Genomic DNA, 113,864 nt, shown 5'->3' with positions numbered 1-113,864 from the left:
GGACGGGCTGAAGCGGGCGATGCTGACCCATATCGCCCAGATGTTCGCCTGCCGCGGGGCCGTCGCGCCGGAGAACCAGCCGGCGGTCATCCCCGACGGTTACGAGCGGCTGGTGGCGCCCTGGCTGCCGAGGAGGCTTTGACGATGCGCCTTGCCTTTCTCGATCCCGGCCAGTTTTCCGCAAGGCTGGAGCTGGAAGCGCCGGTCGCCACGCCCGACGGGCAGGGCGGCGCGGATATCGCCTGGCATCCCGTCGCCGCGCTCTGGGCGCTGGTCGAGCCGGTGAGCCAGGCATTCAGCGAGATTGCCGGTGCGGAGGCCGCGACGATCAGCCATCGCATCTGGCTGCGGTTTCGCGCCGATCTCGCCGCCGGCCAGCGGCTGCGCAAGGGTGCGCGGATCTTTTCCATCCGCACCGCCCGCGATCCCGACGAGAGTCGCCGCTATCTCGTCTGTTACTGTGAGGAGGAGGGCCGATGAGCGCCTCGAATGCCCTGCTGCGGGCCATCCACGCCCGGCTTTCCGGCGATGCCGTGCTGACGGCGATGATCGGCGTGGATGCCATTCACGACCGGTTGCTCGACCGGCCGCGTCTCCCCTGTATCGTCGTCGCGGACCTGCGTAGCGAGGATTTTTCCACCGCGACCGAGTCCAGCGAGGAGCATTTTTTGACGCTCGAAGCCTGGTCGGACGACCAGGGCCAGCGCGCGGCGCAGGAGATCGCGGCCCGGCTGCGCGTCCTGTTGCATGATGCCGATCTGACGCTTGCCGGCGCGACGCTCGTCAATCTGCAGCATCGCGCGACACGGGCGCGGCGCGAGCCGAAAATGCGCCGTCACGTCGCCGAAATGCGGTTTCGCGCCGTCACCGAGTGACTTTCCGATCGCAATTGCGCTTCACGCTCCGGCTGGAATCGCTTTGGCGCGCCGGATCACGATCCACAACGCCAGCGTCAGCAAAAGCGACAGGATCGACAACGCCGTGATGGTGACGATGACGGCATCGAGCCCGAGGCGGTCGAGAATGCCGGTGAAGACGACGGGTGCCACGGCGCTCGCCAGGTTTTGCGGCAGCGACAGCCGCGCCGACTGCATGCCGAATTCCCGCCGTGAAAAGACGAGCAGCGGCAGCAGCGCCCGCGCCACGGTGATGACGCCGGTGCCGAAACCATAGAGCACGACGAAGCCGACGAGCAGCGGCGGCGCATCGCCGGCGAAGGCAAGCATGGCGAAGCTCACCACCAGCATCAGAATGCCGGCGGTCGTGCCGATCAGCGGGCTGCTGCGCCGGCCGAGCAGCATGTCGAGGAAGCGCGCGGCAATGCCCATGACCCCGCGCAGCGAGCCGAGTTCCAGTGCGAGGGAGGGCGAGGCGCCCGACAGGCTGAGGATATGCAGGAGCGACGGCGTCAGGCCATAGGTGACGAAGGTCGCCAGCATGGTCGAGACGGCGATCAGCAGGAAGGCGGCGAGCCGCTGCCGGTCGCTGAGGGCGATCGGGGCGATGTCGTGGCCTTCGTCGGCCGTTGCCGTCCCGCCGGGGCGCGGCAGGGCGAAGAGATGCAGCGGCAGGCAGACGCAGAGATGGATGAAAGCGGTGGCGACGAAGGTCATCCGCCAGCCGATATGCGCCTGCACCACATCCAGCAGCGGCCAGAAGATGGCGCTGGACAGGCCGGTGAACAGCATCAGGATGGCGATGACCCGCCCCGCGCGCAAACCCTCGCGCTCGACGATGGCCGTATAGGCAGGTGACGACAGGCCGAACGCCCCGCCGAGGCCAATGATCGCCCAGGCAAGCATATAACCGATCAGGCCTTGCGCGGCAGACAGCGCCAGAAGGCCGAGGAAGAACACGACGGAACCGGCAGCCAGCACATTGCGCGCGCCAAAACGGTTCAGCAGCCGGCCGGTCGCCGGGCCGGCGACGGCGCTGACCAGCATCATCACCGATATGCCGAGAAAGATTACCTCGTTGGCGAGCTTGAGGTCGGGCGCGATGATGCGGCCCATGACGCCGAGCATGTCGAAAGTCGTGCCCCAGCCGATGAGTTGGGTCACGGCCAGCACGGCGATGGTGACCGCCGGGCGGCGGTCGGCGGGAACAGGCGGCATTGTCTTTCGGAATCCGGCGCTATCGGGCGGCCGGGTCTAGCACGCTTCGCCGGCCGCCGCATCCGGCCAGGGCGGAAATTTCAATCCCCAAGCTATGAGGACAAACCACATGGTCGCTCAAAAGGGCAAGGATCTGCTTCTGAAGGTCCATAACGGCTCCGCCTACGAGACGGTGGCGGGCCTGCGCTCCAAGCGGCTCGGCTTCAATGCCGAGACCGTCGACATCACCGATGCGGAAAGCGCCGGGCGGTGGCGCGAGCTTCTCGCCGGCGCCGGTGTGCAGCGCGCAACGCTGTCGGGCGCCGGCATCTTCAAGGATGCGGCCTCCGACGCGACGCTGCGCGCCGCGCTGTTTGCCGGCACGATCCTCGACTGGCAGATCGTCATTCCCGATTTCGGGACGGTGACCGGCCCGTTCCAGATCACCGCGCTCGAATATTCGGGGCAGCACAATGGCGAACTGCAGTTCGAGCTGGCGCTGGAATCCGCCGGCGCCATCAGCTTCGGAGCGTTGTGATGACAGGGCACCATGGTGTGGGCATGGGACGCGCCAACCGGCGGCGCGGCGAAGTCGAGGCGGTCATCGATGGCGAGCGCCGCATTCTCTGCCTGACGCTGGGCGCGCTGGCGGAGCTGGAGACAGCTTTTGCCGCCGACAATCTCGCCGATCTCGCCGCCCGTTTCGAAAGCGGACGGCTGCGGGCGGTCGATATCATCCGCCTCGTCGGCGCCGGGCTTCGCGGCGGCGGCAATGTGGTGTCCGACGACGACGTGGCGATGGCCGATATCGAGGGTGGCATCGCCGGCTGCGCGGCCATCGTCCGCGATCTCCTGACCGCGACGTTTCTCGATCCACAGACGGAGGCTGCCCCGCCACGCCCTTGAGCGCCGCGGCAGGTGAGGCGCGGCCGATGCCCTTTCCCTGGGAGAGGGCCATGCATGCCGGCCTCTGCCTGTTGCGGCTCGATCCCGCCTGCTTCTGGGCGATGACGCCCCGCGAACTCCACGCCGCCACCGGCGGCTTGACCCCCGCTTCGGGCGCGCCGGATCGCGGGGCGCTCACCGCGCTGATGCGACAGTTTCCGGACCGGCCTGAAAGGATATAAGCATGGACGACCAGTCCCTCGACGACATGACCCGCAATGCTTCCGCGCTTGGCGAGGTTCTGACCGACCTCGAAACCCGCTCGCGCGCCTTCGGCTCGGTGCTATCCGGGGCGTTGCGGCAGGCGGCCAGCGGCAGCAAGAGCCTTGAAGATATCTTGCGCGGCGTCGGCACACGGCTTGCCGATATCGCGCTTTCGGTCGGGCTGAAGCCGCTGGAAGGGCTGGTCGGCAATGCCGTCTCCGGCCTTGCCGGCAATCTTGGCTCGCTCTTCGCCTTTTCGCGCGGCGGCGTGCCGGGCCGGGTGACGCCGTTTGCCGAAGGCGGCATCGTTTCCGCGCCGACCTATTTTTCGATGGAAGGCGGGCATGGCCTGATGGGCGAGGCCGGCGCCGAGGCCATCCTGCCGCTGAAACGCGGTTCCGATGGTGCGCTCGGCGTCGCCGCCGCTGCCGCTGCCGGTGGCGGCACCAGCATCGTCTTCAACATCACCACTCCCGACGCCGAAAGCTTCCGCCGCAGCGAAGGCCAACTCTCCGCCATGCTTGCCCGCAGCGTCGGGAAAGGGCAGCGGAATATTTGAGGAAAGAAACATGCCGGGATTTCATGAAGTGCGGTTTCCGCTGCGGCTGTCGCTATCGACCAGCGGCGGACCGGAGCGGCGGACGGATATCGTCAATCTGACCAATGGGCGTGAAAGCCGCAACCGGCGCTGGCGTGCGGCGCGGCGCTCCTACGACGCGGGATCGGGGGTGCGCTCCATCGACGATCTCTATGAGGTCGCGGCGTTTTTCGAGGCGAGGAGCGGGGCGCTCTACGGGTTTCGGTTTCGCGATCCGTTCGATGACAAGTCGTGTCCGCCGGGGGAGAGCGTTTCGGCGATGGACCAGCTTCTGGGAACCGGGGATGGGACGCGGACGGACTTTCAGCTCCTCAAGACCTATGCGGATGCCGGCGGCGGGGTCGAGCGGGTGATCGCCAAGCCGGTGGCGGGGACGGTGGTGGTTTCCGTCGCGGGCAGTCTGACGCCGCCCTGGGATTTTGCCTGCGATCCGGCGACTGGGGTTGTCGTCTTCTCCACGCCTCCGGCGGCGGGGGCGGCGGTGCGGGCGGGGTTCGTCTTCGACGTGCCGGTGCGCTTTGCGACCGACCGCATCGATATCAGCCTGCAATCCTTCAAGGCCGGCCGCATCCCTTCCATTCTCCTGATCGAGATCACGCCATGAGAGAGATCCCGGCCCCGCTTGCCGCCCATATCGCCGAGGGCGCGACCACGCTCTGCCATGCCTGGCGGGTGATCCGCCGCGACGGCACCGTCTTCGGCTTCACCGGGCATGACGGAGACCTGATGTTTGCCGCCACGCATTTCGCCGCCGCCAGCGGCTTTTCCGCCAGCGATGCGGAGACCGAAGCCGGCCTGGCCGCGACGACCGCGGACGTCGCCGGCGGTTTTTCCAGCGAGGCCATCACCGAAGCCGACCTGACGGACGGGCGTTACGACGGGGCGCGGGTGGAGGTCTATCTCGTCAACTGGGCAAAGCCTGAGCAGCACATGCTGCTGCGGGTGCAGGAGATTGGCGAGGTGACCCGAAGCGACGGCGATTTTCGCGCCGAATTGCGCAGTTTTACGCATAAGCTCGGACGCGATCAGGGCCGCATCTATGGGCGACGTTGCGACGCGACGCTGGGCGACCGGCGCTGCGGCGTCGATCTCCCGGCCTATCGCGGCAGCGGCGTGGTGACGGCTGTCATTGACGGCCAGACGGTGAAGGTTTCGGGGATTTCCGGTTTTGCGGCCGGCTTCTTCCGCTACGGCGTTTTGAAATTCACGGGCGGTCCACTCTCGGGCTTGTCCTTCGATATCGACGACCACAGGCTGGAGGAAGGGGCGGTGGCGCTGACCTTCTGGCTGCCGCTGCCGCGCCCGGTGACGTCAGGGGCGGCGTTCGAGGTCACGGCGGGCTGCGACAAGGCGTTTTCCACCTGCTGGGCGAAATTTGCCAACCAGCTCAATTTCCAAGGATTTCCGCATATTCCAGGCTCGGATTTCGCCTACTCCTATGCGGATGGCGAGACCGTGCATGACGGGCGGGCGCTGTTCGAATGAGCAGCGTCGGCGAAAAAGTTTTGGCGGCGGCCGAAATGTGGATCGGCACGCCCTATCGCCATCAGGGATCGCGGCGCGGCATCGGCTGCGATTGCCTGGGCCTCGTGCGCGGCATCTGGCGGGATTTGTATGGCAGCGAGCCGGAACCGCCCACGCCTTACGCGCCCGATTGGGCGGAACGCTGCGGCGAGGAGCGGCTGCTGGAAGCGGCCGGGCGGCATTTCCTGCCTGTCGATGCGATGCGGCCCGGCGATCTGCTGATCTTCCGCTGGCAGGCGGCTTATGCGGCAAAGCATGCCGGCATCTTCTGCGGCGAGGCGCATTTCATCCATGCCTATGAGCAGGCGGCGGTGATCCGCTCGCCGCTGACGCCTTCCTGGCGCCGGCGCATCGCCGGCATCTTCCGCTTTCCCGAACTTTGAGGTGATCCAATGGCGACCATTCTGTTTCAGGCGGCGGGTGCGGCGCTGGGCGGCGTCTTCGGGCCGGTCGGCGCGATCATCGGCCGTGCCGCCGGGGCGCTCGCCGGCAATGTCGTCGACCGGGCGCTGATCAACGGCACCCGCACCATCTCCGGCCAGCGCCTGGCGACGGCGCGCATTCCCGGCGCCGATGACGGCACCTCCATCAACCGTCTCTACGGCACCGCCCGCATCGGCGGCACGCTGATCTGGGCGACGCGGTTCGAGGAAGAGGTGTCCGTCGAGCGCGCCGGCGGCAAGGCGACGGGGCCGCGCGTCGAAAATTTCCGCTATTACGCCAATCTCGCCGTCGGCCTGTGCGAAGGCGAGATCGCCAGCGTTCGCCGCGTCTGGGCAGACGGGCGCGAGATCGACCTGACGAATATCGAGATGCGGGTGCATAACGGCAGCCGCGACCAGCTGCCCGATCCGCTGATCGAGGCGAAGCAGGGGACAGGCAAGGCGCCGGCCTATCGCGGGCTGGCCTACGTCGTCTTCGAGCGGCTGCCGCTCGACACCTTCGGAAACCGCATTCCGCTGTTCCAGTTCGAGGTGCTGCGCACCGTCGGTCGGCTCGAAAGCCAGATCCGGGCGATCACCGTTATTCCGGGATCGACCGAGCATGGCTATTCCACCGTGCCTGTGACCGAAAGCCTCGGGCCGGGCAGCGTTCGCACCATGAACCGCCATAACCTTACGCATGCGACGGACTGGGCCGCCTCCATCGAAGAATTGACGGCCGTCTGCCCAAATCTGGAAAGCGTGGCGTTGGTCGTCTCCTGGTTCGGCACGGATTTGCGGGCGGGACATTGCCGCATCCTGCCGGGCGTCGAGACACTGGGGCGCGAGGACGAAAGCATTCCGTGGATCGTCTCCGGCATTCCGCGCAGCGATGCGCATCTGATCAGCACCAGCAATGGCGGGCCAGCCTATGGCGGCACGCCGAACGACGCCAGCGTCGTGACGGCCATCGCCGATCTCAAGGCGCGCGGCCTGAAGGTGTTTCTCTATCCCTTCCTGATGATGGACGTGCCGCTCGGCAATGGCCTGCCCGATCCGCATGGCGGGGCGGAGCAGGCGGTCTATCCCTGGCGCGGGCGCATCACCTGTCATCCCGCGCCAGGCCGGCCGGGCTCGCCGGATCGAAGTGCGGCCATCCGCACGGCGGTTTCCGCCTTTTGCGGCGATACGGCGGTCGGGGATTTCACGGTCATGGGGACGGAAGTCACCCATACCGGGACGGCGCAAGGCTATCGCCGGCTGGTGCTGCATTATGCCCACCTGGCAAAAGCGGTCGGCGGGGTCGATGGTTTCATCATCGGCTCGGAATTGCGCGGGCTGACGCAATTGCGCGACGAGACCAATGCCTTTCCTTTCGTGCAGGCGCTGGTGACGCTGGCCGGCGAAGTGCGCGGCCTGCTGGGGCCGGCGGCGAAGCTGACCTACGGCGCCGACTGGACCGAATATTTCGGTTATCACCCGCAGGATGGCAGCGGCGACGTTTATTTCCATCTCGATCCGCTCTGGGCCTCGCCGGCCATCGATGCGGTCGGGATCGACAATTACATGCCGCTCTCCGATTGGCGCGATGCCGATCTCTTGGCGGAAAACCCGGATGGCGCGCGCACGGCCGACGATCCGGTGTCGCTGAAGGCGGCGGTGGCCTCGGGCGAGGGGTTCGACTGGTACTACGCCAGCGACGCCGACCGCAAGGCCAGGCTGCGCAGCCCGATCACCGATGGTCTCGCGGCAAAGCCCTGGGTCTTCCGTTACAAGGACATCCACGGCTGGTGGTCGAACCGGCATTATGACCGTATCGGCGGCGCGGAGGCGGGAACGCCCACCGCATGGCTTGCGGGCATGAAGCCGGTATGGCTGACCGAACTCGGCTGCCCGGCCATCGACAAGGGCGCGAACCAGCCGAATGTTTTCGTCGATCCGAAATCCTCGGAGAGTTTTGCGCCCTATTTCTCCAACTGGATGCGGCTCGACAGCATGCAGCGCCGGTTTCTGGAGGCCCATCACGATCACTGGACGGGGGCGGAGGCGCCGGCCGGGATGCTGGATGCGTCGAAGTCCTTCGTCTGGACCTGGGATGCGCGGCCGTTCCCGGCTTTCCCGCAGGAAAAGAAGGTGTGGAGCGATGGTAGCAACTGGACGACCGGCCATTGGATGAACGGCCGTCTCGGGGCCGGAACGCTGGCGGAGGTCATCGCCGCCGTCCTGCGCGATCACGGCTTTTTCGCTTTTGACGTCGAGGAGGTCAGCGGCGATATTCCGGGCTATGTGCAGGGCGAGATCGCTTCGGCGCGGGCGCTGATCGAGCCGCTGATGCTCGCCTTCCAGGTCGATGCTTACGAGGATGGGCCGATCCTGCGGTTTCGTTCGCGGCTGAAGGCGAGCCGACCGGCCAAAGTGATCGACGTGCTGGCCGACATCGATGGCCAGCCCCTCTGGACGGAAAACCGCAATCACGACGCCGATCATGCCGGCGAGGCGATCATCGGATTTTACGACCAGTTCCTCGATTATGAGCAGGCAAGCAGCCGCTCGCGCCGGGTGGCTGTTACCAACGACCGGGTGCTGCGCTGCGATCTCGCCGCCAGCCTTGCCAAGGAGATGGCGCTGGCGGGGGCGGAAGCCTTGCTGCGCGACCAGTTCGTCGCCCGCCGCTCGGTCAGGTTCGATCTCGCGCCCTTTGATCTCGATCTCCAGACCGGCGATGCGGTGGAACTGCCGACCGGGCCGGGCGGGCGTTTCCTCGTCACCCGCATCGAGGACGGCAAAACGCGGCATGTGGAAGCCCGCGCCTTCGCCGCCTCCACCGCCACGCGCCCACCCTCGCCACAGGACGAGCCGGCGCCGGGTGGCGGCGGGGTCTTTCCCTTCGCGCCGTTGCTGGTCTTTCTCGATCTGCCGCGTTTCGAGGGAGGCCCCTCCGGCGATTTCGCCCGCGCCGCGCTCTATGCGAAGCCGTTCCGGCGCAGCGTGTTGTCGTCTTCGGCGGGAACGGAAGGGTTTCGGCCACGCGCGGCGCTGGAGCGTCCGGCGCGGATCGGGAGCCTGCAAGCGGCGTTGTCGCCGGGCGTGCTCGGGCGTTTCGACCGGGCGAACAGCCTGACCGTCGACCTGCCCTTTGGCGCGGCGGCGAGTGCTGCCCGTGCCGCCGTGCTGGCGGGCGAAAACCGTCTCGCGGTGCGGTGCCGCGATGGCGGCTGGGAAGTGCTCTGCTACAGCGCGGGCGAGGAAATCGCCCCCGGCCGCTGGCGTCTCACAGGCCTGCTGCGCGGGCTGGGCGGCAGCGATGTGGCGATGCGGGCAGGCGCGGAAGCGGGAGCCCGCGTCGTTTTCCTCGATTCGGCCGTCCGGCCGCTCGGGCTGATGGCGGAAGAGATCGGCCTGTCGTTGAACTGGATTGCGGAAGCCGCGGGCGGGCAGGGCGCGACCGCGCCGCAGGCCTTTGCCGGCGGCATTCGCGCCGAAACGCCGCTGGCGCCGGTGCATCTGAGCGGCCGGCGTCTGGCCGGCGGCGACATCCGCTTCACCTGGGTGCGGCGCGGGCGATACGACGCCGACGACTGGGATGCGGCCGATATCGCGCTCGACGAGCCGGAGGAGCGTTACCGGGTCGAGATCCTCGATGGATCGCTCGTGCGCCGCAGCGTCGAAGTGACCGCTCCGGTCTACAATTATCCGTCGGCATTCGAGGCGGCGGATTTCGGCGGGCCGCAGGCGGCGCTGTCGCTGCGCATTCGCCAGATGGGGCGCCGGGTGCCGCTCGGGGATGCGGCGGAAAAAATGGTTTCACTCTAATTTGAAGGGAGACGCGACATGAACGAATCGAAGCCATGGTATCTTTCCAAGACCGTCTGGGGCGCGGCACTTGCCATTCTCGCCTCGCTGCTGCATCTCGCCGGCGTCGAGATCGGGGTGGAGGAGCAGGGGGCGCTGGCTGATCAGCTCGTTGCCTTCTGCGGGGCGGCGGGCGCGCTGCTGGCGGTTTACGGGCGGATTTCCGCCCGTCACGCCATCGGCCAAAGCCGGCGGGAATGACAGGAAAACGGCCCATTCATTTGCCATTCAGGCGGGGTTGGTTAAGTATGCACTATGGAACATGGCGCGCAAAAGCGTGATACGGGCTTGCGATACCGCCGTGATTTCGTGAAAAACTTGAAGTGTCGTCGCATGCGGTTGTGCCGGATGCGACGGGTTTTTCGACTGGTATCGACGCGTTTTCGGTGGAAGTAGAGGCGATGGCATCTCCGGCGATCTTAGCAACCCTGGCCGCCGGGCTTTCGGCGGCGGCTCCGCAGGATAACGGCATGAGCATACTGGTGGACGTTACCGGTGACTGCGCGGCGGCGGCCGAGCAGGTCGTGGCCGAAACCGGCGGCCAGCTTCTGTCCGCCCAGCCCTCCGGAGATTCCTGCGTCATCACTGTGCTGATCCAGGGCAATGGCAGCGAACGGCCGCGCAAGGTCCGCGTCAAGGTTCCGATGTAAGCAGGCCATGCCTGTTTGAAACTTTCGATGGAGTGACCTGCGGACATGCGAATTCTTGTGGTCGAAGACGATGCGACGCTGAACCGTCAGCTGGCGGATGCGCTGAAGGAGGCCGGCTATGTCGTCGACCAGGCCTTCGACGGCGAGGAGGGCCATTATCTCGGCGATTCCGAGCCCTATGACGCCGTCATCCTCGATATCGGCCTGCCGGAAATGGACGGCATCACCGTTCTCGAGAAATGGCGCGCGCAGGGCCGGACCATGCCGGTGCTGATCCTGACCGCCCGCGACCGCTGGAGCGACAAGGTGGCCGGCATCGACGCCGGCGCCGACGATTACGTCGCCAAGCCCTTCCATGTCGAGGAAGTGCTGGCCCGCATCCGCGCGCTCATCCGCCGCGCCGCCGGCCACGCCTCCTCCGAGATCGTCTGCGGGCCGGTGCGGCTCGATACCAAGACCTCCAAGGCCTCGGTCAACGGCGCCCAGCTCAAGCTCACCTCGCACGAGTTCCGGCTGCTCTCCTATCTCATGCATCACATGGGCGAGGTGGTGTCGCGCACGGCGCTGGTCGAGCATATGTACGATCAAGATTTCGACCGCGATTCCAATACGATCGAAGTTTTCGTCGGCCGCCTGCGCAAGAAGATGGGCGTCGATCTCATCGAGACGGTGCGCGGCCTCGGCTATCGCATGCAGGCGCCGGGCGCGGCAAAGTAACGAGCATTCCGGGAAAAATGCGGAACGCGGGTTCCGCTCGGTAATGCAATAGAACAAAAATGAATTCTTCAGGACGCGCGGGGGCGTTGCGACGGAAATGACCTTCGGTGCTCGTTCTCTCACCGCCCGCGTGCTGCTGCTCGCCACCCTGTGGTCGGCGGTGGCGCTGGTGGCGATTGCGGTGGTCATCTCGACATTGTACCGCGAAAGCGCCGACCGGGGCTTTCAGGATCTGCTGCGCGCCCAGCTCTACAACGTCGTCAACTCGATCTCGATCGGCGAGAACAGCACGCTGGCGGGCAATCCCCAGCTCGGCGACCTGCGCTTCTCGCAACCGAAAAGCGGCTGGTACTGGATCATCGAGCCGCTCGGTACCTTTTCCACCGGGCCGCTGGTGTCGTCGTCGCTGGGCCTGTCCAACCTCAAGGTGCCCTCGGTCGCCGAGGTGCCGTTCGACAGCAATTACGAGCGTTTCTACACGCTCGACGACGGCAACGGCAATCGTATCCAGGTCGCCGAGACCGAGGTGGTGCTCGATCAGGAGGGCCGCGCGGCGCGCTTTCGCGTCAGCGGCAATCTCGCCGTCGTGGAGAATGATATCGCCGCCTTCGACAACAGCCTGTATCTGGCGCTGGCCGTGTTCGGCTTCGGTAGCCTGATCGTCAATGCGCTGGCCATTCTCTACGGTCTGAAACCGCTCGATCACGCGCGCGCGGCCCTCGAACATATTCGCGGCGGCGAGGCGGAGCGGCTGCAGGGCGAATTTCCCCGCGAAATCCAGCCGCTGGCCAACGAGATCAATGCGCTGATCGACAGCAATCGGCGCATCGTCGAACGCGCCCGCATGCAGGTCGGCAATCTCGCCCATTCGCTGAAAACGCCGATCGCCGTGCTGCTCAACGAGGCGCGCGTGCTCGACCGCCAGCATGGCGAACTGGTGCGCCATCAGGCCGAAGCCATGCAGGGGCAGGTGCAATCCTATCTCAATCGCGCCCGCATCGCCGCCCAGCGCGATTCGGTGCTGGCGCGCACCGAGGCGGAGCCCGCCCTGGAACGGCTGGTGCGTGTCATGCGTCGATTGAACGCGGACAAGGAATTCGAGCTGGTCATCGACCCGCCGCACCTTTCGCTGGCGATGGAACAGCAGGATGTCGAGGAAACCGTCGGCAATCTCCTGGAAAACGCCGCCCGTTTTGCCGAGCGGCGTGTGGTCGTCACCGCCAATGCCGCCCCGGCCGACGTCAAGGGCGCCGACCCTGCGCGAAAGTCCTGGGTGGAGCTGACCGTCGAGGATGACGGCCCCGGCCTCGATGCCGATCAGATCCGCGAGGCGATGAAACGTGGCCGGCGGCTGGACGAAAGCAAGCCCGGCACCGGCCTCGGCCTGTCGATCGTGCGCGAGATCACCTCGGAATATCACGGGCTGATCGACCTGTCGCGCGGTGCCTCGGGCGGGCTGAAGGCGCGGCTAATTTTACCCGCCGTGACAAAGGACATTGCGTGAGGTCGATTGCGATGTCAAAAAAGGCGGACGGTCACAATGACGCCACGCGAAGCCCTCACCAGTGCAAGGAACTTGATTTGACGATTGCCGAGCGCAAATACTGGTTTGATTCCATGCATGTTTCCACGCGTTGCCTCACCCTTGCCGCGCTCGTCGCGACGATAGCCCTTGCCGGCTGCAAGACAACCGGAACGGGCAGCATCGCCCCGACGCCGGCGGTGGCTTCGGCGCCCGGCTCGACCGCCTTCATCACCGCCCTGCAGGGCGGCATCGTCGGCCGCAGCGGCGTGACGCTCAGCACGTCGGACCGTCAGCGGGCGCTCGAGGCCGAATACCGGGCGCTGGAAGCCGCCCCCGGCGGCCAGCCGGTCGCCTGGAGCGGCCGCGGCGTCAGCGGCGAGGTGGTTGCGGCCGCGCCCTATCAGGTCGGGTCACAGAATTGCCGGCAATATACTCATACGCTGAAGCTGGAAGACCGGCAGGCGGTGGCGCGCGGTGCGGCCTGCCGCAACGCCAACGGAAGCTGGTCGCCTTTGACTTAAAGCAATGTACGCTGCGTCCTTTGCGGCTACGGCCTATGCGGGAAACATGCGCGTTTTCGCGATTTGAAGAAAGCGGAAACGCTTCAGAACACAAATCCGCGTGAGCGGCGCGTTTGCCTGTTGGAATGACCGGGCGGGTACAGTAATTGGGCGCTATGCTATTCTGGATATTTGTCGCGATCCTCACGGCGGCCGTCGCGGCCGCGCTGCTCTACCCTCTGCTGCGCGGCGCGCATGCGGGCGCCGACGACCGCGCCGGCGAGGCCGCCGTCTATCGCGACCAGCTCCGCGAACTGGACCGCGACCGCCAGCAGGGATTGATCACCGACGGCGAAGCCGAATACGCCAGGGCCGAGATCGCTCGCCGTTTGCTGGCGGTTTCCGGCGGTGTCGCGGCCGGCGATCCGACAAAACCCTCCGCCCGCCGTCGTCGCGTGGCGGAAATTCTCGTCATTCTCTGTCTTCCCGCAATCGGGCTCGGTATCTATCTCGATACCGGCAGTCCGGAGCTTCCCGCACAGCCGCTGCAGGCGCGCCTCGACAATCCCGGCAACGATGTCGGCATCCTGATCGTCAAGGCCGAACAGCATCTGGCCAAGAATCCGGATGACGGCGCCGGCTGGGATTTGCTGGCGCCGATCTATGTCCGCAACATGCGTCTTGGCGACGCCGAAATGGCCTATCGCAATGCCATCCGCCTGATCGGACCGAGCGCCGAGCGCCTGAACGGCCTTGGCGAGACGCTGGTCGCCGCTGCCGATGGCGTCGTGACCGCCGATGCGCGCGCCACGTTCGAAGCGGCCCTGAAGCTGGAGCCGCAGAATTTTCGCACCCGCTTCTACATAGCTCTGGGTAAGGAACAGGCCGGGCAATATCCCGATGCCAAGGGCGATTTCGAGGCGATCCTCAAGGACTCGCCGGCCAATGCGCCCTGGCTGTCGCTGGTGAAGCAGCACATCACCTTGAACAGCGGCCCGCCCGTGGCGATCGCGCCCGGCAATCCTACCGAGCAGCAGGTGGCGGATGCTCAGGCCATGTCGAGCGACGACCGCACGCAGATGATCGAAGGCATGGTCGCCGGCCTCGATGCAAAACTTGCCGAAGACCCGAACAACATCGAAGGCTGGCTGCGGCTGGTGCGCTCCTACACCGTTCTCAAGCAGCCGGACAAGGCGGGCGAGGCGCTGAAGCGCGGCCTTGCCGTCTTCCCCGCCGACAGCGCCGGGGGCAAGCAGTTGCTGGCGCTCGCCGCCGAACTCGGCCTTTCCACCGCAGGAGCCAGCCAATGACCCGCAAGCAGAAGCGCCTTGCCGTGATCGCCGCCGGGATGGGCTTCATCGCCGTCGCCGCCATGCTGGTCCTCTATGCCTTCAGCCAGTCGATCGCCTATTTCTACATGCCGGCCGACCTGGCGAAAACGCCGGTGCCTCCGGAAACCCGCATCCGCCTCGGCGGTCTCGTCGGCGAGGGCTCGGTCGTGCGCGGCAATGGCTCGACCGTCGCCTTTTCGGTCACAGATGGCGAGGGTACGGTGAAGGTCACCTATACCGGCCTGCTGCCGGACCTGTTCCGCGAAGGGCAGGGCGTGGTCACCGAAGGCAAGTTCGAGCCGGGCAGCGACGTTTTCCAGGCCGATTCAGTGCTTGCCAAGCATGACGAGAACTACATGCCGAAAGAAGTTGCCGACCGCCTGAAGGAAAAGGGCGTCTGGGCCGGGCAGGAGCAGACCCAATGAGCGTCGAACTCGGTCACTACGCCCTCGTCCTGGCGCTTGCCGTCGCCATCCTGCTTTCCATCCTGCCGATGTGGGGCGCGCGCCGCAACGATCAGGCGCTGATGGATATCGGCTCCGTCGCCGCCGTCGTGCTGTTCGCGCTGGTGGCGTTTTCCTTCGGCGTGCTGGCGCATGCGCATCTGGTGTCGGATTTTTCCGTGCGCAATGTCTGGGAAAACTCGCATTCGCTGGTGCCGACCCTGTACAAGATCTCCGGTGTCTGGGGCAATCACGAGGGATCGATGCTGCTCTGGCTGCTGATCCTGACGCTGTTCAGCGCGCTGGTGGCACTGTTCGGGCGCAACCTGCCGGACCGGCTGCGCGCCGACGCGCTCTCGGTGCAGGGCTGGATTTCGGCGGCTTTCGCACTGTTCATCCTGCTGACCTCCAACCCGTTCCAGCGCCTCAGCCCGGCGCCGGCGGAAGGGCAGGATCTCAATCCTGTGCTGCAGGACGTCGGCCTCGCCATCCATCCGCCGCTGCTTTATCTCGGCTATGTCGGCTTTTCCGTCTGCTTCTCCTTCGCCATCGCGGCATTGATCGAGGGCCGCATCGATGCCGCCTGGGCGCGCTGGGTGCGGCCATGGACGCTGGCTGCCTGGACCTTCCTCACCGCCGGCATCGCCATGGGCTCCTACTGGGCTTATTACGAGCTCGGCTGGGGCGGCTGGTGGTTCTGGGATCCGGTCGAAAACGCCTCTTTCATGCCCTGGCTCGCCGGCACGGCGCTGTTGCATTCGGCGCTGGTGATGGAGAAGCGCGAGGCGCTGAAGATCTGGACCATTCTACTGGCGATCCTGACCTTCTCGCTGTCGCTGCTTGGCACCTTCCTCGTCCGTTCCGGCGTGCTGACCTCTGTTCATGCCTTCGCCACCGATCCGACGCGCGGCGTCTTCATCCTCGCCATCCTGGTGATCTTCATCGGCGGGGCGCTGTCGCTGTTTGCCTTCCGCGCGCCGATGCTGAATGCCGGCGGGCTGTTTGCGCCGATTTCGCGCGAGGGCGCGTTGGTGCTCAACAATCTCATCCTGACCGTCTCGACCGCGACGGTGCTGATCGGCACGCTCTATCCGCTGCTTCTGGAGGCGCTGACCGGCGAGAAGATCTCCGTCGGCCCGCCATTCTTCAACCTGACCTTCGGGCTGCTGATGGTGCCGCTGCTGCTCGCCGTCCCCTTCGGGCCGCTGCTGGCGTGGAAGCGCGCCGACCTGCTCGGCGCGCTGCAACGCCTGTTCGTGGCCGCCGGCCTGTCCTTCGCCGTGGCGCTGGTCTTTTATTACGATCAATATGGCGGACCGGTCATGGCCGTCTTCGGGCTTGCCGCCGGCCTGTTCCTCGTCTTCGGGGCCTTGACCGATCTGTGGCTGCGTGCCGGCTTCGGCAGGCTGTCGACCTCGATCGGCTTGCGGCGACTGGCCGGCCTGCCACGTTCGGCCTTCGGCACGGCGCTGGCGCATATGGGCCTCGGCATCACCGTCCTCGGCATCGTCGCCGTCACTGCCTTCGAGACTGAGCATGTGGTGGAGATGAAGCCGGGCATGAGCGTTCCCGCCGGAGGCTATAGCCTCACCTTCGACGGCATGAAATCGGCTGTCGGCCCGAACTACACAGAGGATCGCGGCCATTTCACCATCCGCCGTGGCGGCACGGTCAAGGCCGACGTCTGGTCTTCGAAGCGCCTCTACACGGCGCGCCGCATGCCGACTACGGAAGCCGGCATCGTCACCTTCGGCCTGAGCCAGGTCTATGTGTCGCTCGGCGACTTGATGGCCGATGGCGGTATCGTCGTGCGGATCTGGTGGAAGCCCTACATCCTGTGCATCTGGGGAGGCGCGCTGGTGATGATGCTTGGCGGTTTCGTCTCGCTCAGCGATCGCCGCCTGCGGGTCGGGGCGCCCAGCCGCCGTGCGCGCCCCGCAGGTCCGGCGCTGGAGCCTGCCGAATGATCCGCCGGCTCGTCCTTGCGCTGCTTCTCTGCCTCTCGGCCCTGCCGGCGCTGGCCGTCAATCCGGATGAAATCCTCGCCGATCCGGCCCTGGAGGCCCGCGCAAGGGCGCTGTCGTCGCAACTGCGCTGCATGGTCTGCCAGAACCAGTCGATCGACGATTCCAATGCCGAGCTTGCGCGCGACCTGCGCCTGCTGGTGCGCGAGCGCATCACCGGCGGCGACAGCGACCAGCAGGTAATCGATTACGTTGTGTCGCGTTACGGCGAATTCGTGCTGCTGAAGCCGCGGCTGAGCGCCCATACCTATCTTCTGTGGGGCGCGCCGATTGCGCTGTTCGTCATCGGCGCCATCGCCATGGCGGTGTATGCCCGCTCCCGCGTCGCCCGTCCGACCGGCCGGAAACTCAGCGACGAGGAACAGGCGGCGCTGGATCGCCTTCTGAAGGAATAAGCCGGCCGACATTACCAAAAATTCATCGGCCGGACAGTTCTTTGTAAGGTACGTCTTCCTATATCTTCTGCATCGAATGAATTCGCCCGCAACGGGGGCGAAGAGATGAAGGAAAGCGACCAGGCATGTTCAACAAAGGCAAACCCTCCACCAAGACCCTGCTGAAGGCGACGACCGTTGCCGGTCTTGCCGCCGTGATGCTCTCCACGGGCGTTCCCTCGACGATTCACAACAGTTTCGCAGCGCCGGTCGAAGTCACCGCGCCGCAGGTTCCGAGCTTCGCCAATGTGGTCGAGGCGGTTTCCCCGGCCGTCGTTTCGGTGCGCGTCCAGTCCAACGTTCAGAACACCGCCAACGACGAAAGCGGCTTCAGCTTCAACTTCGGCGGTCGCGGTTTCGACGAACTGCCGGACGACCATCCGCTGAAGCGCTTCTTCCGTGATTTCGGCGGCCCGAACGGCCCCGGCAATCGCGCCGAGCGGCCGCGCAAGGGCCCCGGCAAGGGCCATCTGCGCCCAACCGCGCAAGGCTCCGGCTTCTTCATTTCCGAGGACGGCTATCTCGTCACCAACAATCACGTCGTTTCCGATGGCGCAGCCTATACGGTCGTGATGAACGACGGCACCGAGCTGGATGCCAAGCTGATCGGCAAGGATAGCCGCACCGATCTTGCCGTGCTGAAAGTCGACGACAAGCGCAAGTTCACCTATGTGAAATGGGCTGACGACAACAAGGTGCGGGTTGGCGACTGGGTGGTTGCCGTCGGCAATCCTTTCGGCCTCGGTGGCACCGTCACGGCCGGCATCATCTCGGCCCGTGGCCGCGATATCGGCTCCGGCCCCTATGACGATTACATCCAGGTGGACGCGGCGGTGAACCGCGGCAATTCGGGCGGCCCGACCTTCAACCTGAGCGGTGAAGTCGTCGGCATCAATACCGCGATCTTCTCGCCCTCAGGCGGTAATGTCGGCATCGCCTTCGCAATCCCCGCCACCGTCGCCAAGGACGTGGTCGCCGACCTGATGAAGGACGGCAAGGTCGATCGCGGCTGGCTCGGCGTGCAGATCCAGCCGGTCAGCAAGGATATCGCCGAATCGCTCGGCCTCTCCGAAGCCAGCGGCGCGCTCGTTACAGCTCCGCAGGAGGATTCTCCGGGCCTGAAGGCCGGCATCAAGAAGGGTGACGTGGTCACCGCCGTCAACGGCGAACCGGTCAAGGATCCGCGCGATCTCGCCCGCCGCATCGCCGCCTTCCCGCCGGGTTCCAAGGTCGAAGTCTCGCTGTGGCGTGACGGCAAGGCGACCTCGACCACCGTCACGCTCGGCACGCTGCCGGCCGACAACAAACAGGCCCCGACCGAAACCCCTGATCAGGGCGACGACACCGGCGGCAAGGAGCTTTCCGCGCTCGGCCTGACGCTGTCGCCTTCCGAGGACGGCAAGGGCGTGACCGTGACCGCCGTCGATCCGGACTCCGACGCCGCCGACAAGGGCCTGAAGGAAGGCGAGAAGATAACCTCCGTCAACAATCAGGAAGTGTCTTCGGCCGCCGATGTCCAGAAGGTTCTTGAGCAGGCCGCCAAAGACGGGCGCAAGAAGGCCCTGTTCCAGATCGAATCCAGCAGCGGCAACCGCTTCATGGCGCTTTCGATCGATCAGGGCTGACCCCTCGCAACAGGCAAAGCCGGGGTCGCGCAGTCTGGAATCGGCTGCGCGGCCCTTTTTCTTTCGGCATCGAGGAGAAGAGCATGGACACGATTCAACCATCCGAATTGCCCCGCGAGGCGGGTTGTGCGGCCGTGGGACGTGAGGGTAATGTCCCGGCCATGAAGATTCTCGTGATCGAAGACGACCTCGAAGCCGCTGCCTACCTCACAAAAGCCTTTCGTGAGGCGGGGATCGTCGTCGACCATGCCAGCGACGGCGAAAGCGGCCTGTTCATGGGCAGCGAAAACACCTATGACGTGATGATCATCGACCGCATGCTGCCGCGCCGCGACGGCCTGTCGGTGATCAGCGAATTGCGCCGCAAGGGCATCCATACGCCGGTGCTAATCCTCTCGGCTTTGGGACAGGTGGACGACCGCGTGACGGGCCTGCGCGCCGGCGGCGACGATTACCTGCCGAAACCCTATGCCTTCAGCGAGCTTCTCGCCCGCGTCGAGGTGCTCGGCCGCCGCAAGGGGGCTCCGGAGCAGGACATGGTCTACCGCGTCGGCGATCTCGAACTCGACCGGCTGTCGCATGAGGTGCGCCGCGCCGGCAAGGAGATCCTGCTGCAGCCGCGCGAATTCCGCCTGCTGGAATATCTGATGCGCAATGCCGGCCAGGTGGTCACCCGTACCATGCTGCTCGAAAACGTCTGGGATTACCACTTCGACCCGCAGACCAACGTCATCGACGTGCATGTCTCGCGCCTGCGCTCCAAGATCGAGAAGGATTTCGACCAGCCGCTGCTGAAGACCATTCGCGGCGCCGGTTACATGATCAAGGACGAGGGCTGAAACATTCCGGCGCCCGTGGCATGACCCCTTTCCGCGTTGTCTTCAAATCGACGGCCGTGCGCCTGTCGGCGCTCTATATCGTGCTGTTCGCGCTCTGCGCCGCCTTTCTGGTGTTCTATGTCACGGCGCTGTCCGAGCGCATCCTCAGCCAGCAGACGCGCGAGACGCTTGAGCAGGAGGTGGCCGACGTCCAGCGCGCCTACAATCGCGCCGGGCTGAACGGCATGTTGCGGCTGATGGAGCGCCGCTCGCGCCAGCCGGGCGCCAATCTCTACGTCATCGCCAGCCCCTCCGGCGAGATTCTGGCCGGCAACGTCGCCTCGGTGCAGCCGGGCGTCTTCGACGAGGAGGGCTGGACGACGCTGCCCTTCCAGTACGAGCGTTATTCCGAAAGCGGCTCGCCGGTGCCGCATCAGGCCAATGCGCATGTCTTCGTGCTCGACAACGGCTTGCGCGTGTTGATCGGCCGCGACCTTGGCGAGCCACAGAAATTGCGGCTGCTGGTGCGCCGCGCGCTGATGGTGGCGCTCGGCGTCATGGGATTGGGGGCGCTGGTCATCTGGTTCGGGATCGGCCGCAATGCGCTGAAACGCATCGATCGCATGTCGGCGGCCAGCACCAAGATCATGGCCGGCGACCTCTCGCAGCGCCTGCCCGTCGGCGGCTCCGGCGACGAATTCGACCGCATGTCGGAATCGCTGAACGCCATGCTCGGCCGCATCGAGAAGCTGAACGAGGGCCTGCGGCAGGTCTCCGACAACATCGCCCACGATCTCAAGACGCCGCTGACCCGCTTGCGCAACAAGGCCGCCGACGCGCTCGACCAGCCCTCCGACGAGGCGCGCCGCGCCGGGCTGGAAGGCATCATCGCCGAATCGGACCAGTTGATCCGCACCTTCAACGCGCTGCTGATGATCTCGCGTGTCGAGGCGGGCTCCGTGGCGGCGGAAATGTCGGATATCGACCTTTCGGCCATCGTCACCGACAGCGCCGAGCTTTACGAGCCGGTGGCCGAGGAAGCGGGCATGGCGTTGACCACGGACATCGCCGGCGGCATCGTCGTGCATGGAAACCGTGAGCTGATCGGCCAGGCGATCTTCAATCTCGTCGACAATGCCGTGAAATATTCCGCCGACTGCACTGGCGAGCCGCGCATCGAGGTGTCGCTCAAGCGCCGCGACGACGATATCTGCATCTCCGTCGCCGACCATGGCCCGGGCATTCCCGAGGATCGCCGCGAGGAGGTGGTCAAGCGTTTCGTCCGTCTCGACGAAAGCCGTTCCAAGCCCGGAACCGGCCTCGGCCTGTCGCTGGTCGAGGCGGTCATGGAGCTGCATTCCGGGCGGCTGGAGCTTAGCGACACCGCGCCGGGGCGCGAGGAGGGGCGCGGCCTGACCGTGACGATGATTTTCCCGCCGCCATCGGCCTGATCGTCTGCATTTTGGCCTGCAAAACCGCGCGGGGTCGTTTCCGCTTTTCATCGTCCTGCGTTAAATGGGGTATGGCGGAGGATTTTGCATGACGGCAGAAGAGAAGGTTTCACGCCTCGTCGACGTGGCGCCGGGGGTGCTGAAACCCCTGAACCAGTCCGAACTGAAGGCTGTGAATGCCGAGCTGAAGGACATGGCCAAGGCCGAGCCGGCGATTGCCGAGGCCTTTGCCGCCCATCCCGATTTCCGGGATTTCCTGGCAGCCGCGCTGACGCTCTCGCCCTTTTTCCGCGATATCGCCGTCACCCATCCGACCCTGCTTGTCGAGGCCCTGTCGCGGCCGGTGGAGGAGGTGCTGGCCGGCACGGTCGAGGCCGCGCGTGCCGCCTGGCGACCGGAAGACGACGTTTTGCCGAACGAGGCCGAGGTGATGAGCCGGCTGCGCATCGCCAAGCGCAAAATCTCCTTCGTTACCGGTCTTGCCGATCTCGCCCGCCTGTTCGATGCGCGCCAGACGACGGCATGGCTCAGCCGGCTGGCCGAAGCCTGCGTTTCGGCCGCCGTCGATCACCTGCTGCTCGCCGGCCACCACACGGGCAAGCTGAGACTTGCCGATCTCGCCACGCCGAGCAAGGGCAGCGGCCTGATCGTGCTCGGCATGGGCAAGCTCGGCGCCCGCGAGCTCAACTATTCCTCCGATATCGACCTCGTCGTCTTCTTCGAGTTGTCGGCCGGCATCGTCGCCGATCCCGAGGAATCGAGCGAGGTTTTCGCCCGTATGATGCGGCGGCTGCTGCGCATCATGCAGGAGCGCACCGCAGACGGTTATGTCTTCCGCGCCGATTTGCGCCTGCGGCCCGATCCCGGCTCGACGCCGCTGGCGATCCCGGTCGAGGCGGCGATGATCTATTACGAGGGGCGCGGCCAGAACTGGGAGCGCGCCGCCTATATCAAGGCGCGGCCCGTGGCCGGCGATCTCACGGCGGGCGAAGCATTTTTGCGCGACCTGACGCCCTTCGTCTTCCGCAAATATCTCGACTATGCTGCGATTGCCGATATCCATTCGATCAAGCGGCAGATCCATGCTCATAAGGGCCACGGCGCCATCGCCGTGAAGGGCCACAACGTCAAGCTGGGGCGCGGCGGCATTCGCGAGATCGAATTCTTCGCCCAGACGCAGCAGCTCATCGCCGGCGGCCGCATGCCCTCTCTGCGCTGCAAGGCGACGCAGGAGGCGCTGTGCGAACTGACCCGCGCCAAATGGATCGACGAGACCACTTGTGAGGAACTGATCCGCTGCTACTGGTTCCTGCGTGATGTCGAGCACCGCATTCAGATGGTGCGCGACGAGCAGAGCCATCTGCTGCCCGAAACCGATGCCGAGTTGAAGCGCATCGCGCTGATGCTCGGCTTTGCCGATACTGGAGCCTTTTCGCAGGCGCTCTCCGAGATTCTGAAGACGGTCGAGCGGCGCTATGCCGACCTCTTCGAGCAGGAAGCGAAACTCTCGGGCGAAGCCGGCAATCTGGTTTTCACCGGCCAGAACGACGACCCCGACACGCTGAAGACGCTGCAAAAGCTCGGTTTCGAGCGGCCGGCGGATATTTCGCGCGTGGTGCGCACCTGGCATTACGGCCGCTACCGCGCCACGCAATCGGTCGAGGCGCGCGAGCGGCTGACGGAGCTGATGCCGGACCTGCTGAAGGCTTTTGGCGAGAACAAGCGCGCCGACGAGGCCTTTTTGCGCTTCGATGCGTTTCTGGCTGGATTGCCGGCCGGCATCCAGCTTTTCTCGCTGCTGGGCAACAATCCCGCACTGCTGTCGCTGATCGTCACCATCATGGCCTCCGCGCCACGTCTGGCCGATATCATCGCGGCGCGACCGCATGTCTTTGACGGGATGCTCGATCCCGGCCTGCTGTCGCAATTGCCGACCCGCGAGCTTTTAACCGAGCGGATGCGGCAATTCCTCTCCGGCAGCCGTCACTATGAGGAAACGCTGGATCGCCTGCGCATCTTCGCAGCCGAGCAGCGTTTTCTCATCGGCATCCGCCTGCTGACCGGCGCGATCAACGGCGACATGGCTGCGCGGGCCTTCACCCATCTGGCGGATCTGACCATCGCCGCCGCGCTGGAGGCGGTGGAGACCGAGGTGAAGGCGACGCATGGCGCGTTTCCCGGCGGGCGTGTGGCGCTGCTCGGGCTCGGCAAGCTCGGCAGTTTCGAGCTGACCGCCGGTTCCGACGTCGATCTCATCCTGCTCTACGACTATGACGACGCGGCGGTGGAATCGGACGGGGCAAAACCGCTCGATCCGATGCGTTACTTCACCCGCCTGACGCAACGGCTGATCGCCGCCATCTCGGCGCCGACGGCCGAAGGCGTGCTCTACGAGGTCGACATGCGCCTGCGCCCTTCGGGCAATAAGGGGCCGGTCGCGACCCGCATTTCCGCCTTCGAAAAATATCAGGAAACCGAGGCCTGGACCTGGGAGCATATGGCGTTGTCCCGCTCACGCTTCATCGCCGGCGATGCCAGCCTGATCGCGCAGGGCGAGGGCATCGTCTCCGCCGTGCTGCACCGCCGCCGCGATGTCGCCAAGGTCGCGAAGGATGTCACCGAGATGCGCGGCCTGATCGAATCGGAAAAGCCGCCGCACAATGCCTGGGATCTGAAGCTCGTTCCCGGCGGCCTGATCGATATCGAGTTCATTTCGCAATATCTGGCGCTGATCGCGCCCGCGAAGGGCAGGCCGGTCGCGCCGCAAGGGGTCAGCACCCATGAAGCGCTGAAGCTGCTCGGCGAGGGGCTGATGGAAGCCGAAAACCTCGACACATGCCTCGATGCGCTCAGACTTTATACGGATATTTCGCAGATCGTGCGCCTATGCATCGACAGCGATTTCGATCCCAGAGATGCGCCGGCCGGGCTGGTCGATCTTGTGACACGCGCCGCCGATTTTCCCGACACAAAAACGCTTGAGGCTGAGTTGAAGCGGCTTTCCAAGGCGGTGCGCAAGATTTTCCAGGCGACCGTCACGGCCTGAGATTCACGCCTCGTCGGGAATGCTGAGCGAGATGACGGTGCCGAGGTTTTCGCGCGAGCGGATGCGCATCGCACCGCCATGCAGGCGGATCAGCGAGCGGGAGATGGCAAGCCCCAGTCCCGAGCCGCCCTTGCTCTTGGCATACTGGCTCTGCACCTGCTCGAAGGGCTGGCCGATCTTGCCGAGCGCCGATTTGGGAATACCGATGCCGGTATCGGCGATGGTGATGACGGCGGCGCCGTCGATCTTGCGCGCCCGCACCGCGACATTGCCGCCTTCGTTGGTGAATTTCACCGCGTTCGACAAGATGTTGAGCAGGATCTGCTTGATGGCGCGGCGATCGGCGGAAACGGTCAGCCCGTTCGAGATGCGCTGCGCCACCTCGATATTCTTGTGCGCGGCGGGGATGGCGGTGAAGCGCAGGCTCTCCTCGATCAGTGGCGCCAGATCGACGCTTTCGCGCTGCAGCTTCATATGGCCGGCCTCGATCTTCGACATGTCGAGGATGTCGTTGATGACGTTCAAAAGATGCTTGCCGCTGTCGTGGATGTCCTTGGCGTATTCGTCGTATTTCGGCGAGCCGACCGGGCCGAACATCTGGTTGAGCAGCATCTCGGAAAAACCGAGGATGGCGTTGAGCGGCGTGCGCAGCTCATGGCTCATATTGGCGAGGAATTCCGACTTGGCGCGGTTGGCCGCCTCGGCGCGTTCCTTTTCCGCCTGGTAATTGGCGTTGGCGACGGAAAGCTCGGCCTTCTGGCGCTCCAGCGTCTGGCGCGAAGTCGAGAGGTCGTTGATCGTCGCCATCAGACGGCGCTCGGAATCGCGCAGGCGCTCCTGGTTGCGCTTCAGCAGGGTGATGTCGGTGCCCACCGATACCATGCCGCCGTCGCGGGTACGGCGCTCGTTGATCTGCAGCCAGCGCTCGTCGGCAAGCTGCACTTCCGCCGTCTGCGAATAGCCGGAACGGTCCGGATCGGCGATGCGGCGCTCGATCACCGGCCGCGCCGCTGCCGCATTGACGACGAGACGCTCGGTGCCGGGCACCAGCACACGGTCCGGCAGGCCATAGGCCTGCTGGTAATGGGCGTTGCACATCACCAGCCGGTCGTTCTTGTCCCACAGCACGAAGGCCTCGGACGTGCATTCGATGGCGTCGGCCAGGCGCTGGTCGGCCTCGGCATAGCGCTGCGCCAGCCGGTGCTGCTCGGTGACGTCCATGGCGATGCCGATCATGTGGACGCGGCCGGAGGCGGTGCGGATCACCTGGGCACGGGCGCGCATCCAGACGTAGTGCCCGTCCGCATGGCGCATACGGAACACCTGGTCCACTTGCCGCGCCTTGCCGCGCGCCACGGCCCGCGCCAGCGCATTGAGATTACCGTCGCTCGGATGCATCATCCGCGCTGCCTCGGCAAAGGCGATGTAATTGTCCGAATGCGGCTGTCCCAACATCTCGTACATCGATCGCGACCAGTAAAGCCGGCGATTGGCGAAATCGAAATCCCACAAGCCGCAGCGGCCGCGCGACAGCGCGGTTTCCACCCGCACGTTGGATTCGAGAAAGGTCTCGTCCGCATCGCGGGCGCGGCGCACCTGATTGTAATAGGCGTAGAGGATGACGAACAGGATCGACGATATGCCGGCGAACAGGGTGACGTTCAGCGCCACGTCCTCGCGCCAGAGCGTGTTGATCTGCCTTTGCGGCGCCAGCGCCAGCACGAGGCCGCCCTGCTGGCCGGCAAGCCTCAGCGCGCCGTAATAGGGCTCGTCGGCGATGCGGGTTTCGATGACGCCGCTGTTGCGGCCGGAACGGCCGAGCGTGGCGACCTCCGGCAGGATATCGGAAAGGCGACGGCCGACGAAGGCCGAGCCGGCCGCCGACGCGGCGAAGACATTGCCTTCCTCTCCGACCAGCAGCAGGAAGGTGCCGGGCGACAGACGATCCTGCGGCAGGAATGACGCGAGACGCTTTTCCGCCTCCACGCGCGCGCCGGTCGAAAACAGGGCCTCGTTGCCCGAGAAGACGGCGGCGGCCCCGGTCGCGGAAAGGTAGACCGATTGCTGCATGGCCTCATGCAGGCGTGTCTGCTCGGACATCATGCCGACCGCCCGCGCGGCGGCGACGACGATCAGGAACGCAACGATGAGGATGGGAATGGAGCGCTTGAGAAAAGGCTCCATGTTGGACAGCCGGCGCGTCACGGGCTCGGCCATCAGCCGCCCTTGCGCGCCAAGCCGATGATCCGCCACGGACTGGGTTGGAAATCGAAGTCGCAGCCCTTCGCCGGCTGCGGTTGCCCGCTGCGCGTCCGCCATCTTAACCTATTGATCCTCGTGGGATTCGAAGGCGCCGCCCGCCCGAATCTGACCTAATGAATCAAACGCGATTCGGCTTGTCCAGAGAAAAGTTAAGAGATTTTAAAGGAATGGATGGTGCCGACGGTGAAAAACACCGCCGGCTTCAAGGGTTTAGCCTTTGAGAATGCGTTCGACGATATCGCGCACGTCTGTCGAAAGATCGTTGGAACGCTCGATTCGCATCAGCGCTTCGCGGGCGTGGTCGGCGCGAGCCGGCTCCAGCAGACGCCAGGAGCGCAGCGAGGTGAGGATGCGTGCGGCAAGCTGCGGATTGCGCCGGTCGATATCCAGGATCTCGTCGGCAAGAAACGCATAGCCGGCGCCATCGGCGCGGTTGAAGCCGGTCGGGTTCGAGAAGGCGAAGGTGCCGACCAGAGCGCGCACGCGGTTCGGGTTCTTGGGGTTGTAATGCGGGTTCTGCTGCAGCGCCCGGACACGGGTGAGCGCGCCGTCGCCGGGAATGGTCGCCTGGATGGTCAGCCACTTGTCGATGACCAGCGCATTGTCGCGGAACCGGCTTTCGAAGGCGGCAAGCGCATCCAGCGTTTCCGGCGCATCGGGGAAGCGATGGGCGAGGATGGTCAGCGCCTGCGCGAGATCCGTCATGTTGTTGGCGGCCTTGAAGGCGGCGCTGGCGCGGGCCGGATCGTTCTCGGCATACGAGAGGAAGCTGAGCGCGATGTTGCGCAGCGCCCGTTTGCCGGCGCTTTCCGCATCCGGGCTGAAGGCGCCGGGCGTGGTCATGCCGTCGTAGAGCGACTGGAACAGGTCGGCGCCGGCCGTGGCGACTGCGGTCAGGATCGCGGTGCGGCCGGCATGGATAGCGTCGGGGTTGTTGTCGCTGCCAAGCTCGCGGGCGATCTCCGCCTCGCTCGGCAGGGTCAGCGCCTGGGCGCGGAAGGCGGGCTCCAGCGTCTCGTCGCCGGCGGTGGCCAGCAGCGCCTCGATGAATGCCGGGTCGCAGGCGATGTCGCGCCCCTCGCGGGCGTCACGCGCAGCCTGCGTCAGGTTCGGCAGGGCGATGTCGATCAGCGCCTGCCAGCGTGCGAACTGGTCGCTTTCATGGCGGGCGATATGGGCGAGATCGGCTGGTGTCTGATTGAAATGCAGGTTGATCGGCACCGAGAAGCCGCGATTGAGCGATACGACGGGGCGTGATGGAATGCCGGAAAACACCGCCGTCTGCGCCCGCTGCGTCAGGTGCAACACATCGCCGGTCATCTCGATGCCACTGACGGAGGCGGGCGTCACCTCGCTGCCGTCTTCCAGCAGCAGGCCGAGGCGCAGCGGAATAAGCATCGGCTCCTTGGCCGACTGGCCGGGCGTCGCCGGGATCATCTGCTCCAGCGACAGCGAAAAAGTGGCGTTGGTTGCATCATAGGCGCCGGAGGCGGTGACGACCGGCGTGCCGGCCTGGCTGTACCACAGCGAGAATTGCGTCAGGTCGCGGCCGGTCGCATCCTCGAAGCATTTGACGAAATCCTCGACCGTCGCGGCCTCGCCGTCATGGCGCTCGAAATAGAGGTCCATGCCGGCCTTGAAGCCGTCGCGACCGAGCAGGGTGGCGATCATCCGCGTGACCTCGGAACCCTTCTCATAGACGGTCGTCGTGTAGAAGTTGTTGATTTCGCGATACTTCACCGGGCGCACCGGATGGGCCAGCGGCCCGGCATCCTCGGTGAACTGCTCCGCCTTCAGGTGGCGCACCTCGGCGATGCGCTTGACGGCGCGCGAGCGCTGGTCGGCGGAAAATTCGTGGTCGCGATAGACCGTCAGCCCTTCCTTGAGGCAGAGCTGGAACCAGTCGCGGCAGGTGATGCGGTTGCCGGTCCAGTTGTGGAAATATTCATGCGCGATGATCGCCTCGATATTGGCGTAGTCGGCATCGGTGGCGGTTTCCGGATCGGCCAACACGTATTTGTCGTTGAAGACGTTGAGACCCTTGTTCTCCATCGCCCCCATGTTGAAATCGGAAACGGCGACGACCATGAAGATGTCGAGGTCGTATTCGCGGCCGAACACCTCCTCGTCCCATTTCATCGAGCGCTTCAGCGCATCCATGGCATAGGCGGCGCGGGCTTCCTTGCCGTGCTCGACATAGATTTTCAGCGCGACTTCACGGCCGGAGAGGGTGGTGAAGCTGTCCTCGACCACGCCGAGGTCGCCGGCGACCAACGCGAAGAGATAGCTGGGCTTGGGATGCGGATCGAACCAGGCGGCAAAATGCTTGTCCGGGCCGAAGCCGGCGCCGCCGAGGAAATTGCCGTTGGACAGCAGCAGCGGATTGGCGGCCTTGTCGGCGATGATGTTGACCGTATAGGGCGCCAGCACATCCGGCCGGTCGGGGAAATAGGTGATGCGGCGGAACCCTTCGGCCTCGCACTGGGTGCAATAGATGCCGTTGGAGCGGTAAAGCCCCATCAGCTGCGTATTGGCTTCCGGATTGATGATGGTGGTGATCGTCACCTCGAAAGGCGTCGCTTCCGGCAGGTCGCGTATGGTCAGCGCCTCCGGTGTTGCGGTATAACGGGCGGCATCGATTTCGCTCTGATCGACCAGCAGGCCGGCCAGCGTCAGCTCGTCGCCGTCGAGCACCAGCGGCGCGGCCACATCGACGCCCTCGCGGCGATGGAAGATCAGCCGCGCCTCCACCTTGGTCTCGGTGGGGTCGAGTTCGAATGTCAGGTCGACACGTTCCAGCACGAAGTCGGTCGGGCGATAATCTGCCAGATGGATCACTTGGCCGGTGTCTGTGCGCATGAGAATTCCTGAGCGGCTGGAACGGGTCGGTCGAGACTGGCCCGGCGTTCCAAGTCGAATGGTGCGCAATGCCAGAGATCGAGCCGGATAGTCTCATCTAAATCTGAACGATTGTTAAAATTCGAAGCAAATCGAGACGATATTCGAACGTTGAAGCAAAGCGGTTAACGGTATCCTGGTCTTTCGAAGGTGAGACGAAAACCGGCCGGGCAGGAATTTTACGCCTGGCCGAGGAATTTGCTGTGCAGGCGGACTTGTTGGGGTAGATTGAGGCTCCGCCTTCCGATTTGCACGACGCTGCCTCCGCCCCATGCTCCCTTGTCCGTCCCCCGCCGCAAAATGTCGATGATCGAGCATCGCGCCAATCCGCTGCGCGGCATTCTGATGAAGGTCGCTTCGGTTGTCGTTTTCGTCGGCATGCAGACTTTCATCAAGCTGGCGGGACCGGGTATCAATCCGGGGCAGATCACCTTCTACCGCTCCTTCTTCGCCATCTTCCCAATCGTGCTCTATCTCGCCTGGCTCGGGCAGTTGCGTGGCGCATTCTACACCAGAAATCCCATCGGTCACCTGAGGCGCGGCTCGATCGGCATCCTGTCGATGGGCTGCGGCTTCTACGGCCTCGTGCATCTGCCGATGCCGGAGGCGATCTCGATCGGTTACGCGATGCCGCTGTTCGCCGTCGCCTTCGCGGCGCTGTTCCTCGGCGAGGCGGTGCGTTTCTATCGCTGGACGGCCGTGTTTGTCGGGCTTTTCGGGGTCATGGTCATCAGTTGGCCGAAGCTGACCCTGTTCGCCGAGGGCGATTTCGGTTCGGAGGCGGCGCTCGGCGCGCTTGCCGTGCTGGCCGCGGCGGCGATGGGGGCGATGGCCATGGTGCAGGTGCGCCTGCTGGTGCGCGAGGAAAAGACGGCGACCATCGTCCTGTATTTCTCGATCACGGCCTCGGTGTTTTCGCTGGCGACCATTCCCTTCGGCTGGAACTGGCTCGATCTGCACACCACGATCATGTTGATGCTCTGCGGCTTCTGCGGCGGCATCGCCCAGATCCTGCTGACCGAGAGCTATCGCTATGCCGACGTGTCGACCATCGCGCCGTTCGAATATACCTCGATCCTGCTCGGCATCGTCATTTCCTATCTGCTGTTCGACGATATCCCGACGGCGACGACGCTGGTCGGCACGCTGATCGTCGTCTCGGCCGGCATCTTCATCATCTATCGCGAACAGCGGCTCGGCATGCGCCGGCGCGGCGACAAGGCGCAGCCGGGCTGAAACGGGTTTGATCCATCCTATTCCTCGGCGGGTGCCAGCACGGTGGTGGCGGCTTCGGTGTGCTGCATCGGCAGCGGCCGAGACTGGAAATCGGTCTTGTCCTCGCTGTCGGTACGCCGGCTGATGCGCCAGGCGGCATAGCCGCCATAGATGGCGAAGGCGCCGGCGAGGAACAGCAGCAGGCCGCGCGGCCCGAAGGCCTCCATCATCGCGCCACCCATCAGCGGTCCTGCCACTGTCCCCAGTCCGTAGAGGATCATGATGCCGCTGGCGATGGTGACATATTCCTGTGGCTCGGCGCGGTCGTTGGCATGGGCGGAGTTCAGCGAATAGATCGGATAGATCACCGTTCCCACCAGGAAGGCGGCGACATACAGCCCGTAGACATGGGCGGGGTCGACCAGCGCCATGCCCAGGCAGGCGAGCACGCCGATCCCGCCGCAGATCGCCATGACGATACGCCGGTCGACGCGATCGGAAATGCGCCCGATCGGCATCTGCGACAGCGCGCCGCCGGCGAGCACCGCCGCCAGCAGCGTGGCGCCCTCGGCCGTCGTCATGCCAATGGTCTGGCTGTAGACGCCGCCAAGGCTGCCCCAGGCGCCGGACAGCGTGCCGGCCACGAAGGCGCCGACGAAGGCGATCGGCGACAGCCGGTAGAGCCGCGGCAGGTCGAAGCGGGCGGTGGCGATCGGCGCCGGCGATTTCGCGGTCGACAGCGCCGTCGGGAACATGGCCAGCGAAAAGATGATGCCGCAGACGATGAACAGCACGGTCGTCTTGGGATCGCCGAGCGGCACGAGATATTGCCCGCCGATCGAGCCAACCAGGCAGGCGATCATGTAGACCGAAAACAGCGCGCCGCGATTTTCATTGGTGACGCGCTCGTTCAGCCAGCTTTCGATGATCAGGTAAGCGCCGGCGATGGCAAAGCCGGCCAGGCCGCGAAACGCCACCCAGGCCCGCCATTCCACGACCAGCGCGCAAAGCAGGATGGCGACGGTGAGCAGCGTGATCAATGCCCCGAACACCCGCACATGCCCGACGCGCTTCACCAGCATCGGCGTAACGATGCAGGAGGCGGTGAATCCGACCGTGTAGCCGGTCGCGATAATCGAGATGGTGAAGGTCGACCATTGCTCGGCCAGCGCCCGCACCGGCAGCAGGTAGCTCATCAAGCCGAAGCCGACCATCATCAACAGCGTCGACACCATCAAGCTGGCGATCGAAAACAGGCTGCCCAGCATCACAATCCCCTCGACATGTCACGCCAGTCTGCGCAGCTTCGGCGCCCGGTGCCCTGTCGATTACGACAGATCGCGGCGAAATTCCGATGCGTTGCCGGATTCTCCGCGCCGAATCGGATGGTTTTCCCCGGAAATCTCGTGCTATATCATCGCCTTGCAATTGATGTTCTCCAGGTCGGCGAAATTTTCGCGCATTGCGTGCGCAACGCCGTGGTGTAGCGGAAAGTTCGAAACCATGGCATTCACGGCCGAGAGCCTGGCGGCCCACCCGGCGTTCATCGGCGTTCTGGGACATCTGGCGCGCGGGCTGCGTTCCGTTCACGACGAAACGCCGCGGCTGGCGCGCGCGCTCGCCTCCCATCAACGCTGGCTGCTCAGCCAGGCGGCTTTCGCTTTGCATTTCGAGCATGATCCCGACGATCCGGGCAGCGGCCTGACGACGGTGCGGTTGAAGGCGATGATCACCGGCATCGGCGGCGCCAGCCGCAACACGGTGCTGAACTATCTCGACGAGATGGTGTCTTATCGTTTCGCCCGCTATGTCGACGTGCCCGGGCGGCGCTATCGCCGGCTGGAAATCACTGAGACAACCTATGCCGGCATGATGCGCTGGTTCGTCGCCAATCTCATGGCGCTGGATGGGCTGGACGGCGGCTGCCGCGCCGCGACGATGACGGCGCATCCGCATCTGCTGCGGCTGGCGCAGCCGGTTGCGGCGCGCGCCTGCCTGGACGATCCGCTATGGTGCGATCCGCCGCCGCGCATCGCCGCCTTCCTGTGGACCGAATCCGGCGGGCTGGTCGTGGATGAACTGGTCGCCCGCACCGATCCGGAAAAGGAGCGGGACGGTCACATCGAGATCGGCCGCATCGATGCGCGCCGCATGGCCGAGCAGTTGATGATGTCGCGCACGCATCTGCAACGCCTGTTCAAACGCGCCGAGCTTTTGGGATGCCTTGGCTGGACCGGCCCGCCGCGTGCGTCGGCCATGTGGTTTGCGAGCGATTTCCTGCGCGAATATGCCGGCTGGCAGGCGGTGAAATTCGCCGCCGTCGACCAGGCTTTTGCCAAGGCCCTGGCGACCCTGCCGGCAGACTCGGCGCTTTCGCCGCAAAGCGATGACGTGCTGCGCACCGGTTGAGGATAAGGCCGCCAAACGCAAAATACCGCAGGACGGCGACGTCATGCGGTATGGAGGGCGAGGGTAGCGACCGCCGAATCAGCGTTCGCGAAAATCCGCGAAGATTTCGGATTGCCGCGTGATGTGGCGATAGCCGATCGCGGTCAACTGTTCGTTGGTCGGCGTGCCGAAGCGATGATAATCGCGGCTCGTGCGGCCTGCGCTTCCGGCGATGCGCAGAGTTTCAAAACCGGAATGGATAGGGCGAAAACGCGGGGTCATGGCCTTGGTTCCTGTACAAAGAATTTCCTCCCAAGACACAATGCCTATATTGCACTGCAACAAAGATTCGGCAATCGCCATGCCTGCGCTCCTGTTATGCGCAAGTTGCATGGCTTGTTTCATATTTCGTTAATATTTGCTGCTGTTTTAGGCAGACGACTGGCCGCGGCCGGCCTTGAAGGCCAGGAGATCGGTCCAGGCGAGGCGCTTGTTGATCGGTGCGGCCATCAGGTCGACGGGGTGCAGGGTGGCGAGCGCCGGCAGCACCCGGTCGCCTGCGGAAATTTCCCGCCATTCGCCGCGCAAGGCATGGATGGTCTCGCCGGTGCCGAAGAAGAAGCGGGCGGTGAAATTGCCGAGGATCAGCACGGATTTCGGCGCGGCGAGCGCGATCTGCCGCTCGATGAACGGCCGGCAGATATCCATTTCCGGCTGCGACGGCATGCGGTTGCCGGGCGGCCGCCAAGGCAGGATATTGGTCAGCAGCACCGTTTCGCGCGACAGGCCGATGGCGCCCAGCATGCGGTCGAGCATCTGCCCGGCGCGGCCGGAGAAGGGCAGGCCCTCGCGGTCGTCGTCCGCGTTCGGCATCGGACCGATGACCATCAACCCGCTCGTCGCTTCACCGCTGGCAAACACCGTGCTACGGGCGCTGTTCTTCAAGTTGCAGCCGGTAAAAGTGGTCAGCGCGCTGCGCAACTCCTCCAGCGTCCCGGCGCTTTCGGCGGCGAATCGCGCCTGAGCAACGGCCTGGTCGTCCGGAATGGCAGGCGGGGGGGCAGCGGCGGCGCGGGGCGCGGGCGGCTGGCGATTGCCGGCATTGCGGGCAGGGGTTGCGGCCTCGGACGCGGTGGTTTCCGCGCGCGGGGCGCTGCGGACGGCGGCCTGTCGGCTGGCGCGCATCGCCTCGAATTCCGCGAAACGGTCTACCGCCTCCGGTTCCAGCAGCGCATCGACGCCCGCATCCGCATAGAAATGCAGGAGGGCGGCGAGTTCACCGGCGGAGAGGGTGGCGGCTGAGGTCATCGGGCTTGTTTATCCTATCGGTCGGGCGGGGGAAAGTCGCCCACGCTGCTCCGCGCCCGGGTTTCCGCTGCCATTTCGCCGATCCACTGGCGAAAGGCCTGCATGGCCGCGCTTTCCGGCCGGGATTTCAGGCGGGTCAGCCAGTAAAATCCCTTGGAGACATAGATCGGGAAGGGCTGCTCGATATCCCCGGCCGCCAGTTGCCGCCTGAACATCATCGGCGGCGCCAGCGCCACGCCCGCACCCTGAGTTGCGGCCTCGACCATCAGGATCGACGAATCGAAGACGAGGCCGCGCACCGGCGGCGGCTCGATGCCGGCGGCCTCGAACCAGCCCGGCCATTCGTCGGCGCGGTAGGAGCGCAGCAGCGGTTGCCGGATGATATCCTCGGGCGTTTTCAGCCCGCGCGCGATGGCGGGAATGCACAGCGCCGAAAGCGGCGCCTCGAACAGTGCTTCCGCCTCGGTATCGTGCCAGGCGCCATTGCCGAAGCGGATGGCGTAGTCCAGCCCTTCGGCGGCGATGTCGACGCGGTTGTTGTTGGTCGAAAGCCGGAGGTCGATATAGGGAAAACGCGCCCGAAAATCCGCAAGCCGCGGCAGCAACCAGCCCACTGCGAAGGTGCCGACCGCGCCGAGCGTCAGCACGTCGCGGACATGCCCGCCCTCGAACCGGTCGAGCATGTCGGCCATGCGATCGAAGGCCTCTTGCAAAGTCGGCAGCAGCGCCCGGCCTTCCTCCGTGATCATCAGCCCGCGCGGCAGGCGGCGAAACAGGGCGGTGGCGAGCCGCTGCTCCAGCAATTTCACCTGATGGCTGACGGCCGCCTGCGTTACGCAAAGCTCGATGGCCGCGCGGGTAAAGCTCAGATGCCGGGCCGAGGCCTCGAAAGCGCGCAGCGCATTCAGCGGAAGATGTGGCCGAACCATGGCAAAGACCCAAATTTTTCTAATAGCTGATCACAGATATCATCGTTTGTCGGAGCCCGGCAAGCTGAGCTAGGACTTGGGACATCGATGCAACGGAGCCTGTCCATGAGCGGAAAAAGACATTTCATCTTTGCAGTATCATTTGTTATTTCAACGGTTTGCCTTACGTTCTCCCCGGCAAATGCCGCACAAAAACTGTCCTGCACGCTTGTTATCGACGAGGCGAGCGGCGACCTGCTGCACCGGGAAGGCAGTTGCGACAAGGCTTTTGCGCCGATGTCGACGTTCAAACTGCCTTTGGCCATCATGGGCTACGATGCCGATATCCTGCTCGACGCCACCACGCCGCGCTGGGATTACAAGCCGGAATTCAACGGCTACAAATCGCAGCAGAAGCCGACCGATCCGACCATCTGGCTGAAGGATTCCATCGTCTGGTATTCGCAGGAGCTGACGCGCCGCCTCGGCGAAAGCCGCTTTTCCGATTACGTGCAGCGCTTCGATTACGGCAACAAGGATGTTTCCGGCGATCCCGGCAAGCATAACGGCCTGACCCATGCCTGGCTCGCCTCGTCGCTGAAGATCTCGCCGGAGGAGCAGGTGCGTTTCCTGCGTCGTTTCCTGCGCGGCGAATTGCCGGTCTCCGAGGACGCGTTGGAGATGACGAAAGCCGTCGTGCCGCATTTCGAGGCCGGCGATTGGGACGTGCAGGGCAAGACCGGCACCGGTTCGCTTTCCGATGCCAAGGGCGGCAAGGCGCCGATCGGCTGGTTCATCGGCTGGGCGACACGCGACGACCGCCGCGTCGTCTTCGCCCGCCTAACGGTCGGGGCGAGGAAGGGCGAGCAGCCGGCCGGGCCCGCCGCTCGCGACGAGTTCCTCAACACCCTGCCGGCCCTGTCGGAAAACTTCTGACCAGTCAGGCCGTCCACTGTGTGATGTCGTCGCGCTCGCCGATGAGCGCGAGACCATGGGCGATGGACAGCAATTCGCCGCCGCTTTCGATGCGGTCGGCATCGAAGCGCTGGGTGAACAGGCGGCGCACCGCCGGCACGAAGGAGGTGCCGCCGGTCAGGAACACCTTGTCGATATCCCCCGCCTTGCTGTCGGTTTTTGCGAGGATCTCATCAAGCGCGCCCTCGATGCGCGCGAGGTCGGGGGCGATCCAACCCTCGAAATCGGCGCGCTTGACCACAGTATGGCCGTCACGGCCGAGCGGCGCGAAGTCGAATGCCGCTTCCTCCGCCTGCGACAGCGCCATCTTGGTGGCCGAGACCGCTTGATAAAGCGGATAACCCTCGTCATGCTCGATCAGCTCGATGAAGGTTTCCAGCTTTTCCGGCTCCAGGCTGGAGCGCACCAGCTTTTTCAGGTCGGCGAATTCCTTCGAGGTCTTGAACACCGAAAGCTGGTTCCAGCGACTGAAATTGGCGTAATAGCCGCTCGGCACTTCCAGCACCTTGTCGAAACTTTTGAAATGGCTGCCTTTGCCGATGCGCGGCGCCACGATGTTATCGACGATGCGCGCATCGAACTGGTCGCCGGCAATGCCGACGCCGGAATGGCCGACCGGCGTCGCCGTCAGCCGTCCGCCATGGGTTTCGAAACGGATCAGCGAATAGTCGGTGGTGCCGCCGCCGAAGTCGGCAACCAGTACATTGGCATCGGCCTTGAGGTTCTGCGCGAAATAGAAGGCGGCGGCCACCGGCTCGTAGACATAGTGGATTTCCGGGAAGCCGAGTCGGGTCAGCGCGTCGTTATAGCGGGAAATCGCCAGTTCTTCGTCGGGATTGGCGCCGGCGAAGCTGACCGGGCGGCCGACGACGAGGCGGGAGAAATCGGCGTGCCATTCCGTTCCCGCATAGGTCTTCAGCCGCCGCAGGAAGACTTCCATCAGGTCGTCGAAATTATAGCGCTTGGCAAAGATCAGCGTGCCCTGGAACAGGGCGCTGGCGGCAAAGGTCTTGATCGATTGCAGGAAACGACAGTCGCCGGGATTGTCGATGAATTGCTGGATCGCCGCCTTGCCGGCCTCCGCCTTGATGGTGCTGGCCTTGTCCTTCATGAAGGACAGCGCCGTGCGCATCGTATCGGTGACGCCGGCGCTGCTGGTGAAATGCATCGAATGTGTGGACGTCCCGCCATCGGCCAGCGCCAGAACCGTATTCGTCGTGCCGAAGTCGAGACCGAGTGCGCCAGCCATATCCGCGCCCTTTCCATATTTTCCAAGTCGTTTCGTCTGAAATGCCCGAAGGCAAAAGGCCGGCGAAAACGCCGGCCGCAATGAGGAGCGGCGCTCTTGGCATGAACAGGCCGCCAAGGCAAGCGCCCTTGGACGAAGACTCGAAAAACGGCAGGCTCAGACCGAGTGAGCCGCGCCCCCGTCGCAACGGATGACGCTGCCGGTGATGTAGCTTGCCGGCTGACTGCACAGGAAAACAGCGGTGGCGGCGAATTCCTCGACGCGGCCATAGCGGCCGGCGGGAATGCGCGCTTCCGACTCGGCGCGGATGTCATCGATGCTGCGCCCGCTGCGCTTGGCGGCGGCGCCGTCGAGTTCGTCGAGACGGTCGGTGTGGATGCTGCCCGGCAGCAGCAGGTTGGTGGTGATGCCGTAGGGCGCCACTTCGCTCGCCAGCGTCTTCGACCAGCCGGCCAGCGCCGGCCGCAGCGTGTTGGAGAGCGCAAGACCCGGGATCGGCTCGATCACCCCCGAGGAGGCGACGGTCAGGATGCGGCCCCAGCGGCGCTCTTTCATGCCCGGCAGCAGCCGGTTGGCGAGCGTGATCTGCTGCAGCACCATGGAATGGAAATAGGTGATCAGCTTTTCCTCGCTCATATCCTCCGTCGAGCCGGGCGTCGGCCCGCCGCTGTTGTTGACGAGAATATCGACGCCGCCGAGCTTGTCCTGAGCCGCTTGCGTGATGTTTTCGACGAAATCGGCATCGGTGAGATCGCCCCAGATCCAGTCGGCCCGGCCGTTGCCGGCGGCATTGATCTCGGCGCAATTGTCGGCCAGCCGTTCGCCGTTGCGGCCGCACAGCAGTACGTTGACGCCCTCGCGCGCCAGCGCAACGGCAATGCCGCGGCCAAGACCGCGCGATGAGGCCAGCACGACGGCGCGTTTTCCCTGAACTCCCAGATCCATCTCTTTAACTCCTCATGAAATTGTCAGAACGGCACCTTGCCGGGATTGAACAGCCCGTTCGGGTCGAGCGCCGCCTTGATCTGGCGGGCGAGCAGGCGTTTGACCGGATTGCCGAAGGTCTCGTAGGCGTGGCGCTTTTCCTGGCCGACACCGTGCTCGGCCGAAAAACTGCCCGCCGCCTCGCGCACGCCGCTATAGACGGCCGCCTCGATCTCCAACGCCCGTTCCGCCGAAATGTTCGCCGTATTGGTGATCGACAGATGCAGGTTGCCGTCGGCGATATGGCCGTAGACATAGGCGCTATGTGCCGGATCGACGGCCGCCAGCCGCGCCCGCATCTCCGCGACATAGGTATCGAGATAGCTCGGCGGCAGCGAGACGTCATAGGACAGCGCCGCCGGATGCAGGCGGTAGATGAATTCGGATTCTTCGCGCAGTTGCCAGAACTTTCGCGCCTGGTCGAGCGACTGGGCGACGATGCCACCGGTCAGCCCCAGTGGCTCCCACAGCGTTTCCAGCCCGGCCTCGAACAGTTCCATCGTCCGCTCGATGCTTTCGCCGGAGAGCTCCAGCAGCAGCACCGCCGGCGTTTCCTCTTCCAGCCAGCCCGCGTCGAAGCCGAAGATACCGGCGGCATCGCGGAAGAACTGGCGCCACATCAGTTCCGCACCCTCGACCAGCACCTCCGGTCGCGCCTGGAAATGACCGACGATATCGAGCGCCGTTTGCGCGTTCGGCACGCCGATCAGCGCTGTCGCGCGCTCGGTGCGCCGGCTTTCCAGCTTGACGACGACGCGGGTGACGATCCCCAGCGCGCCTTCCGCGCCGATGAACAGGTGCTTCAGGTCCGGTCCGGCGCTGACCTTGACCACGCGGGTGAGGTCGCTGAAGATCTCGCCGTTCGGCAACACGGCCTCGATGCCGAGCACCTGATGGCGCATGACGCCGTTGCGGAAGGCGAGGATGCCGCCGGCATTGGTGGAGACCATGCCGCCGATCGTGGCCGTGCCGCGCGAGGGCAGGTCGATGCCGGTCGTCAGCCCATGTTCGGCGGCGGCCTCCTGCAGCGCCTGCAGCGTCACGCCGGCCTGGACGACGGCGGTGCGCTCGGCCGCATGGATGGCCTCGATGGTCGCCAGCTTCGCCGTCGAGATGATCAATTCCCCTGGCCGGCTGATGCCGCCGCCGACAAGGCCGGTGCGCCCGCCCTGCGGCACGATGGCGATGCCTTCCGACGCGCACCAGCGCACCAGGTCGGACACGGCTTCGACGGTATAGGGCAGGGCCATGACGCCGCCCTGAAAATTCAGCGGATGCTCCCCTGGCGCGCGCGTCGAGAGGTCGTCGGGGCCGATCAGGCTCATCTCCAGATCGAGCGCCTTCAGCCTGTCGAAAAGTGCTGCGGCTGCGTCTTCGGCCATGCTGCGTCTCCCATTCCCGCCGATTGCCCGTCGGCTATGGCGTAGCGCCCCTGGCGCAATAAATGCAAGCACTGGCGGGAAAAACCGAAAAATAATTATGCAAGCGTACAATGGGGCGAAACACGTCGCATCCAAGCTCGACAAACCCCCTTGCTTTTGACAAGAGATAAACAAACAGGCGTATCGGCTGTGCCGTGAATTTGGAGACTGAGAGCATGAGTGAACCCCTCGACCTCCCCGAACGCGAGAGCATGGAGTTCGATGTCGTGATCGTCGGTGCTGGTCCTGCGGGGCTTTCGGCGGCGATTCGGCTGAAGCAGGTCAATCCGGACCTGTCCGTCGTCGTGCTGGAAAAGGGCTCGGAAGTCGGCGCCCATATCCTGTCGGGCGCCGTGGTCGATCCCATCGGCATCGATGCCCTGTTGCCCGGCTGGCGCGGGGATGACAGCCATCCCTTCAAGACCGAGGTCACGGACGACCATTTCCTCTTCCTCGGCCCGGCCGGCTCGATCCGTCTGCCGAACTTCGCCATGCCGCCGCTGATGAACAACCACGGCAATTATATCGTCTCGCTCGGCAATGTCTGTCGCTGGCTGGCGACCAAGGCGGAAGAGCTTGGCGTCGAAATCTATCCGGGCTTTGCCGCCGCCGAAGTGCTCTATAACGACAAGGGCGCGGTTATCGGCGTCGCGACCGGCGACATGGGCATCGAGCGCAACGGCGAGCCCGGCCCGAATTTTACCCGCGGCATGGAACTGCTCGGCAAGTATACGCTGATTTCGGAGGGCGTGCGCGGCTCGCTGGCCAAGCAGCTGATTTCCAAGTTCAAGCTGGATGAGGGCCGCGAGCCCCAGAAATTCGGCATCGGCATCAAGGAGCTTTGGCAGGTCAAGCCGGAGAAGCACCGCCAAGGCCTCGTCCAGCATTCCTTCGGCTGGCCGCTCGACATGAAGACCGGTGGCGGGTCTTTCCTCTATCACCTGGAAGACAACCTCGTCGCCGTCGGCTTCGTGCTGCACCTGAACTATAAGAACCCCTATCTCTTTCCGTTCGAGGAATTCCAGCGTTTCAAGACGCATCCGGCGATCCGCGATACCTTCGAGGGCGGCAAGCGCCTGTCCTATGGCGCCCGCGCCATCACCGAGGGCGGTTACCAGTCGGTGCCGAAACTCTCCTTCCCAGGTGGGGCCTTGATCGGCTGCTCGGCCGGTTTCGTCAACGTGCCGCGCATCAAGGGCAGCCACAATGCGGTGCTGTCCGGCATTCTCGCCGCCGACAAGCTGGCGGATGCGATTGCCGCTGGCCGTGCCCATGACGAGCCGGTGGAGATCGAGAATGAATGGCGCAAGACCGCGATCGGCAAGGATCTGAAGAAGGTGCGCAACGTCAAGCCGTTGTGGTCGAAGTTTGGCACGGCGATCGGCATCGGCCTCGGCGCGCTCGACATGTGGACGAACACGTTGTTCGGCGGCTCGCTGTTCGGAACGCTCAAGCACGGCAAGACAGACGCCCAAAGCCTCGAACCGGCGGCCAAGCACAAGAAGATCGACTATCCGAAGCCCGACGGCGTCCTGACCTTCGACCGCCTGTCCTCGGTGTTCCTCTCGAACACCAATCACGAGGAAGACCAGCCGATCCATTTGCAGCTCAAGAATCCGGCTTTGCAAAAGACTTCGGAACTGGACGTCTATGCCGGCCCGTCGACGCGCTACTGTCCGGCCGGCGTTTACGAGTGGGTGGAGAAGGACGGTCAGGAGGTCTACGTCATCAACGCGCAGAACTGCGTCCACTGCAAGACCTGCGACATCAAGGATCCAAACCAGAACATCAACTGGGTGCCGCCGCAAGGCGGCGAGGGGCCGGTCTATCCGAACATGTAAGACACAAGAGGCCGGCGGGTGATCCGCCGGCCTCTTGCTTTGATGTGGTGTTTTAAAGCAGCGTGCCGCTCAAGATCACCAGCGCCACGCTGAAATAGATCACCAGGCCGCTGACATCGACCAGCGTCGCGACGAAGGGCGCAGAGGCGCTGGCCGGGTCGAGCCGCAGCTTCTGCAGCACGAAGGGCAGCATCGAGCCGGCCATCGAGCCGAAGGTGACGATGCCGATCAGCGCGGCGAAGACGGTCAGGCCGACGAGCTGCCAGTGCGGACCGTAGTCGTAGAAACCGGCCGACTGCCACAGCGCGATGCGGGCGAAGCCGACAAGGCCGAGAATGCCGCCGAGCACCAGCCCGGTCGGCAGTTCGCGCAGCGCCACCCGCCACCAGTCGGAAAGCTTCAGCTCGCCGAGCGCCAGCGCCCGGATGATCAGCGAGGTCGCCTGCGATCCGGAATTGCCGCCGGAGCTCATGATCAGCGGCACGAACAGGGTCAGCACGATGGCCTTTTCCAGCTCGGTCTCGAAATGCTGCATGGCGCTGGCCGTCAGCATTTCGCCGAGGAAGAGCGCGGCCAGCCAGCCGGCGCGTTTCTGGATCATGCCGGCCATGCTGATCTTCATGTAGGGCTTGCCGAGCGCCTCCATGCCGCCGAACTTCTGGGCGTCCTCGGTCGTATCGGCGATCATCGTGTCGATGACGTCGTCGACGGTGACGATGCCGAGAACGCGGGCATAGTCGTCGAGAACCGGCAGCGCCAGCAGGTTGTTGGCGCGGATCAGTCGGGCAACCTCTTCCTGCGGCGTCAACGGCGTGGCGCTGACCACGCCGTCGCGGCGGGCAACCGACAGGATATTGGCGTCAGGCTCGCCCATGATCAGCCGCCGCAGCGTGACGACGCCGAGCAGGTTGCCATGCACCCGGTCGAGCACGTAAATGGCATAGATCGTTTCGCTGGCCTTTTCGACCTTGCGGATATGGGCCAGTGCATCGGCGACGGTGCAGTTTTCCGGCACGCTGACGAATTCCGTGGTCATCATCGCGCCGGCGGTGCGCTGCGGATAATGCATCAGATGCTCGACCGCCCGTGCTGTGGCCGGATCCAGCCGTGCGAAGATGACGTTGCGGCGCGTCGCGTCGTCCATGGCCTGGAAAAGGTCGGTCACGCGGTCATGGGCCGTGCCCTTCAGAAGCTTGACGGCCTGTTCGACAGGCAGCGCGGCGACGATGTCGGCGGCGTGATGCAGTTCCGGCCGGGCCAGAAGCGCTATGGCCTTGTTTTCCGGAAGGCTGGTCAGAACCTGGGCGGCCTCGGCCACGGTCATGCCGTTCATCTGCTCGACGCGGTCGGCAAGCGATGGCATCCCGGCAGTCGGGTTCAGAAAAATACGGGCGGCGCGGCCGGCCCGTTCGGGAAAGCTTTGAAAGTTCATATTGCTCGCCTTTCCGTCGATCGCACACCCCGTGCGACCGCGTGGACGAGCTGACGGGCGTCAGACCACGATGGCCGCTCGGGGCTTGCTCAATCGACCGCTACTGTCGCTTGGCATCGTAATGATGGCTCCGTTGAACTCCGCGCGGGTGAGAAAAAGTCAGCGCGTGAGGCATGAGGTGGGCCAGTTTTTCCCAAAAGTCAAGCGACGGAATGTCGCAGCCGGTGGAGCGTTCGCAAGCGCGTGGCGGCGCCGGATTTCCGCCGCAGAGGTTAAGCGAAAAGACGGTGTGTTTACCAGGCGTTAACCATGTTCTCCGTAAGTTTCGCGTCATCAACGAAACGTTTACGAGAGCGAGCCGATGTCGATTTCCCGCCGCCACCTGTTGCTCGGATTGTCCGCCATGCTGGCCGGCTGTACCGCGCAGACCTCCAGCCAATTGGCCAATTACGGTCCTCGCCCGGACGAAAAGCATCCCATGCCGGCGATGCCGCTGGAAAAGGTCAAGCCGGAGCTGCGCCGCCAGGAAGTCGCCTATGCGACCGAGCAGGCGCCGGGCACCATCGTCGTCGACACGCCGGCGCGCCGTCTCTATTACGTACTCGGCGCCGGCCGGGCGATGCGTTACGGCATCGGCGTCGGGCGCGAAGGCTATGCGCTCGCCGGCAATGCCTATGTCGGCCGCAAGGCCGAATGGCCGAGCTGGACGCCGACGCCCAACATGATCCGTCGCGATCCGCAGAAAAACCTGAAATATGCCGGCGGCCTGCCTGGCGGGCTCACCAATCCGCTCGGCGCCCGCGCGATCTATCTTTATCGCGGTGGCAACGACACCATGTTCCGCATTCACGGCACCAACCAGCCCTGGTCGATCGGCCAGGCGATGTCGAGCGGCTGCGTGCGCATGCTGAACCACGATGTCATCGATCTCTACGAACGCGTGAAACCCGGCAACAAGGTCGTTGTCCTGCAGGCCTGATGCGCTGCAAATAGAAGCGGAATACGAAAAGCCCGCGCCTTCACGCGGGCTTTTCGGCGCTCGCCGCTGCTTCATGTCGCAGCCGTGTCAGATCGAGGCGCATCTGGAGCGACATCGCGCACCCGTCATGCAAGACTGCCATGCGATTGAAAAGAAAGGCCGGGCAATCCGTTCGGGATTGTTGAACGGCCTCGCTTCGCATGTGCAGGATTGGGCGCGGCGGTGCGCCGGTCGTGTGCGGATGTCACACACCGCCAGATCAAGGGAACGAGACATGAAGAAACTGCTTGCAACGACCTGCCTTGCCGTCGGCCTCATCGGGTTCGGTGGCGCAGCCAACGCCGCCTGCGGCGATGTCACCATTGCCAGCATGAACTGGCAGAGCGCCGAAGTGCTCGCCAGCCTCGACAAGTTCATCCTCAACGAGGGCTATGGCTGCAAGGCCGAAATTATCGTCGGCGACACCGTGCCGACCATCACCTCGATGGTCGAGAAGGGCGCCCCGGATCTGGCCCCGGAAGGCTGGGTCGACCTGTTGCCGGACGTCGTCAAGCGTGGCCTCGACGATGGCAAGCTGATCGGCGCCGCAACCGCACTTTCCGATGGCGCCGTGCAGGGCTGGTGGATCCCGAAATACATCGCTGACGCCCATCCCGACATCAAGACCATCGACGACGCGCTGAAGCACCCGGAACTCTTCCCCGACCCGGAAGACGCCAGCAAGGGCGCCGTGCATAACGGCCCGCAGGGCTGGGGCGGCACGGTGGTGACGGCGCAGCTCTTCAAGGCCTATGGCGGCGAAGCGGCGAAGTTCACGCTGATCGATACCGGCTCGGCCGCCGGCCTCGACGGCTCCATCGCCAAGGCTTACGAGCGCAAGCAGGGCTGGGTCGGCTATTACTGGGCTCCGACCGCGCTGCTCGGCAAATACGAGATGGTGAAGCTCGAGCATGGCGTGCCCTATGACGCGGCCGAATGGAAGCGTTGCAACACGGTTGCCGAATGCCCCGATCCGAAGAAAAACGACTGGCCTAAGGACACGGTCAAGACGCTCGTCGCCAAGCCCTTCTCCGAGAAGGCCGGCCCCGAGGTCATGGATTACCTCAACAAGCGCGCCTGGACCAACGCCACCGTCAACAAGCTGATGGCCTGGATGACCGACAATCAGGCAAGCGGTGACGACGGCGCCAAGCATTTCCTGAAGGAAAACGAAGACCTCTGGAGCAAGTGGGTCTCGCCGGAAGCCGCGGAAAAGATCAAGGCGGCGCTCTGAGCCGCTTTTGAGCGCATACCGCGCCGGAGACAGGAAAAGCGCGTGCCGGTTCGCCCGGCACGCGCTTTTTGCATTTCAGGCCTTCGACAGGATACCCGTGGAAAGCGCGACACCGGCGCCGGTGACAAGGGCAGCGAGCAGGGCGGTGAGACCAACCGGCTCGCCGAGCAGATAGCCGCTGCCGAGCGTCGCCAGCACCGGTGTCAGCGCCGTGAAGGCGGCGGCCTGCGAACCGCCGAGCGCCCGGATCGCGGTGCCATAGGCCAGGGTCGCGACGAGGCCGGAGAGGATGCCCTGGCTCAGGACCTGCGGCAGCAGCTCGGCAAGGCTGGCCTGGGTCACATGCTGGCCGAAGACGGCGACCAGCGGCAGGTTGAGCAGGAAGGACCAGGCGGCGATGATCGCCGCACCCTGCAGGGCGCTTAGCCCAGACCGGCGGAAGGCATGGGTGAAGCCGGCCCAGAGCAGGGCGCCGAGCGGCAGCAGCACGAGACCGCCAAGCGTCATGCCGCTGCCCGTCAGGCTTCCGGCCAGCAGGATGGCGACGCCGGCGACGATGCCGCTAAGGCCGAGCAGCCGCATCCGATCCGGCCGCTCGCCGAAGAGAAGTATGCCGATCAGCGCTGTCGCGAGCGGCATGGCGCCGCCGAGCAGGATGGCGGCCGGGCCGGCCGGCGTCACCTGCAACGCCGTTGCCGCCACATGCAGGAAGACGATGCCCGAGCCTGCCACCATCGGCAGCAGGATGCGCAGGGGCACACCGCGCGGCAGAAGTCCGGTGCGCCACCAGACGGGCGCCAGCACCAGTGCCGGAATGCCGAAGCGGATCAGGCCGATATCGATGGAGTTCAGCGATGTCGCGGCCGATTGGCGCGTCGCCAGCATCCAGGCCGCCCAGATCAGCACGGTGACGACGGCCCCGGCATAGCCGGTAGCCTGCGAGGGAGTGTCGGTGTGAATGTCGGTAACGAGGGCCATGGGTCCGATCCTTGTCGCTGGAAGCGATGACGATGACCGAACTCTAGCGCTGCGGGGCAGGGCATGTCCTTGCGTTTTGTGGCTTGAAATTCCACACTGGCGCAATATCCTGCCAACATAAATGCGTGGAGTTCACGATTATGCCAAATCTCGATAAATTCGATATCGCCATCCTCAAGCTGCTGCAAAACGATGCGCGCGCCACCAATGTCGAAATCGCCGAAAAAGTGAACCTGTCGCCGTCGCCCTGCCTCAGGCGCATCCGAAACCTGGAAAAATCCGGCATCCTGCGCGGCTATCGCGCCGATATCGACCGCAAGGAAGTGGGCCTCGGCCTCACCGTCTTCGTCGAAATCAAGGTCGGGCTGCATTCGCGCGACAATGCGCAGGCGCAGCAGGAAGCGCTGCTCGCCATACCCGAGGTGGTCTCCTGCTTCCTGATTTCCGGCAATGCGGATTTCCTGGCGGAGGTGGTGGTCGAAGACCTCTCCGCCTATGAACGGTTGCTGACCGAAACCCTGCTGACCATGCCTGGCGTCACCGACATCCGCTCCAACTTCGCCATCCGCTCGATCAAGACCGGCGGCCCGTTGAAGCTTCCTGAGCCGCGCTAAGCATGTCCAGGAAAAGTGGATACCGGTTTTCCGTCCGGAAATGCGTCAAAACAAAGGATCAGGCGCGCGCCTTTTCCTTGCGATCCAAGATGTAGGAGACGGCAAATACGCCCGCGCCCGCAATCGACAGGAGTGCGCCGACGAAGCCGGTGGCGGCAAAGCCGTAGCCCCAGGCGATGACGAGGCCGCCGAGCCAGGCGCCGAGCGCATTGGCGATGTTGAAGGCGGAATGATTGGAGGCGGCGGCCAGCGTCTGCGCGTCGGCGGCGACATCCATCAGCCGCGTCTGGATCGCCGGGCCGGCGGCGAAGCCGCAGCCGATCAGGAAGGTGCAGAGGCACAGCATCGTCGGGCTTGCCGCCGTCAGCGAGAACAGCGTGAGGATGACGATGTTGTAGAGGATCGAGCCGCCGATGGTGTTCATGATCGAGCGGTCGGCCAGCCAGCCGCCGACGATATTGCCGGTGATCATGCCGACGCCGAACAGCGCCATCAGCACCGAGACCATGCTTTCCGGCATCATCGCCACCTTGGTCGCCGTCGAGGCGATGTAGGTGAAGACCGCGAACATGCCGCCATAACCGACGGCGGCGATGCCGAGTGTCAACCACACCTGCTTGCGCTTGAAGGCGCCGAGTTCACGCTTGAAGCTCGCGCCTTCCGCCACAGTGTCCCTGGGCAGGTAAAGGAAGATCAGTGCCACCGTCAGCAGTCCGATGGCCCCGACCGCGAGGAAGGCGATGCGCCAGCTGAAAGCCTGGCCGAAGAAGGTGGCAACCGGCGTTCCCACCAGTGTGGCCACGGTGAGGCCGAGCATGACGCGGCCGACGGCGCTCGCCCGCTTGTGCGGCGGCGCAAGCGAGGCGGCGACGAGGGCCGCGACGCCGAAATAGGCGCCATGCGGCAGGCCGGTGACGAATCGCAGCAGGGTGAAGCTTTCGAAGCTCGGCGCCAGCGCACTGAAAATATTGCCGACCGCGAAAATGCCCATCAGCAGCAACAGCAGGTCGCGCCGCGCCATGCGCGCCGCCGCGACCGCAATCACCGGCGCGCCGATGACGACGCCGAGCGCATAGGCGCTGATCACATAGCCTGCCTGCGACGGGGTGACGGAGAATTCCGAGGCCATGTTGGGCAGCAGGCCCATGATGGCGAACTCACCGGTGCCGATGCCGAAGCCGCCGACGGCCAGCGCCAGCTCGATCAGGATGGCGGCCAGCCGCGAAACCGGGGCCGGAACGGCAACGGGCGCCTGAACATGATCCTGATCTTGCGAATCGGTCGATTGGCCCGGCGAATCCAGGTCGATGGCGGCAAATTTCGTCATGATGTCCTCTTGAGGCGCGCAAACGGCGTTTCGCTGCCGCGTCGGGCAGGAGCGCCGGTTTTCGGGCCGCACGATGGGGAAATAAGGCTGTCAAAGCAATTTCGCCCTTTATCGGTCCAAGGCGGGCGCGCGTCGAGAGGCATTTTTTGCGCTGCGGCAAATTTTTCGTCAGCTGTGGGCTGGTTGCATCAGATACCCTTTTAACTTCCACGGGCAGCAACTATCTCAGTCCCCGGATCGCAAACCAGGCACGAAACGGTTGGCATATGAGATTAAAGGCCTTTCTCAATCGCGACGGCGGCACCTTCAGGACGACCGATATGGCCGAGTATGAAAGGCTGGCCGAGCATATCTTCCGTCAGGCCGGCCACGATTTCGACTGCGTCGTCGTCTCGGGCAAGGATATCGTCGAGACGATGCAGCGGGAAGCGGCGAGCGGCGATCTCGACGGGCTGATCGCCGGTGGCGGCGACGGCACCATCTCGACGGCCGCCTCGATCTGCTGGAAGAACGGCATCGCGCTCGGCGTCATTCCCGCCGGCACGATGAACCTGTTCGCCCGGTCGTTGAAGTTGCCGCTCGATATCCGCGTCGTCCTTGAAACGCTGGCCAACGGCCATGTCGAGGCCGTCGATATCGGCAGCGCCAACGGCAAATCCTTCGTGCATCAGTTTTCCGCCGGCCTGCATGCGCGCATGGTGCGCTACCGCGATGCCATGACCTTTGCCTCGCGGCTTGGGAAAATGCGCGCCAGCGCCCGCGCCGCCGTCGGCGTGGTGTTCAATCCGCCGGTCTTCGACGTCGAGTTCAAGGTCGACGGCCATATGCAGCATCGTACGGTCTCGGCCATCTCGGTGTCGAACAACGAGTTCGGTCCCGATCCGCTGATGTTCGCCGACAATCTCAAGGGTGGGCGGCTCGGCTTTTATCTGGCGCAGGAAATGCGGCCCGCCGGGGTAGCGCGGCTGGCCTTCGATATCCTGCGCGGTCGGCTGAAGGACAATATCGACGTCACCGCCATGGCCTCGACATCGATCGACCTGCATTTCCCGAAAGAGGGCGGGCGCAGCAATTGCGTCATCGACGGTGAATTGCTGCCTATGCCGCGCGACGTGGCGCTGCGCCTGCATCCGGGCGAACTGAAGGTGATCGTCGGCGATCCGCCGGTCGCCCCGACGCTGATCGAGCGCGTCGCGGCGGTGCTGCCGGCGAGCCGGCCCGCGGGACTGGATGCCTGATCAGAGACGCGGCAGATAGGTCTGGTAGTCGAAGTCCGAAATGGTCTTCAGGTAGAGCAGGGCTTCCTTGCGCTTGGTGACGCCGTAGAGCTTGCGATACTCCTCGCCGAAGGTATCGGCGATGAAGGCGGAGGCGGAGAATTGCTCGACTGCCGCCAGGAAATCGTAGGTCAGCCGTTCGGCATGGCTTTCGACGCCAGGCTCCGTCGCCGGGCCGGGATCGAGGTCGTTGTCGAGACCGAGCAGCATGCCGCCGAGGATCGCCGCCAGCAGCAGGTGCGGATTGGCGTCGGCGCCGGCGACGCGGTGCTCGACGCGGGCGGCCGGTCCGTCCTTGTCGGGGATGCGGATCGCCGTGCCGCGATTGCCGAAGCCCCAGGTGAGATCGACCGGCGCGAAGGAGCCGGGCTGGAAGCGGCGATAGGAATTGGCGAACGGCGCGAAGATGAGTTGCGCGTCGCGCATCGTCTGGAGCATGCCGGCGCAGACGGATTTCAGCCGCTTGGGATCGCCCCCCTTTGCGTCGAGCACGTTCTTCCCGTCCTTGTCGATGACGCTGGCATGGACATGCAGGCCGGAGCCGGCGTGCTCGGCATAGGGCTTGGCCATGCAGGTGGATTTCAGGCCGTGATGGCGGGCCGCCTGTTCGGCAAGGCGCTTGAGGTAGATGCAATCGTCGGCGGCAGCCAGCGCATCCGGGCGGTGCAGCAGGTTGATCTCGAACTGGCCGGGGCCGAATTCCGCCGTGGTGGCGTCGGCCGGCAGGCCTTGAGCCTTGGCCCAGCTGCGCAGCGTCTGCAGATAGCCTTCGAGCGCATCGACGGCGGACATGTCGTAGAGCTGATAGCCGTTCGGCTGGCCACGATAGGTAAGGCGTTGCGGCGGACGCGGGCGGCCGGTCTCGCGCCAGTCGTCTTCGACCACGTAGAATTCCAGCTCGGTGGCGACGACCGGCGTCAGGCCGCGCGCGTCGTATTTCTTCAGCACCGAGGCGAGGATGGCGCGCGGGTCCATGAAGCTGGGCGTGCCGTCGAGCTCATGCATGGTTGCCAGCACCTGGGTCGAGCCGGCCGGGGCCCAGGGCATCGGCGCATGCGAACGCCGGTCGGGAATACACACGCCGTCCGGGTCGCCGATCGACAGCGACAGGCCGGTGAGGTCGTCATTGTCGTCGCCCCAGATGTCCAGCGACTGGGTGGAGGAGGGCAGGCGCACGCTGCCTTCCCAGACCTTCTTTTCCGCTTCCAGGGGGATCTGCTTGCCGCGCAGGTCGCCGTTCATGCCGACGAGAAGGATTTCGATACGCGGCGGAGCGCCGACAACGGATGTGCCGGCGGAAGAGGAAGCGTCTGTCATGGATGATGCTCACAAAGGAAAAGACTTGCTTTCTGTTATACGAGCGAAAAACAATTCTGCGCAATCCCTTGCAAATCCGAATTTGTCGCGTCATCTTCGGCGCGCGATCAATCTGCCTTCAATCAGCAAGTCAGCGCAGGGGCGGCAAAAGCGCCGCCTGTCGCCGTTCGCACGGCCTGACTGTGGCGAGGATATTGTCATGAACACACATGTTGCCCAATCCAATCTCGGCGCGATCGATGCGGCCCATCACCTGCATCCGTTCACGGATATGAAGAAGCTGAATGCCGCCGGAACGCGGATCATCCAGCGAGCCGAAGGGGTGCATGTCTTCGACAATCACGGCAAGCGATACCTCGATGCCTTTGCCGGCCTGTGGTGCGTCAATATCGGCTATGGCCGCAAGGAGATCGCCGATGCCGTTTATCGCCAGATGAACGAACTGCCCTATTACAACACCTTCTTCGGCACCACGACCGAGCCGACCATCCTGCTGGCCGAAAAGATCACCGCCCATGCCGGCCCGCATTTGAACCACGTCTTCTTCGCCGGCTCCGGCTCGGAAGCCAACGACACCTGGTTCCGCATGGCCCGCGTCTACTGGAAGGCGCTCGGCCATCCCACCAAGACGACCGTGATTTCCCGCAAGAACGGCTATCACGGCTCGACGGTTGCCGGCGCCAGCCTCGGTGGCATGAAGTGGATGCATGAGCAGGGCAACCTGCCGATCCCCGGCATCGCCCATATCAACCAGCCCTACTGGTATGCCGAGGGCGGCGACCTGTCACCGGCCGAATTCGGCCTGAAGATCGCCCGCGAACTGGAAGAGAAGATCGATGAGCTCGGCGAGGAAAACGTCGCCGCCTTCGTCGCCGAGCCGATCCAGGGTGCCGGCGGCGTCATCGTTCCGCCGGAAACCTACTGGCCGGAAATCGCCCGCATCTGCAAGGAGCGCAACATCCTGCTGGTCGCCGACGAAGTCATCTGCGGCTTCGGCCGCCTCGGCTCGTGGTTCGGCCATCAGCATTACGGCATCGAGCCGGATCTCTGCCCGGTCGCCAAGGGCCTGTCCTCGGGCTACCTGCCGATCGGCGGCGTGCTGGTCAGCGACCGCGTCGCCGACGTGATGATCAACGAGGTCGGCGATTTCTTCCACGGCTTCACCTATTCCGGCCATCCGGTCTGCGCCGCGGCGGCGCTGGAAAACCTGCGCATCATCGAGGAAGAAAAGCTGGTCGAGCGCGTGCGCGACGATATCGGCCCCTATTTTGCCAAGGCTTGGGGCAGCCTTGCCGACCACGACATGGTCGGTGAAACCGTCTCCGTCGGCCTGATGGCCGGCCTGCAACTCGCCAAGGACAAGAAGACGCGCCAGCGTTACGCCAAGCCGGACGACATCGGTACCATGGTGCGCAATGTCTGCGTCGAAAACGGCGTCATCCTGCGCGCCACCGGCGACCGCATGCTCGCCTCGCCGCCGCTGACCATCACCGAAGAGGACGTCGACCTGATGGTCTCGACCCTGCGCAAGGGGCTGGACAAGATCTGGGCCGAAGCGAAGGACTGATCGTTGCGAAGAACCATATGGAAAAGGCGCCGAAAGGCGCCTTTTCTCGTTGGGCTGACTGGAAACGGCGTTTACTGGAATGCCGTCTCGTAAAAACTGCGCAATTTTCGCGAATGCAGCGCCTCGTTCGGCATCGCCGCCAGTTTCTGTACGGCGCGGATGCCGATCTGCAGGTGCTGGCTGACCTGGGTCTTGTAGAAGGCGGTCGCCATGCCAGGCAGTTTCAATTCGCCATGCAGCGGCTTGTCGGAGACGCAGAGCAGCGTGCCGTAGGGCACGCGGAAGCGGAAACCGTTGGCGGCGATGGTGGCCGATTCCATGTCGAGCGCGATGGCGCGCGATTGCGACAGGCGCTTGACCGGCCCACGCTGGTCGCGAAGCTCCCAGTTGCGGTTGTCGATGGTGGCGACGGTGCCGGTGCGCATGATGCGCTTCAGCTCAAAACCCTCGTAACCGGTGACTTCGGCGACAGCGGCCTCCAGCGCCACCTGCACTTCGGCAAGCGCGGGGATCGGCACCCAGACGGGCAGGTCGTCGTCGAGAACATGGTCCTCGCGCACATAGGCATGGGCAAGCACATAGTCGCCGAGCCGCTGGCTGTTGCGAAGCCCGGCGCAATGACCGAGCATCAGCCAGGCATGCGGTCGCAACACCGCGACATGGTCGGTGATCGTCTTGGCGTTGGAGGGGCCGACGCCGATATTGACCATGGTGATGCCGGCATGGCCCTTTTTCTTCAGGTGATAGGCCGGCATCTGCGGCAGGCGGCCAAGCGTCAAATCCGTCTCCGGCCTGTCGGAGCCGGCGGGCGTGACGATGTTGCCGGGCTCGACGAACTCGGTATAGCCTTCGCCGCCTCTGGCCATCAGCTCGCGCGCGAAGGTGCAGAATTCGTCGATATAGAACTGGTAGTTGGTGAACAGCACGAAATTCTGGAAATGGTTCGGGCTGGTCGCCGTGTAGTGGCTGAGCCGCGCCAGCGAATAATCGATGCGCTGGGCGGTGAAGGGCGCGAGCGGCGCAGGTTCTCCCGCCGGCTGCTCGTATTCGCCATTGGTGATCTGGTCGTCCGTGTTGTTGAGATCGGGCGTGTCGAACAGGTCGCGCAGGGGCACGTCGGAAAGCGAGGAACTGGCTTCCGCCTCGACATAGGCGCCTTCGCCAAAAGCGAAATGCAGCGGGATCGGCGTCGCAGATTCCGAGACGAGGATCGGAACATTGTGGTTTCGCAGCAGCAGGTCGATCTGCTGCTTGAGATAATGCCGAAACAGTTTCGGGCGGGTGACGGTCGTCGTGTAGATGCCGGGCGCCGTGACGTGGCCGTAGGACAGGCGTGAATCCACATGGCCGAAGCTGCTGGTTTCCAGGCTGACCTGCGGGTAGCAGGCGCGGTAGCGGCCGATGATCGGCGCACCCTTGGCCAGCGCCTTGAACGCCTCGGTCAGGAAGGCGGTATTGCGCTCGTAAAGCGCGGTCAGCGCGTCGACGGCCTCGACGGCATTGTCGAAGCTTTGCGGTTTGAACGCCTCGGGCGAGACGAAGGGTAGCGGAGAGATTCGTTTGTTCATGCGCCAGTATAGGAGCAGAACGGTGACAAGCAAAAGATCCCGCTCGAATATCCCGCAAAATTCCTCAGAGGATCGCGGTGCAATAGGGGCTTTCGGTGTGATAGCAGGGGGCTGCGGTGCCGCTGCGCATCTTCAGCGGCGATTGCGCCGAATGGTTCACCGCCGCCGAAAAGCCCATGGCGAAGACGAAGGCGCTGAGCATGATGATGGTGAGGCGGCGTGCGACGACTTCCATGGCTGTTCCCCTTGATATTCCCGATCCCACTTGATGATCTCAAAATGGAACACTGCATCTGAATACCGGCTGAGACGGCCGTTCATCCTGGGTTCAGCCGCACCCTTCGAATGCGAAAAAAAGATATCGAGCGGATTCGTGGTAAAGCAAGCGTTGAAATCCAAGTCTTGCATTTTCGTAAAATTCGAGGCGAAACCCTTCATTTGCAAGGGCCGGAATGTTTAATCGAATCCTGCATTTACCGTGTGTTTGCATTTTGTTTGTCGCCTCTTAAGCATGCATTTTAAACGCGTGTTGAAAGCCCTCTGGCATAGTCAAGCCATCAAACGAGCAGGGAAAACCTGCCGCCCCGACCGACCGGACAAGCCCCGAAAAACAAGGGCGACGGCCGCAAGGGGAGCCCTTCAGGGGCGATCGAAACAGGGACTTGAAAGACCAACAGGCATCAACAGGGACAAATCCGATGGCACGCTTTGAAATTCGCAATTCCGAAATGGCCACCATGGGTGGCGAAGCCCGCGCTGACGTCCTCTGCGATATGGGGCTGATGTATGCGACCGGACGCGGTTGCGACATCGATCTGGTCGCGGCGCACAAATGGTTGAACATCGCCGCGATCAAAGGGTCCGACCGTGCCGCAGAACTGCGCGCCGATCTCGCCGCCACCATGAGCAAGATGCAGCTCGCCGAGGCCCTGCGCGCCGCCCGCGAATGGATGACCCATCACTGACATGGACTTTTTTGACGACTGGAAACCGCGACCGGCAGGAACAAGGCCGGCGCGGTTTTGTCGTATCTAGCCTATGCTTTTCAGGACTTTCGGTAGCGTTTCGGCCAGCAGGTCGAGATCGGGCTGCGGCCCGACACTGATGCGGATGCAGCGGTTGAGCGGCGCGACGCCGGGCATGCGGATGAAGACGCCGTGCTCCATCAGACCGTCGACGATGGCGCGCGCATAAGTGCCATCGCGCAAGCAATCGACGGCGACGAAATTGGTCGCCGAGGGCAGGGCGACGAGACCACTGTCTCGGGCGATGACGCCGATCCGCGCCCGCGCCGCGGCGATCTTCCCGACGACTTCATGCAGGTAATCCTGATCGGCCAGCGCCGCCAGTGCCGCCGCCATGCCGATGCGGTTCATGCCGAAATGATGGCGGATCTTGTCGAAGGCCTGGATCGTGCCGGGCGTGCCGATGGCGTAACCGACCCGCGCGCCGGCCAGCCCATAGGCTTTCGAGAAGGTGCGGGTGCGGATGACGTTCGGCCGGTCGAGTAGCGAGGCAAGCGAAGGCAGGGCGCTCATCGGCCCGGTCTCGCAATAGGCCTCGTCGAGGATGACGAGGCAGGTTTCCGGCACGGCGCGGGCGAAGGCCAGCACCTCGTCCGCCTCCCGCCAGCTTCCCATGGGATTGTCGGGATTGGCGAAATAGACGAGCGTTGCGTCTTCCTGGCCCACCGCGTCGAGCAGGCCGGAGAGATCCTCCTTGTCACCGGCATAGGGCACGGTGACCAGCCGGCAGCCGAAACCGTTGGCATGATAATTGAAGGTCGGATAGGCGCCGAGCGAGGTGACGACGGTCGTGCCCGGCTCGACCACCAGCCGCACGATCAGTCCCAGCAGGCTGTCGATGCCTTCGCCGATGGCGATATTATCAGGCCGGATCCCGTGATGGGCGGCGAGCGCCTGCTTCAGCTCGAAGTTTTCCGGATCATTGTATTTCCACGTCTCCGCCGCCGCCGCTGTGATGGCTTCCAGAACCGAGGGCGCCGGCCCGAAACCGTTTTCATTGGCGCCGATGCGCGCCCGGACCTTGAGGCCGCGCTGGCGCTCGATGGCTTCGGGGCCGACGAAGGGAACGGTGGCGGGAAGGGCGCCGACCAGCGGCGTGAAGCGCGAGAATGTGGACATGCGGGCAGGAATTCCGGGTGAAACGATGGTGGCGAACGGTCGCCACCATAAAGCATTTCCAGGAAAAGTGGGAACCGGTTTTCCGTTCGGAAATGCCACAAAACAAAGGGATGCAGTTTCATGGCTACTGCAAACCGGTTTCGCCGGATGTGTTCAGTGCGTCGTTTCGTGCCCCAGCCGCAGCACATGCATCAGGAATTCCTGGGCCAGCAGCATGTTGAAGCCGATAGTAACGATTTCCTCCTCGCGGGTGATGATCGTGCAGCCGATCTCGTCGCGGATGCCGAGGATCTCCAGGAAGAAATTGTTCGGGAAGCTGAGATAGGGGCTGACCTCCAGCACCGCGCCGTAAAGCGAGATGCTCTTGACGATGCAACGGATATGCGTCTTGGCGCTGAGATGATGGCCGACCAGGATGATCCGGCCGGGAATATGGGTTTCGTAAGGTTGCAGTGCCCGGTCCGGGCGGTCGAAACCCTGTCTCGTCTGGCTGCGCGGGGTCAGGGGCATGGTAACCTCCGTTTCTCCTCCTTGGGATCTTGAAGATATCAAAGGAAAGCTGCCGTCCCATTGATGGAATGGATAAAATGCCGTGCAGTGTGAAAAGCACATGCTATGAGTGTATTTTCGGGGGCGAAAGCAGCAGGCGCCGAGACCAGCCGGTGCGCTGGCGAGGATGGGCCGCGTCAGCATGGGCGAGTGCCTCGCCCTCGATACGGAGGTGAGAATGATGTGGTTCATCCCCATCAGGATCGCGCTGACGATAAGAAAAACCCGGACGAGCTGGTCAGTGACCGTCCGGGTTGAACTTATAGGATAGCTAAACGGTTGGCAGAGCGCGAACTCTGCCAACCACTCCGTAAAAATAACGCAAATCCCCGCTTTTGCAATATAGAGGTTAGGCAGGGCATTTCCCGGAAATGCGAAAACAGAGATGTCGGAGGAATGACGTGACGGGCAGGTTGATTATCGTGGGCGCTGGGCAGGCCGGTTTCGCGCTGGCCGCCAAGCTGCGGAATTTGAAGGACACGCGTCCGATCACGCTGATCGGCGCGGAAGAGACGCTGCCCTATCAGCGCCCGCCGCTGTCCAAGAAATATCTGATGGGCGAGATGAGCTTCGAACGCCTGCTGTTCCGTCCCGAGCAATGGTTCAAGGATAACGATGTCGAGTTCCACCTCTCCTCCTGGGTCGAGAAAATCGACCGGACGGTCTGCGAAGTGGTGCTGCAGGATGGCACCCGCCTCGGCTACGAAACGCTGGCGCTGGCGACCGGCTCGACGCCGCGCCGCCTGCCGGCCAGCGTCGGTGGCGATCTCGATGGCGTCTACACCATGCGCGACAAGCGCGACGCCGACCTGCTGACCGGCGAAATGCGCGCTGGCCGGCGGCTGCTGGTCATCGGCGGCGGTTATATCGGGCTGGAGGCGGCGGCCGTCGCCCGCCATCTCGGCCTTGAAGTCACCGTCATCGAAATGGCCGAGCGTATCCTTCAGCGCGTCGCTGCCAAGGAAACGGCCGATATCATGCGCGTCATCCATTGCGACCATGATGTGGTGATCCGCGAGGGCACCGGCCTGACCCGGCTGATCGGCAAGGACGGCCACGTTACCGGCGCCGAATTGTCGGACGGTTCGGTGATCGAGGTCGATTTCGTCATCGTCGGCATCGGCGTCAGTGCGAACGACCAGCTTGCCAAGGAAGCCGGCCTCGACGTCGCCAACGGCATCGTCGTCGATGCATTCGCCCGCACCTCCGACCCAAAAATCTTCGCCATGGGCGATTGCACCATGCTGCCCTGGCGCGGCCAGCGCATCCGCCTGGAATCGGTGCAGAACGCGGTTGATCAGGCCGAAGCCGCCGCCGCCGTCATGATGGGCGGCGAAACGCCCTATGACGCCAAGCCGTGGTTCTGGTCGGACCAGTACGACGTCAAGCTGCAGATCGCAGGCTTCAACCTCGGCTACGATGCGACGCTGCTGCGCCCCGGCAGCCGCGAGGGCAGCGCCTCGGTCTGGTATTTCAAGCAAGGCAAGCTGATCGCCGTCGATGCCATCAACGACGCCAAGGCCTATGTCTCCGGCAAGAAGATGATCGAAAACGGCATCACCCCGGACAAGGCCCTGCTGGCCGACCCGGCCACCGATCTCAAGCAATTCATCGTTTAAGGATTTTTCGATCATGCCCGCGCCGACAAACCGCCTCAAGGCGGCGCTCAAGGAAAAACGCCCGGTCTACGGGCTCTGGCTCGCCATGGCCGACACCTATGCCGCCGAAATCGCCGGTGGCGCCGGTTTCGACTGGCTGCTCGTCGATGGCGAGCATGGGCCGAACGACGTGCGCAGCATCATGCGGCAATTGCAGGTGCTGCAAGCCTCGCCGTCCGAAGTGGTGGTGCGCCCGCCGGTTGGCGAGAGCTGGCTGATCAAGCAGCTTCTCGATATCGGCGCCCGCTCGCTGCTGGTGCCGATGGTCAACAGCGCCGAGCAGGCGCGCGATCTGGTGCGCGCCTGCCAGTATCCGCCGAAAGGCGTGCGCGGCGTCGGCGCGGCGATTGCCCGTGCTTCCGGGTTCAATGCGGTGCCGGATTACGTGCAGACGGCGGACGCCGAGATCTGCCTAATCGTCCAGGCCGAAAGCCGCGCCGCCATCGACGATCTCGAACGCATCGCTGCGGTGGAGGGTGTCGATGGCGTCTTCATCGGGCCCGCCGATCTCGCCGCCGACATGGGCCTGCCGGGCCAGGCGGATGCGCCGGAGGTGCGCGCCGTGGTCGAAGACGCAATTCGCACCATCCGCGCCGCCGGCAAGGCGGCCGGTATCCTGACACTCGACGATGCGATCACCCGGCATTATGTGGAGACCGGGGCCACCTTCGTCGGCATCGGAACCGACGTCACCTTCCTCTCCAGCGGCCTCAAACGGCTTGCGTCGTCATTCACCGGCCGGGGCGGTGAGGTGGGCTCGGGAGCGAGTTACTGACGGATTTGCGGGAACCTGCGGGGCGCATGGGCGTTAGGCTTTCACAGTCTGTGAGGTGTCAGCCATGGTAATCCGCTATCCGAGTTTTTATGACGACGGCTTCGTGCCCGAGCGATCGGGTCGCGAGGCGGTCGAGGCGGCGGTCACCCAGGCGCTTGCCTCGGCCTATGACATCGATTCGTCGCAAATCACGGTGACGACGCTCGGTTCCTATGTGATCCTCAGCGGCATGGTGCGCTCGCCTTTCGAGCGCTCGCGGGCAGAAGAGATCGCTGGCGATATCGTCGGTGAAGACTATGTCCGCAGCCGTCTGCTGCATCGCATGCCCTGAGACATGCAAAACGCCGGTGCTGTCCCACCGGCGTTTTCCTCAAATGTCGAAATCCGTCGCGTCAGACCAGTCCGATCCACAACGGAACGGCCATCATCGTCATCGCGGCAAAGCAGAGCAGACCCAGCTTGAAATGGTTTGCCCGGCGGGTGCGCGCGCCCGTCCAGTCGTATTCCATGAAAAGCGCCCCTTTCCTCCGTACATGAAGGTCGTTTTCCTTAGACGGCCGACATAAAAACAAGAATCCGGCGCAGAGTCGAGAGCGACCCCCGGATTCTTTAGGGAGCAATTAACAATCTTTAATATTTGGTTAACGCTAACCCGGACTCGGCAGGGTTGCCGCAGACCGGGTTAGGGCGGATTACCGTTTTACAAGGCTTGAAAAACGTCCCGAACAGGAGTCTGTATGGCGTGTATCTTATTGATTCGGGGACATTTTTATGCGCAAGGCGGATGCGGAAACCATTCTCGGCGGCACGTCGGATTCGGCCGGCGATGCAAACGACACCGGTTCGCAGGCCCTGCACGCATTATTCCTGGCGCTGCGCTCCGGCGACGAGCGCGCCAGCGCCGCTCTGGCGCGGATTGCCCGCCAATACGACCTGGCCGCCATGGCGTTCGCCGGCTGAGAGGGGTCGCTCGCGTTAGAGCGCTTGCGCTTTCCACGAGAAAAGCAGAAACGCTCCATCTCTTTGTTTTCACGCATTTCCGGACGCGAAACCGCTTCGCACTTTTGCTGGAAATGCTCTAGCGGCTGTTGACCAGTCCGAGCACCAGTTGCTGGATATTGCCGCCCTCGCTCATTTCCACGCGGTCAAAATCGCGGCTGCGCTGCCGCTGCGTTTGCGACAGGGCGCCGAGTCTCTTGGTCATCTCCGCCTTGATCTTTGTGCAGCCGGGATCGTCCGGCACCGTCAGGCCGATGGTTCCCGCTTCGATGGCATGCACCAGATCACGGATATAATCGCCATGCACCTTCTCATGGGCGCGGACGCCCTCGTAAAAACGCTGCCAATGCGGCTGCAGCGCCGCCGGCAGTTTACCCTTCGGCTTGGGAAGCACATAGGTGATGATCAGCTTCGGCACCGCCGACACCAAGACGCAATTTCCGCCCTGCGGTTCGTAGTTGCGCCTCCAGGTCAGCTTGAAGCTGGTATGGGCGATGGTGCGCATGCCAAGGCTGATTTCCGGCCCGTTGCGGCCGATCGCCTCATATAGCTCCGCCCCGGTCTGACCGGAAACGGGATAGGATTTGATCTGCTCGACCGCCTGCCAGTCGCCCGCCCGCGCCGGCAGTGCTGCGAGAGCCGCGGCAAGAAACCATATGCCTGCCTTCACGCCAGAGTCTCCGGCACATTGCGACGCAGTTCGTCGATCCAGATGCGGGCATTGCCGTCGGAGGGCGCGCGCCAGTCGCCGCGCGGCGACAGCGAGCCGCCGGATGTGACCTTCGGCCCGTTCGGCGATGCCGAGCGCTTGAACTGGCTGATGGTGAAGAAGCGGAACAGGAAGGTCTCCATCCATTTGCGGATGACGGGCAGGGGGAATTCCCGTCGCTTCTCCGCCGGGAAATGCGGCGGCCAGGCGCCGGCATCGGTATCGCGCCAGGCATGCCAGGCGAGGAAGGCGACCTTGGAGGGCTTCAGCCCGAAGCGGGTGGTGTAGAACAGGAAGAAATCGTGCAGATCGTAGGGACCGATCTTGTCTTCCGTGCTCTGGATCGCACCGCTTTCGTCGGCCGGCACCAGTTCCGGCGAGATGATCGTATCGAGGATGCTTTCCAGCGTCGAATTGGCCGCCGGGCTCAGGTCGCCGGTGCGCGCCACCCAGCGGATCAGGTGCTGGATCAGCGTTTTCGGCACCGAGGCGTTGACATTGTAATGGCTCATCTGGTCGCCGACGCCATACGTACACCAGCCGAGCCCGATTTCCGAGAGATCGCCGGTGCCGAGCACCAGCGCGTTGCGCTGGTTGGCGGCGCGGAACAGGAAATCGGTGCGCAGGCCCGCCTGCACGTTCTCGAAGGTGACGTCATAGACCGGCTCGCCGCCGGAAAAGGGGTGGCCGAGATCCTTAAGCAATTGCAGGGCGAGCGGCCGTATATCGACTTCCTCCGCCGTGATGCCGAGCGCCCGCATCAGCGCCCAGGCATTGGTCTTGGTCTCGTCGCCGGTGGCGAAGCCCGGCATTGTGAAGCCGAGGATATCGCTGCGCGGCCAGCCGAGCCGGTCATAGGCGCGCGCGGCCACCAGCAACGCATGGGTGGAGTCGAGCCCGCCGGAAATGCCGATGCACAACCGCTTGATGCCGGTGGATTTCAGCCGCTTCATCAAGCCATGGACCTGGATGTTGAAGGTCTCGTAGCAATCCTGGTCGAGCCTGGCGGCATCGGCCGGCACGAAGGGAAAGCGGGCAACGATACGGTTCAGGCCGATATCGCCCTGCGGCGCGTCGAAATCGAAACCGATGCGGCGGAACGTCTTGTCAGGGCCGAGGTTCAACGTCGCGGCATCGTTGAAGGTGCCGGTGCGCAGCCGTTCCAGCCGCAGGCGCTCGACATCGACATCGGCCATGCACATCTGCGATCCCGCGGGAAAGCGCTCGGTCTCGGCCAGCAGGCTGCCGAGTTCGTAGATGCAGGCCTGCCCGTCCCAGGCAAGATCCGTGGTCGATTCGCCGGGCCCGGCGGCGGAATAGATGTAGGCGGCCCAGTTGCTCGCCGATTTGGCGGCGCACAGCAGCTTGCGGGTATCGGCCTTGCCGACGGTGATGTTGCTGGCGGAGAGATTGGCGAGGATGGTCGCCCCGGCCAGCGCCCCGAAATCGGAGGGTGGGGCCGGGGCCCAGAGATCCTCGCAGATCTCGATATGGAAAGTGAAATCGGGTCGGTCGGCGGCGCTAAAGATCAGGTCGGTGCCGAAAGGAACGGTCTGGCCGGCCAGCGTGATCTGCGTATTGCGCACGTCGCGGCCGGAGGCGAACCAGCGCTTCTCGTAGAATTCGCGATAGTTCGGCAGATGTGTCTTCGGCACGACGCCGAGGATGCGGCCGTCATGAATGGCGAGCGCGCAATTGTAGAGCCGGCCGTTCTGCGCCAGGGGCGCGCCGACCAGCAACACCGGCCGCAGCGAGCGGCTGGCGGCGAGAAGCTCGGCGATGCCCGCTTCGACCGCATCGAGCAGCACCTCCTGCCCCAGCAGGTCGTCGATCGAATAGCCTGATATTCCGAGCTCGGGAAACACCATCAGCCCGACGCCGGCCGCATGGCCCTCGCGCGCCAGCGCCAGCGTGGCGGCGACATTGGCGGGCGGATCGGCGATCTCGCAGGCCGGGGTGCAGGCCGCCACCCGAATGAAGCCCTGATCGTAAGCCGATGCAAAATCCATGAAAGCCATCCCGTCATCAATATCCCGACCCGCCGCCTGTCACGGCAACGCGCGATCGCGGCGGGCGTTCCAGTGATAACCTTCGCAAACGCGCTTGGCCATCCCTTCCAACGGGCGTCGGATCAGCGCGGCTCGACGCGGCAACTCAGATAGGTCGGGTCGAACTGGGCGAGCGCCGCCAGCCGCGGCCAGTCGTGAATGGTGATCGTATGGTTCACCCAGCTCAGCAATCCGTCGTGGCGCAGCGGCTGCAGCGTCTTGTTCAGATGCACCACGGAAATGCCGAGCACGTCGGCGAGTTCCATCTGCGTCAGCGGAAAATGGAAGCTGAAGTCGACGGTCTTGCGCACCGCTTGCAGCCGGTAGAACAATTCGCACACCAGATGCGCCAGATGCGCGCGCTTGGAACGCCGTCCCATGGCGACGATCCATTCGCGATGGATCGCCCCGTCGATCAGCGTATCGAGCCAGAGCAGACGGGAAAGATGCGGCTGCGTTTCGGTCACTTCCTTCAGCGCCGCATGGTCGGCGAAACCGACATGGCATGAAGAAAGCGCGATGATGCCGTGGTCCATCGTCTTCAGCAGAAAGGCATGCAGATCCATGAAATCGCCGGCGACATGCAGGGCGGTGATCTGCCGCGTACCGTCAGCCATATATTTGTAACGCGCGGCAAAGCCGTCAAGCAGCACGGCGCTGTGCTGCGGGCGCGCGCCTTCGGAAACGATGTCCTCGTCGACATCGAACACGCGGTCGCGCGACACCAGCCGCCGTAAGGTTGCCTGTTCCTCGACGCTGAGGCTATCCCGATTCATGAAATTGAGCAGAAGAGAATCGATCAACACGCGCCCCGCTAAAATGCATCGGCGTCGGGTAAACCAAGCGGGCGGGACCGACATTTAACTTTTACAGGTCGGCACGAAAATCAGTGATTTTGAAACTGCCAGTGCCTTCAATAGCTTCACGGCGGTCACCCCTCCGGCCTGTTGCAAACTTGCCGAAGCGTCGCGAAACGGGGAAGCCGGGAGATGGCGTCTGGACGAAAGTCACTGGACTTTGGACTCCAGTGCTGCAAGATGCATCAAACTGAGACGCGCGAGCCCGTATGCTGATCGATCGACACCTGCTGGATGAAAAACTCGCCCACTTCGAGGAACGCGCCCTCGACGTCTCGGCATCCCCGACCGTGTTTTACGCCATGTCCATCGCGCTGCGCTACGGCGATGCGCGCGACATCGAATCGACCATATCGATGGCGCGGCTGCTGCGCGAATCGGCGCGCAGCATCGATTTCAATGCATGAGCTTGTAAAGGCCGTAGAGGCCGATCAGCGCGGCTGCGGCCAGCGCTGACAGAAGCCCGAGCCGCTTCTCGATGAAATCGCGGATGGCTTCGCCATACCGGTTCAACAGCCAGGCGATCAGCAGGAAGCGTCCGCCGCGCGTGATGACCGCCGAAGCGACGAAGGTTCCCAGCGACACGTTCACCACCCCCGCCAGGATCGTCACCACCTTGATTGGCGGCAGATGCGCCAGCCCGGATGTGATCAGCAGCAGCAGGATCGTCTTGTAGTCGACGGACGCGCTGAGTTGCTCGAAGGTGTCGAGCTTGCCGTAGAAGGCGAGCACCGGCCTGGCGATCGATTCGAAGGCGAAGCGGCCGATGAACCAGCCGGCAATGCCGCCCAGCACCGAAAAGACGGTGGCGAGCAGCGCATAGCGCCAGGCCCGGTGCGGCCGCGACAGGATCATCGGCATCAGCAGCACATCGGCCGGCACCAGGAAGATCGAACTTTCCAGGAAGGCGATGATCGCCAGCCACCAGGCGGCGGAGGGACGTGCCGCCAGGGTAAGGGTCCAGGTGTAAAGGCTTTTCAGCATGGGTGGCGCGACCGGTGGTGGGAGGAAAGGGCGGCGGATTGTCCATAGTCCAAGCCGCGCGCGCTTGCAAATCCCTCTGGTCTTGGCTGCATTGCTTTCAGGTTGGTGTCAGGCTCGGCGCGCAAAGGGAGCGCAATGACCCATGCGCGCCCGCGGATGATGCCGGTCTTTTCGGCTTCCCTCGCGCGCTGGATTGCCTCGACGGAGCCGCCATGACAACAAGAACCGACCGACGTTTCGCAATCGGCAGCGCAACCCTTTCCCTTCTCGTCGCCTTTTATCTGCTGGCGGTCTTCAATCTCGCCTTCTGGCGCCATGCGCTTATCGGCTTCGGTGGCGTCAACGCCGCGTTCCTCGCCTTTTCCGCGGCGCTGACGCTGCTGACGATCGCCGGCATGGTGGCGCTGTCGGTCAAGTATCTGATCAAGCCGTTTCTGATCTTCCTGCTGATCAGCGGCGCAATCGCCTCCTATTACGCCGATGTTTTCGGCATCGTCATCGACCGGGAGATGATGCGCAACGTCGTGGTCACCACGCCGCAGGAGGCGAAGCACCTGATCACGCCGCAATTCTTCCTGCATGTGCTGTTCTACGGCGTCGTGCCGTCGCTGCTGGTCGCGCTGGTGCGGGTGCGCCATCGCCGCTTCCTCGGCAAGCTTGTCCATAACTCGGCGATTGTCGTGGTGAGCCTGGTGCTGGCAGCCGGGCTGATCCTGTCGCATTTCGCCGCCATCGCCTCGACCGTTCGCGAACATCACGAGATGATGGCGCGCATCAATCCTTTCGGCCCGATGAGCGCCGCCATCAATCTCGGCATCATGACCTATGATGAACTGACGCTCGTGCGCCGGCCGATCGGCACGGATGCGCATGTCGGTCCGCTGGTCGCCAGCTCGTCGCGGCCGGTGGTCACGGTCATCGTCGCCGGCGAGACCGCGCGCTCCATGAATTTTTCGCTGAACGGCTATGCCAGGCCGACCAATCCCGAACTGGCGGCACTCGACGTCCTGAATTTCACGCATACGACGAGCTGCGGCACGGAAACCGCCGTGTCGCTGCCCTGCATGTTTTCCGTCTATCCGCGCGTGGATTATACCGATCGCAAGGGGCGCTCGACCGACAGCCTGATCGACATTCTGGATCATGCCGGCATCGATGCCTATTGGTGGGACAACAATACCGGCAGCAAGGGTGTCGCCGATCGCGTCAGCTATGAAAGCTTCAACGATGCCAAGGATGTCCGCTATTGCCGCGAAGGCGAATGCGACGACGGCATCTTCCTCGACAGGCTCGATGCGAAGCTGGCCGGGATCACCACGAATACCACCATCGTGTTGCACCAGATCGGCAGCCACGGCCCATCCTATTTTCTGCGCTATCCGGAGGTGTTCGAGAGGTTCGAGCCGGCCTGCCACACGGCCCAGCTTACCGATTGCAGCCCGCAGGAAATCGTCAACGCCTATGACAATACCGTCCTCTATACCGACCATTTCCTGGCAAGCGTCATCGGCCTGCTGCAGAAGAACGCGGCGCGCATCGACGGTGCGATGATCTACATGTCGGACCATGGCGAATCGCTTGGCGAAAACGGCCTTTACCTGCATGGCGCGCCTTATGCGCTGGCGCCCGAGCAGCAGACGCATGTGCCTTTCGTCGCCTGGTTCACGGATGGCTTCGCCAGCCGCACTGGCCTGTCGTTAAGCTGCCTGCGCGCCAAGGCCGATGCGCCGATGTCGCATGACAACCTGTTCCACACCGTGCTCGGATTGATGAATGTCGAGACCTCGGTCTATGACGGCGCGCTCGATGCCTTCGCGTCCTGCCGGGCACCGTCCGGCAATGCGCCGCTCCAGTCGTGACGGCTGACATCGTGAGCATCCGCACCCGTCCTCGCCAGTCGAGGTTTCGCTGCCGGCCTGGCCCGGTCGTCTATTTCGCCGCGCTGCTGTTGCTCGCACTCAGCCTGATCGCGGTCGAGCGGACACGGACGGAGCCGCAGCCGCGCCCGCCGCTTTTCGCGCCCGAGCGTCTCGCCGGCTGATCCCGGTGTTTTCCCTTCCCGCGTCGGTTTCAGGCGTCTGTCAGCTTGGGCAGTCATGGATCGACGGTAATGTACGAGGTGTCCCATGTCCGTGCTGTTGATCGAAGATGACGAAACCATCGGGGAGGCGGTATGCAGTCACCTGACAGCGGCCGGAGAGGATGTCTTCTGGGCAAAGACACTGGCCGAGGGCCGGGCGGCACTTGCCAGTTGCGACGTGGTCATCCTCGACCTGCAATTGCCCGATGGCGAAGGACTGGCCTTCATCGCCGAAATCCGGGCGCGCGGCGTGACGACGCCGCTGATCGTGGTTTCGTCCGTCAACGATGTGCGCAGGCGGCTGGATTGCCTGCGCGCCGGCGCCGACGACTATCTGGCCAAACCCTTTCACCTGCGGGAGCTTGCCTTGAGGGTCCGCCGGCTTTCCGCAGACCGGTCGTTCGCCGGCCGAATCGCGGCGGCCGAACTACCGCCGCGATGCAAGGCTGCTGCTGAACCGCAGCCTGCAAGACGTGGCGCCTGGGCGCGGCTGCGCGGGTACCTCAGCGTCAATCGTCCGATAGTCGCCATACCCCTGGCCGTGGCGGTGACGATGGGCGGCTATCTCGGCTATCTGCAGATATCCGGCAATTTTCACACCGTGATCGAAGGCGAGCTGTACCGCTCCGGCCAGCCGACGGCGCATCGGCTGGAACGCTATATCGTCACGCATGGCATCCGCACGGTGGTCAACCTGCGTGGCCCCAGCGCACAGGACTGGTACAAGCAGGAAGTCGCCACCGCCGCGCGGCTGAACGTGCGTCATATCGATTTCGCGATGAGTTCCGGCGAGGAACTGACGCCGGCGCGGGCCGACGAGATCGTCGCGCTCCTCAAGGATGCGCCGAAGCCGATCCTCATTCATTGCCGGGCCGGCTCTGATCGCACCGGTCTGGTGTCCGTTCTCTATACCGCCCGCATTGCCGGCCAGCCCGAATCCAGGGCCGAGCGGCAGCTATCGGTCTTTTATGGCCATATCGCCTTGCCTTACATTTCGAGCACCTTCGCCATGGACGAAAGCTGGGAAATGCTGGAGCGCTATTACGGCATCAGCGAGGATATCGACCGGGTGGCCGCGGGCGAAGCGGCGCTGGACGAGGAAACGGGCTAAATCGCCCGCAAAGTCACATCGGCCAGGCCGTCACGCGGTGCGGTCGAAGAGGATTCGTGCTTCGAAGCCATCCTCGCGCCCGGGTGCCGGCGAGCGCAAATCGAGCCGCGCCTGCATATGCGCCAGCATCCGGTCGACGATCGACAGACCGAGGCCGGTGCCGGTGGCGCGTGTCTTGCCGCGACCGAAACGCTGGCGGATGGTGTCCAGTTCATCGACGGTCAGCGCTGGGCAGTGGTTGCGGATGGCGATGGCGCCGTTCGAGGCCTCGACCTCGACCGGCGTATCGGCGCGGCCATGGCGCAGGGCGTTTTCGATCAGGTTGCGCACGACGATGGCGAAGGCATCCTCGTTGTAAGGGCCGACGAGGCGAAGATCCGCCGGCCGGCGGTAGAGGATGCGGTTTTCGCTGGCGCCTTGCCGTTCGAAATCGTCGATGACGACGTCGAGCACCGGCGTCAGGTCGGTCATCGCCGTGCTGGAGCCGATGCCGGCATCGGCGCGGGCAAGCTGCAGCAGCTTTTCCGCCAGATGCACCAGCTTGACCAGTGAGGCCTCGATCTGCTCGGCGCGGCGGCGCGGGCCGTCCTCCCGCAGCAGCGAGATCAGCAATTGCGTCTGCGCCAACGCACCGGCGATCGGGGTACGCAATTCATGGGCGCTGTTGGCGGTGAATTCGCGCTCCGCATCGAAGGCAGCCTCCAGCCGGCCGAGCAGCAGATTGACCGAACGGCCGATGGAGGCGAGTTCCTGCGGCAGGCCGGTCAGCGGGATCGGGGCCATGTTGCCGCCGTCCTTGCGTTCGATCGCCTGGCGCAGATCCGCAACCGGCCTCAACGCCCGGCGCACGATGATCATGATCAGCCCAGCGCTGACCGGGATCAGCACCGCAAGCGGGATGAGCAGCGCCGTGGCGCCCTCCGTCACCGCTTCCTGACGATTGGCAAGCGCATCCGCAACCTGGATGAAGAGCGTGCCCTCGGTGTTGGCGGCACTGTAGAAACGGTAGGTCCGGTCCTGAAAAAAGCCGTTGACCAGAGGCGCGGAGAAAGGCGCCGCCGGTGCATCGCGCGAGCGCAGCACCACTGCGCCGCTCTGGTCGCGAACCTGGTAGACGAGATATTCCTCCTCGTTTTCCAGCGCCTGCTCGTCCAGTCTGCGCGTCTCCGGCGAACCGATCCGTTTGGCGAGATCGTCAACCATCAGCGGCATCAGCCGCTGGGCGGTTTCCTGCAACGAGCCGTCGAAAATCTCGTCGAATTCCTCACGCATGACGAAGGCGCCAAGACCGGCGGCGAGCAGCCAGAAGCCGGTCAGCGCCGCGATCAGCCAGGCGATCAACTGCCGTGTCATCGGCTCTCCATTGTTCTCGCATCCCCGACCGGCATGCCTGGCGATCGCGGCTCAGGCAGCCGATCCGCCGCAGGTTTCGCCCATCTTGTAGCCGACGCCGCGCAGCGTGAGAATGGCTTGCCTGCCAAGTTTCTTACGCAGCCGGCTGACATAGACTTCGACGGTGTTGCTTTCGATCTCGGAACCGAAGGCATAGAGGGCTTCCTCGATCTGCCCCTTGGAGACGATGGCGCCCGGCCGGGCGATCAGGACATCGAGCACCGCCCATTCGCGCCCGGAAAGGCTGACCTCGTCCTGGCCGGCCACGATCTGCCGGTCGGCGCGGTTGATGCGAAAATCGCCGAAGGCGAGGACAGGTGCGACGTTGCCGCCCGCCCGGCGGCTGACGGCGAGAATGCGCGCCGTCAATTCACCGAGATCGAACGGCTTGACGAGATAATCGTCGGCGCCGCTGTTCAGCCCCTCGATGCGGTCGGAAATCTGGTCATGGGCGGTGAGGATGATGACCGGCCTCGCATCGCTGCGCCGCCGCAGCGCCCGCAGGAAATCGATGCCGCTGCCGTCGGGCAGGCGCAGGTCGAGCAGGATCAGCGCGTAATCGACGACGCGCAGGGCATCGCGTGCATCGCCCAGCGTCTGCATCCAGTCCACCGCATGCCCCTGGCCGGCGACATGGTCGCGCAGGGCCTCGCCCAGCACCGGATCGTCCTCGATCAACAATATGCGCATTGTCTGCCTCGCTGAATGTCTGACGCTCCGCCAACCCGTCGCAGAAACGCCCGCGCGAGCGTAGTGAAGTCTGCTGTCATCCACAATCTTGCTCCCATCATGGCGAGCGAAAACGAAGGTCGGAGCTATTTCATGGATACATCTTTTAGGTGTGTTGACGATTGTCAATCCGATCGTCTCCTTAAATCCGCGATCGCCTACCGATGATTGTCACCCATGGTTTCAGGGGATTCCGGCGAATGCGGGAAGGTGCCGGAGCTGTGGCGCTCTCAACCTACGGTAAAACCTTTATTCTGAAAAAATTATCGTTTATTTATCTATGCTTAAACGGATTGATTCTTGTTCTTCACCATGCATTAATCATGTCGGAACTGTGGCCATGTCGGTCTGAACCTCCAAGGAGGCCGGAATGTCTATGATCGATCGATACAAACCAGCAGTCGTTAAAATTCCCGACATGGGCGTATTGCGCGTACAGGAGATCGACCGTTTTTCGTGGCTCCGGCAGCGGAGGACGAAGGTCTGATGGAGCGGCTCAAGGGAAAGCGCATCTATGTCGCCGGGCATCGCGGCATGGTCGGATCGGCCATCGTCCGGCGCCTGGCCTGCGAAGGCTGCGAGGTTCTGACCGCGACGCGGGAGGAACTCGACCTGCGCCGACAGGCCGATGTCGAGCGCTGGGTGCAAAGTCAGCGGCCGGATGCCGTGTTCCTGGCCGCAGCCCGAGTCGGCGGAATTCTCGCCAACGAGCGCTACCCCGCCGATTTTCTCTACGACAACCTCGCGTTGGAAACCAACGTCATCCAGGCCGCGCATCGCGCCGGCGTCGGTAAGCTGTTGTTTCTCGGCTCCTCCTGCATCTATCCGAAACTTGCCGCCCAGCCGATCGCCGAGGAGGCGCTGATGAGCGGCGCGCTGGAGCCGACCAACGAATGGTATGCGATCGCCAAGATCGCCGGCATCAAGCTATGCCAGGCCTATCGCCGGCAATATGGTGCGGATTTCATCGCTGCCATGCCGACCAATCTCTACGGCCCCGGCGACAATTTCGACCTGCAGAGCAGCCATGTGCTGCCGGCCCTGATCCGCAAGGCGCATGAGGCCAAGCGCGCCGGCGCCCGCGAGATGAACCTGTGGGGCAGCGGCACGCCGCGTCGGGAATTCCTGCATGTCGACGATTGTGCCGATGCCTGTGTGCACCTGATGTGCGGATATTCCGGCGAGGCGCCGGTCAATGTCGGCGCCGGCGAGGATATCGCCATTCTCGACCTGGCGCGGCTGGTCTGCAAGGTCGTCGGCTTCACTGGCTCGATCTTCCTCGATTCCACCAGGCCGGACGGCACGCCGCGCAAGCTGATGGACAGCGCGCGGCTGCGTGGGCTCGGCTGGGCGCCGCGCATCGGATTGGAAGCGGGCATAGAGGAGACCTATCATTGTTTCCTGCGCGGCGATTATCGCGAGCGCCGTCTGGAGGATGCGGCATGAGCTTGGTCTTCGGCGACAGCTTGAGAAAGTCCAGCCAGGCGCGCACCGCCGCCGTTCCGGCGCGCCGTATCCTGATCTACGCCATGAACCATGCGCCGGAATTCGTCGGCGTCGGCCGCTATACTGGCGAAATCGCCGATCATCTCGCCGCCTCCGGTGCGAATGTCACCGTCATCACGACTCCGCCGCATTATCCCGACTGGTCCGTGCAGCCCGGCTATCGCAACCGTTATTCGGCCACTGTCGAGAACGGCGTGCGGGTGCTGCGCGCCCCGCTTTTCCTGCGTCGCCCGATGAAGGGCGTCTGGAGGCTGATCGCCCCGCTTTCCTTCGCGATGAGTTCCGCGCCGCTGGCGCTCTGGCATATTCTGCGGCATCGGCCGCACACCGTGCTCTGCATCGAGCCGACGCTGCTTGCTGCCCCCGCCGCGCAATTGGCGGCGTGGTTGGTCGGGGCGAAAGCCGCCCTGCATGTTCAGGATCTGGAGGTGGATGCCGCCTTCGCGGTCGGCCATCTGAGCGGCGGCTGGCTGAAACGGCTGGGGCTTGCCTTCGAGCGCTTGACCGTGCCGCGCTTCGACCGCGTCCTGACCATCTCCAGCCGCATGGCCGAACGCCTGGCTGCCAAGGGTGTCCCGCCCCAACGCCTCTGCGTGGTTCGCAACTGGGTCGATCTCGTCGCCATTTATCCGCTTGAAGGCCTAAGTCCCTACCGAACCGAACTCGGCTTTGCGGAGGATGATTTCGTTGTCCTCTACTCCGGCTCCATCGGCGCCAAGCAGGGTCTTTCCGTCCTCATGGATGCCGCTGAACGCTTGTCCGAAAACAAGCATATCCGCTTCGTCATCGCTGGCGAAGGCCCGGCAAAGGCCGCTCTCCAGGCTCGCCATGGCCACCTGCCGACCGTCGTCTTCCTGCCTTTCCAGCCACAGGCGCGGCTGAACGCCTTCCTCAACATGGCGGACCTGCATGTGTTGCCGCAGGAAAAGGACGCCGCCGACCTGGTACTGCCCTCAAAACTTGGAGCGATGCTCGCCTCGGGAAAACCGCTGCTGGTCACCGCCGAACCGCAAACGGAACTGGCCGCGTTTCTCGGCCCGGCCGCCACCCTGACACCGCCCGGCGATGCCGACGCCTTGGCGCATACCATTTCCCGCGCCGCACACGGCAATCTCCCGGACGATGCCGAAGCACGGCGCGACCGGGCGCGGCAATTGTCGCGCGCGGATGGCCTTGCCGCGCTCAGCCGCCTGTTGTGAGCCGGGAATGGCGGCTGCGCTCTCACTCCGAACCCAGTACGACAATCTCGGCGACGAGATCATCAATGCGATCCTGTTGAAGGAGCTGGCGCAGCGCATGCCGGTTCTGGCGCTCGGCCATGCCGTTCCCGACTGGTATCTGGCAAATCTCCGCAATCATCTCGGGCCGGCCTGGAAAAACGTTGTCTGCCACGACGATCGCGCCGCGTTCGCCACAAAACTGCTGCGAAAAGGCCTCGGCCGCGCCCGCCATTGGCTGTTCACCGCCTGCGGCGATGTCGGCGGCACAAGGTCGCATTATCGCCGCGACGGAATGCTGGCGATGATGAACGCTTTGCCGTCCTTGCGCCTGGCGTCGGTCGGTGCGTCCTGCGCGAACCTGTCTGCCTCGAAGGCGACTCTGCTGCGACAGGCAAGCCGTCGGGGCGCGCTCATCGGCGTCCGCGATACCCTGTCTGCCGCCACGCTTTCCGCACGGGGTATCGAGGCGATGCTCGTTCCCGATCTTGCCTTCAAGCTGCCCTGGTCGGCGCGGCCCGACGCGAGGCGGGCGATTCTGAGTTTTCGCGAGGTTGCCGGACAGGATCGGGCGGCTCTGCTTCCGAGCTTGGCGGGCATCGTCATCTCGGTTCGCCGCGCAGGCTTCCAGCCGGCCATGACCTGGCAGGTGTCGAAGGACGAATCCTTCTGCAAGAGCCTCGCAGACGCCCTCGGCATCCCCGCCATCGATTGCCTTGGTTCGAGCACCGGGCGCTTTGAACGGGCTATGACATTTTACGACGAGGCCGCGCTCGTCGTCAGCAATCGCTTGCATGTCCTCCTGATCACCGCCGCGCGCGGCGGTGCGCCTTTCGCCATGCTGCAGCCGGGCGAGGCCAAGATCGCGCCGCTGCTATCCGATCAGGGCATGGCCGATTGCATCCTGCCGGCGAACGGCGCCGGCTTCGATAGGCTGCTCGACGATCTGCCGGCGCGACGACAGGCATGGCAAGGTATCTTTGCCCGCAATTGTGCACAACTGGACGCCTGTTTCGACCGGCTGGCCGGGGCGGAGGGGTAAATGGCGCTCTCCGTCGCCTTGCCGCTGGAAAAGGCGAGGCCGCATCTGGCCTCGGCCATCCGCCTTGTCCTGCTGCTGGCGGTGTCGAAGGGGCTGACGCTGGCGGCTTCCATCGTCATTGCCCGCCAGTTCGACCGGCAGGTTTCCGGCCTTCTGTTCTTCGTCACCGGTCTCGTCACGCTCAGCCTTTCCTTCACCACGCTCGGCCTGACGGCTTCGGCCAGCTATCATTATGCCCGCAATCTCGCCCGCCGGCGTCTTGCCCGCAACCATCAGGCGCTGTTGCTGGCGCTCGTTGTCGCCTTGCCATCATCCGCCGCCTTCGGCCTGCTGGCGCTGGCGATGCCGGAAGCGCGCGAGACGGGGACGACGGGATTAATCCTTGCCGTGACGCTCACCTGTTTTTTCGCGGCGATCCGGCAATGGGCAAAGACGGCGCTCGCCATCGAAGGCCAGCGGGAATGGAGCCTCGTGCATGACGGCATCCTGTTTCAGGCTGTGCTGGTGCCAGGCCTTCTCCTGTTGCCGGAAAAATCCGCCGCCGCCGCCCTGGTCGTTCTGACCCTTGCCGCGGTGATCGCCGGCCTGCCGGCGCTGTGGCATGCCGCTTCCTATCCGCATGGGCCATGGATCCTGCCGCCGCGTCGCTATGCGAAACGGCTGCTTGCCATCGGCCTGCCGGCGATGGCGGCGCAGGGCAGCGCGCTGTTGCTGAACCGGCTGGATGTCGTCATGCTCGGCCCGCTCTCGACAGCCGGCGCGGTCGCCGATTATGCGGTGGCGATGCGGCTCACCTATATGGCCGGCCTGCCGGGCGAGATCGTCACCATTCTGCTGATGCCGCATCTGGCCGCGGCGGCGGCAAGCCGCGAACCAGCCCGGCAATGGCGGCTGCTGAAATTGACGATGGTGTCACAGGTGTTCGCGACAGGTCTCGTCGCCCTGCCGCTGATGCTGTTTGCCGGCGATGTCGTTACGCTGGTTTTTGGCGCGGCCTATCTTTCGGCCGTGCCCGTCTTTCTGCTGCTGCAGGCCGGCAAGCTGCTGACATCGGCGTTTTCGCCGGCGCTGGCCTTGTTCACCGGTCTGGGCTACAGCGCTGCGCTCGCCCGCACCAATCTCGCCGCCGCTGTCATCAACCTGCTCCTCAATGCCGTGCTGATCCCGGCTTGGGGCGCGCAAGGCGCGGCAGTGGCGACCTTCGTCAGCCTGTGCTTGATGGCGTTCCGTTATCCCGCCATCGCCCGTGATCTCCGCCGGCGGGGAGGTGCCCATGCGGCCTGAACCCGCCCGCCGGCAAAATCCGCTGCTGCGCCAATGGCTGCTGTTCGGCGCCGGGATCGGTATGGCGCTGGTCTATTCCGGCTATATCCTCGCCTGGACGCGGACGAGCGGCACGGGCGAGGGCAGCTTTGCCGAAATCGGCGTGGTTCTGGCCTTCGGCATGGGTCTGATTGTGCTCTGTGCCTGCCGGCGCGAAACGCGGCTGCGCCTGTCTCACTATGCGTCCTGCCTGCCGCTGCTCCTGTGGCTCGGCATGTCCTTCATCGCGGCGCTGGCGCAAGGAGAGGGAAAATTCATCGCCTGGCTGGCCTTCGCGTTGCTGCTGTTTGCGCTGATGGCCCATGTCGATATCGCCCGGGCGCGGCTGGTCGAGGCGTTCCTCGTCCTCGGCCTGATCGAAGCCGTCGCCTTCCTGCTTTTCAATCGCGAGGCGCTGTTTGCCTATGCTGGCGGTCGTGGCCGCGTTTCCTTCGACAATCCCGCCTACACGCTCAGCGCCTATGCCATGTCAGGCGGATTGCTGGCGGCGGTCTACAGCTTCGTGCATCTTGGCCGTGCGAGACTGATGTCGCTCTGCGTGCTGGCGCTCACCGTCACTATCATTCTCGGCACCGGCACCCGCTCGGTGCTGGCAGGGGTGGCCGCGTCGGTCACCGTGCTGCTGACGCTCGGCGGCGGCATGACCGCGCCTGGCGGCCTGCGCCGCACGGTTTTCACAGGCGGCGCGGTGGTCGCGGTAATGGTCATCGTCCCCGGCCTGTGGGCTCGGCTGTCGCAGACGCTCGAACTCGTCGTCACCGGCCTCGGCTCGCTGTCCGGCGCCAATGCACTGGAGCGTTCGGCGGAGGGGCGGCGCTATTTTCGCGAGATCGGCTTGCAAAATATCGCCGATCACCCTTGGGCGGGATCGGGTTTCATGACACGCCAACTCGATTTCCCGCTATTGCAGGCGGCGCAGGATTTTGGCCTGTTCCTCGGTGCCTGCTTTATCATCGCCGCCCTGCTGCTGCCGGGCCTCTGGTCGCTGAAGGCCCTGCGGCACGGGCGGGATGCGGAAAAATTCATCGCCGCCCTCTTTATCCTCAACAGTCCGCGCCTGTTCCTGCACGGTACGCCGTATGACTGGGTCACCTTCACCTATCTGCTGCCGGTCTATGGCATGGCGCTTTGCCGGCCTTTGCCGAACCCGCGTCCTGACGCCCGGCTCCCTGCATTCTGGCCGGAGCCCATCGATGGCTAGAGTCAACGTTATCTATCACCACTATCCCCATTATCGCCGCCCGGTAATGGAAGCGCTGGCCTGCAGCGGAGCGCATGATTACCGCTTCTGGGGCAGCCTCGACGATGTCGCCGGCATAAAAACCTTTCGCGGCGATGCCCGTATCCCCGTCCGCCCCCTGCGGTTTCGCCTGCGCGGGCCGTTCTGGCTGCTCGGCGGCTATTGGCCGGCGGTGCTGGATCGCAGCGCCGATGCCCTCATCGTCCACGGCCATCCCAACATGCCGGCAAGCTGGCTGATCGGCCTTGCCGGCCGCCTGACGGGCAAGCCGGTGCTTTACTGGGCGCATGGCTGGCTGAAGCGCGAATCGCGCTGGAAAGCGTTTTTGCGGCGGCTGCATTATCGCCTCGGCCAACGCGTCCTGACCTATGGCCTGCGCGCCCACCAGCTTGCGTCAGCCAGTGGCTTCCCGGTCGAACGGATCGTGCCGGTGTGGAATTCGCTCGACTGGCCGGCGGCGCGGGATGTGCTGCATCGGCTGGAAACCGAAGGTGTCGCGGCCGTGCGCCGCCGTCTCGGCCTGCCGCCTGCCGCTTTCGTCGTCCAATGCTCGGCGCGGCTGATGCCGGCCTGCCGGTTCGACCTGCTGCTGGAGGCGGCCGGGCTTTTGAAGGGGCGAGGAGTGGAAACCCATGTCGTGCTGATCGGCGAGGGGCCGCAGCGCGCCGCTTTGGAAGCCCAAGCCGAAGAACTCGGCGTCAAAATCCTGTTCCCCGGCGCGATCTATGAAGAGGCGGTGCTGGGCGCCTGGATTTTCGCCAGCGATGTCACCGCCAGCCCGGGCAAGATTGGCCTCAGCGCCATCCATTCGCTGATGTACGGCACCCCGGTCGTCACCCATGGCGACATGGACCGGCAGATGCCGGAGGCCGAGGCGATCATTCCCGGAGAAACCGGCAGCTTCTTTCCGCCCGGCGATGCGGCGGCGCTGGCGGAAGCCTTGCTTGCCTGGCGGGATAAGAAAAGCGCTGCGCTGCGCGCTCGCTGCAGGGAGGCGATCGAGACGCGCTACAATCCGCAGGCGCAGGCAACGATCATCGATGCCGTTGTCAGCGAGGTCTGCCATGCGCGTTGAACCCCTCGACGCCTCGCTGTCGCGCCCGCGCCAGGGCGGCCCGAGCTTTTCGCGGCGGAACCGGGTGTACCGGGCGGTCTGGCGTCTCGCCTGGCTGCTGCTGGCGGCGTGGACGCCGCCCTTTGCCCGGCGGTGGCGGCGCGGCCTGCTGCGCGCCTTCGGCGCGACGATGCAGGGCAGCGCCGATGTCCGCGCCAGCGCCCGCATCTGGTTTCCGCGACACCTGACCATGGGCGACGGCTCGGTGCTCGCCGGCGGCGTCACCTGCTACAACATGGCGACTGTCACCATCGGCGAGGGCACCATCGTCTCGCAAGGAGCGCATCTGTGCTGCGGCTCTCATGAATTGGAGGATCCGCATTTCCAACTCGTCGCCAAGCCGATCCGCATCGGCCGCCATTGCTGGATCGCGGCGGAAGCCTTTGTCGGGCCGGGCGTGACCGTCGGCGACCGGGCGGTGCTCGGCGCCCGCTCCGTCGCCTTTGCCGATCTGGAGGCCGGCGGCATCTATGTCGGCAATCCCGCTCGAAAAATCCGCGAGCGCGGGTGATGACGACGCTTGCCGTCGTCATTCTTACCTATAACGAGGAGCGCCACATCGTCCGCGCCCTCGACAGCATCGCCGCCATCGCCACGCAGATATTCGTCATCGATTCCTTTTCGACGGACCGCACGGTGGAAATCGCCCGTGCCCGTGGCGCCACCGTGCTGCAACATGCCTTCGTCAACCAGGCGCGGCAATTGCAATGGGCGCTGGAGCACGCATCCGTCACCACCGACTGGGTGATGCGTCTCGATGCCGACGAGGTGGTGGAGCCAGCGCTGGCGGCTGAAATCGCCGCGAAGCTTCCGAACCTCCCGCCCGAAATCACCGGCATCAACCTGCGCCGCCGTCACATCTTCCTCGGACGCTGGATCCGCCATGGCGGGCGCTATCCGTTGATCCTGCTGCGCCTGTGGCGACGCGGGCAGGCGCGGGTCGAGGATCGCTGGATGGACGAGCATATGACGCTGACCAACGGCCGCGCTGTCCTCTTCGATGCCCCCTTCACGGATGACAATCTCGGCGATCTCACTGCCTTCACCGCCAAGCACAATGCCTATGCCACCCGCGAGGCGGTCGACGTGCTGGCACGCCGCTATGGACTGGCGGCGGCGGAGCCGCAACATCTGGCCTCGCGGCAGGCCGCCTTCAAGCGTGCGGTGAAGGAGAGGGTCTATAATCGCCTGCCGTTTCCAATCGCCGCCCTCGGCTATTTCCTGTTTCGTTATATCTGCCAGTTCGGCTTTCTCGACGGGCGGGAAGGGCTGATCTATCATGGCCTGCAGGGGTTCTGGTATCGCTTCCTGGTCGGCGCCAAACTGCAGGAATTCGACCGTGTCTTGCGCGACCTGCCGACGCCGGAGGACAGGCGCGCGATGCTGGCGCGCCTGTCCGGCCTTCCGCTCTGATGATCAGAAACCGAGCGCCGTCAGCTTCGCTGCAATCGCCCCGCCGATAACGGCCATGGCGGCCGGCGTCAGATGCACGCCGTCGCCCTGCAGGCAGGAGGGCGGCACGCGGTTTGCGGCCAGCGCGGCCAGATCGCCGGACGAGCCGTCCGACAGCGCCGCCAGCGCCGGATGCGGATCGAGATAACGCGCCCCGAAGCGGCTCGCCAGCCAGCCATTGCGCTGGTCGACCGCACCGGCCAGAGCGGCGTTATTGGCGCGGCGAGTCGCGCCGACGAAGACATGGCGCGGGCAAAACGTTGCCATCGCCTCGAAGATCGCCTTGTCTTCCTCGACGCTGACGCCATTGGCGTCGCCATCCCAATGGACAAGCGGGCAGCCGGCAAGGCCGGGGTTCGGCTGCATGGCGGCAAGCTGGGCGGCGATGGCGCTGCCGCTGATGCCGGTCGCCAGCACCTGCCGGCTGGAAGACGCCTCCACGCCCTGCTCGACGGAGGCGCCGCCGATGCTGGCGACATAGCTGTCGCCCACCGCCCAGACGAACCAGCCCGGCACCACCTCGCGATTGAAGAAGGCAGCATCGAGGATCTGCCCGGTCCAGTCCTCGCCGCCGGCCGGCGAGGTGCCGAGCCGCAGCCAGGCCGCCCCCGCCGGCACCATCGAGCCGACCTGGCTGCCGAACAGGTTTGTGCCATCGAGCGCCGCCAGAAACCGCGTGGCGCCATTGCTCGAAAGGTGCAGCCGGTGCTCGCCATTCAGCGTCACCAATGCGGCGGGTATCGTCAGCGTGATGCGGTTGACGCCGTTGCTGTCGAGCAGGATCGACAGCGTGCCGTCCGTATTCAGGCCGATGCGGTAGCGATTGCGCGCCCCGCCATCGTCGAAGGAAAACAGCACACGAGGCGCGGCCGGCAGGCTGGCCGGCGTGCGAAACCGCAGGAGGGCGGTGAATTCCGGTGCTGAAAAACCGCGAAACGCGGCTGCCTCCTTCACCGAGAAATCGTCGCCGATGACGGTGCCGTTGGGGCCGCTGGCGGTGCGCAGCGCGATGTAGGACGCAGTGGCTTCGGCCGCGAAAATCCGCTGCTGGGTGATGTTGGCGGTGGTGGCATTGGCCGGCAAGCTGTTACCGACAGGCGAAAGCGATGTCGCGCGGCTGGAGACGACCAGCGGGCTGGACGAGCTGGTTCCGCGCCGATAGGTGGCCTTCATGCGATAGGCCTTGCCCTGCACGGTGGGGATCGCGCCGGAGCGGATGGAGGGGTTGGTCAGTCCGCTGCCGCTCATTTCCAGAGCGCCGGCATTGACGGTGGCCGTCGCGCCGTTCACCGCCGTCCAGTCGCCGAGGCCGGCGGACAGGTCGCCATTGGCGAGCAGTTCCGGCGCATCTGCCGCAACGTAGTCGCCGATCGTGCGGGTGATGCCGCTGGCCACGCCGTTGACCGCCGCAAGGGTGGCGGATTCGCTTGCGAAGACCGCGCCATCGAACCAGCCGCGATTATTGGCGGCATCGAGCATCAGCAGGGCCGGCAGGCCAGCCATGTCGCGCGCCACCCAGTCCGGTGCGCCGTGGGGAAGGCGCAGCGTTGCCGCGCCGAGAAGGTCCATGGGAAGGCCGAGCATCACGGTTGGCCTCCGCGTCCGGTCGGATCGAGTTTCATGCCGTCTTTCCTTTCGTCCTTCAAAGGCTTCGATGGTAGAAGCGAACGGGAGGGGTGCGGACGGCGGAGTATGATTTTTGTCAGCCGCCAAGCACCAGACGAGCCGCAATCGAGCCCATGATCACGGCGATCAACCCGTCAAGGATGCGCCAGGCGAGCGGCTGGGCAAACAGCGGGCTCAGATAGCGCGCGCCATAACCGAGCCCGAAGAAGAACAGGAAGGAGGCGCTGGTGGCGCCGAGCGCGAAGGCCAGCCTCTCGCCGGAAAATTGCGTCGCGATCGAGCCGAGCAGCACCACCGTATCCAGCCAGACATGCGGATTGAGCCAGGTCAGCGCCAGGCAGGTGGCGAGCGTCGCCTTGAGCGGTGTGCCGATGCCGTTGTCGACCTTCAGCGCATCGGTGGAGGTCATTGCCGATCTGAGGCTGCGCAGAGCATACCAGAGCAGGAAGGCCGCGCCGCCATAGCGCATCGCCGGCTCCAGCCAGGGCATGAGCGCGATCACCTGCGCCAGGCTGGTGACGCCGAGCGCGATCAGCAGCGCATCGGAAAGCGCGCAGGCCAGCACGACCGGCAGGACATGCTCCCGCTTCAGGCCCTGCCGGAGCACGAAGGCGTTCTGCGCGCCGATGGCGACGATGAGGCCGAGGCCCATGGAAAGACCGGTCATATAAACGGAAGGCGACATAAAAACTCCTGGGGACATGCCCGCCTGCCTAGCTGTCGGAGCGAGTTTAGGCTAATTAATCCTGCTAAATAGAGATTAGGAAAATTAACGCCATGTTCGATTATCCGGCGTTGAAGGCGGTTGCCGCCGTGGTCCAGACCGGCAGCTTCGACCGGGCGGCAAGACGGTTGAACGTCACGCCCTCGGCGGTGTCGCAACGGGTCAAACAGCTGGAGGACCGGCTGGGCGCAGTGCTGATCGTGCGCGGCAATCCCTGCACGGCGACGGAGCAGGGGCAATGGCTCTGCCGCCATGTCGAGCAGGTGGAGATGCTGGAGGGGCGGCTGGCCGGGCAATTGCCCGCACTGGCGCCGTCCGGCGAACCGGCGGAGCGCGTCACGGTGCAGATCGCTACCAATGCCGACAGCCTCGGCACCTGGTTCCTTGCCGCCGCTGCCCGCTTTGCCCGCTCCAGCGATTACCTGCTTGGCATTGCCGTCGACGATCAGGATCACACCGCCGAATGGCTGCGGCGCGGCCGGGTGCTTGCCGCCGTCACAGGGCTGGAAAAGCCGGTGCAGGGCTGCCGCCGTCTGTCGCTTGGCAGTTTGCGTTATCACGCCACCGCCAGCCCGGATTTCATGGCGCGGTATTTTCCTCGAGGCGTGACGGCGGAAGCGTTGTTGAACGCCCCGGCGATCACCTTCGACCAGAAAGATCGTCTACAGGCCGGTTGGGTGCGGCAGGTCGCCGGCGCGGATCTGTCGGTGCCGACCCACTGGCTGCCCTCGACCCAAGGCTTCGTCGAAGCGGCGCTCTCGGGCATGGGCTGGGGCATGAACCCGCAGGCGCTTGTGCGCGATCACCTTGCCAGCGGCCGGCTGGTGGATATCGTCCCCGGCGTCACCGTCGATATCCCTCTGTTCTGGCAGATCAACCGCATGGCCGCCGACCAGCTTTCCGATCTGACGCGCGCCGTGGTCGAGACCGCCCGGCAGGCGCTTGTCGCCTCATGAGGCGGGCGTTGGCATTGGGAAGACAGGCGGTGTCCAAAGCTCCTTCTTCCCCTCGCGAAGAAGGGGCTTTCGGCATCGCGTGCCTGCTTTCATCAGACCGGCCGGTCGCTGAGATAGGCGCCGTAGCGGTCGCCACAGGCCTCGCTGGAATCGGCGGCGGCATAGGCCGGCATCTGCTGCCGGTCGACCTTGGTCAGCACCGCGCCGAGGCAGCGATCCTCGATGATGCCGGCGCCGACCAGCGTGTCGCGCACCAGGACGCGTGACGGGCCGCCCCATTCGATGGCGAGGATGAAGCCGTCGATGACGCCGGCCATCGCCCGGCTGTCGATAACCGGCGCCAGCGGCGGCAGGTCGAGCAGGATGTAATCGTAGTCGCGGCCGGCCTCCTGCAGGAGGCGCGCCATCGCCGCCGAGGCCAGCAATTCGGCTGAATGGCTGATGGGACGGTGCGCGGCGGCGGGCAGGATATGCAGCGCGCCCTGTTCCGCCCGCGCTTGGCTTAGCGGCAGGCCTTCGGTCAGCACCTCGACGAGTCCCGGTCGCGCCGACAGGCCGAGCATCCGGCTGGCGCCCGGATTGCGCAGGTCGGCATCGATCAGCAGCGTCCGACGGCCGGCGGCCAGAACCTGCGCCAGATTGACCGCCAGTGTCGTCTTTCCCTCGCCGGGAAGAGTGGAAACGACGCCGATGACTTTCGCCTGTTTGCGCAGCCGGATATCGATGGCGAGCCGGCAATTGCGCAGCGTCTCTGTGAAGCCCGAAAGCGGGAAATCGAGCGCGTGGCGGGCGAGGTCGTTCCCTGTCTCGGTGAGCGGTATCGCACCGAGATATTCGAGGCCGAGCAGGCTGCGGATCTGCCCGCCATTGCGGAAAAACCGCTCGCGATATTCGCGCAGAAGAGCCATGCCGCAGGCCGCGGACGCACCGAACAGCACCGCAAGCGCCATGACCAGCCCCTTGCGCGGGCTGCTCGGTCCTTCCGGCAGGCGCGCTTCGGTGATGATCCGCGCATCGGTCAGCGGAAAATCCTGGCCTTGGACCGCATCCTGATAGCGACGCAAGAAACTTTCATGCAGAAGGCGATCATTTTCGGCGCTGCGCTCCAGCGCCCGTAACTCCGCCTGCTTTTCGCCGGCGAGCGCGCTGTCTCGCGTCGCCCGCGCCAGGTTTTCGGTGAGATTGACCTCGCGCGAGCGGGCGACGTCGAGGTCGCTGCGATAACCCTCGGCGATGCGACCGAGTTCCTCGCCCATCAATCGGCTGAATTCCTGCATGTCGCGGCGCAGGCGTACTGCCTGGGCATGATCGGCGCCGAAGCGGGCGCGGATGTCCGCCTCGCGTTTCGAGGCTTCGAGATAGCGGGCGCGAAACGCGGTGATGACGGCGTTGTCGAGCGCATCGGCAACGATGGCCTCGCCGCTGCCGCTCGCCAATATCGCCTCGATGCGATCCAGCCGCGCCTTGGCCTTCGCGGTATCGGCCCGCGCGACGATCAGCGCCGTATTGAGATCGGCCACCTGCTGGTCGGGCATCGACCGGTTGTTGGCCGGCAACAGTCCGTTTTCGGCCTTGAAGCGCTGCACCGCCAAATCCGACGCCACCGACTGTCGACGCAAGTCCTCGATGCGCTCGGCCAGCCAGTCGCCCGCCCGCCGCGCCGCCGCATAGCGCGCTTCAAGCTTGTCGGCGAGATAGGCCTCGGCGACAGCGGTGGCGACGGCGCGGGCATGCTCGGGCGAGGGGGATTCGAAGGAGATGGTCAGCACATAGCTGCGCCCGACCCGCTCGACATCAAGCCCCTCCTGCACGATGGCGAGCGCCTGCCGCCGGTCGCGCACGTTGCCGCTTGTCTCATGTGCCGCTGAAAACATGCCGCGCAGGGCGCCGAGCAGCCGGCGCGGTAGCGCCCCGACGGAGCGGACCGGCGCCATGAAATCCGCATCTCGCTCCAGCTGTAACCTGTCGACCGCCGCAAGCCCGATGGTTTCGGACCTGATCAGCTCGATCTGGCTGAGCACGGAGGCCTCGTCGTCCACCGCCCCGCCGAGCGTCGACAGCCTTTGCGTCATGTCGGAAGTGCTGCGGTCGATCAGCACGCCGACCGAGGCGGTGTAGAGTGGCATGGCGGTGAGCAGATAGGCGATGGCGAGCAGGCAGACGGCTGCAAGCGTCACCAGGCCCGCCTTCCATTGCCGCCTGACGATGCCGAGTATGACAGCGACATCGATCGAAATCCCGGCTTCCGGTGGCTCCTGTTCCGGGGTGCGGGCGAGCAACAGCCGGTTCATGACCGTCGCCCGGCCCTAGCACCGACGCCAGCGCCACCCGGCCCTGACGCGAAATGCATCGCCATTCTGCCTGCCTGTGCGGCGTCCCTGGCCATGGGCCCATCCCCTTCTTTCCCGATCGCGAGATTAACCCTTTCCTGCCGCGTGACAATGGTATTCATTGCATCATGAACACTTTTAAAGTGTGATCAGATTGTATCTGACACGACATCGCCAGGAGGCGGAGAGGGCAGGTGGCAGGCGCGACAACCGGACGGATCGACAAGACCGGAGCACGAAACGCACAAGACGTTGCGCATTGGCTGCTGCGTGAGCGCCGGCCCGGCGACAGGCGTGTTCTGTATCTCTCCACGTTTGCCATCCTCTGTGCCATCGCCGCCACGGTGTTGCTTGCCAATGGCCAGCGCAATCTGCATCGCTTGCTTGGCGCTCAGCAAATGCGCGTCGTTCCGCCGGCGCTGCCCGTGATGCGGCAGAAGCCGGCGCAGGCTCGGCATCTGCCGCCGCGTTATTTCTCGACCGAGGATATGCCCGCCTTTTCGACCTTCGTGCGGCTCACCAGTCTTCCGGCGCAAAATCTCTGCCGTTTCCTGGCCGAGGCCGGCCTGCGCAACGAGGGCTGGCGTGCCAGCGAGCTCGATCCGCGCAGTCATGAATGCCCCTCGGTGCTGCGCCTGTTTTCCGCGGCACCGGGCGGCGGTTTCGACACGGTCTTCGCCGATGTGAAGGGCGATGCCGCCGGCCGCATCCTGCGTCTGCGCCTGAAGATCAGCGCCCGCGATCGCGTCAACCGCACAATCCTGAACGCCAGGGCCGCCGCGATTCTCGATTTCGTGGTGTCGGAATCCGGCTGGTCGGACCTTTCGGGATTGGGGAGCAGGGTGCTGGCATCGGGCGATTTCAGTATCGAAAGCCATGGGCTGCGCATCAGCCGCCGGCGCGAGCGGCTCACGCCGGAAAGCGACAATCTCGTGCTGACGCCGATCTTCGAAACGCCGGCGGCGCGCAATGCCTATGACTATTTCCTGGCGACGCACCGCCTGCTGCCGGTCGCCCCCCGCAACCGGACGACGCCGGAGCAATGGCATCGCTTCCTGCATCATGGTCTTGCATCGCAGGGCGATATAAATGCACACGAACGCGTCTTCGCCCGGCTTTTCCCACCACCTGGCTGAAGATGGTCGATACGTGTTATGAGTGTTATCGCTGTAACTTTATGCAATTGACTCTCGATATCACCCATGTTCACTATGGGTTAACCAAACATCTTCCGGCAGACAGGCCGGCGGCGGGCAAGCCCGGTCGCCGAACCCTGTCGTCATGCTTTTGAGCGGGGAAACATGCAGCGTAAGGCATGGGGTATCGCGTTTGCCGTGCTTGTCGTTCCGCTTTTCGGTTGCAGCGCGTTGCCGGGCTCCGGTCCGGATATGCAGGCCGTCGCGGCGCAGGCGCGCCAGCAGATACGCTCCCCGGCGGGGGCGGCCGGCATAGAGTATGCGCTGGTGGATATCGACGCGCGCGTGCTTGGCGTGGCTGCGCCGGTGACGCCGCTGGCCTTTGTCGCCGCGCCCGGCGTTGCGCGGGGCGGGCCGCCGACGCCGGTCCTGGGTGTCGGTGATGTCGTGCGGGTTTCGGTGTTCGAATCCCAGGCGGGTGGTCTTTTCATTCCGGCCGAGGCCGGCGCGCGGCCGGGCAATTTCATCAATCTGCCGGCCCAGACGATCGATCGCGACGGCGCGATCGGCGTGCCCTATGCCGGCAAGGTGCGGGCGCTCGGCCGCACGGCGGAGGCGGTGCAGAGCGATATCGCCGCCCGCCTTGCCGACCGTGCCATCGAGCCGCAGGTGGTCGTGTCGATCGAAAAGACCCGCTCCATGCAGGCCTCGGTTCTCGGTGCCGTGCATCAGCCGCAGAAGGTGGAACTGAGCCCTGCCGGCGAACGCCTGCTCGACGTCGTCTCCGCCGCCGGCGGTCTGAGCGGCCCGGAGCGCGAAACCACCATCACTCTTCAGCGACGCGACCGCTCTCTCGTCACCCGCTACGACATGCTGACTGCGGACCCCTCGAAAAACATCTATGTGCTGCCGGGCGATACCGTGCTCGTCAACCGCAATCGTCGCACCTTCCTCGCCTTCGGCGCCGCAGGGCAGAACGGCCGCATCGATTTCGGCGAAACGGACCTGACGCTGGGCGAAGCGCTGGCCAAGGCCGGCGGCCTGCTCGATGCCCGCGCCGAACCGCGCGCCGTGCTGCTCTACCGCCGGATCGATGCCGGCACGGCCCGTCGCCTCGGTCTCGATCCTGCCCGGTTCGGCGGTGATGTGCCGGTGATCTTCCGCTCGGATCTGCGCGATCCCGCCGGCTTCTTCGCTGCCCAATCCTTTGCGATGCAGGACAAGGATATCCTCTACGTCTCGAATGCGCCGACGGCGGAGCTGGCGAAATTCCTCACTTTGCTGCGCGGCGCGACGGCCCCGGCGCGCGACATCGCCGACACCCGGCGCTGGATCGGCGACTGAAGCATTTCCGGGAGACGCGTGAATCGGCATCCACCTGAAGATACATGAAACCTTTAGAGAACGGCGGCGCTTCGGGCGGTGACCTTGAGCACCGTCAGCCGGCCGGTATCATAGGCGCGGGTATCGATGCCGATACGTCCGGGGCCGGCGGTCGGTTCAGGCGAGGGCGTATGGCCATGCACGACGGTGGCCGGCAGGCCGGAGCCTTCCGTCAGGAACGGCTCGCGGATCCACAGGAGATCCTCGTCGGTCTGTTCTTCCAGCGGCACGCCTGGCCTTATGCCGGCATGGACGAAGATATAGCCACCGATCCGCAAGGCGATCGGCAGGGTTTCAAGAAGCGTGCGATGCTCGTCCGGGATGGCTTCACGCAGGACGCGCCTGAAGCCGGCCGAATCCTCGCGATAGCGCTCGAGCAGCGCCGTGCCATCGAGCCCATAGGAATGCAACGTTTCATGGCCGCCCATGTCCAGCCATTGCCGATGTTCGAGTGGGTCGTCGAGAAAGCGCCGGAACAGCTCTTCGTGATTGCCGCAGAGCGCAATCCTCCGTAGTCCGGTCTCGACGCTGTCTCCCAGATGCGAGAGCACGCCGGCGGAACTGTCGCCGCGATCGACATAATCGCCGAGAAGGACGACGAGGCCGGGACGGCCGCAAGCCTGGATATCGGAGCGGATGCGATGCTCGGCCACCAGCAACAGGTCGAGCCGGCCGTGAACATCGCCGATTGCATAAATGGAATAGGGCGGGTGGCCGCTGCCGAGATCGATGCGCCGCCGGCGCGGGCCCGGCCGCTTCTCCGGAGAGGTAAACAAAGACCTGAACATTGCCGCCGAATTTCCCCATCGCCCCTGCGGGCGCATATTTACGCGTCCTGGCCGATCCGGCAAGAGCGAGCAGCCGGCGTTCAGGGCCGGATGTAGGACAGCGCGGTAATCAGCACCGGCACCAGTTCACTGACCAGCGCGACGAGCGCTAGGACGGTCAACCCGACCGCTTTCGCCCGCCGTCGAAACCGCTCCGACGAACTCTCCGGTTCAGGCACCGGATCATCGGAGCCCGGCGGAAAAATCTCGATTCTGCCGCGGGGCTCGTCCATGCCTGTGTTTTCCGAGTACCTGTCGCTCTGATGCTGGTAGTTTATAAAACCCGGTTTCTGCGCCGAATTTGTGACGCCGGCAAGCGGAAAACCACCCGTGTCGCAACTCGCCGGCCGATGACCGATGCATTGCATCACCGGTGTTCACGCCTTTTTCCGCTTGAAACCGCAAACGAGATTTTTTCGGAAAAAGCGGAAAATCGCAAGAAAAGCGCTTGATCCTAAAAGTCGAAGCGCCTATCAGGGCTCCACCGGAGAGGTGGCCGAGTGGTCGAAGGCGCGCCCCTGCTAAGGGCGTATACCGGGAACGGTATCGAGGGTTCGAATCCCTTCCTCTCCGCCACTAGTCGTGCATTGATTTCATTGAGTTTTCTGAAGCTTCGGTTCGGGTTCGTACCCACTCATGTACCCGGGGCCTCCGATGTATCTCACCCGTCGCGACAACGGTTTTCGCTTCCAGCGCCGTATTCCGAAAACCTTGGTGCCGATTCTCGGCGCGTCTCCGATCCGCCTGCATCTCGGCAGGATTCCCGCCCGCAAGGCCGCGCTGATCGCCCGTTTACTTGTCAGTCATTCCGACCGGCTATTCCACGGCCTCGTTCGAAACGGGTGCCGATCCATGCCAGACAATACCGATCCGAGAGATGCCATCATCGCCGAGTTGCAACGGCAACTTGCGGAGGTCATGGACGAAACACAGAAGACGATGGAGGCCACCGAGCAGGCGATACAGGCGCAGGAAAGCCTGCATGCTGCCGAGCTAGAGCAACAGGCGAACGAGATGAGGGTCGCCGCTCTCGAACGCGAAAACACGCTCCGGCGCGACGTGAACGCGGTCTACACCTCGTTCATGGACACGCAGGCCACGGTTCTGCAAACTCTCGAAAAGGCAAAGGCCGAACGGAACGTCACCTCAGTCACTCCCAAACTGGAAAGTCTGTCGGAGAAGATCGTATCCCTGAATGCCGCGGTGGAAACGAGCCTCGACGGCGGATATGTCCGGCCGCTCATGTCGGTTGCGCTCGACCAGTGGCATCGTGAGATTCGCGTCAATCAGGGGATCGCCGAGAAGAAGACGGATACGGATTACAACCGTATCAAGGATTTCGTGGCTTTCGCGGGCGACAAGCCGATCAACAAATATCGGTTCTTCGACTTCCAGAAGTTCGCGAACCTGTTGGCGATCGTTCCCTCGAACTACAACAAAATTCCGGAACTCCGCGGCAAGACGCGGGAAGAGGCCGCGGCATACAATGCCAGCCTGTCCTCGGATCAGCGACTGGAAACCCTGTCGATCACGACCATCGAGACGAACTATTTTTCGCCGTTGCAGGTGTTCTTTCAGGATGTCGCCGCCGAATACGAATTCCGTTCTCCGCTGGTAGACGTCAAAATCCGCATCCCCAAGTTCGTCAAGGGCAAGACGGTACGCCGTCCGTTTACGATCGAGGAACTGAACCAGTGGTTCCCGGTCGCCGCCATGGAGAAGAGAGCGGAAATGAAATGGATGCCCCTGCTTGGCGCGATACTGGGGGCGCGTGTCGGCGAACTCGTGCCGTTGCAGGGTAAAGACGTCTATCGTGTCGAAGGCAACATGTGGGTCATCGACCTGACTACAGACCTGACCGACGACGGAGGGGGAGCCGAGGAACGCCAGGTCAAGAACGCGGGCAGCCGGCGCATCATCGCGCTTCCCGACATCATCATTCGCACGGGTTTTATCGATTACGTGAAAACTCGCCGCCCCGAAGACAACCTTTTCCCTGCCTGTTTCTATCATGGTAAGGAGCGCATCGTGGACCCCGCGGGCGCGGCGTCGAAGCGGCTGAACGCGCAACTGAAGAAGGTCGGTATCCACCGCGTCATCGAGACAACATTCCATTCCACGCGCCACACCGCCAAGGACATCATGCGCCTTGCGAAGATCGACGAGCGCATTCACGACAAGCAGACGGGACACGCGAACAAGACGGTTTCGCGGAACTATGGCGCGAAGACGCTGCTGCGCGAGGAGATCGAGGTCTTGCGGCTGTTGCCCCTCCCGGAAGGGCTGGACCTTTCTCCCTATTTCGTTCGCTGAACACTCTGTCGGCGAGCACTCTATCGGCGCTTGCGTCATGCGCCGCCGGCTCCGAGCATAGAAAAAGCCGCGGGTCATTGGGCTGGAACCCTACCGCGGCCTTTCGGAGATTGTTCAATGATAGTGAGCGACGGCGATGCAATTGTAAAGACCATTGACCCCACGCAGGCAGGCGCGGGGCAAACGACTTATCGGAACCCAGACCTTGCGGGGCACCCCCTGCTCGGTTTCGAAACCCGCTACGCGGAGGCCCGGCGCAAGGCCGCCGAAGCGAAGATGAAGCGGAAAAGCGCAAGTGTACCCTCCCGCATCGTCGCGGGCGAACCCGACACGAACCGCGTCCGACAGGCGGCCATCGAACTTCGGCGGGCCGTGCAACGGCGGCTGGAAGAGGGGTTCGAGCTACCCTTCGGTAAACATGTCGCCGGCCGTTGGCGTGATCCGTTTACGGAAGAGGGCCTGCGCTCGGAAGACAACCCGATCCTGAAACTGTTCGTTACCCTGGTGCCGAAGGGCGGCAAGGCGAGGGCGTCGAATGACAAGGCAACCCTGGCGGTACAGACGCAATCCAAGCTGCTCACGCTTGACTATCCCTATATCGAACTCAACAAGGCGTTCCTCGGTGCACTGCGCATCGATTGCGACGGCGTCTTCGTCTCCCCGGACCATCTGTTGTATGCGCTTGAAGAGCTGGTCGAGGCTGGCGCGATTCCCTGTCTGCCGCATATCATCGTTGGCGACCGCCTTGAGGACGGAAGCTATCATCGGCCCCACCTCATCTTTCTCCTGCCGCCCGGAAGTGCGGTCTGGAAATCGTCGGACAAGCGCTGCCGCGGCGATATCGTGCGTCTGTTCCTCGGCGTCTATCACGGGCTTGTCAAGGCGCTGCTCGGACTGGGTGCCGATCCGGCCGCGCCGGCGGCAACGATGCGCATGAAAAATCCGCTCTCACCGTTCTGGCATACGCTGACGCCGAACCGGCACACCCTGCCGACGCTCTCGGACTATGCCGACTGGGTCGATACCCGGACGAGCCGCGAGGCGCTTGTCCGTCATGCCGCGTCGATCCAGTCGGCGATGGACCTGACGCCATCAAACCTGGCGTTCAATACACTGCGCGATCGGGCGAAGGCGCTGCTGATCGAATGGCATTTCGCCGCGGACGCCCGCATGACCGGGTCGAGGGCGGCGCTTGCCGATCATCTTCATGCCGCGCTCGACGATTTTGCCCGGACGATGGAACTCGACGATACCAGGCTTTCCTATATCGTCTCCAAGGTCGCCGACCATCTGGCTTTTGATTTCGACGCCGCGAAGCTGCAGGGCAGAAAGAACCGTAAACGCCTGCTGCACGTCGTCGAAGGCATGCGGCGCGTCAAGGATCGCCAGAAAGCCGGCGCGGACTATTCGAACGGCGTGCGGCGCGAGCGGAGTCTTGAAAAACTGGTCGCGGCCTATGCCGTCATGCTGGAGCGGTCGGAAACGCTCAGCCCCGAGAAACTGGCGTCGCGGGCCGGCGTGTCCCGAACGACGGCCTATCGGCACTTTGCGGCCTGTCAGCAAATTTGTGCAGTTGGGTGTATAGATAAAAAGCTAGGCGACGCCCCGTGCGCCGATAGTCTTGAACAGGCGCAGGGCGAAACGGCCAATGGTGAAACGCCATACGGGAACGCTGACCCTGAAGGCACCTTCGGAGAGGATGGGCTGGTTTGCGATCAATCGGAGACCGAAGACGACGATCTCCGTTTGATCGAGGAGCACGAGACCTGGATCGCCGTGCAGGAAGGGCGGAATTCGGGCCGCCAGTTGCCCTTCGGCAGCTCGGATGTATCCGACATCGTTTTTGACGATCAACCCCATCTGGCGGTCACGGAAACCGCAAATTCGGGTGATGGCGCTTTGAGGCACGTGACCGGGCATTGCCAATCGTTCCTACTTCAATCAATTTGCGGTTGGAATGGCCGTCTAAGCCATGGAGGACTTCCCTGAAGAGTTCAGAGAACGTCTACCCACACAATCATCCCCAAAGAAAAGGATTCCATGCTCCGCATCCTCGTCGATACTTGCGTCTGGCTAGACCTCGCCAAAGACTATAGACAGCAGACGCTTATCCAAGCCGCGTTGGAGCTAGCAAAGGGTCGCCAGATTGCCTTCATCGTGCCCGACCTCATCAAGGACGAGTTCGCACGGAACAAGGCGCGAGTTGCCGAGGACGCACAGCGCAGCCTGCAGGCACACTTCAAACTGGTCCGCGAGGCTGTCGACCGCTTCGCCGAAGACGACTACAAGAGGCAGACGCTGAAGTCGCTCAACGAAGTCGACCAGCGGATCGCAATGAAGGGCGAGGCAGTCAGCGACTCCATCGAATGGATTGAGGAGTTGCTGGCTACAGGAACGAAAAAGTCGACCACCAAGGCGATCAAGCAGAGGGTTACCGAGCGTGCCTTGGCCGGGAAAGCACCCTACCACCGTTCGAAGAACAGCGCTGGCGATGCGATCTTGATCGAGACCTATGCCGAGATCGTGGGCGCAAAAACGAAGCGGGATCGTTTCGCCTTTGTGACCCACAACACACGCGACTTCAGCCATCCTTCGGGCGATCAACGCACTCCGCATCCTGACCTCCTTGCTTTGTTCGACGGCACACGCTCAACCTACTGGACGTCGCTCGTGGACCTGCTGAAGGCGGAGTTCGCGGGAGACCTCGACGAACTTGTCGCGGAACTGACTTGGCTGGATGAGCCGCGGCGTTTTTCTGAGATACTAGAGGCTGCCCACCTGCTGGAGCGCCAGGTTTGGTATAATCGCCACTGGAATCGACGGGCGCGCATTGAGCAAGGCGATACCAAGCTCGTCACGAAAGAGGAGTGGGAGGCCGCAGCTCCACGAGAGCGGAATACGACGCTGATTATCGACAGCATATGGCAGGGAGCCCTCGATGCCGCCCGACGGACTGAAGAGGAGATCGGAGTCGATAACCTCGGACCGTGGGACGATTTCGAGTGGGGGATGATCAATGGCAAGTTGAGCGCCCTACGATGGGTCATGGGCGACGACTGGGACATGTTGGACACATAGGTGTCGTCCCCGCCAGATTGAGAACGCTCATTGGCGCTGGCCTAGTCCCGGCCATGAACTTCATGTCCGGGGGGGCGGAAGGGTCGGGGGCGCTCCGATCCGTCCAGTCCCGCCCTCGTGGCCCGAGGCTCGGCTATGCCTGTGCCCGCGCCAGCCGCTCGCCGGAACCGGACGGCTCTCCACGCCGGAAGAGGATGGTTCGAAAGTCGAAGTGAACGCGTCGAAACTCGAAAGGCCGATCGTTCGGGGTTCGAACCATCGGCATCTTGAACGCCGCGGCATCACGGATTTGTTCATGACGACGGGGACCGCGTCGGCGATCTTGAGCCCTGCGCCCAACAGTTCTAAATTCGAGGCGTTTACTTCGACTTCCGAATTATTCGACCCTTCGACCTTCGAACGGGTCGTTTCGAGTTTCGAAGCATCGGACGTACGGAGTTCGAAATCGGCGGCGGTCGATCCCGGATCGCGACGAACGCGACCTCCTGCGGCAGCCTGTTCCCGATTTCGTCACGCGCGAATTCCCGAAGTCCCGCCTGATCGGCGGCGCGATACTGACTTCTCCGATACGCTCATCATAGAGGCGTCGTTATCGAAGACGACGCCGGTGGCATTCTTGCGAACCTCCAATTGAAGACTTCGAAAGTCGAGACGTCTCCGGACGGTTCGAAATCCGAACGATCGATGTTTTCACGGCATCCCTCCCGATCGTTAAAATTCGAGATGTCACGTTAGGGACCGATCCGGGGTAAATCCGGCCGTTCCTGGGCTCGATTCCAGCTTTGCGATAGCCTCATGTCGTTGATGCGGCAGGAGAAAGGCGCGCGGAAATGAGGTCGAAGTCGACAATCATCGAAGGACCGGCGTTCCGCCTCATCGTCGAAGAGGTTAACGAAACCGATCGCGCCGGAAGCGTGCTTCTGTATGTGGCGTCTGTGTATCTGCAAGTCCGCGGATCGTCGCGGCTGCATCTCGTTCGCCGTTCCCGCGTTCCTGGTTCCGCCGCAGACCTGGAACGCGACGCCCGCCTTGGCAGGATCGATGTCGCCTGCCTGATCGACGCGCCCGCCGTCTAAAACCTGCCGCCGTTTGCGCCGGTGGAATCCCGAGCCCAAAATTCAGGAAGTCAGAGAGGGAAGCCAGCAATGCCTTGTGTCCACACAAGGCGACTGGTCAGGGGGGGAAACCTCCCCCGTGAACCCCCTCCCGGCCATGGCCGGATTAAGGGAATTGGGCGGCGATGCGCGACAGGATCATTCGCATTCGAGCGACGACGGAGGAACTGGCTCGAATTCAGGACCTGGCGCGATCGCGCGGTCTGTCGATTTCCGAAATGCTCCGTCGCGCAGGCCTTGGCGTCCGCATGCCGGCCCGAGGACTCGATCAGACCAACATAGTGTTGCTCACCCAGACGCTCGGCGAGCTTGGCCGGATCGGTGGCAACTTGAACCAGATTGCCCGACGGGCGAATGCTGGCAAGCTTGCAGGACACGACGTCGAACTCGCCCAGACGCTTGCCGGCGTTGACGGGCTCCGCGACCGAATCCGCGAGATCGTCCGATGATTGTCCAGAGCACCCGCATCGGTCGGAAGGGCGGTGTTCAATACCTCGCCCGGCATTTGCTCGACAAGTTCGACGAGAACGGCCGCATCGAGATTCTCGCCGGTGATCGCGCGGCACTTCACGACGCCCAAGTGCTCGCCAAGGTCAAGCAATGCAAGTTCAGTGTCCGTCATTTATCGATTTCGCCCCAACGCGAGATGACGCCCGTAGAATTGTCGGAGTTCATCCGGGCGATCGATGCCGAGTTCCGCATCGGCCCGGATCGACCGCGCCTTGTGGTTCGCCACATCAAGAAAGGCCGATCCCACTTTCACCTCGCCGTTGCTGAAGTGGACCCCGTGACGCTGCGGGTGTTGGATTGCAAGAACGACTTTCGGCGTCTCGAAGACCTCGCCCGCCGCTACGAACAAGCCCATGGCGAGACCGAGCAGCCGTCCCGCGCCGAGCGCCGTGCCAGTCGCACGGAAGGGTTTTCCGATGTGTCACGGAAACGCGCCGAGCGAGCCGTGCCGAAGTTCGACCGTACAAGACTTCGCCAGGCTGCTACGCGGGGTTACGCGGCGTTCGTCCAGGAAATCGATCGCCAGGGTCTTCAGATATCGGACGGCGACAAGGGGCCGATCCTTGTCACGTCGGCCGGTGCATTCGTGGCAGCGGCCAATCGCGCCGCCGGCATGAAGCGCGGCGAATTCCAGAATTTTCTACAGGGAGGAATCGAGAATGAACGACTTATCGGAAGCCAGACCCGGTTACCTTACCACCCTCGCGACGGTGGAAAGCAACACAGCGCGCCTCTTGCCGCTCCTCTCGCTACTGGAGACGCCGGAACAACCCGACCGGATCGGCCAATTGCTGGAATTGCTCGGCCTGATCCTCGACGCCCAGCACCGGCAGACAAGCGCATTGAAAGACCTCGTCACAAGGATCGACCGGCTGCCGCGGCGATAGGGCGACAAAGCCGAGAGGCGTTGTTTCTGCACCGCCTGACCAGGCTGGACCTCGATGATCTTCTTCGGCGTGCGCGGGAATTCGCGGAGTCGATCCGCTCGATGTTCGAACCCGAGCGGGTTCGCCTTGCGCGGCAGATCGCCGAGGCGAAGCGAAAGCGGAAATCATTTCCACCGGCGAAGGCCCCGCAGCCTACCACGCCGAGTTATGATTATCGGCGGAGGGTGACACCATGAATCTGAACATGCCGAGCAGGAAGAAACGTCGTACCTGTTACGATCGGCTGCGCGCCCGGATGATTGCCGCCCGCCGTGCGCGTCGGGTCGATCCCGCGGCGTCGGCAGCCGCGCAGTTGCTGGCGATCTTTACCGCCATGGTGGGACAGATGCCACTCACTCCCGCACCATTCAGATATGCCGCCCCTTCTGTCTCTCCGGCGTGGGCGGAGCGGAAGCAATTGGCGCAACGCCTTGGAGTGCCTGTTCGCTACGTCGAGATCACTATGGCACGCGGTGAAGTTCCGTATTCCGTGCTTTTCCACCACATCCGGGACGGCGGTGTTTTGCGTCGCGATGCTATGCGGGTCTTGCGCACCCGTGCACCGGAGGCATCGATCGACTGGCTCGACCATGTGGAAGTCACAGGCCGCTGGTCCGATCTTCTGTTGTGCTTCGTCCGGAGCGAGTACGACGAGGACACTGATATCAAGCTTTTGCAGTCAACGATCGCCTGGCTCGACACGCTTTCCCCCCGCGCAGACATTGCCGGGCCGGCGGAAACCGGAACAGGCATCGGCAGCGGCCTTGCTCCTAGCCCCACCAGCAAGGACTCCGACACCACGAACGATGAGGGCGGGTCGAAGGGTCGCCGGCCGTGAGGCCGCCGCCACATCCACGAAATCAATACCAGGAGATCGACGAGTGAATAAGCCAAACTGGAAACTGATCGAGCCCTTTATAAAGGCTGTGCACGATCTCGACTCCGCGATCTCCGATGCCGACCGCATCGGAGATCGGGCGTGGGATTTCGAATGTAAGGCCGCGGAAGAGGGACTTGGGCCATCCGGCAACATGGCATTTCAGAATCTACATGACGCCCTTGCCGAGCTTCATCAGGCCCGAAAGGCGGTTGCTGCTGCGCAGGATCATCTTCGAAAGATCGCATCGAAGCCCTAAATTTCTCTGCGTCATTGTTCGCACATGACGACTCAACCTCCGTCCGCTATTGATTGCCCTAACAATCTCCGATCCTTGGACCTTGAGGACCGGGAAAAGAACACGGGCATGGGGAAGACGTCGCATGAATGCCGTCGAGATCGAAGAAGAAGTTTCCAAACTTGCGGGCCATCCGTTCGATCGCGCCGAATTTCCGTTCGCCTTTCTGACTGCCTTCGGCAACAAGGAAACGACGATCAAGCGGCTCCGGACGCCGTCGGCGAATGCATCGGACATCGCGGGCGGGGTCCTCCAAAAAAGCAACATCCATATCGCGACCTGCGCCAATGGTATGGTCGGCGAGACGTTGGTGGCGCTACGGTACAGCCCGAAGACGACGTCCAACAAGGCCCGGTTCGTCCTGGCGACGGACGGGATCACCTTCGAAGCCGAAGACCTCACCAGCGGGGAGACGGTTGCCTGCGCCTATTCGGAATTCGCCGATCATTTCGGTTTCTTCCTGCCGCTGGCGGGAATCACGACCGTCAGGCAAATCCGCGAGAGTTCGTTCGACATCCGCGCCACGGGTCGGTTGAACAAGCTGTATGTCGAACTCCTGAGGGATGAGAACAACTCCGACTGGGCGAAGGCCGAGCGCCGAGCCGACATGAACCATTTCATGGCCCGGCTGATCTTCTGCTTTTTTGCCGAAGATACCGACATCTTCCATGGCGAAGGCCTGTTTACTGCCACCGTCGACCAGATGAGCGGGCGCGATTCGTCGAATACACATGAAGTAATCGAGACCCTCTTCCGGGCAATGAACACGAAGATCGAGGGTCGCGCCAATCTTCCCCGGTGGGCAAATGGATTCCCGTATGTGAACGGTGGCCTCTTTTCAGGCAGCACCGAGGTGCCGCGCTTCAGCAAGATTGCGCGGTCCTACCTTCTCCATATCGGCGGCCTGAACTGGAGGAAGATCAACCCGGATATCTTCGGATCGATGATCCAGGCTGTCGCCGACGACGAGGAGCGTGGCGCACTCGGCATGCACTATACCAGCGTGCCAAATATCCTCAAGGTGCTGAATCCGCTCTTCCTCGATGACCTTCGGGCGCGCCTGGAGGAGGCCGGCACAAATCCGCGCTTGCTCCTGAACCTGCGGAGACGCATGTCGAGGATCAGAGTCTTCGATCCCGCCTGCGGTTCGGGCAATTTCCTGGTCATCGCTTACAAGCAGATGCGGGAAATCGAGGCTGAGATCAACAAGCGCCGCGGCGAACCCGACAGGCGGACTGATATCCCGCTCACGAATTTCCGAGGGATCGAACTCCGCGACTTCCCGGCTGAGATCGCTCGCCTCGCGCTTATCATCGCCGAGTACCAGTGTGACGTCCTTTACCGCGGCCAGAAGGAGGCGCTTGCCGAATTCCTGCCATTGGACGCCGAAAATTGGATCGTTTCCGGCAACGCACTGCGGCTCGATTGGTTTAACATCTGCCCGCCGACAGGAACGAGCGTGAAACTTCATGCTGATGATCTGTTCAATTCAGCACTGGATCAGGCTCAAATCGAATTCGAAAACGAAGGTGGGGAGACCTATATTTGTGGAAATCCGCCCTATCTGGGAGGAAAGGGGCAATCAGTCGAGCAAAAGGCAGAGCTGGCCAGCACGTTTGGAACGCGAGATAAGGTAGGCGAACTTGACTACGTGTCGGGTTGGATTTTGAAAGGAGCGGAGTACGCTGCGCGCGAGCAAGCCGAGGTGGCATTTGTCGCCACAAACTCGATAAACCAAGGGGCGCAGGTTCATCAACTGTGGCCGCGAATATTCGGAGTTGGGGTCGAGATATCCTTTGCGCACAAGGACATCAAATGGTCGAACAACGCGACGAACAACGCAGCAGTTGTTTGTTCAATTGTCGGTCTAAGGAAACGAGGCCGAAAGCCAAAAACGCTCTTTGAAAACGGACTCGCGAGGGATGTACCGTGTATTGGGCCATATCTGGTGCCAGGTAACGAGACTGTCATTCTGCAGTCCCTATCTCCGATATCGCACCTGATGCCGATGATCACAGGGAACAGTCCGTACGATGGTGGTAATCTAATTCTTTCTCCCGTAGAAAAGAGCGGGGTGCTTAACGAACACCCACATGCGGGATCGATAATTAGACCGCTCTATGGCTCGAATGAATATTTAAGCGGTGATCAGCGTTATTGCCTGTGGATTGACGACGAGAACCTGTCGTTATCGAAAAGTATTCCCGCTGTTCAGGGAAGGATCGAAAAGACCCTTCAATTTCGGTTAAGTGGCGGGCAAGTGGCTAGCGGCCTAGTGTCACGACCTCACCAGTTTCGTTACACTCATGGGGCCAAGGTCAACTCGATTATCGTTCCACGCGTTTCATCCGAGCGAAGAACGTACATCCCTTCTGGTCTCCTTTCTAGCGAATGTATTATTAGCGATTCCGCGCAGGCTATCTACGATGCCGAGCTTTGGCACCTCTCCGTCTTACTTAGTCTCCTGCACATGTCCTGGGTACGTGCAGTGGCCGGAAGACTGGAAATGCGTCTCCGTTATTCTTCGGCTCTTTGTTACAACACATTTCCACTGCCTAATCTTACGGAGAAAAACAAATCTGACCTGACACGTTGCGCAGAGGACATCTTGCTAGCGCGCGAGGCACACTTCCCGGCCACTGTCGCCGATCTTTACGATCCCGACGCCATGCCGGCCGATCTGCGCGCCGCCCATGAGCGTAACGACGAAGTCCTAGAGCGCATCTATATCGGACGACGCTTCCGCAACGACACGGAGCGGCTGGAGAAGCTGTTCGAACTCTATACGAAGATGACCGCCAACAAGGCACCGAAGAAATCGACTAGGAAAGGCGCGGCCTGATCCATGACCACGACGAAGACAGTCCCCTCCGTTTCCATGCGCACGGCCGGAACAGGCGCGTCTACAAAGGCCAACGAGCTCGGCATGAGGACGATGCAGGAGCGCGCATATGAGCACCGTGGTGAACAGTACCTACTGATCAAGTCGCCGCCGGCATCTGGCAAATCACGCGCGCTGATGTTCATCGCGCTCGACAAGCTCCATAATCAAGGTGTTCGAAAGGCAATCATCGTGGTGCCGGAAAGGTCGATCGGCGGCAGTTTTGCCGACGAGCCATTGTCGAATTACGGGTTTTGGGCCGACTGGACGGTGAAGCCGCAGTGGAACCTATGCAATGTCGCGGGCATCGAAAACACGTCCGTCGCCAAGTCGAAGGTCAAGGCTGTCGGCCAGTTCCTCGAAAGTGAGGATCGGGTTCTGGTATGTACCCACGCCACATTCCGATTTGCCGTCGAGGAGCTCGGGATCGAAGCATTTGATGACTGCCTGATCGCGGTTGACGAGTTCCATCATGTCAGCTCCAACCCGGACAATAAGCTCGGCGCGCAGCTCGGCCAGTTCCTGTCTCGTGACAGGGTGCATCTGGTTGCCATGACGGGGAGTTACTTTCGTGGCGATGCCGAGGCCGTACTAGCGCCCCAGGACGAGTCCAAGTTCGTGACCGTGACGTACACGTACTACGAACAGCTGAATGGTTACGACCATCTGAAGTCTTTGGATATCGGCTACTTCTTCTATTCCGGCCGCTATCTCGATGCTATTACCAAAGTTCTCGACGCCGCCCTCAAGACCATCGTGCACATCCCCAACGTCAACTCCCGCGAGAGCACGAAGGACAAGGTGAAAGAGGTCAACGAGATCATGGATGCGCTCGGCACCTGGGAAGGCGAAGACCCCAAGACCGGGTTCCACCTTGTTCGCCTGCCCGGCGGACGTCTCGTCAAGGTCGCCGATCTCGTCGATGACGATCCGGCACGACGGGACAAAGTCGTTTCCGCATTGAAAGACCCGAAACACAAGAACGATCGCGATCACGTAGACATCATCATCGCGCTCGGTATGGCCAAAGAGGGCTTTGACTGGATTTGGTGCGAGCATGCGTTGACTGTCGGCTACCGCGCCAGTCTCACCGAGATCATCCAGATCATTGGTCGCGCCACCCGCGACGCTCCGGGGAAGGCGTCGGCGCGCTTCACCAACCTGATTGCCGAGCCGGACGCGAGTGAAGAGGCCGTCGTCGACGCCGTCAACGATACTCTCAAGGCCATTGCGGCAAGCCTCCTGATGGAGCAGGTGCTCGCGCCGCGCTTCAACTTCACGCCGAAGAACGCCGAAAGCGGGCCGCTGCCTGACTTCGACTATGGTGAAAAGGGTTATGATCCCAAGGGCACCAATGTCGGCTTCAACGAGGCCACCGGCCAATTCCATTTCGAAATCGGTGGCCTCGTGACACCACAGAGCAACGAAGCCAAGCGCATCTGCCAGGAAGACCTTAACGAGGTCATCACAGCGTTCGTTCAGGACAAGCCCTCCCTGGAGAAGGGATTGTTTGACGATGAGACTGTGCCGGAGGAACTGACCCAGGTCCGCATGGGAAAGATCGTCAAGGATCGCTATCCGGAACTCAGTGACGTTGATCAGGAAGCCATCCGGCAGCATGCCATCGCCGCCCTGAATCTGACGCAGAAGGCCAAAGCCGTCGCCGCAGAATTGGAAGACGCTGGGCAGTTGACGGGCGGTTCTGCGCTCATCGACGGCGTTCGAAAATTCGCCATGGACGTCCGCAATCTCGATATCGACATGATCGATCGGATCAATCCATTCGAGGCTGCCTATTCGATCCTGGCGAAGTCGATGAGCGAGCAGACCCTGAAACAGGTTGCTGCGGTGATCGCCAGCAAGAAGATCAGCATTCCCTATGAGGAAGCTCGCGACCTAGCATTGCGTGCCAGGAAGTTCATGCAGGAGCGCGGTCGCGCTCCCGATATCACATCAGCCGACGCTTGGGAAAAGCGCATGGCGGAAGGAGTTGTCGCCCTGAAGCGACATGTAGAGCAGCAGAAGAATGGTTGATATCTCCGACGACGACCTCCTTGCCGAACTCGGGGCGGCACCGGAAGCCAAGAAGCAAAGCGCGCGGACGCCACGCGAAGAACGGATCATCGCCGGATTTGAAGACATTGTCCGGTTCCGCGAGGAGCATGGCCGTGTGCCCCAGCACGGAGAATCGCGCGACATATTCGAACGCCTCTATGCCGTTCGGCTCGATCGGCTGCGCGAACAGGAGGATTGCCGATCACTGCTTCGGTCGTTCGACCGGTACGGACTGATGGCCGAATCCGCCACACCTAAGGATCAAATCGAAGACCTCGATGACGACGCCCTGCTTGCCGAACTCGGGGTCGAGCCGATCGGCGACGTCGATCTTACCGAACTCACTCACGTGAAGCCTCGCGCCGAAGTCCGCGCTGCCGAGGAAGTCGCCAACCGGACGCCTTGCGATGACTTCGACAGGTTCAAGCCGCTGTTCGCCCAGGTGCAAAGGGAGATTGAATCCGGAAATCGCCAGACACGTCCATTCGAGCTGAAAGCTGAAATTCGCCCCGGTGCCTGGTTCATCGTCGGCGGACAGAAGGCATATGTCGCGGAAATGGGAGAGCAGTTTACAACCGAGCATGGGCGAACAGACGCCCGGTTGCGCGTCATTTTCGACAACGGAACCGAGAGCAACATGCTCATGCGCTCTCTTCAGCGTTCGCTGAACAAGGACGAAGCCGGCCGCAGAATCACAGACCCCATTGCAGGACCGCTTTTCTCCGGTGAGAAGACCGATGGGGATTTGGAGAGCGGCACCGTCTATGTGCTCCGGAGCAAATCCGACCATCCGGTCGTTGCCGCGAACCGGGACCTGGTCCACAAGATCGGTGTTACCAACATGTCCGTCGAGCAGCGGATTGCGGGCGCTCGGCTTCAATCGACTTATCTGTTGGCCGATGTAGAAATCGTCGCCACCTACAAGCTGTTCAACATCAACCGGACCAAGCTGGAACACGTGCTACACCGCGCCCTGTCTCCCGCCAGGCTGGACCTTACAGTCAAGGACCGTTTCGGCAACCCGGTTAAACCGGAGGAATGGTATCTGGTGCCGCTGCACGTCATCGACGAGGTGGTCGAGAGGGTCAAGGATGGATCGATTACGGGGTATGAGTACAATCCGGCCGAGGCGCAGTTGAAGGCAGTTGGGTAAGTGAGTTCAAATCGAAACGGAGTCGTGGTGAAAGGGTCGGCGTCATGAACTCAGTGGACGTACATTGCTTTTCATGCGGCTACGATACGTTGTTGATGATTGGTGGCCTGATGTCGAATCATCAAGTGTATTCGTCTGGGCCGATCAGAGGCGACGGCTGCCAAGCCGTAACGACGGCAAACTACAAAGCCCTGCCGCTGACGTGCGCGGTCTGCAAATCGTCGAGCGTGTCACCTATGCGCGACCCCGCGAACTGGTTAGGTGACGATGATCCGGATGTTGGCGAACGGGCAGAACACATTTTGCCCATATTGGGGCCTTGTAACGATGACCACCTAGACTTGCCAGGACACTACAAATGCCCAAAATGCGGCAAGTTCCAACTGCGCTTCGGGACGAACTATTCCGGGCACGGGTACATGAGTGTGGACTAGGCGGGCTGTACCGACGCGGTGTACGGCAGCAGCGCGCACCTCATGCAGTTAACTTTGGTCTTTCGGTCCATCGTCGCCCAAGTCGAAATTCAGTGCATTTCGCCAACGCTCAGCCTGAAGCGAATCCTTCCACCCTTTTGGCTTTTTGCCTTCAGCAATCTTGTTTGCGTACTTGGCTGCTTTGGCTTCGGCTTTTTGTGTTCGTTTTTCGTCCCAGCGCTTGAAAGCCCCAAGGCTTGTATTCTTTACTTTCGATGGCTTCGGCGGAGAAGCCGCAGGTACTACCTTTTCATCAGGGCGTGGCACTTCGGGGCCGTACGGGGAAACACTTATTATCTTTCCTTGTGCCATCCTACTTTTTTCTCCTCGACGATATCGTTCGTGGGGATTTCGCGTCTCGTTCCGACCGAAGTCAATACTCGGATTCTTTCCAATCTACCTTCCAGCTCAATGGGTCATCCATACCGAGGAGCGCAGACAGGTCGCATATGATGTCTCCATCGTCTCCCGGGCTTGTCGTCAACCTGCTCCACTCGAAGTATGCCCGAACGGGACTTCCGCTTTCCTTAAAGGGCGCGACGCCGAGGATCGCCGCAACCTGTTCCGAATGTTCCTTGCTGACATGAACGATTATTCTTTGTTCCCATCTACCAAATCCGTTTGATCTCATTCGACCATCTCCGGCCGGATGGAGTGTTGGCCGTCGCCCTGAGTGTGTTTGCTAGGAATTGAGACCAGCCCTTCGCTCCTCAGTTCGCGCTCGCCATCCCAACGATAAGCGCAAGGCTGAAGGGGGTAGTCGAGGCATAGCGCATTTGGAGCATCGAGCATGGGCTGGCCACAACGCTTGTAGTGCCCGAAAAACACTGGCTTCTGGTCAGCTCCATAGAAGTTCAACCTCACGACGTCGGCCACGGGCGTATCTGGTAAGCCACTAGGGTCTGGCACCGAAAGCGCCGCTGTGCGCCAAGTACGCGCACCTGGTTGCCACCAATTCAAGCGCACGGCGCTTCGCTCATGCCCCTTAATATCAAGGAAGTGGTGTGGCGAAGGAAGTTCTGCTTCTGGCCCCTTCAAAACCGTCAATACGGCCTTCGCAAACGATGTGGTGCCATCTTCGAATGCCAGTTCCTGAAGATCGACCCGTTGCAATCGCCCGTCCTTACTTCTTTCCCGAATTGTCTCGATGTGCATGCTATCCCAACAGGCATGGATAAGTCGCAAGCCGGGCAAATCCAGAAACACAGGAAGAGTCAGAAACCAGTCGAGAACATCTCGTGTCCGTGGATGATCAAGTGGAAATTCCCGCAGGAACGTTTGGTGTTGGCGTGTATTCTTGGCATTATGCGCCCGCATGTACCCGTCATTCGTCCCATCGGAGTTTACGCCGGGCTCATGGTAGAGTAAGGCATTCAGTTCGTGATTGCCCAAGATCGCCACGGCGTGACCACGTTGTTGCATCGCACGGACCAAGGAAATGACCGCAGCGTTCTGTGTTCCCATGTCGATGAAGTCGCCGAGGAAAGCAGCAATACGTCCTTCGGGATGAGCCCAGGCTTGTTCTGTTTTCCGATACCCCAGATGGACAAGTGTTCGGGTGAGGCGTTCCATATCAGCGTGAATATCGGGAATGATGTCGATGCTATGGGCACGCGCGGACAAAGTATGCCTCCAAAACAATCTGCGTTCGAACATAAGTGAAAATGCCGGGCAGCCAGGGTCAATTCAGGCTGCGCGTCACCCGTGTCGCACCTAAACAAATTTCGTTGACGGAGGGAAGGCGGGCCCTTAGTTTCACGGCGTACCCACGAATGTACCAAACCGACCTTTTGGCGTCTCGTGAATCAATGGGTTACGGCCAACTTGGCGGGGACTCCCTTCCTCTCCGCCATTTCGGTATAAAATCGGGATGTAGCGTGACGCGAATTTTCGGAATTTTGACACCGCAATTCGGAATTCTCGAAATTCCAGCAATGCTGTCAAAGCCCCTTCGAAGGCGAATCAAAGCGGGTGTCAAACAGTGCTAATTCGTTCAGAACGCCATCGAGTAAATCTTAGGTGCTGCGTTCGCTGAGTTCGAGGTCTAGCTGATCTTCACTCTCGGGAACGTCAAGCACATGCTTATAGGCTCGTTTCATGAGCTTGTGGGCCTCTGGATGGTCACTCGCATGGATCATATGAAACATGACGCGGCCTTTCCCTTTTTCCCGCTGGTAGATTGGCCACGGACGGACGTACCGGTAGCCGAGTTCATCCCTGAAACGCTCAGCCATTCGGACGGCAATTAAATCACCGCTTAGTCCTCTAAGCTGCGACCAACCATTATTTCCCCACCATCTGTCAGGGATCGGGTTTCCTACCTTAAAGCCTGACAGTGATCGTCCGAGCCATCCTGTGGCGAGGAAGTAGAACTGTTCGATCTTATTCGCACCTTCTCCCTTGTGTAGGGCGAGCTTCCTCACAGTGTCCCAATGACACTCGCAACTGAACTGATCAAGTAAACAGAAGGTGGCGGTCTTTTCACCGATAACGCCGCTGGCCAAGATCCTATCCACGCTAGCATTAAAGTCGCCTAGTAGGACGTCAAAGTGACGTTTGGGCGCAGACGGTTGGCTGGACACCAGCGATTGAAGTGCCTGAACCTGTTCAGCGTTCGCATCACACAGAAAAAACTGTTTGAGAAACCGTGGCTCCGAATTGAGGACCAGTTCGGCCGCCCAGCTATCGGGTAACATTCGGTTCTTCGGGCCGGCGAACCCATCAACATAACAGCCGTGTTTGGTGATGAAGACGAAGTAACGAAGATAGCGGGCAATGAGCTTCGCTTTGTGCTCTGTCCACACCGGATCAACGCCTGCCTGCATGATGGATACAGGCGCCATTTGTTCTGGCAGATCATGAAATAGAGAATCACTGGTCATGGCATATGCCACTCCCAATGCTTGTAGTTGTCAACCGGACCGGCGCAATCCCAAGGGGAAGTCCCTCACGAGTGATCCAGCTACCAAACCGCCACCCTTTCCAAAGGGATCAGCCTGCTTTTGCTCAAGCCGGCTCATGGAAGGGCTTCCAGTTAACGGGTTGTTGGCGTAGTTGCCCCATTGCTTAAAGAAGGCCGCGATTTTGTACGTCTCGCAATCCTCCAATGCGTCGTCGACCCAACGAGCGTCCATCGGCCTTGCGCCACCGCCGCTTTCTCCGCCAATGATCAACCAGTTTGGTTTGGGGTCATCTGCGGCAATGCGAAGTGGACCGATTGCGGGCTCATAGCTTACGAACCAAACCCTGGCTGGAATAGAATGCATGAAGGACTTTCGCTGATCAAATCGCAGTTGGTCCTCAGCCGTAAAGCCTAGCCATACGTTAGTATAGCCGTCAGCGCCCCAATCGTCAGGCAGCATTTTTCGGATTTGCTGCGGTCGCTTTGTCAGCAATTGCCAATCGAGGTCCGGGGTTTCGCGGATGAGATGAAAGAGGTCCCGACGCCATTGGGGATCAACCTGATTGTCGAAGACATCTGCAAGCGAAGCACAGAACACACGCTGGCGCCGACCATTTTCATTAAAGAACGCTGAGGCCTGCGACTGCCATGTCAGCGGTGCTTTCCAATAGGCGTCCGTTGTCCGCTTTCGCGGATTGTTTCCCCATTTTACGTGGCCGGATCGCTTGGACCACCCCTCAGCATAGCAATTGTCACAGCCGGGGCTGATCTTTGTGCATCCCGTCCAAGGGTTGAACGTACGATCCGTCCATTCGATCTTGGTCAGTTCGGCCATCGCAAATCACCTCTCTTTCGGGAGAATATTCCTAACCGTACCATAGTTAAACATCCGTGACCGCCACCCAAGCAGATCGGGCTCAGCCTGTCTTGCGGTTTTCTACCTCGACGCTCATTGTCCAGCCGCCGTCATCCTCGAACGTGATGGTGTGCTGGATTGACGCGGCGACCAGGTCGGCGGCATCGCGGCTCGCTCCGAACCCTGATAGCTTCACCGGCGCGCCCGCCATGGCGGTGATATCGCCGTCCGCCTCGAAAGAGCCTGTCACGCTGGCGCGCGCCTGTTCCGCACCCTGGGCTTTGCCGGCATATTCAGCCTCGTCCTTCGTCCGCGCCGGATGTAGATTGAAATACCGTGCGGCGCTGCCGATCGAGGTGCCCTCGAAGAGGTCTTGAACGCCCTTCAAAGGATCGAAAAAGCCGGCGCCGATGCCCTTGTATTTGCCCTTGGCTTCGCTGGTGATCGAAAAGGATTGGTTCTCGCGGAATGGGATCACAATCGTCGGCATGGTCTTGCCGCCGGCCGTGGTGCCCGCGTTGCGCTTGGGTACCAGCCATTTGCCGTTGGCCGGCTTCAGCGTGCCGCCGAATTCCTCTGCCAGTTCCTTTGCGAAGCCGAGCGAGGATTGCTGGTGGCGCAGACGATAATCGACCTTGATGTTGGCGATCGACGGGTCAACGATCGCTTCGCGGCCGGCGTCTTTCGCGACCTTGCGGATGATGGCGCCCACGGTCATCTGGTCGAAATGCTCGCTATCGACCGTCTTGTCGGCATCGACGAAATCGCTGGCCCGCGCTGTGATCGTCAGCGTGTAGCCGCTCTCGGGATCGCCGCCGAGAGTGTCGGACTGATAGGTGAAGAGGCCGGCATCGCGGAGGGCCGATTTATCCCAGCCATAGATCAATCGGTATTGCGTCCCTTCGGCCGGGCTATCCTGGAATGGCGGGCTGACGGCATAGGTGATTTCGAGTTCGTCACTGTCGCCGCCGTCGACGTCGGTATAACGCACGCTGATCAGCGCTTCGCCCCAACCCGGGACGAGGTCAGCGCCACTCTGGCCGAAAACCTGAACGATTGGCTGGCGCATGATCACTCCCACGCCAGCAGGATGTCAGCCGACGCCGGTGGCGAGAAATCCGCCGGAGCCTCGACCTCGGTTCCCTCAGGCACCACGCCGTTGACCATCTTGGCAGCAAGTCCAGGGTTGGCCTTGAGAACAGCCGTCACGGCGCCGTCTTGCTCTGTGCCGAGCAGCGCGCGGGCGATGCGATCTATCCGCTCTCCGCCGTATTTTACGAGCGCCTTCATCGGGAGCCTCTGAATATTCCGGCGCTCGACAGCACGGAGGTTGCGGGCAACATGATGAGACCGACCGTGACGTCGACGATGCGGCCGACGCCGTCATAAGGATGGAGCTTGTCCTCGTCGTATTCGAGCGTCTGGATAACGCAGTACCCGTCCGCCAGGGCGAGGAAGTTTTTCGACATGCGGATGAAGGGGACGGTGTTCTGCTGAACATGGTGAAGCTGCAGCATCGCGAATGCGTCCATTCCGCCCATGACATGCGGCATGGTCTGGGCCTCGATCGTCTTCGAACGCTCGCCAAGGCCAGTCTTCTGATAGCTCAATCCGCTGGGGATCGCATGCGCTGGAAATCGGGCCTCGGACGCATGCGAGATGCGTTGCGGATTAAGGCCGCCGATCGTGTAGAGGACGGCGCCGCCGATCGAGACGAGTGGGCCAACGGGATCGAAAACGCTCATGCTGTCCTCGGGCCAAGATCGCCGAGCGCGCGGGCCTGCGCCATGCGGACGCTGCGGTTTGCTTCCCGCTGGGCGCGGAGGGCGGCAACGCGGCTGTTCGGCGAGCTGATGTTCTGGGTGAGCTTCACACCGGTATTGTTCTGCAGCGACGATTGCTTGCCGGGCGTGCCTGTCGGAGGAGCCACGCCCGCCGGCGGTCCGCTGGGCGGGAGAAAGGTCGGCGCGATTGTCGGCTGGGCTGTGAAGTTGAGAAGCTTCTGCATTGCGGCGGCTTTTTCGGCCGCGATCGAGACGGCGCGATCGCCCTCGATCGCCAGGCGCTCGTTGTAGCCCTGCATTGCCTTTTCGGCGGACCCGGACATGTCGCTCCCCAACTTCTGCTCGATCGGCCGCCCAATCGGGACCGGACCAGGGCGTGCGCCGGGCAGAGGTATTTCGCCGGTGGTTTTTCCCAAGTCGCCGTCGTTGCCCGAGCTGACAGGCTGGTCGGCCTCGGCCGCCTTCCTGGCGTTTTCGACGATGGCGGCCTCTTCCTCGACAAGCGTCTGCAGCTGGGCTTTGAGACGGTTGATCTGCGGCCCGAGGGCTTGGCCGCCGTCGCCCATTTCGCGCTGTTGCCCCTGCAGGCGCAGAATTTCGTTTTCGACGCGAAGGCGTTCACCCGACGATTGTTTCAGCAACTCCGGTTCGTCTTCGATTGTGCGCTGGCGGTCGTACTCAGGATTGATCATGCGCACGATGCGGTCGTACCACGGTGAAACGGCCCGGTCGTAGGCTTCGCCCACCTTGGCGCCGGTGGCTTCGACAGCGGCGGACCTTCGAGCGGCCTTTTCGTACGGTGTCTTCGCAGCGGCTTTGGCGTCTGCGTCAAGCCCACCTTTGCTGTTGTTCAAAATATCGTTGAGGAATTCGTCGAACTTGGCGCGATTGTCGAGAAGCGGTTTCAGCGCTTGATAAGCCTGCTGGTCGGCAAAGAGTTCATTGATGCGGAACTCATTACCACCAGTTACACGCATCACCTCGTCCATGACGGCGAGCGGATAAGACTTTCCGTCCTTTTGCGCCTTTGCTTTCAACTTTTCGAGGTTGACGCCCTTCTTTTTGAAATTGTCGGTCGTTTCGCGGGCAGACAATTTCGAGAGCCAATTACGTAGATTGTTGGCAGCCTCATCCTCGCTTCCCGATGTCGTTCGGGCAATCTGGCTCATTGCAATCAGTTCCGCCCAACCGTCCAAGCCCGTTCGCCCGGTGCCGGCCATGTAGGCACCGAGGGCCGGAAAGTTCTTGGCCATCGCACCGACTTCGAAATTCCCGAGCTTGGCACCTTTTGCCATCATATCGATGGCCATTGGCACTTCGCTGTCCTTGACCTTCAGGTTCTGCTTCGCAGCAATAAGCGCCGAGGCGATCGTTTCGCCGGGCGTCTTATAGGTCATTGCCGCCTTCAGTGTGGGATCGAGAATTGCCTCTTGGCTGTCGAGGCCAATGCCCGAAGCCGCGTATTGTTTACGGGTTTCGTTCACTTCGCTCAGATTGCGACCATAGCGAATACCAAGGCGTTCGTTGGAGCTTGTAATCTTGGCTACCGCTTCGGGCGTCGCCATTTCCAAAGTAATCGCCACGTCCATAACGTCGCGGTTCAGTTCACGAAATTTGTCGCTCATCTGTTCAAGGCCGCGAATGACATTGTCGACCGACGCAAAGGCCATCAGCCCTGCGAAGGCCCCATGAGCAGAGGCGGCGAGCAATCCCATTGTCGAGTTCAGAGACGACGCCGGCTTGTCGAGCCTATCAAATCGGCCGCCCAACTGATCAAGCTTGCCGCCGTCTTCCCTGGCGATGTTTCTCAGCCTGGTCCCGACGCTGTGGATTTTCTCTCGCGCTTGGACAGCCGCCGTTCCCAGGCTGTTGATTTCCCGCTCAGCTGCATTGGTGTTGATGGAATTGAGTTGGCGCGCACTCTTGTCGAGCTTGGAAAGAGCGCTTTCGCTCCTGTTCGCTTCGGTTCTGATCTGGGCAATGTCGCGGCCGAGCTGGTTAGAGCGCCCCGTGCCAAGCTTGCGCGCGGCGTCGCCTAGTTCCTTCAGATCGCGTTCAGCAACTTTTGCCTCGCGGGAAAGATGGTTTTCCAACCGCAGACGAAGCGAGACATCCATATTAGTCATGACCGCTTCCTCTCATGCCGAGCAGCACACCAAAGGTTTCGAGATGAACGGCACGAGCCTCCTCGTACCAGAGCATGAGTTCGTCCCACCACATCTCCATGACGGCTGGGATTGGCGTATGAAGATAAGCAGCTACGCGAGCGGCGTAGCTGCGCCAATGTTTCAGCTCGCCGGAGGCGCGGGCGCCGGCCGCAGTGCTTGGGGCAAAAAATCGAAGCACGCATCAACGATCGCATCGCCGTCCTCGTCGACCAACCCCCTGAGAACGGCAGCAGGATACCCTGCCATCTCCGCATAGACATCGAAGGTCGAGAAACCGCCTTGGCGAGCGCGTTGAATGAACCGATCGACATCACCTATGCGTAGGCGGCGCACCGCGATCTCACGGACCTCTGCGCCTTGGTACCGAAAAGGATACCGAAGAGGGATAACCTTGCGGTGCTCGTTTGACAGGAAGTCCAGCTCTGCGATCGGCGCGGGTTCTTGCGAATTCAGCTTTGGGGACGGCGCAGAGGTGGACGCCGGCGCTGCATCCGAGGTTTCGCTGGGGGGCAAGATGTCTGGCACGAAGATTTCCTCGGTGACCATGTCAGACGGGTCGGACGAAGAATTCGGGGTTTCGATGAAGGCGGTTGCCACAGGTCTCTCCTCTTGAACTGCGAGAGGCCGGCTCAGACGGCCGGCCTTAGGGTTTCACGACTTAGCGGCCGATCAGCCGTTAATGGCGAGCAGACGGTTGTGTTCGGCGGTGTAGTTCACGCCGTTAATGATCAATGTGTTGTTCTGCGCATCGAACTTGTGAACCGTCCGGCCGTCGACGATGTCGTGATAGAGCACGATCGACTGCCAGCGCAGACGTGTGGTGCCAGTCGCCTTAAGCCCCTTGACCGCCGAGGGCTGATACGATGTCAGCAACCCCTTGAGGAATACGATGCGGCCGATCGACTTCGCCGGCGTCGGCGTCGTGGGCTGGCCAGCCGGGTTGGCGTCGGCAGGGAAAATATCGATCAGTCGCTGGTAGTGGCGCAGCGTGGTCCAATCGCCGGGGTCGCGGCCGAAATGGACGCGCAGCTCCTCGGGCTCGCCATTGACGCCTTGTTCGCAGGTCAGCGCCTTGATGCCGGCCGGCGTCTCCAGCTCGAAGAACGCGCCGCCCATGACGAGCGGAACCATGTCTCGCTCCAGTGTCGGAAGCGTGGTTTCGTCGATATACTGCCAGGTATTGGTGTTGTCGCAGTACCAATTGCCGCCGAAAAGCTGCCGTTTGCTCATTTATGGATCCTCAGGCGGTTACGGTGATGTTGGCGCTGCCGAGCTGGCCGAGCGCAGAGGCGATGTTTTCGCCGAGCAAGGTGTAAGCTTCGGGCTGCGGTTCGGTGTAGATTTGCAGGTCGACCAAGTCGGGCGTTTCGGCAAACGTCATCTTCGCCCGCAGCGCTCCGGCTTCAAGCAGTGTTGCCGGGTTCATGCTCTTCGACCAGATCAGCTCGTAGTCGATCAGCGCGCCCATGGTGACCAAGTCCATGAAGTGCTGGTCGGCGCTGCGGTAGATGAGCGACACGGTCGCGGGGCTGACATCGTCCGACAGATATTTTCGGAACGGCGCGAGGAGCGCCTTATCCACTGCCTTGCGGGTGCGAATGCGCTTGATCGAGCGCCAACCGACCGTCGTCGGGTCCGTGGCGGTGGTGAACGGCGCCCACAGCAGGTTGCCTTCGATGATGGTGCCGACGCCGGCCTGCGCAAGCCGGTTGGCGTCCGACGAGATGTCGCCGTTGGTGTATTCGACCGGCACGGAGGGGCCAAGCACGCCCTGCAGAGGCCGGTTCCAGAACGCCTTATACGGGCCGCCCGTCTCCTTGTCGCGACGGATCATGCGGCCAACGAAGGACGGGGAAAGTGGCCGGGTGACGTTGCCAGCGCCGAAGTTATAGACGCCAGCAGGATAGAGCGCGATCACGTTCAATGCGGCCTTGAAATCCCCGGCCCATTCGATCGCAGCTTCGATCGAGTTGGACGGCGTGTCCGCAACAACGAGGCAGTCGATGATACGATCGGCGACAATGCTGGCCGCGTTGGCGGCCGCGTTTCGGGCGTCGCCGGGCCGAGCTGCCATATAGCCGGGCGACATGATCGATCCCGGCTCAAGCTTGATATGGCTCTTGGCATTCAGGAGCGCGTACATGCCCGTCTTGGAGCCGGCGGACCCCGCGATCGCATTGATCTCCGCTTCCAGCTTCGTGTTTGCGTCGGTCGAAGTCGAGTGCTGCACCCGCACAAAAGCAACGTCGGTCACGATGCCCTCTTGCAGCAGCTGATCGCAGGCGTCCCGCGCCATGCCCGCGCCGAGCTTCGCCAGCTGCTCACTGTTGTCGAGCGAGAGCGAAACCGGCTCGTCCATCGGGAAGGCTGTATTGTCGGCCAGCGGCGCCGGCATAACCATCGCCGCGATCGTGCTGTCACGCGTATCGATCTTAGCAAGGTTGGAATTCAGGTTTGAAAAGACGCGTGTGCCGACAAAGTCAGTCGTCGCTACCATGTTATGCGTATCCCTCCGCCGAAGGCCGTCTGCCCTGATTTGCTGATTGGCTTTAAGTCCATGCCTTATGTCATGCGCTACAAT

General features: G+C 63.2%; 103 protein-coding genes and 1 tRNA gene (1 of these 104 running past the window's edge). 64 read left to right on the top strand and 40 right to left on the bottom strand.

Annotation, left to right across the window (positions count from 1 at the left end; translation table 11 throughout):
* The 3 genes in view from P7F60_RS00525 to P7F60_RS00515 are tightly spaced (at most 2 nt apart) and all read left to right on the top strand, a layout consistent with a single transcriptional unit that may run on beyond the window.
* Positions 1-142: the end of a head-tail connector protein gene (locus P7F60_RS00525; RefSeq protein WP_277915749.1), read on the top strand. It extends 422 nt beyond the left edge of the window; the window shows 142 of its 564 coding nt (coding positions 423-564); its start codon lies off the left edge, out of view; its stop codon occupies positions 140-142.
* A 2-nt stretch (positions 143-144) separates the two neighbouring features.
* The gene (locus P7F60_RS00520; RefSeq protein ID WP_277915748.1) at positions 145-480 is read left to right on the top strand and encodes a phage head closure protein; all 336 of its coding nucleotides are present in this window, start codon (positions 145-147) and stop codon (positions 478-480) included.
* Positions 477-875 carry a DUF3168 domain-containing protein gene (locus tag P7F60_RS00515; RefSeq protein WP_277915747.1) on the top strand — a complete coding sequence of 133 codons (399 nt, stop codon included), beginning with the start codon at positions 477-479 and terminating at the stop codon, positions 873-875. Before P7F60_RS00520 ends, P7F60_RS00515 begins: the two co-directional genes overlap by 4 nt.
* Before the next feature lie 21 nt (positions 876-896).
* Here P7F60_RS00515 and P7F60_RS00510 read toward each other — a convergent pair whose 3' ends face one another.
* Positions 897-2,114 carry an MFS transporter gene (locus tag P7F60_RS00510; protein WP_277915746.1) on the bottom strand — a complete coding sequence of 406 codons (1,218 nt, stop codon included), beginning with the start codon at positions 2,112-2,114 and terminating at the stop codon, positions 897-899.
* 109 nt (positions 2,115-2,223) lie between these two features.
* On the opposite strand from P7F60_RS00510, the gene P7F60_RS00505 reads away from it, so the two are divergent.
* The 21 genes from P7F60_RS00505 (at position 2,224) to P7F60_RS00405 (ending at position 24,202) form a co-directional block, all read left to right on the top strand.
* Positions 2,224-2,631 carry a phage major tail protein, TP901-1 family gene (locus P7F60_RS00505; RefSeq protein ID WP_277915745.1) on the top strand — a complete coding sequence of 136 codons (408 nt, stop codon included), beginning with the start codon at positions 2,224-2,226 and terminating at the stop codon, positions 2,629-2,631.
* Entirely contained in the window at positions 2,631-2,999 is a 369-nt protein-coding gene (locus P7F60_RS00500) for a gene transfer agent family protein (protein WP_277915744.1), read from the top strand. The genes P7F60_RS00505 and P7F60_RS00500 overlap by 1 nt, the downstream gene beginning before the upstream one ends.
* Complete coding sequence (locus P7F60_RS00495; protein WP_277915743.1) at positions 2,996-3,220, top strand: rcc01693 family protein; 225 nt, start codon at positions 2,996-2,998, stop codon at positions 3,218-3,220. The genes P7F60_RS00500 and P7F60_RS00495 overlap by 4 nt, the downstream gene beginning before the upstream one ends.
* 2 nt (positions 3,221-3,222) lie before the next feature.
* Positions 3,223-3,801, top strand: a complete 579-nt coding sequence (locus P7F60_RS00490) for a phage tail tape measure protein (protein ID WP_277915742.1) — start codon at positions 3,223-3,225, stop codon at positions 3,799-3,801.
* Positions 3,802-3,811: 10 nt separating this feature from the next.
* Positions 3,812-4,444 (top strand): DUF2460 domain-containing protein, encoded by a 633-nt coding sequence (locus P7F60_RS00485; RefSeq protein ID WP_166096824.1) that lies wholly within the window; start codon positions 3,812-3,814, stop codon positions 4,442-4,444.
* Positions 4,441-5,325 (top strand): DUF2163 domain-containing protein, encoded by an 885-nt coding sequence (locus tag P7F60_RS00480; protein WP_277915741.1) that lies wholly within the window; start codon positions 4,441-4,443, stop codon positions 5,323-5,325. The genes P7F60_RS00485 and P7F60_RS00480 overlap by 4 nt, the downstream gene beginning before the upstream one ends.
* Entirely contained in the window at positions 5,322-5,747 is a 426-nt protein-coding gene (locus P7F60_RS00475; RefSeq protein WP_166096822.1) for an NlpC/P60 family protein, read from the top strand. Before P7F60_RS00480 ends, P7F60_RS00475 begins: the two co-directional genes overlap by 4 nt.
* Before the next feature lie 9 nt (positions 5,748-5,756).
* Complete coding sequence (locus P7F60_RS00470; RefSeq protein WP_277915740.1) at positions 5,757-9,599, top strand: glycoside hydrolase/phage tail family protein; 3,843 nt, start codon at positions 5,757-5,759, stop codon at positions 9,597-9,599.
* 18 nt (positions 9,600-9,617) lie between these two features.
* A complete protein-coding gene (locus P7F60_RS00465) occupies positions 9,618-9,839 on the top strand; it encodes a hypothetical protein (protein ID WP_166096773.1) in 222 nt (73 codons plus the stop codon).
* A 200-nt stretch (positions 9,840-10,039) separates the two neighbouring features.
* Positions 10,040-10,288: a hypothetical protein gene (locus tag P7F60_RS00460; RefSeq protein ID WP_166096825.1), complete on the top strand. Its 249-nt coding sequence runs from the start codon at positions 10,040-10,042 to the stop codon at positions 10,286-10,288.
* 45 nt (positions 10,289-10,333) lie between these two features.
* Entirely contained in the window at positions 10,334-11,005 is a 672-nt protein-coding gene (locus P7F60_RS00455; RefSeq protein ID WP_277915739.1) for a response regulator transcription factor, read from the top strand.
* A 97-nt stretch (positions 11,006-11,102) separates the two neighbouring features.
* Positions 11,103-12,509: a HAMP domain-containing sensor histidine kinase gene (locus P7F60_RS00450; RefSeq protein WP_277915738.1), complete on the top strand. Its 1,407-nt coding sequence runs from the start codon at positions 11,103-11,105 to the stop codon at positions 12,507-12,509.
* A gap of 113 nt (positions 12,510-12,622) precedes the next feature.
* Entirely contained in the window at positions 12,623-13,051 is a 429-nt protein-coding gene (locus P7F60_RS00445; protein WP_277916480.1) for a hypothetical protein, read from the top strand.
* Positions 13,052-13,206: 155 nt separating this feature from the next.
* Entirely contained in the window at positions 13,207-14,340 is a 1,134-nt protein-coding gene (gene ccmI, locus P7F60_RS00440) for a c-type cytochrome biogenesis protein CcmI (RefSeq protein ID WP_277916479.1), read from the top strand.
* Positions 14,337-14,786: a cytochrome c maturation protein CcmE gene (ccmE, locus tag P7F60_RS00435; protein WP_277915737.1), complete on the top strand. Its 450-nt coding sequence runs from the start codon at positions 14,337-14,339 to the stop codon at positions 14,784-14,786. The genes ccmI and ccmE overlap by 4 nt, the downstream gene beginning before the upstream one ends.
* Positions 14,783-16,771, top strand: a complete 1,989-nt coding sequence (locus P7F60_RS00430; protein WP_277915736.1) for a heme lyase CcmF/NrfE family subunit — start codon at positions 14,783-14,785, stop codon at positions 16,769-16,771. The genes ccmE and P7F60_RS00430 overlap by 4 nt, the downstream gene beginning before the upstream one ends.
* Positions 16,768-17,223: a cytochrome c-type biogenesis protein gene (locus P7F60_RS00425; RefSeq protein ID WP_277915735.1), complete on the top strand. Its 456-nt coding sequence runs from the start codon at positions 16,768-16,770 to the stop codon at positions 17,221-17,223. Before P7F60_RS00430 ends, P7F60_RS00425 begins: the two co-directional genes overlap by 4 nt.
* A gap of 125 nt (positions 17,224-17,348) precedes the next feature.
* A complete protein-coding gene (locus P7F60_RS00420; RefSeq protein ID WP_277915734.1) occupies positions 17,349-18,887 on the top strand; it encodes a Do family serine endopeptidase in 1,539 nt (512 codons plus the stop codon).
* An 83-nt stretch (positions 18,888-18,970) separates the two neighbouring features.
* Positions 18,971-19,726 (top strand): response regulator transcription factor, encoded by a 756-nt coding sequence (locus tag P7F60_RS00415; RefSeq protein WP_277915733.1) that lies wholly within the window; start codon positions 18,971-18,973, stop codon positions 19,724-19,726.
* A 20-nt stretch (positions 19,727-19,746) separates the two neighbouring features.
* A complete protein-coding gene (locus P7F60_RS00410; protein ID WP_277915732.1) occupies positions 19,747-21,156 on the top strand; it encodes an ATP-binding protein in 1,410 nt (469 codons plus the stop codon).
* 88 nt (positions 21,157-21,244) lie between these two features.
* Positions 21,245-24,202 (top strand): bifunctional [glutamine synthetase] adenylyltransferase/[glutamine synthetase]-adenylyl-L-tyrosine phosphorylase, encoded by a 2,958-nt coding sequence (locus tag P7F60_RS00405; protein ID WP_277915731.1) that lies wholly within the window; start codon positions 21,245-21,247, stop codon positions 24,200-24,202.
* 3 nt (positions 24,203-24,205) lie between these two features.
* Here P7F60_RS00405 and P7F60_RS00400 read toward each other — a convergent pair whose 3' ends face one another.
* Complete coding sequence (locus P7F60_RS00400) at positions 24,206-26,521, bottom strand: PAS domain-containing sensor histidine kinase (protein ID WP_277915730.1); 2,316 nt, start codon at positions 26,519-26,521, stop codon at positions 24,206-24,208.
* 153 nt (positions 26,522-26,674) lie between these two features.
* Positions 26,675-29,323: an aminopeptidase N gene (gene pepN / locus P7F60_RS00395; protein ID WP_277915729.1), complete on the bottom strand. Its 2,649-nt coding sequence runs from the start codon at positions 29,321-29,323 to the stop codon at positions 26,675-26,677.
* 345 nt (positions 29,324-29,668) lie between these two features.
* Here pepN and P7F60_RS00390 point away from each other — a divergent pair, with 345 nt between their 5' ends.
* Complete coding sequence (locus tag P7F60_RS00390; protein ID WP_277915728.1) at positions 29,669-30,598, top strand: DMT family transporter; 930 nt, start codon at positions 29,669-29,671, stop codon at positions 30,596-30,598.
* A gap of 17 nt (positions 30,599-30,615) precedes the next feature.
* On the opposite strand, the gene P7F60_RS00385 is transcribed toward P7F60_RS00390, so the two are convergent.
* Positions 30,616-31,845 (bottom strand): MFS transporter, encoded by a 1,230-nt coding sequence (locus P7F60_RS00385; RefSeq protein ID WP_277915727.1) that lies wholly within the window; start codon positions 31,843-31,845, stop codon positions 30,616-30,618.
* Between the two features lie 235 nt (positions 31,846-32,080).
* On the opposite strand from P7F60_RS00385, the gene P7F60_RS00380 reads away from it, so the two are divergent.
* Positions 32,081-32,986: a hypothetical protein gene (locus P7F60_RS00380; RefSeq protein ID WP_277915726.1), complete on the top strand. Its 906-nt coding sequence runs from the start codon at positions 32,081-32,083 to the stop codon at positions 32,984-32,986.
* Between the two features lie 78 nt (positions 32,987-33,064).
* On the opposite strand, the gene P7F60_RS00375 is transcribed toward P7F60_RS00380, so the two are convergent.
* From P7F60_RS00375 to P7F60_RS00365, 3 genes are all read right to left on the bottom strand, one after another.
* Positions 33,065-33,247 carry a hypothetical protein gene (locus P7F60_RS00375; RefSeq protein ID WP_277916478.1) on the bottom strand — a complete coding sequence of 61 codons (183 nt, stop codon included), beginning with the start codon at positions 33,245-33,247 and terminating at the stop codon, positions 33,065-33,067.
* A 147-nt stretch (positions 33,248-33,394) separates the two neighbouring features.
* The gene (locus P7F60_RS00370) at positions 33,395-34,273 is read right to left on the bottom strand and encodes a uracil-DNA glycosylase (RefSeq protein WP_277915725.1); all 879 of its coding nucleotides are present in this window, start codon (positions 34,271-34,273) and stop codon (positions 33,395-33,397) included.
* Positions 34,274-34,287: 14 nt separating this feature from the next.
* The gene (locus tag P7F60_RS00365) at positions 34,288-35,202 is read right to left on the bottom strand and encodes a LysR family transcriptional regulator (protein WP_277915724.1); all 915 of its coding nucleotides are present in this window, start codon (positions 35,200-35,202) and stop codon (positions 34,288-34,290) included.
* A gap of 105 nt (positions 35,203-35,307) precedes the next feature.
* On the opposite strand from P7F60_RS00365, the gene P7F60_RS00360 reads away from it, so the two are divergent.
* On the top strand, positions 35,308-36,117 hold the full coding sequence (locus P7F60_RS00360) for an extended-spectrum class D beta-lactamase OXA-18 (RefSeq protein ID WP_277915723.1): 810 nt from the start codon (positions 35,308-35,310) through the stop codon (positions 36,115-36,117).
* 4 nt (positions 36,118-36,121) lie between these two features.
* Here P7F60_RS00360 and P7F60_RS00355 read toward each other — a convergent pair whose 3' ends face one another.
* The 3 genes from P7F60_RS00355 to P7F60_RS00345 all read right to left on the bottom strand — a co-directional run bounded on the left by P7F60_RS00355 (position 36,122) and on the right by P7F60_RS00345 (position 39,771).
* Positions 36,122-37,405 carry an Hsp70 family protein gene (locus tag P7F60_RS00355; RefSeq protein ID WP_277915722.1) on the bottom strand — a complete coding sequence of 428 codons (1,284 nt, stop codon included), beginning with the start codon at positions 37,403-37,405 and terminating at the stop codon, positions 36,122-36,124.
* A 156-nt stretch (positions 37,406-37,561) separates the two neighbouring features.
* A complete protein-coding gene (locus P7F60_RS00350; RefSeq protein WP_277915721.1) occupies positions 37,562-38,350 on the bottom strand; it encodes an SDR family oxidoreductase in 789 nt (262 codons plus the stop codon).
* 23 nt (positions 38,351-38,373) lie between these two features.
* On the bottom strand, positions 38,374-39,771 hold the full coding sequence (locus tag P7F60_RS00345) for an FAD-binding oxidoreductase (protein WP_277915720.1): 1,398 nt from the start codon (positions 39,769-39,771) through the stop codon (positions 38,374-38,376).
* A 215-nt stretch (positions 39,772-39,986) separates the two neighbouring features.
* Here P7F60_RS00345 and P7F60_RS00340 point away from each other — a divergent pair, with 215 nt between their 5' ends.
* Positions 39,987-41,651 carry an electron transfer flavoprotein-ubiquinone oxidoreductase gene (locus tag P7F60_RS00340; RefSeq protein ID WP_277915719.1) on the top strand — a complete coding sequence of 555 codons (1,665 nt, stop codon included), beginning with the start codon at positions 39,987-39,989 and terminating at the stop codon, positions 41,649-41,651.
* Between the two features lie 52 nt (positions 41,652-41,703).
* Here the strand turns inward: P7F60_RS00340 and mgtE are convergent, their stop codons facing one another.
* The gene (gene mgtE / locus P7F60_RS00335; protein ID WP_277915718.1) at positions 41,704-43,083 is read right to left on the bottom strand and encodes a magnesium transporter; all 1,380 of its coding nucleotides are present in this window, start codon (positions 43,081-43,083) and stop codon (positions 41,704-41,706) included.
* Between the two features lie 361 nt (positions 43,084-43,444).
* Between mgtE and P7F60_RS00330 the strand changes: the two genes are divergently transcribed.
* Both P7F60_RS00330 and P7F60_RS00325 read left to right on the top strand, forming a co-directional pair.
* Positions 43,445-44,062, top strand: a complete 618-nt coding sequence (locus P7F60_RS00330; protein ID WP_277915717.1) for a L,D-transpeptidase — start codon at positions 43,445-43,447, stop codon at positions 44,060-44,062.
* A gap of 274 nt (positions 44,063-44,336) precedes the next feature.
* Positions 44,337-45,335, top strand: coding sequence for an ABC transporter substrate-binding protein (locus P7F60_RS00325; RefSeq protein ID WP_277915716.1), 999 nt, complete (start codon positions 44,337-44,339; stop codon positions 45,333-45,335).
* A 75-nt stretch (positions 45,336-45,410) separates the two neighbouring features.
* Here P7F60_RS00325 and P7F60_RS00320 read toward each other — a convergent pair whose 3' ends face one another.
* Positions 45,411-46,313 (bottom strand): DMT family transporter, encoded by a 903-nt coding sequence (locus P7F60_RS00320; protein ID WP_277915715.1) that lies wholly within the window; start codon positions 46,311-46,313, stop codon positions 45,411-45,413.
* Positions 46,314-46,453: 140 nt separating this feature from the next.
* Between P7F60_RS00320 and P7F60_RS00315 the strand changes: the two genes are divergently transcribed.
* Positions 46,454-46,927, top strand: coding sequence for an Lrp/AsnC family transcriptional regulator (locus P7F60_RS00315; protein ID WP_277915714.1), 474 nt, complete (start codon positions 46,454-46,456; stop codon positions 46,925-46,927).
* A gap of 58 nt (positions 46,928-46,985) precedes the next feature.
* Here the strand turns inward: P7F60_RS00315 and P7F60_RS00310 are convergent, their stop codons facing one another.
* Complete coding sequence (locus P7F60_RS00310) at positions 46,986-48,254, bottom strand: MFS transporter (RefSeq protein WP_277915713.1); 1,269 nt, start codon at positions 48,252-48,254, stop codon at positions 46,986-46,988.
* A gap of 266 nt (positions 48,255-48,520) precedes the next feature.
* Here P7F60_RS00310 and P7F60_RS00305 point away from each other — a divergent pair, with 266 nt between their 5' ends.
* Positions 48,521-49,492, top strand: coding sequence for a diacylglycerol kinase family protein (locus tag P7F60_RS00305; protein ID WP_277915712.1), 972 nt, complete (start codon positions 48,521-48,523; stop codon positions 49,490-49,492).
* On the opposite strand, the gene P7F60_RS00300 is transcribed toward P7F60_RS00305, so the two are convergent.
* Entirely contained in the window at positions 49,493-50,848 is a 1,356-nt protein-coding gene (locus P7F60_RS00300; RefSeq protein WP_277915711.1) for a glutamine synthetase family protein, read from the bottom strand.
* Between the two features lie 199 nt (positions 50,849-51,047).
* Here P7F60_RS00300 and P7F60_RS00295 point away from each other — a divergent pair, with 199 nt between their 5' ends.
* A complete protein-coding gene (locus tag P7F60_RS00295) occupies positions 51,048-52,415 on the top strand; it encodes an aspartate aminotransferase family protein (RefSeq protein ID WP_277915710.1) in 1,368 nt (455 codons plus the stop codon).
* Positions 52,416-52,486: 71 nt separating this feature from the next.
* Here P7F60_RS00295 and amn read toward each other — a convergent pair whose 3' ends face one another.
* Together amn and P7F60_RS00285 are read right to left on the bottom strand one after the other, a co-directional pair.
* Positions 52,487-53,983 carry an AMP nucleosidase gene (gene amn, locus P7F60_RS00290; RefSeq protein WP_277915709.1) on the bottom strand — a complete coding sequence of 499 codons (1,497 nt, stop codon included), beginning with the start codon at positions 53,981-53,983 and terminating at the stop codon, positions 52,487-52,489.
* Between the two features lie 64 nt (positions 53,984-54,047).
* On the bottom strand, positions 54,048-54,218 hold the full coding sequence (locus P7F60_RS00285) for a hypothetical protein (protein WP_277915708.1): 171 nt from the start codon (positions 54,216-54,218) through the stop codon (positions 54,048-54,050).
* Positions 54,219-54,681: 463 nt separating this feature from the next.
* Between P7F60_RS00285 and P7F60_RS00280 the strand changes: the two genes are divergently transcribed.
* The gene (locus P7F60_RS00280; protein ID WP_277915707.1) at positions 54,682-54,948 is read left to right on the top strand and encodes a sel1 repeat family protein; all 267 of its coding nucleotides are present in this window, start codon (positions 54,682-54,684) and stop codon (positions 54,946-54,948) included.
* A gap of 66 nt (positions 54,949-55,014) precedes the next feature.
* Here P7F60_RS00280 and P7F60_RS00275 read toward each other — a convergent pair whose 3' ends face one another.
* Entirely contained in the window at positions 55,015-56,127 is a 1,113-nt protein-coding gene (locus P7F60_RS00275) for a pyridoxal phosphate-dependent aminotransferase (RefSeq protein ID WP_277915706.1), read from the bottom strand.
* Positions 56,128-56,280: 153 nt separating this feature from the next.
* Complete coding sequence (locus P7F60_RS00270; protein ID WP_277915705.1) at positions 56,281-56,637, bottom strand: hypothetical protein; 357 nt, start codon at positions 56,635-56,637, stop codon at positions 56,281-56,283.
* 440 nt (positions 56,638-57,077) lie between these two features.
* Here P7F60_RS00270 and P7F60_RS00265 point away from each other — a divergent pair, with 440 nt between their 5' ends.
* From P7F60_RS00265 to P7F60_RS00250, 4 genes are all read left to right on the top strand, one after another.
* A complete protein-coding gene (locus P7F60_RS00265) occupies positions 57,078-58,295 on the top strand; it encodes an FAD-dependent oxidoreductase (RefSeq protein WP_277915704.1) in 1,218 nt (405 codons plus the stop codon).
* 13 nt (positions 58,296-58,308) lie between these two features.
* Positions 58,309-59,109 (top strand): 4-hydroxy-2-oxoheptanedioate aldolase, encoded by an 801-nt coding sequence (gene hpaI, locus P7F60_RS00260; RefSeq protein ID WP_277915703.1) that lies wholly within the window; start codon positions 58,309-58,311, stop codon positions 59,107-59,109.
* A 64-nt stretch (positions 59,110-59,173) separates the two neighbouring features.
* A complete protein-coding gene (locus P7F60_RS00255; protein ID WP_277915702.1) occupies positions 59,174-59,440 on the top strand; it encodes a BON domain-containing protein in 267 nt (88 codons plus the stop codon).
* A 440-nt stretch (positions 59,441-59,880) separates the two neighbouring features.
* On the top strand, positions 59,881-60,069 hold the full coding sequence (locus P7F60_RS00250) for a hypothetical protein (RefSeq protein ID WP_277915701.1): 189 nt from the start codon (positions 59,881-59,883) through the stop codon (positions 60,067-60,069).
* A 118-nt stretch (positions 60,070-60,187) separates the two neighbouring features.
* On the opposite strand, the gene P7F60_RS00245 is transcribed toward P7F60_RS00250, so the two are convergent.
* The 3 genes from P7F60_RS00245 to P7F60_RS00235 form a co-directional block, all read right to left on the bottom strand.
* Entirely contained in the window at positions 60,188-60,778 is a 591-nt protein-coding gene (locus P7F60_RS00245; RefSeq protein ID WP_277915700.1) for a DUF922 domain-containing protein, read from the bottom strand.
* Entirely contained in the window at positions 60,775-62,826 is a 2,052-nt protein-coding gene (locus tag P7F60_RS00240; RefSeq protein ID WP_277915699.1) for an NAD(+) synthase, read from the bottom strand. Before P7F60_RS00240 ends, P7F60_RS00245 begins: the two co-directional genes overlap by 4 nt.
* Positions 62,827-62,948: 122 nt before the next feature.
* On the bottom strand, positions 62,949-63,668 hold the full coding sequence (locus P7F60_RS00235) for a Crp/Fnr family transcriptional regulator (RefSeq protein ID WP_277915698.1): 720 nt from the start codon (positions 63,666-63,668) through the stop codon (positions 62,949-62,951).
* Positions 63,669-63,931: 263 nt separating this feature from the next.
* On the opposite strand from P7F60_RS00235, the gene P7F60_RS00230 reads away from it, so the two are divergent.
* Entirely contained in the window at positions 63,932-64,129 is a 198-nt protein-coding gene (locus tag P7F60_RS00230) for a hypothetical protein (protein WP_277915697.1), read from the top strand.
* Here the strand turns inward: P7F60_RS00230 and P7F60_RS00225 are convergent.
* Complete coding sequence (locus P7F60_RS00225) at positions 64,119-64,706, bottom strand: YqaA family protein (RefSeq protein ID WP_277915696.1); 588 nt, start codon at positions 64,704-64,706, stop codon at positions 64,119-64,121. The genes P7F60_RS00230 and P7F60_RS00225 overlap by 11 nt on opposite strands.
* 212 nt (positions 64,707-64,918) lie before the next feature.
* Between P7F60_RS00225 and P7F60_RS00220 the strand changes: the two genes are divergently transcribed.
* The 3 genes from P7F60_RS00220 (at position 64,919) to P7F60_RS30810 (ending at position 67,897) form a co-directional block, all read left to right on the top strand.
* Positions 64,919-66,565, top strand: a complete 1,647-nt coding sequence (locus P7F60_RS00220) for a phosphoethanolamine--lipid A transferase (RefSeq protein WP_277915695.1) — start codon at positions 64,919-64,921, stop codon at positions 66,563-66,565.
* Between the two features lie 11 nt (positions 66,566-66,576).
* On the top strand, positions 66,577-66,747 hold the full coding sequence (locus P7F60_RS00215; RefSeq protein WP_277915694.1) for a hypothetical protein: 171 nt from the start codon (positions 66,577-66,579) through the stop codon (positions 66,745-66,747).
* 85 nt (positions 66,748-66,832) lie between these two features.
* A complete protein-coding gene (locus P7F60_RS30810) occupies positions 66,833-67,897 on the top strand; it encodes a response regulator (RefSeq protein ID WP_347276849.1) in 1,065 nt (354 codons plus the stop codon).
* A gap of 30 nt (positions 67,898-67,927) precedes the next feature.
* Here the strand turns inward: P7F60_RS30810 and P7F60_RS00200 are convergent, their stop codons facing one another.
* Both P7F60_RS00200 and P7F60_RS00195 read right to left on the bottom strand, forming a co-directional pair.
* Positions 67,928-69,250, bottom strand: a complete 1,323-nt coding sequence (locus P7F60_RS00200) for an ATP-binding protein (RefSeq protein WP_277915693.1) — start codon at positions 69,248-69,250, stop codon at positions 67,928-67,930.
* Positions 69,251-69,301: 51 nt separating this feature from the next.
* Complete coding sequence (locus P7F60_RS00195) at positions 69,302-69,979, bottom strand: response regulator transcription factor (RefSeq protein WP_277915692.1); 678 nt, start codon at positions 69,977-69,979, stop codon at positions 69,302-69,304.
* A 525-nt stretch (positions 69,980-70,504) separates the two neighbouring features.
* Here P7F60_RS00195 and P7F60_RS00190 point away from each other — a divergent pair.
* The 8 genes from P7F60_RS00190 to P7F60_RS00155 are packed head-to-tail and all read left to right on the top strand — an operon-like array spanning position 70,505 to position 78,873.
* A complete protein-coding gene (locus P7F60_RS00190; RefSeq protein ID WP_277916476.1) occupies positions 70,505-71,464 on the top strand; it encodes a GDP-L-fucose synthase in 960 nt (319 codons plus the stop codon).
* Positions 71,461-72,723: a WcaI family glycosyltransferase gene (locus P7F60_RS00185; protein WP_277915691.1), complete on the top strand. Its 1,263-nt coding sequence runs from the start codon at positions 71,461-71,463 to the stop codon at positions 72,721-72,723. The genes P7F60_RS00190 and P7F60_RS00185 overlap by 4 nt, the downstream gene beginning before the upstream one ends.
* A gap of 7 nt (positions 72,724-72,730) precedes the next feature.
* Positions 72,731-73,783 (top strand): polysaccharide pyruvyl transferase family protein, encoded by a 1,053-nt coding sequence (locus P7F60_RS00180; RefSeq protein WP_277915690.1) that lies wholly within the window; start codon positions 72,731-72,733, stop codon positions 73,781-73,783.
* Positions 73,784-75,067, top strand: a complete 1,284-nt coding sequence (locus tag P7F60_RS00175) for a polysaccharide biosynthesis C-terminal domain-containing protein (RefSeq protein ID WP_277915689.1) — start codon at positions 73,784-73,786, stop codon at positions 75,065-75,067.
* Positions 75,057-76,307 carry an O-antigen ligase family protein gene (locus P7F60_RS00170; RefSeq protein ID WP_277915688.1) on the top strand — a complete coding sequence of 417 codons (1,251 nt, stop codon included), beginning with the start codon at positions 75,057-75,059 and terminating at the stop codon, positions 76,305-76,307. Before P7F60_RS00175 ends, P7F60_RS00170 begins: the two co-directional genes overlap by 11 nt.
* Entirely contained in the window at positions 76,300-77,421 is a 1,122-nt protein-coding gene (locus tag P7F60_RS00165; RefSeq protein WP_277915687.1) for a glycosyltransferase, read from the top strand. The genes P7F60_RS00170 and P7F60_RS00165 overlap by 8 nt, the downstream gene beginning before the upstream one ends.
* A complete protein-coding gene (locus P7F60_RS00160) occupies positions 77,411-77,971 on the top strand; it encodes a putative colanic acid biosynthesis acetyltransferase (RefSeq protein ID WP_277915686.1) in 561 nt (186 codons plus the stop codon). Before P7F60_RS00165 ends, P7F60_RS00160 begins: the two co-directional genes overlap by 11 nt.
* Positions 77,971-78,873, top strand: a complete 903-nt coding sequence (locus P7F60_RS00155) for a glycosyltransferase family 2 protein (protein ID WP_277915685.1) — start codon at positions 77,971-77,973, stop codon at positions 78,871-78,873. Before P7F60_RS00160 ends, P7F60_RS00155 begins: the two co-directional genes overlap by 1 nt.
* Before the next feature lie 3 nt (positions 78,874-78,876).
* Here P7F60_RS00155 and P7F60_RS00150 read toward each other — a convergent pair whose 3' ends face one another.
* Positions 78,877-80,496 (bottom strand): hypothetical protein, encoded by a 1,620-nt coding sequence (locus P7F60_RS00150; protein WP_277915684.1) that lies wholly within the window; start codon positions 80,494-80,496, stop codon positions 78,877-78,879.
* 118 nt (positions 80,497-80,614) lie between these two features.
* Complete coding sequence (locus P7F60_RS00145) at positions 80,615-81,223, bottom strand: LysE/ArgO family amino acid transporter (protein ID WP_277915683.1); 609 nt, start codon at positions 81,221-81,223, stop codon at positions 80,615-80,617.
* Between the two features lie 92 nt (positions 81,224-81,315).
* Between P7F60_RS00145 and P7F60_RS00140 the strand changes: the two genes are divergently transcribed.
* On the top strand, positions 81,316-82,218 hold the full coding sequence (locus P7F60_RS00140) for a LysR family transcriptional regulator ArgP (protein WP_277915682.1): 903 nt from the start codon (positions 81,316-81,318) through the stop codon (positions 82,216-82,218).
* A gap of 92 nt (positions 82,219-82,310) precedes the next feature.
* On the opposite strand, the gene P7F60_RS00135 is transcribed toward P7F60_RS00140, so the two are convergent.
* Positions 82,311-84,509 carry an AAA family ATPase gene (locus tag P7F60_RS00135; protein WP_277915681.1) on the bottom strand — a complete coding sequence of 733 codons (2,199 nt, stop codon included), beginning with the start codon at positions 84,507-84,509 and terminating at the stop codon, positions 82,311-82,313.
* Between the two features lie 233 nt (positions 84,510-84,742).
* Here P7F60_RS00135 and P7F60_RS00130 point away from each other — a divergent pair, with 233 nt between their 5' ends.
* Both P7F60_RS00130 and P7F60_RS00125 read left to right on the top strand, forming a co-directional pair.
* Complete coding sequence (locus P7F60_RS00130) at positions 84,743-85,684, top strand: DUF6030 family protein (RefSeq protein WP_277915680.1); 942 nt, start codon at positions 84,743-84,745, stop codon at positions 85,682-85,684.
* A 165-nt stretch (positions 85,685-85,849) separates the two neighbouring features.
* Positions 85,850-87,028: a polysaccharide biosynthesis/export family protein gene (locus P7F60_RS00125; protein WP_277915679.1), complete on the top strand. Its 1,179-nt coding sequence runs from the start codon at positions 85,850-85,852 to the stop codon at positions 87,026-87,028.
* Positions 87,029-87,081: 53 nt separating this feature from the next.
* Here P7F60_RS00125 and P7F60_RS00120 read toward each other — a convergent pair whose 3' ends face one another.
* Together P7F60_RS00120 and P7F60_RS00115 are read right to left on the bottom strand one after the other, a co-directional pair.
* Positions 87,082-87,855 carry a metallophosphoesterase family protein gene (locus P7F60_RS00120; RefSeq protein ID WP_277915678.1) on the bottom strand — a complete coding sequence of 258 codons (774 nt, stop codon included), beginning with the start codon at positions 87,853-87,855 and terminating at the stop codon, positions 87,082-87,084.
* Between the two features lie 80 nt (positions 87,856-87,935).
* The gene (locus tag P7F60_RS00115; RefSeq protein WP_277915677.1) at positions 87,936-88,127 is read right to left on the bottom strand and encodes a hypothetical protein; all 192 of its coding nucleotides are present in this window, start codon (positions 88,125-88,127) and stop codon (positions 87,936-87,938) included.
* A 253-nt stretch (positions 88,128-88,380) separates the two neighbouring features.
* Between P7F60_RS00115 and P7F60_RS00110 the strand changes: the two genes are divergently transcribed.
* The 11 genes from P7F60_RS00110 to P7F60_RS00060 all read left to right on the top strand — a co-directional run bounded on the left by P7F60_RS00110 (position 88,381) and on the right by P7F60_RS00060 (position 103,100).
* Positions 88,381-88,470: transfer RNA gene (locus tag P7F60_RS00110), tRNA-Ser, on the top strand.
* Between the two features lie 78 nt (positions 88,471-88,548).
* Complete coding sequence (locus P7F60_RS00105) at positions 88,549-90,207, top strand: site-specific integrase (protein ID WP_277915676.1); 1,659 nt, start codon at positions 88,549-88,551, stop codon at positions 90,205-90,207.
* 117 nt (positions 90,208-90,324) lie between these two features.
* Positions 90,325-92,196, top strand: a complete 1,872-nt coding sequence (locus tag P7F60_RS00100) for a hypothetical protein (protein ID WP_277915675.1) — start codon at positions 90,325-90,327, stop codon at positions 92,194-92,196.
* Between the two features lie 51 nt (positions 92,197-92,247).
* Entirely contained in the window at positions 92,248-93,285 is a 1,038-nt protein-coding gene (locus P7F60_RS00095; protein WP_058325590.1) for a PIN domain-containing protein, read from the top strand.
* Positions 93,286-94,525: 1,240 nt separating this feature from the next.
* Positions 94,526-94,849 (top strand): plasmid mobilization relaxosome protein MobC, encoded by a 324-nt coding sequence (mobC, locus tag P7F60_RS00090; RefSeq protein WP_277915674.1) that lies wholly within the window; start codon positions 94,526-94,528, stop codon positions 94,847-94,849.
* Positions 94,846-96,033: a relaxase/mobilization nuclease domain-containing protein gene (locus P7F60_RS00085; protein WP_277915673.1), complete on the top strand. Its 1,188-nt coding sequence runs from the start codon at positions 94,846-94,848 to the stop codon at positions 96,031-96,033. The genes mobC and P7F60_RS00085 overlap by 4 nt, the downstream gene beginning before the upstream one ends.
* On the top strand, positions 96,030-96,674 hold the full coding sequence (locus P7F60_RS00080) for a hypothetical protein (RefSeq protein WP_277915672.1): 645 nt from the start codon (positions 96,030-96,032) through the stop codon (positions 96,672-96,674). The genes P7F60_RS00085 and P7F60_RS00080 overlap by 4 nt, the downstream gene beginning before the upstream one ends.
* A gap of 43 nt (positions 96,675-96,717) precedes the next feature.
* Positions 96,718-96,972 (top strand): hypothetical protein, encoded by a 255-nt coding sequence (locus P7F60_RS00075; protein WP_277915671.1) that lies wholly within the window; start codon positions 96,718-96,720, stop codon positions 96,970-96,972.
* Between the two features lie 124 nt (positions 96,973-97,096).
* Positions 97,097-99,853 carry a DNA methyltransferase gene (locus P7F60_RS00070; RefSeq protein ID WP_277915670.1) on the top strand — a complete coding sequence of 919 codons (2,757 nt, stop codon included), beginning with the start codon at positions 97,097-97,099 and terminating at the stop codon, positions 99,851-99,853.
* A 3-nt stretch (positions 99,854-99,856) separates the two neighbouring features.
* Positions 99,857-101,926 (top strand): DEAD/DEAH box helicase, encoded by a 2,070-nt coding sequence (locus P7F60_RS00065; RefSeq protein WP_277915669.1) that lies wholly within the window; start codon positions 99,857-99,859, stop codon positions 101,924-101,926.
* Positions 101,919-103,100, top strand: a complete 1,182-nt coding sequence (locus tag P7F60_RS00060) for a GIY-YIG nuclease family protein (RefSeq protein WP_277915668.1) — start codon at positions 101,919-101,921, stop codon at positions 103,098-103,100. The genes P7F60_RS00065 and P7F60_RS00060 overlap by 8 nt, the downstream gene beginning before the upstream one ends.
* 482 nt (positions 103,101-103,582) lie before the next feature.
* Here P7F60_RS00060 and P7F60_RS00055 read toward each other — a convergent pair whose 3' ends face one another.
* The 11 genes from P7F60_RS00055 to P7F60_RS00005 all read right to left on the bottom strand — a co-directional run bounded on the left by P7F60_RS00055 (position 103,583) and on the right by P7F60_RS00005 (position 113,780).
* Positions 103,583-103,885 carry a hypothetical protein gene (locus tag P7F60_RS00055; protein ID WP_156436751.1) on the bottom strand — a complete coding sequence of 101 codons (303 nt, stop codon included), beginning with the start codon at positions 103,883-103,885 and terminating at the stop codon, positions 103,583-103,585.
* Positions 103,886-104,200: 315 nt separating this feature from the next.
* A complete protein-coding gene (locus P7F60_RS00050) occupies positions 104,201-105,196 on the bottom strand; it encodes a metallophosphoesterase (RefSeq protein ID WP_277915667.1) in 996 nt (331 codons plus the stop codon).
* Between the two features lie 392 nt (positions 105,197-105,588).
* Positions 105,589-106,455 (bottom strand): three-Cys-motif partner protein TcmP, encoded by an 867-nt coding sequence (tcmP, locus tag P7F60_RS00045; protein ID WP_166096748.1) that lies wholly within the window; start codon positions 106,453-106,455, stop codon positions 105,589-105,591.
* Positions 106,456-106,485: 30 nt separating this feature from the next.
* On the bottom strand, positions 106,486-107,310 hold the full coding sequence (locus P7F60_RS00040; RefSeq protein ID WP_166096747.1) for a DUF5131 family protein: 825 nt from the start codon (positions 107,308-107,310) through the stop codon (positions 106,486-106,488).
* Positions 107,311-107,392: 82 nt separating this feature from the next.
* Positions 107,393-108,400 carry a contractile injection system protein, VgrG/Pvc8 family gene (locus tag P7F60_RS00035; protein WP_277915666.1) on the bottom strand — a complete coding sequence of 336 codons (1,008 nt, stop codon included), beginning with the start codon at positions 108,398-108,400 and terminating at the stop codon, positions 107,393-107,395.
* 2 nt (positions 108,401-108,402) lie between these two features.
* Entirely contained in the window at positions 108,403-108,621 is a 219-nt protein-coding gene (locus P7F60_RS00030; protein ID WP_166096745.1) for a tail protein X, read from the bottom strand.
* Positions 108,618-109,076: a hypothetical protein gene (locus tag P7F60_RS00025; protein WP_166096744.1), complete on the bottom strand. Its 459-nt coding sequence runs from the start codon at positions 109,074-109,076 to the stop codon at positions 108,618-108,620. Before P7F60_RS00025 ends, P7F60_RS00030 begins: the two co-directional genes overlap by 4 nt.
* Positions 109,073-111,241, bottom strand: coding sequence for a phage tail tape measure protein (locus tag P7F60_RS00020; protein WP_166096743.1), 2,169 nt, complete (start codon positions 111,239-111,241; stop codon positions 109,073-109,075). Before P7F60_RS00020 ends, P7F60_RS00025 begins: the two co-directional genes overlap by 4 nt.
* 162 nt (positions 111,242-111,403) lie before the next feature.
* Positions 111,404-111,880 carry a hypothetical protein gene (locus P7F60_RS00015; protein ID WP_277915665.1) on the bottom strand — a complete coding sequence of 159 codons (477 nt, stop codon included), beginning with the start codon at positions 111,878-111,880 and terminating at the stop codon, positions 111,404-111,406.
* 72 nt (positions 111,881-111,952) lie between these two features.
* The gene (locus P7F60_RS00010) at positions 111,953-112,513 is read right to left on the bottom strand and encodes a phage major tail tube protein (RefSeq protein ID WP_277915664.1); all 561 of its coding nucleotides are present in this window, start codon (positions 112,511-112,513) and stop codon (positions 111,953-111,955) included.
* A gap of 10 nt (positions 112,514-112,523) precedes the next feature.
* Entirely contained in the window at positions 112,524-113,780 is a 1,257-nt protein-coding gene (locus P7F60_RS00005) for a phage tail sheath family protein (RefSeq protein ID WP_277915663.1), read from the bottom strand.
* Positions 113,781-113,864: the final 84 nt, after the last annotated feature.

Origin of the sequence: Rhizobium sp. YJ-22, assembly GCF_029601685.1 — a bacterium.
Classification (GTDB): domain Bacteria; phylum Pseudomonadota; class Alphaproteobacteria; order Rhizobiales; family Rhizobiaceae; genus Metarhizobium.
This window is presented reverse-complemented; position numbering and strand designations above follow the sequence as displayed.

Excerpts from the sequence above, each read along its gene's own strand:
- P7F60_RS00520 (WP_277915748.1), top strand. The coding sequence starts at position 145 with ATGCGCCTTGCCTTTCTCGATCCCGGCCAGTTTTCCGCAAGGCTGGAG.
- P7F60_RS00515 (WP_277915747.1), top strand. The coding sequence starts at position 477 with ATGAGCGCCTCGAATGCCCTGCTGCGGGCCATCCACGCCCGGCTTTCC.
- P7F60_RS00510 (WP_277915746.1), bottom strand. The coding sequence starts at position 2,114 with ATGCCGCCTGTTCCCGCCGACCGCCGCCCGGCGGTCACCATCGCCGTG.
- P7F60_RS00505 (WP_277915745.1), top strand. The coding sequence starts at position 2,224 with ATGGTCGCTCAAAAGGGCAAGGATCTGCTTCTGAAGGTCCATAACGGC.
- P7F60_RS00500 (WP_277915744.1), top strand. The coding sequence starts at position 2,631 with ATGACAGGGCACCATGGTGTGGGCATGGGACGCGCCAACCGGCGGCGC.
- P7F60_RS00490 (WP_277915742.1), top strand. The coding sequence starts at position 3,223 with ATGGACGACCAGTCCCTCGACGACATGACCCGCAATGCTTCCGCGCTT.
- P7F60_RS00485 (WP_166096824.1), top strand. The coding sequence starts at position 3,812 with ATGCCGGGATTTCATGAAGTGCGGTTTCCGCTGCGGCTGTCGCTATCG.
- P7F60_RS00480 (WP_277915741.1), top strand. The coding sequence starts at position 4,441 with ATGAGAGAGATCCCGGCCCCGCTTGCCGCCCATATCGCCGAGGGCGCG.
- P7F60_RS00475 (WP_166096822.1), top strand. The coding sequence starts at position 5,322 with ATGAGCAGCGTCGGCGAAAAAGTTTTGGCGGCGGCCGAAATGTGGATC.
- P7F60_RS00470 (WP_277915740.1), top strand. The coding sequence starts at position 5,757 with ATGGCGACCATTCTGTTTCAGGCGGCGGGTGCGGCGCTGGGCGGCGTC.
- P7F60_RS00465 (WP_166096773.1), top strand. The coding sequence starts at position 9,618 with ATGAACGAATCGAAGCCATGGTATCTTTCCAAGACCGTCTGGGGCGCG.
- P7F60_RS00460 (WP_166096825.1), top strand. The coding sequence starts at position 10,040 with ATGGCATCTCCGGCGATCTTAGCAACCCTGGCCGCCGGGCTTTCGGCG.
- P7F60_RS00455 (WP_277915739.1), top strand. The coding sequence starts at position 10,334 with ATGCGAATTCTTGTGGTCGAAGACGATGCGACGCTGAACCGTCAGCTG.
- P7F60_RS00450 (WP_277915738.1), top strand. The coding sequence starts at position 11,103 with ATGACCTTCGGTGCTCGTTCTCTCACCGCCCGCGTGCTGCTGCTCGCC.
- P7F60_RS00445 (WP_277916480.1), top strand. The coding sequence starts at position 12,623 with ATGCATGTTTCCACGCGTTGCCTCACCCTTGCCGCGCTCGTCGCGACG.
- ccmI (WP_277916479.1), top strand. The coding sequence starts at position 13,207 with ATGCTATTCTGGATATTTGTCGCGATCCTCACGGCGGCCGTCGCGGCC.
- ccmE (WP_277915737.1), top strand. The coding sequence starts at position 14,337 with ATGACCCGCAAGCAGAAGCGCCTTGCCGTGATCGCCGCCGGGATGGGC.
- P7F60_RS00430 (WP_277915736.1), top strand. The coding sequence starts at position 14,783 with ATGAGCGTCGAACTCGGTCACTACGCCCTCGTCCTGGCGCTTGCCGTC.
- P7F60_RS00425 (WP_277915735.1), top strand. The coding sequence starts at position 16,768 with ATGATCCGCCGGCTCGTCCTTGCGCTGCTTCTCTGCCTCTCGGCCCTG.
- P7F60_RS00420 (WP_277915734.1), top strand. The coding sequence starts at position 17,349 with ATGTTCAACAAAGGCAAACCCTCCACCAAGACCCTGCTGAAGGCGACG.
- P7F60_RS00415 (WP_277915733.1), top strand. The coding sequence starts at position 18,971 with ATGGACACGATTCAACCATCCGAATTGCCCCGCGAGGCGGGTTGTGCG.
- P7F60_RS00410 (WP_277915732.1), top strand. The coding sequence starts at position 19,747 with ATGACCCCTTTCCGCGTTGTCTTCAAATCGACGGCCGTGCGCCTGTCG.
- P7F60_RS00405 (WP_277915731.1), top strand. The coding sequence starts at position 21,245 with ATGACGGCAGAAGAGAAGGTTTCACGCCTCGTCGACGTGGCGCCGGGG.
- P7F60_RS00400 (WP_277915730.1), bottom strand. The coding sequence starts at position 26,521 with ATGGCGGACGCGCAGCGGGCAACCGCAGCCGGCGAAGGGCTGCGACTT.
- pepN (WP_277915729.1), bottom strand. The coding sequence starts at position 29,323 with ATGCGCACAGACACCGGCCAAGTGATCCATCTGGCAGATTATCGCCCG.
- P7F60_RS00390 (WP_277915728.1), top strand. The coding sequence starts at position 29,669 with ATGATCGAGCATCGCGCCAATCCGCTGCGCGGCATTCTGATGAAGGTC.
- P7F60_RS00385 (WP_277915727.1), bottom strand. The coding sequence starts at position 31,845 with ATGCTGGGCAGCCTGTTTTCGATCGCCAGCTTGATGGTGTCGACGCTG.
- P7F60_RS00380 (WP_277915726.1), top strand. The coding sequence starts at position 32,081 with ATGGCATTCACGGCCGAGAGCCTGGCGGCCCACCCGGCGTTCATCGGC.
- P7F60_RS00375 (WP_277916478.1), bottom strand. The coding sequence starts at position 33,247 with ATGACCCCGCGTTTTCGCCCTATCCATTCCGGTTTTGAAACTCTGCGC.
- P7F60_RS00370 (WP_277915725.1), bottom strand. The coding sequence starts at position 34,273 with ATGACCTCAGCCGCCACCCTCTCCGCCGGTGAACTCGCCGCCCTCCTG.
- P7F60_RS00365 (WP_277915724.1), bottom strand. The coding sequence starts at position 35,202 with ATGGTTCGGCCACATCTTCCGCTGAATGCGCTGCGCGCTTTCGAGGCC.
- P7F60_RS00360 (WP_277915723.1), top strand. The coding sequence starts at position 35,308 with ATGAGCGGAAAAAGACATTTCATCTTTGCAGTATCATTTGTTATTTCA.
- P7F60_RS00355 (WP_277915722.1), bottom strand. The coding sequence starts at position 37,405 with ATGGCTGGCGCACTCGGTCTCGACTTCGGCACGACGAATACGGTTCTG.
- P7F60_RS00350 (WP_277915721.1), bottom strand. The coding sequence starts at position 38,350 with ATGGATCTGGGAGTTCAGGGAAAACGCGCCGTCGTGCTGGCCTCATCG.
- P7F60_RS00345 (WP_277915720.1), bottom strand. The coding sequence starts at position 39,771 with ATGGCCGAAGACGCAGCCGCAGCACTTTTCGACAGGCTGAAGGCGCTC.
- P7F60_RS00340 (WP_277915719.1), top strand. The coding sequence starts at position 39,987 with ATGAGTGAACCCCTCGACCTCCCCGAACGCGAGAGCATGGAGTTCGAT.
- mgtE (WP_277915718.1), bottom strand. The coding sequence starts at position 43,083 with ATGAACTTTCAAAGCTTTCCCGAACGGGCCGGCCGCGCCGCCCGTATT.
- P7F60_RS00330 (WP_277915717.1), top strand. The coding sequence starts at position 43,445 with ATGTCGATTTCCCGCCGCCACCTGTTGCTCGGATTGTCCGCCATGCTG.
- P7F60_RS00325 (WP_277915716.1), top strand. The coding sequence starts at position 44,337 with ATGAAGAAACTGCTTGCAACGACCTGCCTTGCCGTCGGCCTCATCGGG.
- P7F60_RS00320 (WP_277915715.1), bottom strand. The coding sequence starts at position 46,313 with ATGGCCCTCGTTACCGACATTCACACCGACACTCCCTCGCAGGCTACC.
- P7F60_RS00315 (WP_277915714.1), top strand. The coding sequence starts at position 46,454 with ATGCCAAATCTCGATAAATTCGATATCGCCATCCTCAAGCTGCTGCAA.
- P7F60_RS00310 (WP_277915713.1), bottom strand. The coding sequence starts at position 48,254 with ATGACGAAATTTGCCGCCATCGACCTGGATTCGCCGGGCCAATCGACC.
- P7F60_RS00305 (WP_277915712.1), top strand. The coding sequence starts at position 48,521 with ATGAGATTAAAGGCCTTTCTCAATCGCGACGGCGGCACCTTCAGGACG.
- P7F60_RS00300 (WP_277915711.1), bottom strand. The coding sequence starts at position 50,848 with ATGACAGACGCTTCCTCTTCCGCCGGCACATCCGTTGTCGGCGCTCCG.
- P7F60_RS00295 (WP_277915710.1), top strand. The coding sequence starts at position 51,048 with ATGAACACACATGTTGCCCAATCCAATCTCGGCGCGATCGATGCGGCC.
- amn (WP_277915709.1), bottom strand. The coding sequence starts at position 53,983 with ATGAACAAACGAATCTCTCCGCTACCCTTCGTCTCGCCCGAGGCGTTC.
- P7F60_RS00285 (WP_277915708.1), bottom strand. The coding sequence starts at position 54,218 with ATGGAAGTCGTCGCACGCCGCCTCACCATCATCATGCTCAGCGCCTTC.
- P7F60_RS00280 (WP_277915707.1), top strand. The coding sequence starts at position 54,682 with ATGGCACGCTTTGAAATTCGCAATTCCGAAATGGCCACCATGGGTGGC.
- P7F60_RS00275 (WP_277915706.1), bottom strand. The coding sequence starts at position 56,127 with ATGTCCACATTCTCGCGCTTCACGCCGCTGGTCGGCGCCCTTCCCGCC.
- P7F60_RS00270 (WP_277915705.1), bottom strand. The coding sequence starts at position 56,637 with ATGCCCCTGACCCCGCGCAGCCAGACGAGACAGGGTTTCGACCGCCCG.
- hpaI (WP_277915703.1), top strand. The coding sequence starts at position 58,309 with ATGCCCGCGCCGACAAACCGCCTCAAGGCGGCGCTCAAGGAAAAACGC.
- P7F60_RS00255 (WP_277915702.1), top strand. The coding sequence starts at position 59,174 with ATGGTAATCCGCTATCCGAGTTTTTATGACGACGGCTTCGTGCCCGAG.
- P7F60_RS00250 (WP_277915701.1), top strand. The coding sequence starts at position 59,881 with ATGCGCAAGGCGGATGCGGAAACCATTCTCGGCGGCACGTCGGATTCG.
- P7F60_RS00240 (WP_277915699.1), bottom strand. The coding sequence starts at position 62,826 with ATGGATTTTGCATCGGCTTACGATCAGGGCTTCATTCGGGTGGCGGCC.
- P7F60_RS00230 (WP_277915697.1), top strand. The coding sequence starts at position 63,932 with ATGCTGATCGATCGACACCTGCTGGATGAAAAACTCGCCCACTTCGAG.
- P7F60_RS00225 (WP_277915696.1), bottom strand. The coding sequence starts at position 64,706 with ATGCTGAAAAGCCTTTACACCTGGACCCTTACCCTGGCGGCACGTCCC.
- P7F60_RS00220 (WP_277915695.1), top strand. The coding sequence starts at position 64,919 with ATGACAACAAGAACCGACCGACGTTTCGCAATCGGCAGCGCAACCCTT.
- P7F60_RS30810 (WP_347276849.1), top strand. The coding sequence starts at position 66,833 with ATGTCCGTGCTGTTGATCGAAGATGACGAAACCATCGGGGAGGCGGTA.
- P7F60_RS00200 (WP_277915693.1), bottom strand. The coding sequence starts at position 69,250 with ATGACACGGCAGTTGATCGCCTGGCTGATCGCGGCGCTGACCGGCTTC.
- P7F60_RS00195 (WP_277915692.1), bottom strand. The coding sequence starts at position 69,979 with ATGCGCATATTGTTGATCGAGGACGATCCGGTGCTGGGCGAGGCCCTG.
- P7F60_RS00190 (WP_277916476.1), top strand. The coding sequence starts at position 70,505 with ATGGAGCGGCTCAAGGGAAAGCGCATCTATGTCGCCGGGCATCGCGGC.
- P7F60_RS00185 (WP_277915691.1), top strand. The coding sequence starts at position 71,461 with ATGAGCTTGGTCTTCGGCGACAGCTTGAGAAAGTCCAGCCAGGCGCGC.
- P7F60_RS00180 (WP_277915690.1), top strand. The coding sequence starts at position 72,731 with ATGGCGGCTGCGCTCTCACTCCGAACCCAGTACGACAATCTCGGCGAC.
- P7F60_RS00175 (WP_277915689.1), top strand. The coding sequence starts at position 73,784 with ATGGCGCTCTCCGTCGCCTTGCCGCTGGAAAAGGCGAGGCCGCATCTG.
- P7F60_RS00170 (WP_277915688.1), top strand. The coding sequence starts at position 75,057 with ATGCGGCCTGAACCCGCCCGCCGGCAAAATCCGCTGCTGCGCCAATGG.
- P7F60_RS00165 (WP_277915687.1), top strand. The coding sequence starts at position 76,300 with ATGGCTAGAGTCAACGTTATCTATCACCACTATCCCCATTATCGCCGC.
- P7F60_RS00160 (WP_277915686.1), top strand. The coding sequence starts at position 77,411 with ATGCGCGTTGAACCCCTCGACGCCTCGCTGTCGCGCCCGCGCCAGGGC.
- P7F60_RS00155 (WP_277915685.1), top strand. The coding sequence starts at position 77,971 with ATGACGACGCTTGCCGTCGTCATTCTTACCTATAACGAGGAGCGCCAC.
- P7F60_RS00150 (WP_277915684.1), bottom strand. The coding sequence starts at position 80,496 with ATGCTCGGCCTTCCCATGGACCTTCTCGGCGCGGCAACGCTGCGCCTT.
- P7F60_RS00145 (WP_277915683.1), bottom strand. The coding sequence starts at position 81,223 with ATGTCGCCTTCCGTTTATATGACCGGTCTTTCCATGGGCCTCGGCCTC.
- P7F60_RS00140 (WP_277915682.1), top strand. The coding sequence starts at position 81,316 with ATGTTCGATTATCCGGCGTTGAAGGCGGTTGCCGCCGTGGTCCAGACC.
- P7F60_RS00135 (WP_277915681.1), bottom strand. The coding sequence starts at position 84,509 with ATGAACCGGCTGTTGCTCGCCCGCACCCCGGAACAGGAGCCACCGGAA.
- P7F60_RS00125 (WP_277915679.1), top strand. The coding sequence starts at position 85,850 with ATGCAGCGTAAGGCATGGGGTATCGCGTTTGCCGTGCTTGTCGTTCCG.
- P7F60_RS00120 (WP_277915678.1), bottom strand. The coding sequence starts at position 87,855 with ATGTTCAGGTCTTTGTTTACCTCTCCGGAGAAGCGGCCGGGCCCGCGC.
- P7F60_RS00115 (WP_277915677.1), bottom strand. The coding sequence starts at position 88,127 with ATGGACGAGCCCCGCGGCAGAATCGAGATTTTTCCGCCGGGCTCCGAT.
- P7F60_RS00105 (WP_277915676.1), top strand. The coding sequence starts at position 88,549 with ATGTATCTCACCCGTCGCGACAACGGTTTTCGCTTCCAGCGCCGTATT.
- P7F60_RS00100 (WP_277915675.1), top strand. The coding sequence starts at position 90,325 with ATGATAGTGAGCGACGGCGATGCAATTGTAAAGACCATTGACCCCACG.
- P7F60_RS00095 (WP_058325590.1), top strand. The coding sequence starts at position 92,248 with ATGCTCCGCATCCTCGTCGATACTTGCGTCTGGCTAGACCTCGCCAAA.
- mobC (WP_277915674.1), top strand. The coding sequence starts at position 94,526 with ATGCGCGACAGGATCATTCGCATTCGAGCGACGACGGAGGAACTGGCT.
- P7F60_RS00085 (WP_277915673.1), top strand. The coding sequence starts at position 94,846 with ATGATTGTCCAGAGCACCCGCATCGGTCGGAAGGGCGGTGTTCAATAC.
- P7F60_RS00080 (WP_277915672.1), top strand. The coding sequence starts at position 96,030 with ATGAATCTGAACATGCCGAGCAGGAAGAAACGTCGTACCTGTTACGAT.
- P7F60_RS00070 (WP_277915670.1), top strand. The coding sequence starts at position 97,097 with ATGAATGCCGTCGAGATCGAAGAAGAAGTTTCCAAACTTGCGGGCCAT.
- P7F60_RS00065 (WP_277915669.1), top strand. The coding sequence starts at position 99,857 with ATGACCACGACGAAGACAGTCCCCTCCGTTTCCATGCGCACGGCCGGA.
- P7F60_RS00060 (WP_277915668.1), top strand. The coding sequence starts at position 101,919 with ATGGTTGATATCTCCGACGACGACCTCCTTGCCGAACTCGGGGCGGCA.
- P7F60_RS00055 (WP_156436751.1), bottom strand. The coding sequence starts at position 103,885 with ATGGCACAAGGAAAGATAATAAGTGTTTCCCCGTACGGCCCCGAAGTG.
- tcmP (WP_166096748.1), bottom strand. The coding sequence starts at position 106,455 with ATGACCAGTGATTCTCTATTTCATGATCTGCCAGAACAAATGGCGCCT.
- P7F60_RS00040 (WP_166096747.1), bottom strand. The coding sequence starts at position 107,310 with ATGGCCGAACTGACCAAGATCGAATGGACGGATCGTACGTTCAACCCT.
- P7F60_RS00035 (WP_277915666.1), bottom strand. The coding sequence starts at position 108,400 with ATGCGCCAGCCAATCGTTCAGGTTTTCGGCCAGAGTGGCGCTGACCTC.
- P7F60_RS00030 (WP_166096745.1), bottom strand. The coding sequence starts at position 108,621 with ATGAAGGCGCTCGTAAAATACGGCGGAGAGCGGATAGATCGCATCGCC.
- P7F60_RS00025 (WP_166096744.1), bottom strand. The coding sequence starts at position 109,076 with ATGAGCGTTTTCGATCCCGTTGGCCCACTCGTCTCGATCGGCGGCGCC.
- P7F60_RS00020 (WP_166096743.1), bottom strand. The coding sequence starts at position 111,241 with ATGACTAATATGGATGTCTCGCTTCGTCTGCGGTTGGAAAACCATCTT.
- P7F60_RS00010 (WP_277915664.1), bottom strand. The coding sequence starts at position 112,513 with ATGAGCAAACGGCAGCTTTTCGGCGGCAATTGGTACTGCGACAACACC.
- P7F60_RS00005 (WP_277915663.1), bottom strand. The coding sequence starts at position 113,780 with ATGGTAGCGACGACTGACTTTGTCGGCACACGCGTCTTTTCAAACCTG.